This window comes from Pseudoxanthomonas winnipegensis (genome assembly GCF_030322905.1).
Classification (GTDB): Bacteria; Pseudomonadota; Gammaproteobacteria; order Xanthomonadales; family Xanthomonadaceae; genus Pseudoxanthomonas_A; species Pseudoxanthomonas_A winnipegensis.
In genome coordinates this window covers 4,091,447-4,204,763 of sequence record NZ_CP095475.1, presented here as the reverse complement: position 1 = coordinate 4,204,763, position 113,317 = coordinate 4,091,447, and the positions used below count along the sequence as shown (strand labels likewise).

The following is a 113,317-nucleotide window of genomic DNA, read 5'->3' as shown; positions in this document are numbered from 1 at the left end:
TCGAGCACGGGCTGCGCATCCACGATCAGCTGCATGCCCGCGCGCTGCGGCTGGAGATCATCGACGACGGCCGCGGCGTGCCCGAGGAGCTGGCCGAGCACCTGTTCCTGCCGCTGGTCAGCGGCCGCGCCGAAGGCAGCGGCCTGGGCCTGGCGCTGGCCCAGCAGGTGGCGCGCGAGCATCGCGGCTCGCTGGGCTTCCGCTCGCGCCCGGGGCACACCGTCTTCACCCTGTTGCTGCCGCAATCGCGCGATGCCGGCGAGGAGGGACGCCATGCCCACTGAGGAAAGCCAGCGCATCTGGGTCGTCGACGACGACCGCTCGGTCCGCTTCGTGCTGGCCACCGCGCTGCGCGACGCGGGCTACGACGTGGACGGCTTCGACAGCGCCGCCTCGGCGCTGCAGGCACTGGGCACGCGCGGCGTGCCGGACCTGCTGTTCACCGACGTGCGCATGCCCGGCGAGGACGGCCTCAAGCTGCTGGACCGGCTCAAGCACGCGCATCCGAGCCTGCCGGTGATCGTGATGTCGGCCTATACCGATGTGGCCAGCACGGCAGGCGCGTTCCGCGGCGGTGCGCAGGAGTTCCTATCCAAGCCCTTCGACCTGGACGATGCGGTGGCCCTGGCCGCGCGCGCGCTACCCAGCCTGGAGCCCAGCGAGGCCGCCGTCGCCGAACCGGTGGCGGAGACGCGCAACGGCACGCCGGAGCTGATCGGCGACACGCCGGCCATGCGCGGGCTGTTCCGCGCGATCGGCCGCCTGGCGCAGGCGCCGCTGTCGGTGCTGGTCACCGGCGAGACCGGCACCGGCAAGGAGCTGGTCGCGCGCGCCCTGCACAACGAGTCCCCGCGCGCGCGCAAGCCGTTCGTGGCGCTCAACACCGCGGCCATTCCGGCCGAGCTGTTGGAAAGCGAGCTGTTCGGCCATGAGGCTGGCGCGTTCACCGGTGCGCAGCGGCGCCACATCGGCCGCTTCGAACAGGCCGACGGCGGCACGCTGTTCCTGGACGAGATCGGCGACATGCCGCTGCCGCTGCAGACGCGGCTGCTGCGCGTGCTGGCCGAGGGAGAGTTCTTCCGCGTCGGCGGGCGCGAGCTGATCCGCGTGGACGTGCGCGTGATCGCCGCCACCCACCAGGACCTGGAAGGCCTGGTGCAGGCCGGCCGCTTCCGCGCCGACCTGCTGCATCGCCTCGACGTGGTGCGCCTGCAGCTGCCGCCGCTGCGCGAGCGTCGCGGCGACGTGTCGCGCCTGGCCGAGAACTTCCTGGCCCAGGCCTGCGCCAAGCTCGGCATGCCGGCCAAGCGCGTGGCCCCGTCCGCGCGCGAGGCGCTGCGCGCGCACGACTGGCCCGGCAATGTGCGCGAGCTGGAGAACGTGTGCTGGCGCCTGGCCGCGCTGGCGCCGTCGGACACCATCACCGTGGGCGATGTCGAACAGGCCCTGCCGCATGGCGCCAGGTCGTCCACGCGCGATGCCGCCGACTGGGACGCGCTGCTCGGCCAGTGGGCGCGCGCGCGCCTGGCCGAAGGTGCCGATGGCCTGCACGCCGAGGCGCGCACGCGCTTGGACCGCGCCCTGCTGGAAGCGGCGTTGCAGTTCACCAACGGGCGTCGTGCCGATGCCGCCGCAAGGCTGGGCGTGGGCCGCAACACGATCACGCGCAAGCTGGGTTCCGGGCGCCGTCGCAGCTGATCGCGTGCGGGCAGGGACGGCGATGCGATGACGCGATGGTCACCGCGCCGCCGCGCGCTTGGCGCCCAACTTCATTGCAACTGAACGCCGCCGCCGATAGCGTGGCGGCCCGATGCCTCACCACCGCTTCCATCGCCTGCTGCTGCCGGCCCTCGCCTCGGGCGCGGCGCTGGCGCTGTCGGCCTGCAGCAGCGCACCGGCGCCCAAGCCCGCGCCTCCGGTCGTCGTGCCCGCCCAGGCGACGGTCCACGAGGCACAGGCGATCATGCGCTCGGCCTCGGCCAGCCTGGTCAGCGGCAAGCTGACGCTGAGCCCGGTGGCCGGCGGCGTGCGCATCGCCGGCACCATCGGCGGCCTGCCGCCGTCGGGGCGTTTCGGCTTCCATGTGCACGAGGTCGGCGACTGCAGCGCGGTCGATGCCAGCAGCGCCGGCGGACATTTCAATCCCACCCACCAGCCGCACGGCAACGCCAAGATCGGCGCCCACCATGCCGGCGACATGGACAACCTCACCTCCGATCTGGAAGGCGTGGCCCGGGTCGATACGCGTCTGGGCGAGGTCACCCTGGGCGGCGGCGCGCCCAACGACATTCTCGGCCGCGCGCTGGTGGTGCATGCAGACCCCGACGACTACGCCACCCAGCCGGCGGGCAAGTCCGGTGCGCGGGTGGCCTGTGGCGTGATTCAGGCGATCCGTTGACCGCGTGCCTCATGGCGCGCATTCCCTAGACGCAACACGAGGAGCGTTCCGATGAAGCGACTGACCCAAACCCTGCTGTGTGCCGCCACCGTGCTGGCCCTGGCCGCGTGCAACAAGTCCGAACCCGAGGCCGCGCCCGCGCCGGTGAGCGATCCGGCGGCCAGCTCGGCCCCGGCCGAGAACACGCCGCCGCCGAGCTCGCCGGCCACCACCGCCATGGCCTCGGCCAAGGCCACGCTCAAGCCGACCCAGGGCAACAAGGTCGCAGGCGAGCTGAACTTCATGGCGATGGAAGGCGGCGTGCACGTCACCGGCACGCTGACCGGCCTGACCCCGGGCGAGCACGGCTTCCACATCCACGAGAAGGGCGACTGCAGCGCGCCGGACGGCAGCAGCGCCGGCGGGCACTTCAATCCCGACGGCGTGGATCACGGCCAGGTCACCGCGCCGACCCACCACGCCGGCGACAGCAACAACATCACCGCCGACGCGCAGGGCAACGTGACCATCGACCAGATGCTCTCGGCCAATACCGACATCGGCAAGGGCGACAAGTACGACATCGTCGGCAAGGGCGTGATCGTCCACGAGAAGCCGGACGACTACAAAACCCAGCCGACCGGCGATGCCGGTGGCCGCCTGGCCTGCGGCGTGATCGAGGCTGCGCCGGCGGCGATGTAAGCCGCGCCATCGCGGGCGGCGCGATGCGTCCGCCCGTGAGGTCCGCAGGAAGAAAGAAGGCGCCCACTGGGCGCCTTCTCTTTTGCACAGGCAGGAAAGCCGCCTTCAGCTGCGCAGGTGCGCGCAGAGGTCGCCCTCGCCCGGGCAGTGCACGTAGGTGACCGGGATGCCGTGCGCCTCGAGCACCGCGGCCAGCTGGCGCTTGCGCATCAGATAGTGCTCGTAGGCGCGGGCCAGGCGCTCGGGCTCGTCGGTGCCTGGCGTATTGCGCGACTTCCAGGTAGCCGCGTCCAGCAGCGCCATCTGTACCTGGCCGTCGGCATAGCGCAGCAGCGGTTCGGGCGGCGCGTCCAGCCACTGCTCCTCGTCCGGCGCTAGCAGCGCGGTCTCGATCACCGGCCACAGGCCCTCCAGGTGCTGGTGCTGGTACTGCAGCGCCATCATCGCGGCCAGGTCGTGCAGGGTCATGAAGCGCACATGCTCGACCTTGGCGCCCAGCCCGTCCTGCAGCTGCAGCGCAGTGTCGGCGCCGGCCATGCCGCGTTCGATCAGCACCTCTTCCAATGCCTCGCCGACCGCATCGACATCTTCCGGCGTGCCGCTGAGCAGGAACGGCAGCACGCGCAGCGCGCCGCCGGTGAGGTCCGGGTCGGCCTGGAACGGCATCGGCACCTGGCCATCGCTGGCCGCGCCGAAGGCGATTACGCGCGGGCCCTGGTCGCGTCCCGGCGCGCGCTGGCGCAGCTCGTCCAGGCGGCGGTGCAGCGGCCAGCCGGGACGCAGCGCCTCGGCGGGGTCGAAGTGCGCGGCGGCCAGGGTCAGCTCCAGCGCGGTCACCTGCGGCACCAGGCCGGCCAGGTCGCGGGCGATCTTTTCGGCCAGCGCGCCGGCCTCGGCCTGGGGCAGGGCCGGCTGCCGCGGCGGGGCGCCGCCGGCCAGCTCAAGAGCGATCAGGCCCATCACCTGCGCGGTTTCGTTGGGGTGGGTCATGGAAGAAACGGCAAGGCCAATGCAATCTGTCGGCATTCTAGCCACCTGCCGGGTGACCGCCGCGACACGATGAACGCGCACGTGCTGTTCACGGCGCAGCAGAGAAGGTCGTTGACGCGCAATGACAGGCGTCGAACGACGCCGCTACACTTCCACCATACGCCTGCGCATGTGCGGGTCTCCCTTGAACATGGCCGTCCACCGAGGTCTTCCCATGCCAGTCGCCCGTCCCGTCGCCATCCTCGGCGGCGTTCGCATCCCCTTCTGCCGCCAGAACACCGCGTATTCGGATGTCGGCAACCTGGGCATGTCGGTGCGCACCTTGGGCGCGCTGGTCGAGCGCTTCGGCCTGCACGGGCAGACCCTGGGCGAGGTGGCCATGGGCGCGGTGATCAAGCACTCCAGCGACTGGAACCTGGGCCGCGAGGCCGCGCTGTCCTCCGGCCTGTCGCCGCTGACCCCGGGCATCACCCTGCAGCGCGCCTGCGGCACCAGCCTGGACACCATCGCCCACATCGGTAACAAGATCGCGCTGGGGCAGATCGAGGCGGGCATCGGTGGCGGTTCGGACACCACTTCGGACGTGCCGATCGTCTACGGCAAGAAGCTGCGCGCACGCCTGCTCGAGGTCAACCGCGCCAAGACGCCCAAGGACAAGGCGCGGGCCCTGCTCAAGGGCTTCCGCTTTTCTGAGCTCAAGCCCGAGTTCCCCGGCGTGGGCGAGCCGCGCACCGGCAAGTCGATGGGCGAGCACTGCGAGGACATGGCCAAGGAGTGGAACATCTCGCGCGATTCGCAGGACGCCTGGGCGGTGTCCTCGCACAAGAAGCTGGCCGCAGCCTATGAGCGCGGCTTCTTCGACGATCTGATCGTGCCGTTCCGCGGGGTGAGCCGCGACAACATCCTGCGCCCGGACACCTCGCTGGAGAAGCTGGCCACGCTCAAGCCGGCGTTCGACAAGACTTCCGGTCGCGGCACGCTGACCGCCGCCAACTCCACGCCGCTGACCGATGGCGCGGCGGCGGTGCTGCTGTCCAGCGATGAATGGGCGGCCGCGCATGGCCACACGCCGCTGGCCTATCTGAAGGACGTGCAGAGCGCGGCGGTGGATTTCGTTCACGGCGAGGGCCTGCTGATGGCGCCGACCGTGGCCGTGCCGCAGATGCTGGCGCGCCATGGCCTGAGCCTGCAGGACTTCGACATCTACGAGATCCACGAGGCCTTCGCCGCGCAGGTGCTGTGCACGCTGCGCGCGTGGGAGAGCGAGGAGTACTGCACCCATCGCCTCGGCCTGCCCGGTCCGATGGGCCGCATCGATCCGGAGAAGATCAACCCCAACGGCTCCTCGCTGGCCGCGGGCCATCCCTTCGCCGCCACCGGCGCGCGCATCATCGGCACGGTCGCCAAGGAGCTGGCCCAGCGCGGCGGCGGCCGCGCGCTGGTGTCGATCTGCACCGCCGGCGGCATGGGCGTGGTCGCCATCGTCGAGCGCTGAGGGGCTGCTCCGCTTTTCCCCGCTAATCGCAGCAAGTGTTGGGGGAGCAACTGTTTCATCAAACCCCGCAGCCACCTTCCTGTAGAGCGGAGCTTGCTCCGCTGGGGCCGTCCCCACGAACCGAACGAAGAGCAGCGGAGCAAGCTCCGCTCTACAGGTAGGAGCGCCATGGCGATGCGGCTTTCCCGGGAGAACCCTCGCCGCCATGGCGGCTCCCACCGAGCCCGATCCCGAGCGGGCAGGGGCCACAAGCACGACCAAGTACTAGCGTGCCCCTGAATGCCGCTTCCGAGGCACGTGTCCGTGCCCACAGCGCACGCGCCGCTGACTGGAATTCGGCAAGGCAGGTGCGGCATGCACCGGCTGCCAGGCGCATCATGTCCAGGCCCTCCCCCCGTTTGCCGGCGCGCGCATGACCTCGCGCGGGCCGCCGCGTGTCGCCTTGGACGATTCACCCGCTTCCCTGACGCCTGCAGATGCCGCCGCCGCGGTGCCTTCGCGCCTCACCCGCCGCGTGCTGAGCGTCGTGGTGTTCAACTTCGTCGGCTATTTCTGCGTCGGTTTGCCGCTGGCGGTGGTGCCGGGCTTCGTCCACACCACGCTGGGCTACGGCACGGTGCTGGCCGGCCTGGCAGTGAGCCTGCAGTACGTCGCCACCCTGCTCAGCCGCACCGTGGCCGGGCGCCTGTGCGACCGGCGCGGGCCGAAGGTCTCGGTGCTGCTGGGCCTGGGCGCGTGCGCGCTGGCGGGCGCCTGCACCGCGGCCGCCGCGCTGATGGTGGCCTGGCCGGCGGACAGCCTGGCGGTGCTGTTCGTCGGGCGCCTGCTGTTGGGCTGCGGCGAAAGCCTGATCACCACCGCCACGATCATCTGGGGGATCGGCGCGGTCGGTGCGATCCATACCGGCCGGGTGATCTCGTGGAACGGCGTCACCACCTACGGCGCGCTGGCCCTGGCGGCCCCGGTCGGCGTGGCGCTGGGGCAGCGCTTCGGTCTGGCCGCGCTGGGCGCGCTGACCGTCGTGCTGGCGCTGGCTGCCCTGGCCTGCGTGCTGCCGCGGCACGGCGTGTGGCCGGTGCCGGGCGAACACATCCCGGCCCGCCGCGTGCTGGCGCGGGTCCTGCCGTTCGGGCTGTGCCTGGGGCTGGCGTCGGTGGGGTTCGGTGCGATCACCGCCTTCATCGCGTTGTACTACGCCCAGCGCGGCTGGCCGCACGCGGCGCTGGCGATGACGCTGCTGGGGGCGACCTTCGTCTCGGTGCGGCTGGTCTTCCCGCGCGCGATCGACCGCCACGGCGGCTATCGCGTGGCGGTGGTCTCGCTCTGCGTGGAGGCCGCCGGCCTGCTGTGCATCTGGCTGGCGCCGCTGCCGGCCCTGGCCGCGGTGGGCGCGGCGATCACCGGCGCGGGCTTCGCCCTGGTGTTCCCGTCGCTGGGCAGGGAAGCGGTGCGCCGGGTCAGCGACAGCAACCGTGGCACCGCGCTGGGGCTGTACTCGCTATTCCTGGACCTGGCGCTCGCGATCACCGGCCCGCTGGCGGGCGCGCTCGCGCTGGCCTGGCGCTTCGGCGCGATCTACCTGCTGGCCGGCGTCGCGGCGCTGACCGCGGCAGCGGCCAGCGCGCTGCTGGCGCGCAGGGCAGGTGGGACGCTGCGCTGACTCCACGTTCCGTGCCCGTGCGCAGCGGCGTGTTCGACGAAACCAAGGCGAGCCGAACGGATGCGACGGCGAGCGAGCTCTGCGTTGATGCGTCGCTTGCGTAACCAGTTCAAGCCGCGTCATCCGCGCGGCTGACGCATCACTCGGGCAGGCGCGGCAGGCCGTGTTCGTCGCGGGTCTCGGTGACGGCCTGGTCGTGGATCTGCTGGCGCAGGTCGCGGTCGGGCGCGGTGGCGGGCAGTTCGCCGCGCTGGGCGGCCAGGGCGTTGGCGTAGCTGCGGCGGGCGAGCAGATCCTCGCCGGCAGCGGCGTAGCCGTGGCCCAGTTCCTCCCAGGCTTCGGCGCCGCCGCCCTGGGCCAGGGCGCGGTGCAGGAACTCCTGCGCCTGCGGCCACTGCCCTTGCTGGCGCGCCAGCCGGGCCAGGGTCAGCAGCAGCGCCGGGCTGTCGGAATGGGCCTGCAGCCAGCGCTGGGCACTGGCCCGGCGCGAATCGAGCTTGCCCACCGGCAGGCGGCCGTAGAGGGCGATCAGGTCTTCGTCCCAGCGGCTGTCCAGCGCATGTTCCAGGGCATGGGTGGCCGCATCGTCCCAGCGCAGCGCGGCGGCGCGGGTGGCGTAGGCGGCCACCACGGCGCGTTCGGTGCGCAGGGCCTTGGGCACCAGTTCCCAGCGCTCGGCCAGCGCATTGGCGTCGCCGGCCTGCTCCAGCGACTGCGCGGCCAGGCGCGTTTCCAGCTGGGCATAGTCCGGGGCCGACAGCGCCTTGTGCTGGCGCAGCGGGCCGAGCAGGCCCCAGGCATCGCCGGCGCGGCCGACCTCGGCCAGGGCCTGCGCGCGCAGCGCCAGGCCGCGCGGCGGCAGCGGCTGGGCGCCGGGTGCGTCCAGGGCGACCAGCGCCTGGGTCGGCATGCCGGCGGCCAACGCATCGTCGGCCAGCAGCAGGGCGTGGGCGGTGGGATCGCGCTGGGCCAGGGCCTGCAGATGGCGCTCCAGGGCCGGCGCGTCGGCGCGCGCCTGCGCGGCGCGGACCGCGGCGATGCGCGCCGCGCTGCCGACCTCGGGGTCCTGGGCGGCGCGGTCCAGCAGCTTCTCCGCCCGCAGCCAATGGCCGTGCTGGACCGCTTCCAGGCCTTCGATCAGCTGGGCGCGGGCGCGCTTGCGGCGATGCCGTCCCCAGGCGCGGAAGGGCAGGGCCAGCAGAGTCCAGACGATCCACAGCAGCACGGCGGCGAGGACCAGCGCCAGGATCGCCCCCGGCACGGTGGCGGTGACGTCGTAGCCGCCCACGCGCACGAACACCTCGCCCCAGTCGCGGACCTCGTCGCGCGCCAGCCACTGCGCGCCGAAAACGCCCAGGGCGACCAGGACCAGCACGATCACGACAAGACGCAGGATCTTCATGGCGTGGTCTCCGTTGGGGCCGGCGCGGTGGGCGCCGATGGCGGAGGGGGTGCCGGCACCGGTGCCGGCGGCACCGGTGCGGCGCCGGTCGCCTTGCCGCGCTGGGCCTGCAGTTGGGCCAGGGTGCTGCCCAGTTCGGGAATCTGCGGCTGCAGTGGCAGGGCCGCGATCTGCCGCAGCTGGCGCTCCAGCGCATTGGCCTGCGGCGTGGCCGGCCACAGCCGCGGGATCCAGCCGGCCGCGCGCAGCGCCGCGGCGCGGAAGCCCGCCGTGTCGTTGCGCTCGGCGGCGGCGCGGGCCAGGGTGAGTTCCAGCTGCAGGGCGTTGTCGAAGGCGGCGCGCTGGGCCGGCACCACCGCCACGCGCGCGCCGCTGGGACGCACGTCGACCAGCGGCGCGAGCACGCGCTGCCAGGCCGGGCGCGCGCCCGGATCGACCGGCACCTGGCGCGGCAGCTGGGCCAATGCCGCGCTGGCGGCGTCGAGCTGCTGCAGGGCCTGGGCCTTCGGGCCGGCGCCCAGGCGCAGGACCGCGGCGCGCTCCTGTTCCAGCGACTGCTTGAGATTGAGCACGCGCGGGTCGTCCAGGCCGGCCAGGGTGTCGGCAGCCAGGGCGTAGGCCTGCTGCGCACCGGGCAGGTCGCCGGCGATGTTCAGGCGCTGGGCGGCCAGCTGCAGCTCCAGCTGGGTCTGGTCCAGGCGCAGGGCGGTGGCGCCCTGGCGGGTGGAGTCGGCCAGCTTGGCTACGGTGTCTTCCAGCAGGGCGCCGCGCTGGCTTAGGCCGAGCATTTCATCGCGCAGCACGCGGTTGGTGGCGGCCGCGTCCTGGATGCGCTCGCCCTGGGCGCGGGCATCGCCGCGCAGGACATCGATGCGCTGGTCCAGCGCGGCCAGCTGGCGCTGGATCTGGCCTTCCTGCGCGGCGCGCCAGCCCTGCCATTGCTGCCAGCCGTACCAGCCCGCCGCCGCCAGGGCGGCGATGAGCAGCAGCACGATCAGGGCGGGCCAGATGCGGCGGCGCGGGCGCGTGTCGGACTCGGCGCTGGCGATGGCATCGTTCAAGGGGGGCACTCCAACAAAGAAGCCGTGGAACAGGCGCGTGAAGGCGCGGCGGGATCGGCCGCATGCTAGCCCAAGCGATGTGAGTACATGGCCTGTGCGGTGGCCATCAGCTGCGCAGGACGCGGGCCTTCGGCCTGCAGCACGTGTTCGAACCCGGCCTGCAGCGCGACGGTCGCCAGCCGCGCGCTGGCCACGATGGCCGGCTGCGCGCGCAGCGCCGCGGCCGCATGGCCTGGCAGGCGCTGGAACACCTCGCTCAGCGCGCCGCTGCTGGTCACCAGCACGCAGGCGGGCGCGTCCAACGCATCGAGCCGGGCGAGGGCGCGCGTCGACAGCGGGATCGGCTGGCGTCGATAGACCTCGGCCAGGTGCAGGTGCGCGCCGCGCCTGCGCAGCGCAGGGGCCAGCGTGCCGCGTCCCTCGGGCGCGGTGACCAGGCCGACCGTGCGCTGGTCCAGCGCGGCCAGTTCGGGCAGCGCGAGCAGCCCCTCGCTGTCCATGCGCGCAGGCGCGACGGCCTCCAGCCCCAGCCTTGCCAGCGCCGCGCGCGTGCCGCTGCCGGTGCCGACCAGCACCTGGCCGGGCCGCGCGGCGATGGGCGCCAGTGCGTGGGCGAAGCGCACCGCCGCCGGGCTGGTGAACACCACCACCTCGCAGGCCCGCGCCGCGTCCCAGGCCTGCCGCGCCGGTGCATCCGTACAGGCCGCCAGCGACCACGGCGAGAGCGCGATCACCCCGGCGCCCACACGCGCGGCGGCCTGGCGCAGCGCGGCGTGGCCGCCCTGAGGCCGCAGGGAGATGACGTACCATGCGCTCGCTTTGCCTTGGCCCATGAATCAAGAGTACGCGATGGATCACGACGCCTTGCTCGACGCGCTGCGCGCGACCTGCGCGCAGATGCCGCCGGTGGTGGCGATGCGCATCGCGCTGCGCGATTTCGACGGCACGCGTCTGCACATGAGCGCGCCGCTGGCGGCCAACGTCAACGACAAGGGCACCGCCTTCGGCGGCAGCCTGGTCGCGCTGATGACCCTGGCCGGCTGGGCGCTGACCACGCTGCGCCTGCGCCAGGCCGGACTGGAGGCCGAGGTCTACGTGGCCGACAGCGCCGTGCGTTACCGCGCCCCGCTGCTGCACGACCTGGCCGCTCAGGCCTGGCTGGCGCCGGAGGCGGACTGGGCCGAGTTCATCGACACCTTCCGCCGCCGCGGCAAGGCGCGCGCCCCGCTGCTGGCCCAGGTGCTGCTGCCCGACGGCGGCGTGGCCGCCGAACTGAGCGGCCGCTACGTCGCCCTGGCAAAGGGGTAGCATCCTTCGTTCACGCCTGGGGAGACACACGCACGTGGGACGACTTCTGTGGATGCTGCTGGCCGCGCTGCTGGTGCTGGCCAGCGCCGGCCCGGCCGAGGCCATCAGCAACCGCGCCAAGCAGCGCAAGCTCACCGATACCCAGACCCTGTTCACCAAGGCCATGCGCTGGGGCGAATTCGAGCAGGCCTGGAGCGTGGTCGACCCCGAGGCCCGCCAGGGCGCCGGGCTGAGCGCGCTCGAACTCTCGCGCTACCAGCAGGTGGAGATCACCGGCTACAGCGAGATCGGCAGCGCCGGCGAACCCGACGGCACGGTGGCGCGCATGGTCGACGTGCGCGTGGTCAACCGCCACACCATGGCCGAACGCACCGTGCGGGTGCGCGAGCGCTGGCGCTGGGACCCGGCGGCCGAGCAGTGGTGGCTGCAGGACGGCCTGCCGGATCTCTGGCAGGGGCAATAGTCGCCGGGGCTGTGCGACAATCGCCGGCCTTTTCGCGCCCAGCCGACGCTTTCCTGCCGTGAATTTCGAACAACTCAAGGCTTTCGCCGCCGACAACGCGATGCTGTCCATGGCCCTGGTGGGCCTGACCCTGGCGATTCTCGTCACCGAGGTCATGCGCCTGTTCCGCGGCTACAAGGGCGTGCGCCCCGGCGAGCTGACCGCGTTGATCAACAACGACAACGCGCTGGTGCTGGATCTGTCGGCCAGCGGCGACTTCGAGAAGGGCCACATCCCCGGCAGCAAGAACCTGGCCGGCAAGTTCGACCCCAAGCACAAGCTGCTGGCCGGCGCGGGCGATCGCCCGGTGGTGCTGGTCTGCCGCAGCGGCCAGACCGCGCCGGGCGCCGCCGCCCAGCTGAAAAAGGCCGGTTTCGCCAAGGTCTATGTGCTCGATGGCGGCGTTGGGGCCTGGCAGGCCGCCGACCTGCCGCTGGTCAAGGGCCGCGCCTGACACTGAACACGCGTCGCGTCGCACGCGGGCCTTGAAGCGGCCCGGGCGTGGCGCCACCCCATGCGATAATCCCGGGCTTTGGCCCATTCACCGCAACCCATTCGGAGTACACGATGTCCGACGAGACCCTCAACGGCGCCAACGAAGCCGCCACCCAGGCCAACGGCCCGAACTTCACCGTCGAAAAGATCTACGTCAAGGACGTGTCCTTCGAAGTCCCCGGCGCGCCGGCGATCTATTCGGAGAACATCGCCCCCGAGCTGAACCTCAACCTCAACCAGCGCGTGCAGCGCCTGGCCGAGAACGCCTTCGAGGTGATCCTGGGCGTGACCCTGACCTGCAAGGCCGGCGACAAGACCGCCTACGTGGCCGAAGTGCAGCAGGCCGGCGTGTTCGGCCTGGCCGGCTTCGACGCGCAGACCATCGACGCGCTGCTGGGCACCCAGTGCCCGAGCATCCTGTTCCCGTACGTGCGCCAGCTGCTGAGCGACCTGATCCAGGCCGGCGGCTTCCCGCCGTTCTTCCTGCAGCCGATCAACTTCGACGGCCTGTACGCCGAGACCCTGCGCCAGCGCGCCGCCCAGGGCCAGCAGGGCGTGATCGAGAACGATCCGCCGGTGGGCAACGCCTGATTTCGATGGCGTCTGTGATAAAGCTTGGCCCCCTGCACACAGGCGGGGGGATGCAATGAACGCGTTGAAAGTCGCAGTGCTCGGCGCCGGCTCCTGGGGGACCGCGCTGGCGGCCCTGATCGCCCGGCACGGCCACCAGGCCGTGCTGTGGGGACGCGATGAGGCGGTGGCCCAGGCCATCGACCTCCGCCACGAGAATCCGCGCTACCTGCCGGGCATCGAACTGCCCGAGACCCTGCGCGCCACCACCAGCCTGGCCGCGGCCATGGCCGACGCCGATCTGGTGCTGGTGGTCGTGCCCTCGCATGCCTTCACCGACACCCTGCGCGCGCTGGCGCCGCTGCGTCCTGCGCAGGCGGGCGTGAGCTGGGCGACCAAGGGCTTCGAGCCCGGCTCCAGCCGCTTCCTGCACGAGGTGGCCGAGGACGTGCTGGGTTCGGAGGTGCCGCTGGCCGTGGTGACCGGCCCTTCGTTCGCCAAGGAGGTCGCCCAGGGCCTGCCCACCGCGCTGACCATCCACGGTGCCGACGAGGCGTTCTGCCAGCAGGTCGCCGACGTCCTGCACGGCCCGACGTTCCGCGCCTACACCGGCAACGACATGGTCGGCGCCGAGCTGGGCGGCGCGATGAAGAACGTGCTGGCCGTGGCGACCGGCGTGGCCGACGGCATGGGCCTGGGGCTCAACGCGCGCGCCGGCCTGATCACCCGCGGCCTCAACGAGATGCTGCGCCTGGCCGCGGCCATCGGCGCGCGCCCGGAGACCCTGATGGGCCTGGCCGGCCTGGGCGACCTGGTACTGACCTGCACGGGCGACCTGTCGCGCAACCGCCGCCTGGGCCTGGCGCTGGGGCGCGGCCAGTCCATCGAAGAGGCCGTGCGCGAGATCGGCCAGGTGGTCGAGTCGGTGCAGACCGCCGACGAGGTCATGCGCCAGGCGCGCCGCTACGGCATCGACCTGTCGATCAGCGAGGCCGTGCGCGATGTCCTGCACGGCGAGATCACCCCGGCCGAAGGCCTGGAGCGCCTGCTGGCGCGCGAACAGAAACCGGAATACCCGGAAACCCTGTTCCAGTAGCCCTATCGCGTTGCGATCATGAAAAATCCCACCCGAACGGGTGGGATTTTTTTGTTCTTCGTCGAAGCGCATCGCGGGTGAACGCACTTCGTGGCGGCCCCGCCTTGGTCGAGCGCTCCTCGGTTCGCTCTTCGCAGAGGTCCACGGGTCGAGCTCCGCAGCGTAAGAATCAGGGTTTCTATCGACGAAGCCGTCGAGCCCGACGCGCGAGGCAGCGGTTCGGCGGGCGGTGGCCGCGCCTAGCGAGGCAGGAAGCCGAGCGCCCGAATCAGGGCAGGATCCCCTGACTGAGGGATAAGCGGCCACCGCCCGCCGGACCTCTGCCCCTCCGAAGCCAGAACGCTCAACCGCAGCAACCACTTGATCGCGAGCGGATGCATTTCTCCGGGACTCTCCCGCTTTCGGCCCACGCGGGCGCTGATTGGTTGGCCGGCGCGGCGCAGACTCAGCCCACCATCGAGCGCAGCAGATCGCAGGCGTCCGAACGCCGATGCGGCGACAGGCGACGGATCAGCTGCAGCACATGCGTTTCCACCTCATCGCGCGCCAGCCGCTCGGCAGGAGGCGTCGTCGGCGCGCCCGGCGACGCTTCGACCTGCGTGGCCTCACTGGTCATCGGACCACGCCCGGTGGCCAGCCACTCGAACAGGACCTGGGTGATCACCGCGATCTGCGCCAGATGCTCCACGCTGGGATGCGTGCCGCCCACCCGCTCCCACTGCGCCACGGCGCTGCGCTGCACGCCGACCTGTTCGGCCAGCTGGGTCTGCGACAGGGTCTTCAAGCGTCGAGCCTGACGGATACGGTCTGCCATGACATGCATCTTCCACCTCCTGTTGGGTTGTCATGCGATTGGCCGCGCCCGCGACGCGGGGGCGGCGCGCTTAATGGATGGTGCCTTCAGGCGTGAACGGCAACTGCGGCAGCCTCCTGCGAGGCTGCTCGCCAGCAACGCGCGCTTCGCGCACAAGGCAGGGTGAGGATTCGCAGGCGACGCGTCACATGACGGCATTGACAGCCCGGCATCGCGCGACGTCCGACGAAACCTGCACCCCTTCAGACCGAACATCGCGCCTGGGAAGTGATGCCGCCGTCAGGACGCCCATCCGCCACGCGGCGGACACCTGCGTTGCACGCTGTGCGTCCACGGTCTGTTGTGCAACGCGGGTGCGGCCGAGACGGCTGGCGCGGAAAGCCCAATAAAAAAGCCCGGCCTTGAAAGGCCGGGCTTTGCGGAGGTCGGATGCGGGAGAGAGGTCGCACCGCCTCGCCGTGATCGCCAGAGCCACCCCAGCGACCACGGGACCACTATCGGCGCCAGAGCCGAAATCCCACGTGAATATTGTACTTAACCGTTTATTAATTCAGGCGACAGTTTGGGAACTCTAGGCCCGGTGTCATTCGCGTGACGCGGTGTGTCCGCGCGCGTCACGCAAGACCGCTAGTGCGAGGCCATCAACAGGTCCACGTCGCCGCCCGCCGCCGTGGTGTTGACGGTGACGACAGACTCGGAACAGAAGCGTGGCAGGTAGTTGGGTCCGCCGGCCTTCGGACCGGTACCGGACAGCCCCTCGCCGCCGAAGGGCTGCACGCCCACCACCGCCCCGATCATGTTGCGGTTGACATAGACGTTGCCGACCTCCGCCTGTGCGGCGATGGCCTGGGCGCGGGTGTCGATGCGGGTCTGCACGCCCAGGGTCAGGCCGTAGCCGAGCGCGTTGATCTGCTCGACCAGCGTCTCGACCTCGCCTTTCCAGCGCAGCACCTGCAGCACCGGGCCGAAGACTTCCTCGCGTACCTGCTCCAGCGCGCCGATCTCGAAGGCCACCGGCGCGATGCTGTTGACCGGCGCGTCGGCCGGCAGCGGCGCGCGCGCGATCAGCCGCGCGCGGCCCTCGAGCGCGGCGATCTGGCCCTGCAGCTTGTCGAAGGCCTCCCGGTCGATCACCGGGCCCAGATCGCTGGACAGGCGCGACGGATCGCCGACCTGGAGCAGCGCGATGGCGCCGGCCAGCATCTCGATCACGCCATCGGCGATGTCGTCCTGCACGCACAGCACGCGCAGCGCCGAGCAGCGCTGGCCGGCGCTGCGGAAGGTGCTCTGCACCACCGCATCGACCACCTGCTCGGGCAGCGCCGTGGAGTCGACGATCATCGCGTTGAGGCCGCCGGTCTCGGCGATCAGCGGCACGATCGGGCCGTCCTTGTCGGCCAGGGTGCGGGCGATGGCCTTGGCCACCGGCGTGGAGCCGGTGAAGGCCACGCCGGCGATCTTCGGATGCGCCACCAGTGCCGCGCCGGTCTCGCCGGCGCCGTACACGCCGACCAGCGCGTCCTCGGGCACGCCGCAGCGGTGCAGAAGCGCGATCATCGCCGCGCCCACGCCCGGCGTCTGTTCGGCCGGCTTGGCCGCCACCGCGTTACCGGTGACCAGCGCCGCGACCACCTGGCCGGTAAAGATCGCCAGCGGGAAGTTCCAGGGCGAGATGCACGCCCACACTCCGCGCCCGGCCAGCGCGTAGGTGTTGCGCTCGCCGGTGACGCCCGGCAGCAGCCGCGGGGCCATCAGGCCGCGCGCCTGCAGCGCGTAGTAGCGGCAGAAGTCGGCGGCTTCGCGGACTTCGGACACCGCATCGCCCCAGGTGCGATGGCCTTCGCGCACGATCAGCGCGCACCACTGCGCCAGGTCGCGCTCGAGCGCGTCGGCGGCCTGTTCCAGCGCGGCTGCGCGGGTCTGGACCGGCGTGGCGTTCCAGCGCTTCTGACCCTTGGCCAGCGTGTGCACCAGGGCGTCGATCTGCGCGACCGGGGTCAGCGCCGGCGTCGGCAGCGCGGCGGCCGGGTAGGCGGCCAGCAGCGTCCTGGCCATCGGCTCGCAGCTCACGTCGGTGCCGGCGGTGTTGCGGCGCACGCCCAGGATGTCGGCCGGCAGCGTCACCGCGCTCTGCGGCGCGATGTGCAGCGGCGAGCTCACCAGCGCGCTGGCCGGCAGCGTCTCGTCGGCCAGCTGGTGGACGAAGGAGGAATTGGCGCCGTTCTCCAGCAGGCGGCGCACCAGATAGGCCAGCAGGTCCTTGTGCGGGCCGACCGGCGCGTACACGCGCAGGCCCACGTCCGGGTACTGCCGGTGCGCGGCCTCGTGTACCGCATCGCCCATGCCGTGCAGGCGCTGCAGCTCGAACGGCGCGCCGGCCGCGCGCGCCAGGTGCAGCACCGCGGCGATGGTGCCGGCGTTGTGACCGGCGATCTGCGGATAGATCGCATCGGGCATGGCCAGCATCGCCCGGGCGCAGGCCAGGTAGGACAGGTCCGTGTGGTGCTTGTGGGTGAACACCGGGAACGCGGCCAGGCCCAGCTCCTGGGCGCGCTTGATCTCGTAGTCCCAGTAGGCGCCCTTCACCAGGCGCACCATGAAGCGCACCTTCAGCGCGCGGGCGATACGGGCGACTTCCTCGATCGTCTCCAGCGCGCGGGTCTGGTAGGCCTGCACGGCCAGGCCGAAGCCGTTCCACTGCGGGTAGCGGGCCGCGGTGCGCGTGGCCACCGCCTCGAACACCTCCAGCGACAGCTCCAGGCGCTCGCTTTCCTCCGCATCGATGGTGAGGTTGAGATCGGCCTGGGCGGCAGCCTCGGCCAGCTCGCACACGCGCGGCACCAGCAGCGCCATGACATGGTCGTGCTGCACGGCCTCATAGCGCGCGTCGATGGCCGAGAGCTTGATCGAGATGCCGTCGGCCTGTTCCACCGACACGCCGCGATCGCGCGACTTGGCCAGCGCGGCGATGGCGGCGTGGTACTTGCGCATGTAGGCCTGCGCATCGGCGTCGGTGCGCGCGCCTTCGCCCAGCATGTCGTAGGAGAAGCGCAGGCCCTTGCGCGCCTTGCGCTGCTTGCGGGCATCGTCCAGCGCCTCGTCCAGGGTCTCGCCCATGACGAACTGCTTGCCCATCAGCTGCACCGCGCGCACGGTCGCGGCGACCACGGCCTTGGCGCCCATCCTGGCCAGGAACCCGGCCTTCTGGCCGTCCTCGCCCAGCATCTTCTTGGACAGGCTGATGGCCTGGTTGGACAGGGTGGCCAGCCACGACTGCGAGGCGCCGGAGAAATCGGCGCGGCCCAGCTGGTCGGCGGTGAGGGTCATGGCGGTGTCGGCGTCGGGCACGCGCAGCAAGGCCTCGGCCAGGCGCATCAGGGCCAGGCCCTCGGCGCTGGACAGCGGGAACTCGCGCAGCAGCGTCTCCATGGCGAAGGCCGACGGCTTGGCCGCGCGGACCTGCCCGATCCAGCCGATCGCATCGCCGCTGACCAGGGCCCAGTCCAGGTCCTGCAGGCGTTGCAGCAGGGGGGCGAGCACATCGGCTTCGGGCCGATAAGGGATGGGCAACCGCATAAATGACCGCCTGGAGAAGAATGAACTTGAGGATGTGCATTCTGATCGGCGATGCGCCGGATGAATCTCCGTTACGCGGGCTATGATCCGCGGATGAGCCAACTTCCTGCCGCCCTGGACCGGACCGACCGCAGAATCCTCGCCCTGCTCCAGCGCGACGGCCGGATCACCAACCTCAAGCTGGCCGAAAGCGTGCATCTGTCGCCCACCGCGACCCTGGAGCGGGTCAAGCGCCTGACCACCGAGGGCTACATCATCGGCTACCGCGCGCGGCTCAATCCGCACAAGCTCGGCGCCGGCATGCTGGTCTTCGTCGAGGTGCTGCTGGACCGCACCACGCCGCACATCCTGGAGGAGTTCCAGGCCGCGATCCGCGACCAGCCCGAAGTCATGGAGTGCCACCTGGTCGCCGGTGGCTTCGACTACCTGATCAAGCTACGCGCGGCCGACATGGCCGACTACCGCGACATCGCCGGCCGCGTGCTGTGGAAGCTGCCCGGCGTGCGCGAGACCCGCACCTATGCGGTGATGGAAGAGGTCAAGAACAGCGCGGATCTGTATCTGGATATTTAAGGCAGCCGGCCGAGCCGTCATTCCCGCGCAGGCGGGAATCCGGTGCCCTGTGCGCTTCCCGCGAAAGCCGCTGGGTTCCCGCTCTCGCGGAAACGAGGGCGGTGAGGCTTTGCAGCTCTCCAGCTTGGTGGGAGCCGCCTTGGCGGCGATGAGGCTTTCCCGGTGGAGCCTCATCGCCGCCATGGCGGCCCCTACAAAACACAAAAACACTTATGGACACGGCGCCCTTGGGCGCCGTGTCCGGTTGTGTAGCGGTGCGGGTCGATCAGACCAGCGTCAGCACCACATCCACGTTGCCGCGGGTCGCGTTGGAATACGGGCAGACCTGGTGCGCGGTGTCGACCAGCTTCTGCGCGGTCTCGCGATCCAGGCCGGGCAGCTCGATCTTCAGCTCGACGGCGATGGCGAAGGCGCTGCCGGCCGGGCCGATGCCGACCTTGCTTTCGATGGCCACGTCATCGGGCACCTTGATCTTCTCGCGCGCGCCCACCGCCTTCATCGCGCCGATGAAGCAGGCCGCGTAGCCGATGGCGAACAGCTGCTCGGGATTGGTGCCGGGGCCGCCGGCGCCGCCGAGCTCCTTCGGCGTGGACAGCTGCAGGTCCAGCGGACCGTCGGGGGTGATGCCGCGGCCTTCGCGGCCACCCTTGGCGATGGCGGTGGCGGTGTAGAGGATCTTGTCGGGCTTCATTGCGAACTCCTGGGTTGTTTGCGATTGAATCGCGTGCGATTTCATGGGAAAGACGAAGGGGAGGGTGGAGCGGTTCAAACGGCGGGGGTGGCACGCGAGAGCTTGTCGCGCAGGTCTTCCAGCTGCGCCTTAAGCGTGCGCAGCTGATCGGGGGAACAGTCCATGGCGCAGAACAGGCCTTCGGGGACGGACTGGGCACGGCTGCGCAGGGCGTGGCCGGCGTAGGTGAGGTGGATCTCGACCTGGCGTTCGTCCTGTGCGGCGCGGGTGCGGGTTACCAGGCCGGCCGACTGCAGGCGCTTTAGCAGCGGCGTCAGCGTGGCCGAATCCAGGAACAGCTTCTCGCCGATGGACGAGACGGTCTGCCCGTCGCGCTCCCACAGCACCAGCATCACCAGGTACTGCGGGTAGGTCAGTCCCAGGGCGGCCAGCAGGCCACGGTAGGTGCGGCTGAGCGCCAGGTTGGTCGAATACAGCGCGAAGCACAGCTGGTTGTCCAGCTGCAGCAGGTCGCGGGATGTGTCCGAGGAGTCCATGGGGCGCAAACTACATCGTGCGCGATTAAATTGCAAGCGATGGGTTTTGCCGGGCTTCAGGCGCCGCCGGCGAACCCCTGCTGGCGCCAGGCCTCGAACACCATGATCGCCACGGTGTTGGACAGATTGAGGCTGCGGTTGTCCGGCCGCATCGGCAGGCGCAGGCGCTGTTCGGCCGGCAGCGCGTCGAGCACCTCGGCCGGCAGGCCGCGGGTCTCCGGGCCGAACAGGAAGGCGTCGCCCGGGGCGTATTCGATCGTGTCGTAGCGCTGGCGGCCCCGGGTGCTGAGGGCGAACAGGCGGCGCGGTGCGATCGCGGCCAGTGCGGACGGCAGGTCGTCGTGGACCTGGAGCGCGGCGTATTCGTGGTAGTCCAATCCGGCCCGTTTGAGCTGGCGATCCTCCAGCGCGAAGCCGAGCGGGCGGATCAGGTGCAGGCGCGCGCCGGTGTTGGCGCACAGCCGGATCACGTTGCCGGTGTTGGGCGGGATCTCCGGCTGGTAGAGCAGTACGTCGAGCTGAAACGGCGCGCTCATGCGGCACCCAGACGACGGGCGGTCACCATGTAGCGAAAGACGCCGGAGCGCGAAAGAGCCATGCTGCGTAAGCCGAGGGGCGAAGGGCCAACAAGTCTAGGCTGCCTGCCGACCTCGAGGCGCGCGCGCCGGATCCCGCATCGCGCTGAAGGTCTTGCGATCAAGCTTGCATCGCGCGGACCCGACAAGCGAACGGTATTGCATGCGGCTCGTGCGCGACTTCGAAGCGTTGCCGACCTTTCCCTGCCACAACGCCCTCGTCGGGCGCCGGACGAGCCGGACGATCGTCAGGATGAGGCGGTAAATCGAAAACCTGCGCTGGCCCAGGCCAAGGGATCTGCCACTAGCACGGCGCCTTGCGAAACTTGCTCAGCATCGATAGGCCTGCCAAGCGCCCGCGTCGAGGGGTGTTGCGTACGGCTTGCGACAACCCGCGCGAGCGCTGCCATCGTCAACCTGCCTTGGGAGCTTCCGACCCTCGGCGAATGCTCAGGTGCTGCGAACTACAGAACGTGCGAACTACAGAAGGACTGCGCGAACCGGCTTCAGCGCGAGGCGGCGCCGCTGATCAGGCTGGCGGCCTGGGTGGCCAGCTGGGCGTTGACCTGCTGCGCCTGCACGGCGGCGACCTGGCCGGCCTGCTGGGACATGTAATAGGCCACGTCTTCGGCGGCCGGGCGGACGGTGACCGCGGCCAGAGTGACCACGCGCTCGGCGCCGCGGGAGGCCTGGTAGTAGGCCAGATCGCTCAGGTCCGGGGTGACCTTCACCGCCGGCAGATCGACCACGCGGGCGCTGCGGGTGGCGTTGAAGTAGGCCAGGTCGGCCGGGTCCGGGCGGACGCTGACGGTCGGCAGGTCGACGACGTGGGCGGCCTGGCTGGCCTGGGCGACGGGCGCGGAGTCCGGCGCACCGTGGCGGGACAGGAGCATGGAGCCGGCGCACAGGGCGAACAGGGAAGCGGCGGCCAGCGGGAGCAGGGTGTTGGTGTTCATGGTGGGTCTCCGTAGTGATGTCGTCAGGTGGTGTGGTAGTAAAGTAAAACACCTAATCAGTTTGGTCAAGCGCGAAGTGATCGGACTTCGCTTGTGTTCAGTAACTGTTCAAGTTTCGAGAGGACGGTGTTGCGCGGGGCAGAGCAACGCAGGACGCGTGCCAAATCCAAATGATTGTTTTTGAATGGAATTCCGCCGAGCGGTAGAATGTCCGGTGTCCGCAGTGGTGTCCGCGAACACCTGCTCCGATGCGCGAAACTGTCCGAGGGTTTGGATCGGACGGACTTGAATCGCCGGCGGCATGCCCGCCGAACGCCAGATCAGACGTCGAACCTGCGACGGGCAGGGGGCGAACACCTCGATCCCGGCCAGACCCCTTGCGCCAGCAGGCGGCGCGCCTGCGGCTGTCGCCATCGTCAGCGCCCGCATGGCTTGTGGCCTAGTGAAAACACCGGCGCCCGCGCCTAGCATCGCTGGGCTGTTCCTCGTCTACCCGCCCGGCATCGCGCCGCCGCGGGCACTGCATCCACAAGGAGTTCCATGCGCACTTCGACGCGTCCCCAGATCCGCCTGCTGGCCCTGGCCCTTTCCACCGCGCTGCTCGGCGGCGTGGCCACCGGCGCCGTCGCCCAGGCACCGGCCACCACGGCGACCGCCCCGGCCAAGGTCGACATCCCCTATGAGCAGTTCACCCTGCCCAACGGCCTGCGCGTGATCGTGCACACCGACCGCAAGGCGCCGATCGTGGCGGTGAACCTGTGGTACCACGTGGGCAGCAAGGACGAGCCGGCCGGCCGCAGCGGCTTCGCGCATCTGTTCGAACACCTGATGTTCAACGGCAGCGAGAACGCGCCAGGCGAGTTCTTCGCCCCGTTCGAGCAGGCCGGTGCCACCGACATGAACGGCACCACCAACACCGACCGCACCAACTACTTCGAGAACGTGCCCACCACCGCGCTGGACATGGCGCTGTGGATGGAGTCCGACCGCATGGGCCATCTGGTCGGCGCGATCGACCAGAAGACCCTGGACGAGCAGCGCGGCGTGGTCCAGAACGAGAAGCGCCAGGGCGAAAACCAGCCCTACGGCCAGCTGCGCGAGGTCATCGCGCGCACGATGTATCCGGTGGGCCACCCGTACCACCACACCACGATCGGCTCGATGAACGATCTCAACGCCGCCTCGTTGGACGACGTCAAGACCTGGTTCAAGACCTGGTACGGGCCCAACAACACCGTGCTGGTGCTGGCCGGCGACATCGACCTGGCCACGGCTAAGGAGAAGGCGGCCAAGTACTTCGGCGATATTCCCGCCACGCCGACCATGGCCCAGCCGAAGGTGGACGTGGCCGTGCTCAAGCAGTCCGGCCGTACCGAACTGGAGGACAAGGTGCCGCAGGTGATGGTGCGGCGCATGTGGAACGTGCCGCAGTTCGGCACCAGGGATGCCGACCTGCTCGACCTGGTCTCCGACGTGCTGGGCGGCAGCGCCAGCTCGCGGCTCGACGCGCGCCTGACCCACCAGGACAAGCTGGTGGACAACATCGGCACGGCCAACTACGGCTCGCAGCTGGGCGGCAACTTCTATGTCAACGCGCTGGTCAAGAAGGGCGTGGATCCGGCCAAGGTCGAGGCGGTCATCGATGAGGAGCTGCAGCGCCTGATCAAGCAGGGCCCCACGCCCGAGGAGCTGGCCCGCGCCAAGACCAACTACCGCGCCGGCTTCATCCGCGGCATCGAGCGCATCGGCGGTTTCGGCGGCAAGGCCGACGCCCTGGCCTCGTGCGCCACCTTCACCGGCGATCCGGGCTGCTTCCGCGAGTCGCTGGCCAACATCGAGGGGGCCAGCGTGGCCGACGTGCGCGCCGCAGCCGCCAAGTGGCTGGGCAATCCCAGCCACACCTTCGTGGTCAAGCCGGGCACGCGCACGCCGCTGGTGGAAGAACCTTCCGCCAAGCCGACGCCGTTCAACGCGCCCAAGCCCGATCCCAAGTACACCACCCTGGCCAGCACCGTGGACCGCAAGGATGGCGTGCCCAAGGTGGAGAGCTTCCCGGCGCTGAAGTTCCCGGCCCTGCAGCGGGCCACGCTCAAGAACGGCAGCACCGTGGTGCTGGCCGAGCGCCACGAGATCCCGGTGGTGGACATCGCCTACGACTTCGACGGCGGCTACGCCAGCGACCATGGCGGCAAGCTGGGCACGGCCGGCTTCACCAACAAGATGCTGGGCGAAGGCGCGGGCGATCTGGGCGCGCTGGCCTTCAAGTCGCGCGCCGAGGAACTGGGCGCGTCGCTGGAATCCGGCGCCTCGCTCGACGGCGCCACCGCCTCGCTGTCGGCGCTGAAGGAGAACCTGGACGCCTCGGTTGGCCTGTTCGCCAGCATGCTGCGCGCGCCGCGCTTCGAGCAGTCCGAGATCGACCGCGTCAAGGCGCAGTGGATCGCCGGCATCGCCCAGGAGAAGGCCCGTCCGCAGACCGCCGCGCTGCGCGTGCTGCCGCCGCTGCTGTACGGCGACACGCATCCCTATGGCATCCCGTTCACCGGCTCGGGCACGGAAGCGGCGATCACCTCGCTCACCCGCCAGGACCTGCTGAACTACCAGCAGCAGTGGCTGCGTCCGGAGAAGGCCACGGTGATCGTGGTCGGCGACACCACGCTGGCGCAGATCGTGCCGGTGCTGGACAAGTACTTCGGCGACTGGAAGGGCGAGGGCGTCGCCAAGGCCGGCGTGGACATCCCGCAGGCCAAGCGTCCGGCCAAGCCGCGCGTGTACCTGATCGACCAGCCCGGCGCGGTGCAGGCCAACATCTACGCTGGCGAGCTGCTGCCTTCGAGCAAGGATCCCGGCGCGGTCAAGCTGGAGATGAGCAACGAGATCCTGGGTGGCTCGTTCACCTCGCGTCTGAACATGAACCTGCGCGAGGACAAGCACTGGTCCTACGGTGCCCGCACCGTGCTGGCCGGCGCGCTGGGCCAGCGCCCGTTCCTGTCCATCGCGCCGGTGCAGATCGACAAGACCGCCGAGTCGGTGGCCGAGATGCAGCGCGAGATCGCCGACTACGCCACCGGCAAGGCGCCGGCGACCGAGGCGGAGGTCGACAAGGTCGTGGCCAACGAACTGCGCAGCCAGCCCGGTGCCTACGAGACCGCCTCGGCGGTGATGGGCACCATCGGCAGCATCGTGCGCTACGGGCGCCCGGACAACTGGGTGCAGGTGCGCAATGCGCAGGTCGCCGCGTTCACGCCCGAACAGGCCAACGCCGCGGCCAAGGGCATCGATCCGAACGCGCTGACCTGGGTGATCGTGGGCGATCTGTCCAAGATCGAGGCCCCGGTGCGCGCGCTGAAGCTGGGCGAGGTCAGCGTGGTCGACGCCGACGGCAAGCCGGTGACGGGCAAGTAAGCCGCCGCGCTGCGTGACCCAAGGCCCCGGTCCGCCCAGTGCGGGCCGGGGCCTTGTCTTGCTGTCAGGGCCTTCCGCAAGCGCTTCTATGGGGCTTTCTGCGGCACCTCTTTATTTGGAAGCAACTTTCTCTCAGGTCAGGCTGCGGCCTCCTTGTAGAGCGGAGCTTGTGGCAATCCCCTTTTGGGGACTCCGCTGCTCTTCGTTCGGTTCGTGTGGGGGAAGGCCCCAGCGGAGCAAGCTCCGCTCTACAGGGCGCGCGCGCCCATCCGGGTTTCGCCTTCCCCATTCATCCAGGCTGCGGCACCATGCAGGCCTTCCATCCGTCCTTGCCTTCGACCGGAGCTCCCATGCGCCTGCTCGTCCTGTCCGCCGCCCTGCTGCCCGTCCTGACCGCCTGCACCTGGGTGGAACTGACCCCGCAGGCCAGCGCGATCAAGGTGCTGCCGGCCGGCACGCCGAGCAGCTGCCAGAAGCTGGGCGAGATCTCGGTCTCGGTGAAGGACAAGGTGGCCTTCTACGAGCGCAATGAACTCAAGGTCCGCGACGAGCTGGAGACCCTGGCCCGCAACGAGGCCCTGACCCTGCAGGCCGACGCCATCCAGCCCCTGACCGCGCCCACCGATGGCGAGCAGCGCTTCGTCGGACTGCGCTGCCGCTGACAGTTCTGACTGAATAGGTTCACGATACGAGCCCGTACGGCGACGTAAGGCGCGCGCACGCGGCATTGCGCGCTGCGTCAAAGATGCGTTAAGGGTGGGAAACCGCTACCCTTGGCGCCCCTTCGCCTCTAGCCTGGGCACTCGTCCAATGCTTTTCCAGAACGTCTCCATCGCGGGACTGGCGCATGTCGATGCGCCGCATGTGCTGACTTCCAAGGAAATCAACGAACGCCTGCAGCCGACCTTCGACCGGCTGGGCATCCGCACCGACGTGCTCAACGACGTGGCCGGCGTGCACGCGCGCCGCCTGTGGGACGACGAGGTGCAGTCCTCGGATGCGGCCACCCTGGCGGCGAAGAAGGCGCTGATCGATGCCGGCATCGGTGCCGAGCGCCTGGGCCTGCTGGTCAACACCTCGGTCAGCCGCGACTTCCTGGAACCGTCCACGGCCTCGATCGTCTCGGGCAACCTGGGCGTGGGCGACCATTGCATGGCTTTCGACGTGGCCAATGCCTGTCTGGCCTTCATCAACGGCATGGACATCGCCGCGCGCATGATCGAGCGGGGCGAGATCGAGTACGCCCTGGTCGTGGACGGCGAGACCGCCAACCTGGTCTACGAAAAGACCCTCGAGCGCATGACCGCGCCCAACGTCACCGAGGCAGAGTTCCGCGACGAGCTGGCCGCCCTGACCCTGGGCTGCGGCTCGGTGGCCATGGTGATGGCGCGCCGCGAGCTGGTGCCCGACGCGCCGGTCTACAAGGGCGGCGTGACCCGCTCGGCGACCGAGTGGAACAAGCTGTGCCGCGGCAACCTGGACCGCATGGTCACCGACACCAAGATGCTGCTGATCGAGGGTATGAAGCTCGCGCAGAAGACCTTCGTGGCCGCGCGCCAAGTGCTGGGCTGGGCGGTGGACGAGATCGACCAGTTCATCATCCACCAGGTCAGCCAGCCGCACACCCAGGCCTTCATCAAGACCTTCGGCATCGACCCGAAGAAGGTCATGACCATCTTCGGCGAGCACGGCAACATCGGCCCGGCCTCGGTGCCGATCGTGCTGAGCAAGCTCAAGGAGCTGGGCCGCCTGAAGAAGGGCGACCGCATCGCCCTGCTTGGCATCGGCTCGGGCCTGAACTGCACCATGGCCGAAGTGGTGTGGTGAGTCTCACATTTGTTTGAGACTGATTTTTAAGTTGGGCGCCATTTCTTTCAAGTAAGGGCGCTTAACTTTACAATGCGCGGATGGCACGTCCCGGCCGCTCCGAAGAGATAGATCGAGCATTGCTCGCCAGCGTTGCCGAGCACTCGCATGATCTTGTGCGTGTGGTTGCCGAACAGCTCGGTATGAGCAGGGCGGCGATCGGTAGCCGTGCCCGCGCCCTGGTCGAATCCGGATTTCTCGAGCGTGAAGGAACAACCCGGCCTCGATACCGCTTCGGCGCACGCAGGCATGCGCGCTTCGAGTACCGCATCAACGGCCTTCAGGAAGATCAAGTCTGGGGCCGAGATGTGCAGCCAATGCTGGTGGGCATGGCAAGGAATGTTCTCGATATCTGCCATTACGGCATCACCGAGATGGTGAACAACGCGATCGACCATTCCGAAGGGCTGAAGGTCAGCGTGGAGGTCACCCGAGTAGATCAGCGCATTGCGCTTGAGGTGAGCGATGATGGAATCGGCATTTTCCGCAAGATCACGCGGGCCCTTGCGTTGCACGACGAGCGACTCGCTCTGCTCGAATTATCCAAAGGCAAGCTGACTACTGATCCTCGACGGCATTCGGGCGAGGGCGTTTTTTTTGCATCCCGCATGTTTGATCACTTCTCCATTCAGTCTCAGGGGCTGGTGTTTGATCATGATGCGATGGAGCCGCACGACGTGCTATTCGACCTGGACGAGGCGGAGGATCTGTCTGGCACGGTCGTGCACATGCAAATTGATGGCGCGTCTTCGCGGACGGCAAAGCAAGTGTTCGATGAATTCTCCAGCGGACCCGATGAATATGCGTTCGCAAAAACCATCGTCCCTGTGCGCCTGGCTAGGGTGGGCGATGAGAATCTCATCTCCCGTTCACAGGCGAAACGACTACTGCAGCGCGTAGAAAAGTTTCGATGCGTGCTTCTGGACTTCGATGGAGTCACGGCGATCGGGCAGGCATTTGCTGACGAGATTTTCCGTGTGTTCGCGAATGCCCATCCGGAAGTGGAGCTTGTCGCAAGGCATGCGGTGCCGGAGGTGCAGCAAATGATCCGCCGCGCCGAGGTGCTGAGAGACGAAGGCAATAATCAACTGCCTTTGTTGTAGCGCTTCATCTCCCTGCTCGGCATCGGCTCGGGCACGAACTGCACGATGGCCGAAGTGGCGTGGTGAGGCCATCGAGCCGAACCGTTACTTAAAAGACCTCAGCCCGCGCCAAGTAACGACGGAGACCCTTCGGCCTCCCGTGACTGACTGATCGAGCCCGCGGGGCGCTGCGGGGGCTCAGTTCGCCCCGCAGCACTTCTTGTACTTCTTCCCGCTGCCGCAGGTGCAGGGGTCGTTGCGGCCGGGGGCGGTGTCGCGGCGGATGGGGGTGCGCGGGGTCAGGGCGTCGACGCGGTGGTGGTTGAGGTCGGCCAGCATGCCCGGCAGGCTGGCCACGATCGCCAGTCGTTCCTGATAGCCGATCGGCGTGCCCGGCGCGCTCGGGTCGTCGGGGTTGATCGCCTCGCCGCTGGCCAGGCGATCGAGCTGGTCGAAGATCTCCTCGATCCATTCGTTCTCGTCCAGCCACTGGTCCCATTCGGCCTCACGCAGCTCCACGGCGGTGAAGAAGCCCAGCGCCCAGTCGTGGCCGACGTCCAGTTCGTCCTCGTGCAGGGCCTCCTCGCCGGTCAGCTCCGGGTCCTCGGGCAGCCACAGCAGCGGCGCGAGGTGGTCGGGCAGGCTGTCCTCGTCGTGGCGGGTGCGTGCGCTGGCCATGTTCCAGTGGCCCATCAGCAGGGACTGGGCCTGCGCCGCGGCCTCCGCGTCGTCCCAGCGCGGCGCCTTGCCGCCCCAGACCACCGGTTGCCATTCCTCCACGGGCACCGTGGACGGCGAGACGGCCAGCGCCGACAGGAAGCCGTCCAGCGCCTCCAGATTGAAGCCCTTGAAGGGCACCGCGCGCTGGTCGAGCAGATCGGACAGCTGCTCGATCTGGGCGTCGTCGAGGTAGGCGGGAGGAGCGGTAGGCGTGGACATGGCGGAGGCGGCACAGGGACAGTGAGGAGGCGCATGGTAGAGCGCATCGGGGACGCGCGTGTCGTGGCGCGGGGCCGGCCGCTACAATGCGCACCCGCAAACGCCCCTCAAGACCCGCGTGCGCTTCCCCGATTACGACTTCAGCAGCCACCGCTTCGAGGTGCGCCCCGGCATCGGCCTGCACTACCTGGACGAGGGCCCGCGCGAGGGCGAAGTCGTGGTCATGCTGCACGGCAATCCGTCGTGGAGCTATTACTGGCGCCATCTGGTGGCGGGCCTGCGCGATCGCTATCGCTGCATCGTGCCCGACCATGTGGGCATGGGCCTGAGCGACAAGCCCGACGACGGCGGCGGGTTGCGCCATCCGCACGGCAGGCGCGATGCGCACGGCCGCCCGCCGGCCTACGACTACTCACTGCAATCGCGCGTGGACGACCTGCAGGCGCTGCTGCGGCATGCCGGCATCGACGATGCCACGCCGGTGACGCTGGCGGTGCACGACTGGGGCGGCATGATCGGCTTCGGCTGGGCGCTGGCGCATGCGGCGCAGGTTCGGCGGCTGGTGATCACCAACACGGCCGCGTTCCCGCTGCCGGCGGCCAAGGCGATGCCGTGGCAGATCGCGCTGGGGCGTGATTCGCTGTTCGGCTCGTTTCTCATCCGCGCGTTCAACGCCTTCTCCGGCGGCGCCTCGCGCGTGGGCGTGGAGAGGAAGATGCCTGCCGACGTGCGTCGGGCGTATGTGGCGCCGTACGACAGCTGGGCGCACCGCATCTCGACCGTGCGCTTCATGCAAGACATCCCGCTCTCGCCGGCCGATCGCGCCTGGCCCTTGCTGGAGGCCGCCGGGCGCGCGCTGCCGTCCTTCGCCGATCGGCCTGCCTTCATCGGCTGGGGGCTGCGGGACTTCGTGTTCGACCGGCATTTCCTCGACGGCTTCCGCCAGGCGCTGCCGCAGGCGCAGCTGGCCGCCTTCGAGGATGCCGGCCACTACGTGCTGGAAGACAAGCACGCGGTGCTGGTGCCGCAGGTCCGCGCCTTCCTCGATGCGCATCCGGTGACTGGGGTCGCCTAGCGGTGCGCCCACCTGTAGAGCGGAGCTCGCTCCGCTGGGGCCTTCCCCACGAACCGAACGAAGCGCAGCGGAGTCCCCAAAAGGGCATTGCCACAAGCTCCGCTCTACAGGCAAGCCGCTGCGAGATCTAAGGAGACAGTTGCTCCCACCTACAAAGCTGAGGTTTCCTCAGTCCGCGGGCAGCGGATTGCGCTCGATGTCGCTGACGCCGATCCAGTCGGCCTCGGTCAGCGCGTGCAGGCCGTGCGCCAGCCGCGACTTGTCGCACTGCGCGCTGCGCTGGCCGAACTCCAGCGACGCCGGCACCGCCGCGCATACCGAGGGGCGGCGGTCGTGGATGGTGCAGCGGCTGTAGCGGCCGATGTCCGCGTCCAGCGCGATGCAGCGCGGATCGCTTTGCGAGGTGCCGCGCATGACGCGCTCGTGGGTGCGCAGGGACTCGGTCAGTTCGACGGGGACGTGTCCGCCCAGGGTCGGCTCGGCCTCGCTCCAGTGGAAGCTCACGCGGAAATAGGCGCAGCAGGCGCCGCAGCTGAGGCAGGGATGCATGGGGGCTGCCGGGCGGCGCGCGGCGAGGTCGGACAAGGGCGCGGATTCTGCCCGAACCGCTGGCGCGCGCAAGCGCTGCGCCTGGCTCAGGCGGGCGGCACGCGGCCCTTCACCGCCCAGGCCAGCGCGACATAGGCGCGCGGGCCGTCCGCCTCGCCGTCCAGATAGGCCGCGCGCATGGCCGCTTCCAGCCTTGCGCGCGCGGCCGCGTCGAGGCCGCCCACATAGGCAGCGCCGGGGCCGTCCTTGCCCAGGTACGGGCTCCAGTAGTCCTCGAAGTCGGCGAAGGCCATGCGGATGCCGACCTGCGTCTGCTCGACCTCGACCAGGCCGGCTTCCCGCCAGGCGGCGGCCAGTTCGCCCGGCCGCGTCATCGGCCGGGTGAAGTTGCGGGCGCGCTGCTGTGCCGCGCCCGGGTCCAGGGCGGCGGCGGTGTCGAAGAACATCCGGCCGGCGACGAAGCCGCCGCGCGCGTCCCACACGGCCGCCGCCACCGTCGCGCCGGGCCGGGCGACGCGCACCATCTGCGCAACGGCTTGCGCGGGCTGCGGGACAAAGTGCAGCACCAGCAGCGACAGCACCCGGTCGAACACGCCGTCCCGATACGGCAGGGCGCAGGCGTCGCCGACGGCCAGGGCCGGGTGCGGCGGCGGCAGATGCCGGTGCGCGTGGGCGACATAGGCAGGGGTGAGGTCGACCGCATGGACCTCGCAGGACGCCTCGCGGGCGAGCAACTGCGCCGACAGCGCGCCGGTGCCGCAGCCGACGTCCAGCACCCGTTCGCGCGCGCCGGTGCCTGCGAAGTCGAGGAAGGGCAGCGCGAGCTGGCGGCTCCAGCGGCCCATGTTGCGCTCGTAGCCTGCGCCTTCCGCCGCGGTGTAGGTGGTCGATGCGTGCATCGTCGGTCTACCGCGAAGGGGGCGCCCGCGGCCATTGTGTGCAAACGCCCGGTCGCGCGCCATGGGCTGACGCGATCCGCGCGCAGCGGCGACGGCGTGCGCGGCAGCGCCATCGGCGACAATGGCGCGATGACCACCGTCTGCAACATTGCCGCACGGCTGCCCGAACTGGCGCGCGAGCGCCCCGACCAGATCGCGCTGCGCTGCCCGGGCCGCGGCGGCCGCTACGACATCGCGCTGACCTATGCGCAGCTGGACGCGCGCAGCGACGCCATCGCCGCGGGCCTGGCCCGGCACGGCATCGGCCGCGGCACGCGCACGGTGGTGATGGTGCGGCCCTCGCCGGCGTTCTTCCTGCTGATGTTCGCGCTGTTCAAGGCCGGCGCGGTGCCGGTGCTGGTGGACCCGGGCATCGACCGGCGCGCGCTGAAGCAGTGCCTGGACGAGGCGCAGCCGCAAGGCTTCATCGGCATCCCGCTGGCGCAGGCCGCGCGCCTGCTGCTGGGCTGGGCGCGCAGCGCGACCCGGATCGTCACCGTCGGACCCCGGCTGGGCTGGGGCGGCGTCACCCTGGCCCAGGTCGAACGTGACGGCGCCGGCGCCGGCCCGCAGCTGGCCGCCACCGACGGCGAGGACGTGGCCGGCATCCTGTTCACCAGCGGCTCGACCGGCGTGCCCAAGGGCGTGGTGTACCGGCACCGGCATTTCGTCGGCCAGATCGAGCTGCTGGGCAAGGCGTTCGGCATGGTGCCCGGCGGCGTGGACCTGCCGACCTTTCCGCCGTTCGCGCTGTTCGACCCGGCGCTGGGCCTGACCAGCGTCATCCCGGACATGGACCCCACGCGCCCGGCTAAGGCCGACCCGGCCAAGCTGCACGCGGCCATCCGCCGCTTCGGCGTGACCCAGCTGTTCGGCTCGCCGGCGCTGATGCGGGTGCTGGCCGAGTATGGCCATCCGCTGCCGACGGTGAAGCGCGTGACCTCCGCCGGCGCGCCGGTGCCGCCGGACATCGTGGAGAAGATCCGCGCGCTGCTGCCGGACGATGGCCAGTTCTGGACGCCGTACGGCGCCACCGAATGCCTGCCGGTCGCGGTGATCGAAGGTCGCGAACTGGACGCCACCCGGCAGGCCACCGAGGCCGGCGCCGGCACCTGCGTCGGTCGCCCGGTCGAGCCCAACCTGGTGCGCATCATCGCCATCGACGATGCGGCCATTCCCGAGTGGCACGGCGTGCGCGAACTCCCGCCCGGCCACGTCGGCGAGATCACCGTCGCCGGCCCCACCGCCACCGACAGCTACTTCAACCGCGAAGCCGCCACGCGCAGCGCCAAGATCCGCGAGACGCTGGCCGATGGCGGCACGCGCGTGGTGCATCGCATGGGCGATGTCGGCTACTTCGATGCCGAGGGCCGTCTGTGGTTCTGCGGCCGCAAGACCCAGCGCGTGGAAACCGCCGCCGGCCCGCACTACACCGAGCAGGCCGAACCAGTGTTCAACGTGCACGGCGAGGTGCGCCGCACCGCGCTGGTCGGCGTCGGGACGCCGGGCGCGCAGGTGCCGGTGCTGTGCTTCGAACTGCTGCCCGGCGTCTCGCCGCAGCGCGCCGACGCCGTCGCCGCCGACCTGCGCGCCATCGCCCAGCGCCACGCGCATCTGCGCGGCATCGCCACCTTCCTGCGCCATCCGGGATTTCCGGTGGACATCCGCCACAACGCCAAGATCGGCCGCGAGAAGCTGGCGATCTGGGCCGCGGGCATGTCGCGCTGAGGCGGTCGCCGTGAGCGAGCGCTACCGGTTGGACGATCTGCTGATCGACGTGCCACGGCAGCGGGTCGAGCGCGATGGCGTCGCGCTCGAGGTGGCCGGGCTGAGCTTCCGCCTGCTGCATTGCCTGCTGCGGCAGGGCCAGCGCGTGGTCGGCTTCGACGAGCTGATCGCACAGGTGTGGGCGCCTGCGGTGGTCAACGAGGAAACCGTGACCCAGCGGGTGCGCCTGCTGCGCCAGGCGCTGGGCGACGATCCGCGGCGGCCGCGCTACCTGCGCTCGGTGCGCGGTCAGGGCTACCAGCTGTGCCCGCAGGTCCGAATCGAGGACGTGGCCTCGCAGGCGAAAGCACTGCGGCGATGGCGCATCGTCGGCCTCGCGGCCGCGCTCGTGTTGGCAACGGTCGCGCTGGCGTTCCTGCTGCCGCGTTCGCCGCGTCCGACGCCCGCGGTATCGCCCCTGCTGCAGCGTGCCGACTACTACGCCGGCATCGGCCAGCGCGACAACAACGAGCGCGCCATCGCGCTATACCGCCAACGCCGGCAGGAAGCACCGGACGACGCGCGGGCGATGGTTGGGTTGAGTCGCGCCTACAGCGTCCGTGTCTGCCAGTACGACGGCAGTCCCGACGATCTCACCCAGGCGCGTCAGCTGGCCGAGCGGGCCGTGGCGGCGGCGCCCGGGCTGTCGGCCGCGCACGCCGCGCTGGCTTACGTACATGATTGCGGCGGCGAGATCGCCGAGGCGCTGGACTCCTACGAGCGCGCGCTCCGGCTGGATCCCGGCGCCGACGCGACGCGCGGCTCGGCGGCCTATCTGTACGAGCGCAAGGGACGCCTGGCCGAGGCGCTTGCGACGAATCTGCAGGTGCGCGATCCGGCTAAGGTCCGCTTCCTGCCCATCCAGATCGCCAGCAATCTCAACCTGCTCGGCTACGTCGATGCCGCCGAGGCGCGCTATCGCGAGAGTTTCCGGCTGTATCCGGACAGCGTGTTCTCCAATCAGGCCTGGCCGCAGTTCCTGTTCTCGCACGGTCGCCCGGACGAGGCGCAGGCGGCGCTGGACGAAGCCCTGCGACGCGGGACCGGCAATGTCGGTCTGTCCCTGCTGCAGACCGAGCTCTCGCTCGCGCACGGCGATGTCCAGCGCGCGCGCCAGGTCAGCCTGCAGGCGCTGCGGCTGCGCCCCCGCAGCAGTTTCCCGCAGACGGTGGCATGGGCGGTGGGCGCGCAGGCGTCGCCGCAGCCGCCGGCACTACGCGCGCGGGCCGAGGCGCTGCTCAACGGGCTGGCGCGGGGAGCGGATCCGGTCGACGGCCTGGATGCCGCCTTGTTACTGGCGCAGGCCGGCGACGCCGATGCCGCGCTGGCCGCGCTCGAACGCGCGCGCCGGGCTGGCTATCGCGACGCCGCCTACCTGCGGGTCTCGCCGCTGCTGGCCCCGCTGCGCGCGCAGCCTGGTTTCGCCGCGCTGCTGGGGCGGATCGCGGCCGATATCGCCGCCCAGCGCGCCCAGGTCCGGCGCGCCGGGCTGCTGCCGAAGGAAACCGGGACCGCTACGGCAGCGCCTTGAGCACGTAGTCGGCGAACAGCCGCTGCGACTGCTGGTGCATCTGCCGCTGGTTGTAGGCGCGGCGGGTGATGACGGCCACCAGCCGTTCCTCCGGCAGCACGAACACGTAGTTGCCACCGTTGCCGGACATCGCCCATACGCCGCGCTCCACGCCGCGCACCGGAAACCGGAAGCGCCAGAGTAGATAGCCGTAGTCGGCGTCCTCGCGGGCCTGGGCGTGGACCGTGGTCATGGCCTCGACCCATGCGCTCGGCAGCACCTGCTTGCCCTGCCAGCGGCCTTGGTCGAGCAGCAGCTGGCCAAGCTTGGCCAGGTCGCGGCTGCGGTAGCGGGTACCGCCGCCGCCCATGCCGGTGCCTTCAGAGGCATGGTTCCAATGCGAGCCGACGATGCCGAGTAGGCGCTCCAGGGCCTGCTCGGCAAAGTGCTCCAGGGGCTGTCCGGTGCTCTTCTCCACGAGTGCGCCGAGTAGGAACGCTCCGGCGGTGCAATAGGCGAAGGCGCGGCCATGCGGACTCTCCGCGGGACGCTTCATCCAGGGCGCGTAACCCTTGACCGGCAGGTCCAGCGCGAACTGGACCCAGTCCGCGCTCAGATACATGCGCTCCTCGTTGCCGGTGGAGAACGCGTTGTCGTCGTCGCACTCCCACTGTGAGCTCATCGTCAGCAGATCCTCGACGGTAATCGCGCGCTTGCGCGGGTCGGGGTGCTGCCAGCGGCGGTCGTTGAAGAAGTCGTAGACCCGGGCCTGCACGCCGGGGAGCGCGCCCTGCGCGATGGCCGCGCCGACCAGCAGCGCGGTCACGCTTTTGGTCGCCGACCGGGTGTCCTGCAAGGTGTCGCGGGTGCTGTCACCGAAGTAACGCTCGTAGACCAGGGCACCGTCACGGGCGATCAGGAGGCTGGTGGTGTCCGGCGCCTGGCCGTCGGCGATGGCGCGTTCCATCGCCTGGAGCTGCTCGACGTGCCAGCCGGTGGCGACGGGGTCGGTCACCTTCCAGCCATCGTCCAGCGGGGGCGGCGAGGCGGCGTGTGCCAGGTGCGAGGCGGCGGCGAGCAGGGCGAACAGCGGCGGGATGCGTTTCATGACGGGCTCCAGATGGCGGTTCCGCAGTGCGCCACCGGCCCGGATGAAGTGCCTGATGTCCGGATGAAGAATTCTGAAGCCCAACGCATTCAATGACTTATGCCGCGGGCGTCGCCAGCGCGGCGGACTGCGACTATCGTCTGCGGCGGTCTGGCGGCGGTGCGATGGCGTAATGAAGATCCTGGTAACCGGCGGTGGTGGATTCCTCGGCCAGGCGCTGTGCCGCGGCCTGCTCGAACGCGGGCACGAGGTCATCAGCTTCCAGCGCGGGCATTACCCGGCGCTGGCGGCGATGGGCGTGGGCCAGATCCAGGGCGATCTGGCCGATGCGCATGCGGTCCGCCACGCGGTGGCCGGGGTCGATGCGGTCTTCCACAACGCGGCCAAGGCCGGCGCCTGGGGCAGCTACGACAGCTATCACCAGGCCAACGTGGTCGGCACCGACAACGTCATCGCCGCCTGTCGCACGCACGGCACCTCGCGGCTGGTGTACACCTCCACGCCCAGCGTCACCCATCGCGCGACCCATCCGGTCGAAGGCCTGAGCGCCGATGAAGTGCCCTACGGCGAGGACTTCCAGGCGCCTTACGCGGCCACCAAGGCCATCGCCGAGCAGCGCGTGCTGGCGGCCAACGACGCCTCGCTGGCCACCATCGCGCTGCGTCCGCGCCTGATCTGGGGGCCGGGCGATCATCAGATCCTGCCGCGCCTGGTCGAGCGCGCGCGCAGCGGCCGCCTGCGCCTGGTCGGCGACGGCATGAACAAGGTCGACACCACCTACATCGACAATGCCGCGCAGGCGCACCTGGACGCGTTCGATCACCTGGCGCCGGGCGCGGTCTGCGCCGGCAAGGCCTACTTCATCTCCAACGGCGAGCCCTGGCCGATGCGCGAGGTCCTGAATGCGCTGCTGGCCGCCACCGGCACGCCGCCGGTGCGCAAGTCGCTTTCGTTCAAGACCGCCTACCGCATCGGCGCGACCTGCGAGGTGCTGTGGAAGGCGCTGCCGCTGAAGGGCGAGCCGCCGCTGACCCGCTTCCTGGCCGAACAGCTGTGTACGCCGCACTGGTACAGCATGGAGCCGGCGCGGCGCGACTTCGGCTACGTGCCGCGCGTGTCGATGACCGAGGGCCTGGCCCGCCTGAAGAGCGCGTGGAGCAAATCCGGCTGAATCCTCACGCGGCCGCGATGCGCCAGGTCACAGGCTGGTCGCACGCCGATCCGGCGCGCCACAAGGAATCACCGCCGTGCTTCATTACGCCATCGTCTTTCTGGTCATTGCGCTGATCGCCGGCGTGCTGGGTTTCAGCGGCATCGCCGGAACCGCCTCCAGCATCGCCTGGGTCCTGTTCGTGGTGTTCCTGATCCTGGCCGTGATCTCGTTCTTCCGCAAAAAAGCGTAGACGACCGCGTCAGAGCGGGCAGGCGAAATAGCCGACCCGCTTGCCGCTGGGCAGATCGGCCTGGCCGACCTGCTTGAAGCCCAGTCGCTGGTGGAAGGCGACCGAGCCGGGATTGGGCGGGTCCAGATTGATCTCGCACACCAGGCGCGTCTGCCCTTGCAGGCGCGCCTGCTGCTTCAACGCCTCGTACAGCGCACCGGCCAGGCCGCGGCCCTGTGCGTGTTCGGCCACCACGACCCGGTCGATGTAGACGAAGCGCTCGAAGCGCGCCGACAGCCAGGCGAAGTTCGGATTGTCGTAGGCCGCGTCCTGGTCCAGCGCGATCAGCAAGGCATCGGCCTGGCCGCAGGTCCGGGCGAAGCAGGCCATCCCGATCAGTTGCGCGAACTGCCCCGGCGTCTGCCAGGACAGCGCCGCGGCATGGGCGTTGTTGAGCGCCAGCAGGGCCGGCAGATCGGTCGGGGCAACGTCTCGCAGTGGAGTGGCCCTGCTCACTTGCACAGCCCCGCGCTGCGAAGCTCGCCGTTGGCGCATGCAAAGCGCTGAAATGCCAAGACGCGTGAGGCCCAAATGCCTCCGAAGCACTTTTTCACGTGTGTATTGCCCATTGATCGTTCCACCGCTGCTCGGGGGCGCACAGCATGGCCCCGGGGCTGGCCGCTGCACAGCCTTGAGCATGGGAAGCTGATGTCACTCAGCTGGGAAGCCCTGTTGAGGACCAGTCTTCGTGTGGCTTGCCTGTCTTGAGTTGCGCGTCAGGGCGGGTGCGTCGGCCCTGCCTCGGCCTCGCATCGCTTCCATTTCATCTCGAATGCTCCGGCAACCCTTGTTCACCCACGGGCCGTGCGCGTCCCCCGGTTAGAATGCCCGCCATGTCGCCCACCCCCTTCGATGCCCTCAAACCGCTGGCCGGTCGCGCGCTGGAAGCCGCGCTCAACCGTGCCGTCGCGCTGGACCCGGACACGCGCGATGCGCTGGCGCCGCTGGCCGGCCGACGCATCGCCATCGCGCTGGATTCCCCGCCGCTGGCGCTGGAAATCGCAGTGGAGGCCCAGCGCCTGCACGTGGGGCCGGTCGATCCGGCCAGCGAGCCGGACCTGGCCGTGCGCAGCACGCTGGGCGGCCTGCTGGGCCAGCTGCCGTTCCTGCGCCGCGACGATGCCGCGCCGGTCGGCAAGTTGCGGGTGTCCGGCGATGCCGACCTGGCGCGGCGCCTGCAGACGCTGGCCAGGCGCTTCGACCCGGACTGGGCGCAGCCGCTGGTGAGCGTGTTCGGGCCGGTGCTGGGCGTGCAGATCGCCGGCGCGCTGCGCATCACCCTGCTGCGCCTGCGCGAGACCGGCAGCGAGCTGGCCGGCAGCGCCGCCGAGTTCGTCACCGAGGAATCGCGCGACGTGGTCGCCAAAGCCGAGCTGGAAGCCTTCCACGACGAGGTCGACGGCCTGCGCGACGATGTCGAGCGCCTGGCCGCGCGCCTGTCGCGCCTGGCGGCGCGCGCATGAGCATGGCGTGGCCGGGGATGAAGAGCGTGCGCGCCGCCGTGCGTGCCAACAAGATCGGCCGCGTGCTGATCCGCTACCGCCTGGACGCGCTGCTGGAGGACACCCCGGCCGGCCCGTGGCTGAGGCTGGCCCGGCCGTTCGTGCCGCGCGCCCGCGACGACGTGGCCGCGCTCAGCCGCGGCGCGCGCCTGCGCCTGGTGCTGCAGGAGCTGGGGCCCATCTTCGTCAAGTTCGGCCAGATCCTCTCCACCCGCCGCGACCTGATCCCGCCGGACGTCGCGCAGGAACTCACCCTGCTGCAGGACCGGGTCAAGCCCTTCGACGGGCAGCGCGCCCAGGCCATCGTCGAGCAGGCGCTGGGCGTGCCGATCGAGGTGGCCTTCGCCCACTTCGACACCACGCCGCTGGCCTCGGCCTCGATCGCGCAGGTGCATGCGGCCACGCTGCACGACGGCCGCGAGGTCGTGGTCAAGGTGCTGCGCCCGGACATCGAGGCGCAGATCGCCGGCGACATCGCGCTGCTCAAGTCCGGCGCGGCGCTGGTGGACTACGCGCATCCGTCGGCCGACAAGATCCGGCCCAAGGAGATCGTCGCCGAGATCGAGGCCACGCTCGCCGCCGAGCTGGACCTGCAGCGCGAGGGCGCCAACGCCAGCGTGATGCGCCGCTTCTGGCAGGACTCGCCCGACCTGTACGTGCCGGAGATCATCTGGACCCATACCGCCGAGCGCGCGCTGACCATGGAGCGCGTGGTCGGCATTCCGTCCGACGACATCGTCGCGCTGGACGCGGCCGGCATCGATCGCAAGGCGCTGGCGGCCAAGGGCGTGCGCGTGTTCTACACGCAGGTATTCCGCGACAACTTCTTCCACGCCGATGCGCACGCCGGCAACATCTGGGTCGATCCCGATCCGCTGCGCAAGGACGACCCGCGCTTCATCGCGCTGGACTTCGGCATCGTCGGCCAGCTCTCGCAGCAGGACCAGTACTACCTGGCCGAGAACTTCATGGCCATCTTCAACAAGGACTACCGGCGCATCGCCGAGCTGCACGTCGAGGCCGGCTGGATGCCGGCCACCGTGCGCATCGACGAGCTGGAGGCGGCCGCGCGTGCGGTATGCGAGCCGTACTTCACCCGGCCGCTGTCGGAGATCTCGCTGGCGCAGGTGCTGATCAAGCTGTTCCGCACCGCGCAGAAGTACGAGCTGACCCTGCAGCCGCAGCTGATCCTGCTGCAGAAGACCCTGCTCAACATCGAAGGCGTCGGCCGCCAGCTCGATCCGCAGCTGGACATTTGGGCGGTGGCCAAGCCGGTGCTGCAGCGCATCCTGGTCAAGCGCTATAGCCCGCTGCATGCGATCAACGAGCTGCGCAAGCGCATCCCCGAGATCATGACCCATGCCCCGGACATGCCGCGACTGGTGCATGCCTGGCTCAAGCAGCAGGTCGACGGCCAGCACGAGCTGTCGATGCGTTCGAAGGACCTGGCCGCGCTCAACCTGACCCTGCAGCGTCTGCAGCGGCGCGTGGTCACCGCCATCGGCGGCGCGGGCCTGCTGGTGGTGGCCGCGGTGCTGCACGCGTTTGGCGTCGGCGGCCCGAGCCTGTGGGGCGTGCCGCTGTGGACCTGGTTCACCGGCGCGCTGGGCACCCTGGCGCTGCTGTCGGCCTGGCTGCGGCGCTGAAGGCGCCGCGACGATGCGCGCCGACGCCTCGCTGCAGGCCCTGAAGGCCGAGCTGTTCGCCCACGGCGAGCGCAACGACGCCGTGCAGCAGGCGCGTGGCGCGCGGATGCTCAACATCACGCCGGACACCGGCGAGTTCTTGGCGGTGCTGGTGCGCGCCACCCAGGCGCGCCGGGTGCTGGAGATCGGCACCTCCAACGGCTATTCGACACTATGGTTGGCCGAAGCGGCCGCGGCCCTCGGCGGACGGGTCACCACGCTGGAATTCGCGCCCGACAAGTGGGAGCTGGCCCAGGCCACGTTCGCGCGCAGCGGCCTGGCTGCGACGATCACTTCGGTGCAGGGCGACGCGGGTGGATGGCTGGCAGCGGCGCAGACGGCGTCGGCCGACCTGGTGTTCCTTGACGCCGACCGCAGCCGTTATCCGGCCTGGTGGCCGGACCTGCGCCGGGTGTTGCGCCCCGGCGGCACGCTGGTGGTGGACAACGCCATCTCGCACGCCGCCGAACTGGCGGCGTTCGAGACCATGCTGCGCGCGGACGATGCCTTGACCTGCGCCCTCCTGCCGGTGGGCAAGGGCGAACTGGTCGCCGTGCGCGCGCCCGACTGAGCGTCCTCAGCCGCCCTTGGCGACCTTGCTGAAGAAGTCGTAGATGCCTTCGTCGCTCATCTTGCGGGCGTTGGCCAGCTCGCCGGCCTTGGTCGTGTAGACGACCTTGCCCGTGGGCGAGACCACGACCGCGGCGGGGATGCCCTTCTCGATCGGGTTGCCGTAGGTGTTGGCGATGTCCAGGTTGTGGTCCCAGTTGCCCACGTCGACCTTGACCACCTCGAAGTGCTGGTTGACCAGTGCCGCGTTCTTCTCGCTGTGCAGCGAGGTATCCAGCGCCCGGCAGTCGCCGCACCAGTTGGCGCCGAAGATCAGCAGGGTCGGCTTGTGCGCTTGCTTGCCAGCGGCCAGCGCCTGGGCGACCTCTGCCTTGGCGTTGGCCTGCGGGTTGTAGGGCAGGTCGGCGGCCAGGGCGGCGCCGGTGGCGGCGAGCAACAGCAGGGTCGGCATCAAGCGCTTCATGGTGGACGGGCCAATGGGGAAGGGAACGGCGATGGTTGGCGGACCGGGTCCCCGGCGTCAATGGCCCAGCGCACGCATGCGTGGAACGCGGCGTGGCGGGGGCGGGCATGCCGCGGCCTACGACTAAAGTCGAAGCCCAAAATGTAAATCTTTTGTTCTTGTAAGTAGCCTGCGCAGTCCCGCTGGGCCAGAATGGCCCCGTGCCGTGGCGTACGGCGAGGGCTAGGCACGCCGCGGTCGAACAAGTTGCAGATGAAATGAATCAAGGACGCGTGCCGATCGGCATGCAAGACAACGACAAACTCGTGGATCCGGAGGGGATACATGTTGAACAAGAAGAATGCGCTGGCCATCACCGTGGGCGCCATCTGCGCCGCTGCCAGCGGGGCGGGGTTCGCCTCGGCGCTTGACCGCTCCGGCCAGTCCATCGCGCCGTTCCTGAAGCCAGGCAACTACGCCGAGTACGGCGGCAGCTTCCTCAACCCCAAGGTGGACGGCAAGGACAAGAACGGCACCGAGACCGGCAACGTGGCCAACAGCTACAACTTCGTCGGCGGGGCGATCAAGTTCCAGCCCACCGAGAAGTTTTCCTTCGGCTTCATCTACGACGAGCCCTTCGGCGCGTCGGCCGAGTACCACGGCGCCAATGCCTTCACCGCCAATCCGCGCGACGTGGTGCTGAGCGGCCTGCCGATCGTGACCGGCCCCAGCGTCGTCAGCAACGGCCAGCTGGCCGCCTACGGCCTCAATGCCGGCATCACCGGCGATACCGACGTGGAAGTGCGCACCAAGAGCCTGTCGGCGCTGGTGGGCTTCCAGCCGACCGAGAACTGGAACCTCTACGCCGGCGGCGTGTACCAGGAGATCAAGGGCGAGGTGTCGCTGCGCGGTTCGACCTACTCGGCCTTCAACGGCTACGACCTGTCGATCCCGTCCAAGCGCGACTGGGGCTGGCTGGCCGGCATCGCTTACCAGAAGCCGGAAATCGCCCTGCAGGTCTCGCTGACCTACCGCTCGGAGATCGACTACGACATCAACGCCAACGAGTCCATGCCGTTGGTCACCGCGCTGGGCGCCAACCGCGCGCAGCTGGCCGGCCTGATCCAGCAGCTGGTGCTGGCCGGCCGCCTCCCGGCGGCCACCGGTCAGGCGCTGGCCGGGACGCTGGGCTCGCTGGGCGGCCTGAGCGGCGGCACCACCTCGATCACCACGCCGCAGTCGGTCAACCTGGATTTCCAGACCGGCATCATGGCCGACACCGTGCTGTTCGGTAACGTGCGCTGGGTGCAGTGGTCCAAGTTCGCGGTGCGTCCGGCCCAGTTCGGCCAGCTCGCCGAGGCCGTCGGCCCGCTGATCGGCAAGCCGGACGGCTTCAATCTGGTCGACTACTCCAAGGACCAGTGGTCGGCCAACCTGGGCCTGGGCCGCAAGCTGACCGAAACGGTGTCCGGTTCGTTCTCGGTGGGTTGGGACGGCGGCGCCGGCAACCCGGTGACCACCCTGGGCCCGACGGACGGCTACTGGAACGTGGGCGTCGGCCTGCGCTACAGCCCCACGCCCAAGATCGACCTGAGCGCGGGCGTGAAGTACTTCTGGCTGGGCGATGCCACCGCCGAAACCGGTGCGCACAGCTATGCCGGCGAGTTCAAGGACAACAGCGCCATGGCCGTGGGCGTGAAGATGGGCCTGCACTTCTAAGCACAGGCCGCATGCGCCGGGGCGTTGGACGCCCTGGCGATCACGAGGGCGATGCCATCCGGCATCGCCCTTTTTGTTGGATTGGGTCTTCGCTGGAGTGCGAGGCTGGCCCCACACTTCGGTAGCCAGCTTCGCCCAGACCGGTCGCGCGCCTCGGCTCAGTCGCCATTCCTGGCAGATTCTTCGACGGGAGAGGGTCGGCCGCGCCTTCTGCTTCTGTGGGAGCAACTGTCCCCGCACATCTCGCAGTGGCGTGTCTGTAGAGCGGAGCTTGCTCCGCTGGGGCCTTTCCCACGAACTGAAAGAAGAGCAGCGGAGCGAGCTCCGCTCTACAGGTATGAGCTGCCCTTGTGGCCTTTTCGGCCAATGGCGGCGAAGAGCTTTACCGGGAAAGCCTCATCGCCGCCATTGGCCGAAAAGGCCACAAGGGGGGCTCCCACGGGATCGGGTCGGCATTCCGCAAGGACTCGTTGATGGCCGGACAACCCGACTCGCGCCACGCCAGTCGGCCGAGGACAATGGCGCGATGAGCTTCGCTTCCGATTCGCCCTTGCCGCCCATCGCCCTCCTGTACCAGGACGCCCATCTGGCCGTGGTCGACAAGCCGGCCGGGCTGATGGTCCACGACAGCGGCCTGGCCCGCGGCGAGGAGGTGTTCCTGGCCGATCTGCTGCGCGCGCAGCTGGATCGGCCGATCTTCCTGATCCATCGCCTGGACCGCGCCACCAGCGGCTGCCTGCTGGTGGCCTTCGACCGCGACACCGCCTCGGTGCTCGGTCAGGGCTTCATGTCGCGCGAGGTGGAGAAGGACTATCTGGCCGTCTGCCGCGGCTGGCCCGAGGCCGAGTTCACCATCGACCACGCCCTGGACGGCGGCCCGGGCAAGCCCGAGAAGAAGCCGGCCATGACCGGTTTCGTGCGCCTGGCCAGCGGCGAACTGGATGTGCCGTCCGGCGGCTTCGAGACCTCGCGCTACGCCCTGCTGCGCGCGCGTCCGCACACCGGGCGCTTCCGCCAGATCCGCCGCCACCTCAAGCACGCCTTCCATCCCCTGATCGGCGACACCAGCCACGGCGAGGGTCGGCACAACCGCGCCTTCCGCATGCGCGGCGTGCATCGCATGCTGCTGCACGCGCGCCGGCTGGCCTTCCTGCATCCACACACCGGTGCACGCATCGAAGCGCTGGCGCCGCTGGATGCGCAGTTCATGCGCGCCCTGGACCTGTTCGGCTGGGGTCACCAGGCGCGATGAAGCGCGTGGCGCCTGCTCGATCGACATCGGGATGTCATGCCTGCTGCATGGTGTCGTCATCGCCATGAACGACCCTGACAGGCGAACATTCGCCAGGGGTTCGAACACGCATGGGGTACTTCCGTCACGCACTGGGTGAGGCGATCGGCCTTGCCCTGGTTTCCGGCGCGGTGCTGTTGTCCGGCGCACCGCTCGCGCATGCGCAGGAAGCGCCCACCATGCCCGACGACCGTCGCGACGCGGCCAAGGATCTGGACGCGGTCATCGTGACCGGCCGTGCCGGCGTCGGTCAGCGGACCAAGGCGCAGACGAGCTATTCGGTAACCAACATCGAGGAGGAGACCCTGCGCATGCAGGCGCCCACCAGCGTCACCGACGCGGTCAAGTCGGTGCCCGGGTTCTGGGTGGAATCGACCGGTGGCGAGGCCAGCGGCAACATCCGCGCACGCGGCATCCCGGTGGACGGCTATGGCTCGGTGAACCTGCTAGAGGACGGCATCCCGGTCGTGCACGACCCGGCGCTGGGCTACCTCAACGGCGATCAGGCCTTTCGCTTGGACGAGACCATCGACCGCATCGAGGTCGTGCGCGGCGGTCCTTCCTCGGTCTTCTATTCCAACGCACCGGCCGGCGCGATCAACTTCATCCCGCGCCAGGTCGGCGACCAGGCCTCGGGCCTGTTCAAGCTCACCGTCGGCGATGACGGCCTGCGCCGCGCCGACGTCTACTACGGCACGCCGCTGGGCGATGGCTGGAAACTGGGCATGGGTGGCTTCTACCGGATCGAGGACGGCGTGCGCGATCCGGGCTACCACACCAACGACGGCGGCGAGTTTCGGTTCAATGTCGCGCGGGCGTTCGAAGGCGGCCACTTCAGCGCGGACGTCAAGCACCTGGACGACAAGGTCATGCTGTTCCTGGGCATCCCGATGCGCCGGGATGGCGATGGCGACATCGTTGGCGTGCCGGGCTTTGACGCGCATTACGGCACGGTGGCCGGGCCGGAGACGCGCCGCCTGCGCATGCGCATGGGCGACGGCAGCCTGTACGACTTCGACAACGCTGACGGTACACACGTCAAGCGCGATCAGGGCACGGTCAAGCTGGATCTGGACCTGGGCGCCGGTTGGCAGCTGGCCCAATCCCTGCGCATGAGCAGGACCGACACCACCCGTAACGGGGTGTTCCCGAACGCATTGGGTCGCGCCACCGATTTCCTCGCCGCCAGCACGCAGAAGGCGTGGCTGGCCTCGGTGCCGGCCGCGAGCGCCCTGCAGCTGCGTTATGCGACCGACCCGGCGCAGGTATTCGACACCACCAGTCAGAACGGCAACGGCTTGATGATCCAGGGCGGCTTGCGCGGGCTGACCATGCCGGTGCACGAGTTCATCAGCGACAGCCGTCTGTCTCGCGTGTTCGAGGTCGGCGACCAGCGCCACAATCTGACGCTGGGTTACTACTACGCCAGCACGCGGGAAACCTTCGATCGCTATTCCAGTGTCGTGCTGCTCGATGCCCAGGATCGGGCGCGGCTGCTGGACCTGGTCGCGGTGGACGCGACCGGTAACGTGCTGGCGACCTATACCGACCACGGTGTGTACCGCTACGGTTACGAGTGGGAAAACGCCGCCGGCAACCAGACCACCCAGGCGTTCTACGCGGCCGACGAATGGCAGGTGACCGATGCGCTGCGCATCGATGCCGGCGTGCGCCATGAGCGCATGCGGACCGATGGCCGGGCCGAGGTCCGCAAGTCGGTCAACCTGGGCACGCCCAGCACCGCCAACGTCCTGACCGGGTCGGGCCAGTATGTGGACTTCGACCAGGCGTCGAACAAGACCGGCTGGACGCTGGGCGCCAACTGGCAGTTCGACGCGCGACGCGGCGCGTTCGTGCGCTGGACCTCGGCCTTCCGCCTGCCCAGCATCGGCAGTTACCTCACCCGCAACAGCAATTGCGCGCTGGCCACGCTGTCGGCCTGCGTGGCGGCCAACAGCGCCAATGCCATCACCCAGACCATGGACTTGGGCGAGGTGGGCTTCAAGTACGCCGACCGCACCTTCAACGCCTACGCCACCGTGTTTTACACCAAGTACGACAACGTGGGCTTCAGCAACTACGTGTTCAATGCCAACACCAGCACGTCGGTCAACCAGCAGGGCTACGCCAGCACCCGGACCTGGGGCCTGGAGCTGGAGAGCGGCTGGTATCCGGCCGACTGGTTCGACGTGCAACTCACGGCCACCTGGCAGGATCCGCAGTACCGCGACCTGGAGTACACCGAATTGGTGGCCGGCGCACCGGTGCTGCGCGATTACGTCGGCAACCAGCTGATCCGCGTGCCCAGGCTGGGCGCGCGGATCGTGCCGGGCGTGAACCTGCTCGACCAGAAGCTGCGCCTGCAGCTGGCCTACGAGTGGGAAGGCCAGCGCTATGTGGACACCGCCAACTCGGTGAAGCTGCCGTCCTACGGGCTGCTGTCCTTCAGCACGCGCTACGAGTTCGACGACCGCCTCAGCGTGTATGGCTATGTGGACAACGTCACCAACTCGCTCGGTCTGAGCGAAGGCAATCCGCGCGCGGGTGAGCTGCAGAGCGCCGATGTCGGCGCCAGCAGCTTCATCGCCCGCCCGCTGCTGGGACGTTCCTACAGGCTGGCGCTGATGTACAGGTTCTGAGCGTGGCCAGGCATCGGCATTCGGCCGCGCGCGGTCTGCTCGCCTGCCTGCTGGCGCTGCCCGGCGCGCTGGCGCCGCCGGCCGCGATGGCGCAGGGCGCGCCCGAAGTGCTGGAGCTGCGCGGCCGCATCACGGACGCGGACCTGCATCGCTACGTCGAGGTGCCGTTCCAGGTGCCGGCCGGCACCGCTCGCATCAGCGTGGACTTCGACTACGAAGGCCGCCAGGACCGGACCGTGATCGACCTGGGCCTATTGGACCCGGCGGGCTTCCGCGGCTGGAGCGGCGGAAGCAAGCGTGCCTTCACCGTGGCGCTGGACGATGCGACACCCTCCTACCTGCCCGGCGCCCTGCCGGCGGGAACCTGGAAGCTGATGCTCGGCGTGCCCAACATCCGACCCGGGCACGGCGCGGACTATGTGGCGCGCCTCACGCTGACCCGGGCGGACCAGCCTGAACGCGTGCCAGCGCTTGTGACGCCGACCCTGCGCGCGCAGCCGGGCTGGTATCGCGGCGACCTCCACATGCACAGCGCGCACAGCGACGCCAGCTGCGCCTCGCAGAGCGGGCGGAAGGTGCCATGTCCGGTGTTCCTGACGCTGCAGGCCGCGGCGCAGGCAGGCCTGGACTTCGTCGCCCTGACCGATCACAACACGGTCTCCCACCTGGCCGACATCCGCGAACTGCAGCCGTTCTTCGACCGGCTGCTGCTGATCCCCGGCATGGAGCTGACCACTTTCCAGGGCCACGCGAACGTGTTCGGCCTTCAGCAGTGGCTGGACTTTCGCCTGGGCAGCGCGGCGCTGCCGGACTGGAATGCGGTGCTGGATCAGGTCCAGGCGCGCGGTCTGCTGTTGTCGATCAACCATCCGATGCTGCCCAACGACGAGACCTGCATGGGTTGCGGCTGGACGCCGCAGGTCCCGGTGGACATGGCGCGCATCGCGGTGGTGGAAGCGGTCAATGGTCAGGATGCGGACACCCCGCATTCGGGCATGGCCTTCTGGCATCGACTGCTCGATCAGGGCCTGCAGGTGACCGGCGTGGGCGGCAGCGACAACCACGACGCCACACACCGTGTCGCGATGGCCGACAAGACCACGCCCGTCGGCCACCCGGTGACGGTAGTGCATGCGCAGGCGTTGTCGCAGGACGCGATCCTGGAGGGCATCCGCGCCGGACAGGTGTACATCGACGCACAGGGCGGGCGTGGGCGCACGTTGGAGGTCGTCGTGGATTGCGGGCGCGGTCCGCAACCGATGGGTGCGCGGATCAGGCAGGTGGCGGGTAGCCCGTGCCAGGGCCGGATCGAGGTCACCGGACTGGCCGGCGCCAGGCCCGTGCTGTGGCTGGATGGCGCACAGGTCGCGACGCTGCGGGCTGAAGGACAGAACGCCTGGAGGTTCCCGCTGCGGGCCGACGGCCACCGGCACTGGGTGCGCGCCGACGTGCGCGATGCGCAGGGGAGGTTGGCGCTGGTCGGCAATCCGATCTACCTGTTGCCCTGAAGCGACCAGGCGGCCCTGGAAACGACGCAGGCGCCATCCGGCGCCTGCATCGTGCCGCGGCGGCGTGCCTGATTCAGCGCTTGGCCGGCGCCTTCATCATCGCATCGCGCGCGGCCTTGAACGGATTGCCGTCGTACCAGTTGGGCCACTGGTCGCCACTGGCCAGCTCGCGGCCCACGCCGTAGACCAGCTCCAGGTCCTGCATGGTGCCGTCCAGCTTCCAGGTGTCCGGGTCGTACTCGTCGGCGGGCGAGTGGTAGCGCTGCTCGCCGTATTCCTTCGCGGCCGCCTTGCCGGCGGCCTCTCCGCCCTCGATCAGGTCTTCGCCGCCATCCACGTACAGCGCCGGCACGCCGGCCTTGGCGAAGTTGAAATGATCCGAGCGGAAGTACGAGCCGTTCTGCGGCGAGGCCTCGGCATGCAGCGTGCGGCCCTGCGCGGCGGCCAGCGGCTTGAGGAGGTCCTCCAGCTGCGAGGCGCCCATGCCGGTCACGGTCACATCGTGCGCCTTGCCCGCCACCGACATCGCATCGATGTTGATCACCCCGGCGATCTTGTTCAGCGGGAAGGTCGGATGGGCGACGTAGTACTTCGAACCCAGCAGACCCGACTCCTCCAGCGTCACCGCCAGGAACACCACCGAACGCTCGGGCTTGGGCTCCTGATGCGCGAAGGCATCGGCGATCTCCAGGATGCCGGCCACGCCGGTGGCGTTGTCCACCGCACCGTTGTAGATGTTGTCGCCGTCCTCGTTGTCGTGCTTGCCCAGGTGGTCCCAGTGGGCCATGTACAGCACGGCCTCGTCGGGACGCTTGCTGCCGGGCAGCACGCCGATCACGTTGCGCGACTTGGCCTGGCCGATCGTGCTCTTGAGGTCGAAGGACAGCTTGGCCTTCAGCGGCACCGGCTTGAAGCCGGGCTTGGACGCGTCCTTGTAGGCCTGGTCCAGATCCAGCCCGGCCTTGGCGAACAGCGTGCGCGCCACCTCGCCGGTGATCCAGCCCTGCGCCGGGATGCGCGGCGACGGATCGTCGGCGGCCGGCAGGTCGTACTGCTTGCCCGCCCAGGAGTTCTTGACCACGTCCCAGCCGTAGCTGGCGCCCTCGCTGTCGTGGATGATGATCGCCGCGTCGGCGCCCTTGCGCGCGGCTTCCTCGAACTTGTACGTCCAGCGCCCGTAATAGGTCATCCGCTTGCCGTCGAACAAGCTTTCATCGTGCGTGTGGAAGCCCGGGTCGTTGACGAACATCACCACGGTCTTGCCCTTCCAGCTCTTGGTCCCGGCGTAGTCGTTCCACTTGCGCTCGGGAGCGTCCACGCCGTAGCCGACGAAGACCAGCTCGCTGTCCTTGACGTCGATCTCCGGCTTGCCGGTGCGCGTGCCGATCACCATCTGCTCGCCGAAGGCCAGCGTCTGCGTGCTGCCGTCGGCCTCGGTGATGGTCAGCGTGGTCGAGGGATCGGCCGTGGTCTCCACCATCGGCACGTCCTGCGTCCAGCTGTCGCCGTTGCCGGGCTTCAGGCCGATGCGCTGCATCTGCTCGGTGATGTAGGCCACGGTCTTGTCCTCGCCCGGCGTGCCGGGGCCGCGGCCCTCGAAGGCGTCGGAGGACAGCGTCTTGACCAGTTCGCCGAAATCGCCGGCATCGATCTTCGGCGAGAAGGCATGCGGCGCAGGCGCGGATGCGGCCTGGGCGGGGGCGGGCGTGGAGGCGGCGGGCGCCGGCGGCGCGTCCGGCTTCTTGCAGGCGGCCAGCGCGGTCAGCGTGGCCAGGCCCAGCAGCAGCGTGCGGGACATGCGGGTTCCTTGCGGTGAACGGGAACCCGGGATTCTAGCCAGACTGGGCCGATCCTCGGCGCGCGGCGCCTGTCGATCCGGACAGGGCCGCGCGGGACGTCCGCCTGGGGCGGAGGCGAACCGGTAGTCGCAATGGAAGCGGGAACCCCGTGGTCTTGGAGAGAGAGGGCCAAGGCACGGGGTCCCCGCCGGGAACGGGGACGCGGCAGGCGCGGTTTACTCGGTCGGTGCGGTGTTGCCGCTGTAGGCGATCGGCGTGGCGCCGGTCACCGGACCGATCTTGGCGCTGGTATGCACGTACAGCCTGACCGGGCGTTCGAACACCAGCGCGCCGTCGACCACTGCGTTGGGGCCGATGATCACGCGCGGCGGGTTGCCCTCCTGCTTGCGGCTCGACCAGCCCTGGTTGCGCTCGATCTTGATGCCGCCGCGCACGTGCGAGCCGGCGCCGACGGTGAGATCGCCGTTGACCGTTTCGATGCTGCCGCCGACCTCGGTGCCGACGATGCCGATGGCGCCGTTGACGTTCTCGATGCCCTTGGCGATCTTGCCGCCCTGGTCGACGAAGACGCTGCCATTGACGGTCTCCAGGCTGCCGTTGACGGTGACCTGGCGGCCCAGCCTCAGGCTGCCGTTGACGGTCTCCAGGTCGCCGGTGATGGCCTTGTCCTCGACCTTGATCGAGCCGTTGACGGTGCCGGCTTCCTTGACCGTGGCGCCGGCCTCGATGGTGATGCTGCCGTTGACCGTTTCCAGGTCGCCGTAGGCCTGGCCCGACTGCGCGGTGATGCTGCCCAGGACCTTGTCGATGGACTGCTGGGCCGATGCGCCGCTGGCGGCCAGGGCCAGGGCGATGCCCAGCGCGACCAGGGCGGGGCGGGAGAACGAGACGGTCATGGGTGCGGTTCCTGTGCGGGTGATGTACGGGCTTGGATGCGGCCATCGTGCCCAGGGTTTAAACGCGCGGAGGGCGCCTGGACAGGATGCGACGGCGGCCCTGGCTACAATCGGGGCCTGCTCCGTCGTCGAAGATGCATCCGTGCCCCAGTCGTCTCGCTCAACGCCTGCCCGCCGCGCCACGCTGGCGGCGCTGCTGGTCCTGGCCGCGGGCGCCTGCGCACCGGCCTGGGCGCAGAGTCAGAAGGAAGCCCAGAAGAAGCTCGAGACCGTCCGCAAGGAGCTCAAGTCCATCGCCGCCGAGCGCCGCGACCTGGAGGGCAAGCGCGGCGAGGCCTCGCGCAAGCTGCGCGCGGCCGATGAACAGGTCGGCAAGTCCAGCCGCCAGCTCACCCAGACCCAGACCGCGCTGCGCAAGGAGGAGGCCGCCCTGGCGCAGCTGCAGGACAAGCGTGCGCAGATGCAGCAGCGCCTGTCCGGCCAGCGCGCCGAGCTGGAACAGCTGCTGCGCGCGGCCTACATGGCCGGCAGCAACGCACCGCTGAAGGTGCTGCTCTCCCAGGACAGCGTGGCCGACGCCAACCGCGCCATGGTCTATCACCGCTACGTGCAGGGCGACGTGGCCGGCAAGATCGCCGCGCTCACCGGCCAGCTGCAGGAGCTGCAGACGCTGGAGCGCGAGATCCAGGCGCGCCGCGCCGCGCTGCAGGACGCCCACAAGCGCCAGCAGACCCAGGTGGTTCAGCTGCAGCGCGACCGCAGCGCCCAGGCCCAGCTGGTCGCCCAGCTGGACGAGCGCTACGAGGACCGCAGCGACCGCGCCCAGGAACTGGGCCGCGACGCCAAGGCCCTGGAGACCCTGCTGGCCAACCTGCGCGCGGCCGCCGCGCGGGCCGAGGCCGAACGCCGCGCCGCCGCCGAGCGCGCGCGGCGCGAGCAGGCCGCGCGCGAGGCCGCCGCCCGCGAGCAGGCGGCCAAGGACCGCGCCGAAGCCAAGGCGGAAGGCCGTCCGCCGCCGCCGCCGCGCAAGGTCGCCCCGCCGCCGCCGGTGGTGGCGAGCGCGCCGGCGCTCAAGGTCGGCGGCCTGAGCTGGCCGACCTCGGGCAATCTGCTGGCGCGCTTCGGCGGGCAGCTGCCCGATGGCCGCACCAGCCAGGGCGTGCTGATCGGCGCGCCGGTGGGCTCGACCGTCTCGGCGGTGGCCGATGGCACGGTGGTGTTCTCCGAGTGGATGACCGGCTACGGCATGATCCTGATCATCGACCACGGCAACGGCTACATGAGCCTGTATGCGCACAACGAGGCGCTGCTGCGCGACGCCGGCGCGGTGGTGAAGAAGGGCGATCCCATCGCCAAGGTCGGCAGCTCCGGCGGCTGGGGCACGCCGGCGCTGTACTTCGAACTGCGCAAGGGCGGCTCGCCGGTGGATCCGGGGGCGTGGCTGCAGCGGCGCTGAGCGGAGAGCAGCGAGTGAAGCGGAGCGCGCGGTGAGCCGGTGCCGCCGCAAGCACGCGCTGCTCCTGCGCTTGCGCGCGCCTGACGCCGCCTCGCCCGCTGCGCTTTCCTTTCTCCCGCTTCCCGCATAATCCGGGGCGTTAGGTCCCTCACGATCCACCCGGAGTCGCCGCATGCGTGTGTCCCTGTTGCTGTCGTCCCTGCTGCTGGCGATCGCGCCGGCCCTGGCCCAACAGGCCGCGCCCGCCGCCCAGGACACGCCGCAGTCCGCGCCCGCGCCGGCCGCTGCGCCGGCCAAGCCGGCGGCCCAGGACAGCGACGAGGACGCCCCGGCCGTCCCCTCCAGCGACGATCCGGACGGGACCGAGGCCAAGACCTCCGAGGTGCCGCTGGACGAGATCCGCCGCTTCGTCTCGGTGTTCAACGCGGTCAAGCAGGCCTATGTCGAGCCGGTGGACGATGAGAAGCTGATGCACTCGGCCATCCGCGGCCTGCTGCTTGACCTGGACCCGCACAGCGCCTACCTGGACAAGGAAGACGCCAAGGATTTCGACGAGCAGGCCAACGGCGCCTACGACGGCGTCGGCGTGGAGCTGCTGGCCCAGCCCGACGGCACGCTCAAGGTGATCTCGCCGATCGACGGCACGCCGGCCGCGCGCGCCGGCCTGCAGTCCGGCGACACCATCGTGGCCATCGACGGCAAGCCGCTGGGCGGCATGAACGATCCGATGGAGCCGCTGCGCGGCAAGGTCGGCACCCAGGTCACCCTGACCATCGTGCGCGACAAGGTCGCCAAGCCCTTCGACAAGACCCTGACCCGCGAGACCATCCGCGTGGCCAGCGTGCGCTCGCGCCTGCTCGAGCCGGGCTATGGCTACATCCGCATCAGCGCCTTCCAGGCCGACACCGGCGCTGACTTCCAGAAGGCGGTCGACGGGCTCAAGGCCAAGGGCCCGCTCAAGGGCGTGGTGCTGGACCTGCGCAGCAATCCGGGCGGCCTGCTGACCAGCGCGGTGCAGGTGGCCGACGACCTGCTGGACAAGGGCACCATCGTCACCACGCGCGGGCGCATCGCCATCAGCGACGCCAAGTTCGACGCCACCCCGGGCGATCGTCTCAAGGGCGTGCCGGTGGTGGTGCTAGTCGATGCCGGGTCGGCCAGCGCGGCCGAGGTGCTGGCCGGCGCGCTGCGCGACAACGACCGCGTGCGCATCATCGGCAGCCGCACCTTCGGCAAGGGCTCGGTGCAGACCGTGCTGCCGCTGGACAACGGCGATTCGGTCAAGCTGACCACCGCGCGCTATTACACGCCCAGCGGCAAGTCGATCCAGGCCACCGGCATCGTGCCCGATGTGGTGCTCAAGCCCGACGAAGCGACCGACCGCGACATCCCGCCCTCGCTGGCCGACTACAGCGAGGCCAAGCTGCCCGGTCACCTGCGCGGCGATCAGGAAGGCGCCGAGGGCTATGCGGCCGGCGATGTGCTCAATGGCGACAAGCCCATCGAAGAGGCGCTGGCCGAGTTGAAGCACCCGGGCTCGGTCGCGGCCGCGCAGCAGGCCGCCGCGGCCAAGGCGGCCGCCGCCAAGCCCAAGCCCGCACCGAAGGCGCCAGCGCCGGTGCCGGAAGCCGCCAAGCCAACCGCCCCTGCGTCCGCCAAGCCTGTCGCCCCCACGCCCGCCAAGCCGGCCGAAGTCCCGGCCACGCCGTAACCCGGTGGGAGCCGGCATGCCGGCGATGGGGCTTTCCCGGTAAGGCCCCATCGCCGGCATGCCGGCTCCCACAGGGATTGCCGGGATCAGCGGTTGCGCGTCAGCGCTTCGGGATTGACCAGATTGCGCGGCGTGCCGTCGGCGAACGCCCGCACGTTGTCCAGCGCCGTGCCCAGGTACAGCGCGTAGCTGTCCTGTTCGACGTAACCCAGGTGCGGCATCGCCAGCACGCGCGGATGGGTCAGCAGCGGCTCGCGCTGCGGCACCGCGGGCTCGTGTTCGAACACATCCAGCGCCGCCATGCCCGGGCGGCCGGCCTCGAGCGCGGCCAGCAGCGCGCCCGGGGCGATCAGTTCGGCGCGGCTGGTGTTGACCAGCAGCGCATCGGGCCGCATGCGCGCCAGCAGCGCCGCGTCGACCTGGTGCCGCGTGGCCGGCACGAGGCGACGATGCAGGCTGAGCACGTCGCTGCGTTCGAACAGCGCCTCCACCGAGGCCGCCACGTCGACGCCATCGGCCTGCGCGGCGGCGCGCGCGGCCTCGCCGCCCCACACCAGCACCTGCATGCCGAACGCGCGGCCATAGCCGGCGACGAGACGGCCGATCTTCCCGTAGCTCCACACGCCCAGCGTGCGCCCGTGCAGCGCGCGGCCCAGGACCGCATCGCCGGTGTCCTGCCAGCGGCCGGCCTGCAGCGCCACGCCATAGGTGGGCAGGCGCCGCATCGCGGCCATGACCAGCGCCCAGGTCAACTCGGCCGGCGCGATCGGCGAGCCGACGCCTTCGGCCACCGCCACGCCGCGCGCGGTGCAGGCGGCCACATCCACGTGCGCGCCGACCTTGCCGGTCTGGCTGATCAGGCGCAGCTGCGGCAGGCGCTCGAGCAGCGCCGCGTCGATGCGGGTGCGCTCGCGGATCAGCACCAGCGCCTGCGCCGGCTGCAGCAGCGCCGCGCGCGCCTCCAGGGCCTCGGGCAGCGCGCCCAGCACCTGCACGTCCAGCCCCTGCGCATGCGCGGCCAGTGCCGGCAGCGCCGCGGTGGCGCGCTGGTAATCGTCGGCGATGAGGACGCGCATCGCGCTCAGCGCGGCTTGCCCGGCATCGGGAACGGCGTGACCACCTTCTCGCCGCTGGCGGCATCGCGGATCGCGCTGGCGCCCTTCTTCTCCACTTCCTCCACCCGCACGATGCTCTGCATCGGCAGGTGCAGCACGCGGGTGTCGCCGAACTCCTCGCGCAGGCGTTCCTCGGTCGGGTCCACCACCAGTCCGTCGTGCACGTCGAACACCAGCTCGCTCACCTCGGTGAAGCCCCACAGCGCATCGGAGCTCGCCACGCGGCGGGCGTAGAGTTCGTAGACCTTGCCGTGATTGAGGAAGGTCACCTTGTAGAGCGGCTTGGACATTGCAGCGTGCGAAAGGCGATGGAGGAAGTTCGGCAAGATCTGGGCACCGACGGCGCTTTGCAACCTCGCGCCGGGCGTGTCGCTCGCTAGAAACCGTAGCGCCGGCGCAGGCGGCGGGCGATGGCCGCGCGCACGAACAGCGCGAACACCACCCCGAACAGGAAGCCGGCCAGATGCGCCGACCAGGCCACCGCGCCGAACGCCGGGCCGATGTAGGCGAACACCACCTGCAGCACCGCCCAGACCCCGATCAGCACCGCCGCCGGCGCGCGCACGAACTGCAGGAACAGGCCCAGCGGCACCACCACGCCCAGCTTGGCGCCGGGGAACAGCGCCAGATAGGCGCCGATCACCGCCGACACCGCGCCGCTGGCGCCGATGATCACCCGATCCGGCGCGCCGATCGCCAGCACCGCGGCCAGATTGGACACCGCCCCGCCGAGCAGGAACAGCACCAGGAAGCGCCATGGCCCCATCGCCCGCTCCGCAGGCAGGCCGAAGATCAGCAGGAACACCAGGTTGCCGAGCAGATGCGCCCAGTCCGCATGCAGGAACAGCGCGGTGAACAGGCGCAGGATCGAGCCGTCGGTCAGGCCGGTGCGCCACTCCTGCAGGCTGTCCAGGCCGCCGGTCAGTGCGCCCCACTGCAGCAGCAGGCCGCGGTACATGCCCACCGGGCGGGTGATGGCCCACAGGAAGGCCAGCCACAGCAGGGCGAACAGCACGGGCGTGGCCCAGCGCACGGAGGGCTTGCGGCGGGAAGGCGTGGCGACGAACACGGGCAAGGCAGGGCTTCGAAGAGTCGGGAATGGCAGCGTGCCATCGTCGCGCACACGCGACTAAAATCTAACCGGCCAGCTGACGGCGCCGTTAGATTGCGGGGATATACTTGCATACGGCGTCGTATGTCGGGGAGGGAATTTCCGGCGCGCGGAAGTCCGGCGGCCGTCTGGCCGCGCCGGCCCGTGTTGCGGCGCAGGCGTTTTTTCTTTCGTCTTCCGGAGTCCATGCACATGCTGTCCTCGAACCTATTCAGAATTTCGCTTCTGGCCGCCGGCGTCGCCGGTGCCCTGGCCAGCGGCCACGCCCACGCCGCCGCCTTCCAGCTGAAGGAAAACAGCGCCAAGGGCCAGGGCCGCGCGTTCGCCGGTTCGGCCAGCGCCCCGGGCGATGTCGCCGTGGTCGCCAACAACCCGGCCGCCATGCGCCTGCTCGATGGCCGCCAGCTGTCCATCGGCGCCAGCGCGATCAGCTTCAGCGCCGACTTCAAGGGCTCCGGCCGCTACGTCGGCGCGACCGGCCCGGGCACCGGCGCGCCGGTGAGCGGCGGCGACGGTGGCGATGCCGGCACCATCGCCGCGCTGCCGGCGGTGTACTTCGCCATGCCGGTGGGCGACAACATGCACTTCGGCGCCTCGCTGACCGTGCCGTTCGGCTTCAAGACCGAATACGACCGCGACTGGGTCGGCCGCTACCAGGGCATCAAGACCGAGCTGCAGACCATCGACGCCGGCCTGGCGTTCTCCTACGACGTCAATCCGTGGGTGTCCTTCGGCGCCTCGGTGTTCGCCGAGCGTCTGGACGTGGACCTGACCAACGCCATCGACTTCGGCACCGCCCTCTACGCCCAGCGCGTGCCGGGCGCCACGCCGGGCAGCCAGGACGGCTTCGCCCGCGTCAAGGGCGACAGCACCGAGGTCGGCTTCACCCTGGGCGGCCTGTTCAGCGTCGATGAGAACACCCACATCGGCTTCACCTACCGCTCGCGCGTGGACCACAAGATCGACGACGGCAAGGCCACCTTCGACGTGCCGCCGTTCGCCAAGGCCGTGCTGGCCGTGGCCGCGCCGGGCCAGTACGTCAACACCGGCGGCAGCGCCAAGATCATCATGCCGGCCAGCGCCACGGCCAGCTTCACCCACATCATCAACGATCGCTGGACGGTGATGGCGGACGTGAGCCGCACGGCGTGGAGCAAGTTCGACAAGATCACCGTCGACTTCGACTCGGCCCAGGCCGACAACACGCTGGTGTTCAACTACCGCGACACCACGTTCGGCTCGATCGGCGCGGACTACAAGTACAGCGACACGCTGACCTTCCGCGGCGGCCTGGCCTACGACCAGACCCCGACTCAGGCGCGGTACCGCGACGTGCGCGTGCCGGACAACACCCGCAAGTGGGTGTCGCTGGGCCTGACCTGGACGCCGTCGCCGAGCAGCGAGTGGAACGTGGGCTATACGCACCTGTTCGTCTCCGACCCGACCGTCAACGAGACCGCGGTCACCGGCAGCTCGCTGGTGGGTGCGTTCGACGTGGGCGGCGACGTGCTGGCCGGGTCGTACACCTACAAGTTCTGATCCACGCTGCAAGCCGACGTTCGCGAACCCCGCCCTGTGCGGGGTTCGCTTTTTGTGCGCGGCGCAACCGGCGTCGATGAGGCCCTAGGGCGCCTCGTGCAGGTGCACCACGCAGTTGCGGCCGCCGCGCTTGGCCTCGTACAGCGCCTGGTCGGCCAGGTCCATCAGGTCCTCCACGGCGATGCGCCGCGTCGCGCAGGCCACGCCGACGCTGACGCTCACGCGCAGGCCCAGGTGCGGCAGCAGACGCAGCGCACCGGTGGACTGCCGGATACGCTCGCCCAGGCGGATGGCCTCCTCGCAGCTCATGCCGGCGGTGATCACCACGAATTCCTCGCCGCCCGTGCGCGCGAACAGGTCGTGCTGGCGGATGCAGGCGCGCACCGTGTCGGAGAACGCCTGCAGCACCTGGTCGCCGACCCGGTGGCCGTGGCTGTCGTTGATCTGCTTGAAGCGGTCCAGGTCCAGCGCCAGCACCGACAGCCCGTAGGGCGCGGCGGCGCCGCCGGGCGTGCGCCGCTCGTCCAGGCTGTCGCTCAGGCCGCGGCGATTGAGCGCGCCGGTCAGCGGGTCGACCAGCGCGCCGCGGCGAAGCGCCTCGGCGGCGTGGAAGCTGCTCAGCATCAGCATGCAGAAGTTGAGCATGAACCACAGCGCCAGATCAGCGCTGACCCACACATCGTTGATGTCGTAGTGGCCCTGGCCTTCGAACCAGTCCGACATTCCGCTGCTGTATATGCAGATCAGCAGCGCGCAGGTGACCATCATCATGCGCGCGGGCACCTTGTCCAGCGAGCCGCGCAGCCGACGCAGCTGCCAGATCATCGTCAGCAGGGCCACCACTTCGACCAGGCTCAGGGCCAGGCCCTGCGCATCGGTGGTGCCGGCCGCCAGCCAGGCGATCGCCGGCGGCACCAGGCTCAGGGGCATCCACGCCAGCTCCCAGCGGTGCAGGCGGCGCTGCTGGATGAATTGCACCAGCGCCCAGGCCAGCCCCGCCATGCCGGCGCAGGCCAGCATCGCGCCCAGGTTGATCGCCAGCGTGGCCATGAGCGGATGGCCGGCCTGGCGCAGCGCGCTGGCCAGGACATCGATGCTGTCCGCGCCCAGGGTGTAGGCCAGGTGCGCCAGGCCCCAGGTCGCGATGCCGTACAGCGTGCGCGAGACGTGGGCCACGTAGGAAAACAGGGCAAACAGCACCAGCGCCAGCAGGCAGTCGCTGATCAGGCTGAAGAACACCGAGTTGTCCATGGCGACGACTCCCCCTTTCGATCCCGGCGTACCCCCGCGCGCCGGTCCCTCATCATTGGTCTTACCTGCAGTGCAGCACAAAGCGTGCCAGCGGTTTTCCTCACGCGCATCCGGCCGTGCTGACGCCTGCCTGTCCGTTGTACACGGGCGATGGGTCGGCCGCCCGACTACGACCATCGTCGCAGCCATCGGGCAGGACCCGGACGCGCCGATCGAGGCCGGGTGCAAGTCATTGAGCCGGAAACGCTTTTATGTGCGTTTGCACAATTTCTTGTCGGTTGCCGCGCGCCGGATCGCGGGGCTACCATTCAGGCGTTTTCCGCAGCCAAGGGTGCGGCAGGCGCGATGATCGAAGTGGCGACACAGGGCCCGGAAGGGCGGGGAACGCGGCTGACGCTGCGACCCCCGCGGGCGCTGAATGGGCGGCAGTTCGTGACGTTGTTCGTGGCCTGCACCGGGCTGATGTGGGGCGCGGCGATCCTGGGCTGGCTGGCGGGCAACGCCTTCGCCCCGGTGTTCGCGGTGCTGCACGGCGGCCTGGTCGGGCTGGCGCTGCGGGCGGCGTGGCGGGCCGGCGAGCGCGATGAGGTCATCGCGATCGCGCCGGAGCTGGTGGAGGTGCGGCGGCGCGCGCAGCGCGATGCCGCGTTCCGGGCGCATCCGTACTGGGTGCGGCTGGGCGTCGGTGGCGATGCGTGCGTCACCCTGTCCTCCAGTGGCCGGCAGGTGGAAGTGGGAAGGCTGCTCGGCCCGGCCGAGCGGCAGGAACTGGCAAGGCAGTTACGCGTTTCACTTGCGGCCGCGGTACGGCCGTGACCGATGACACTGAAGGCGGGGTCTAGGCAATGACGCAAGGCAAGACAAGGGGAGGCAGCCGCGTCGCGCTGCTGGCGACATTGGCGGGCCTGCCGGGCCTGGCCTTGGCGCAGGTCGCCGATCCCAAGCCCTGGCAGCTCAACATGGGCCGGGGCGTCACCCACACCGCGCGCATGGCCTACGAGGCGCACATGGTGGCCCTGTGGGTCTGCGTGGCGATCGGCATCATCGTGTTCGGCGCGATGGGCTATGCGATGTTCAAGTTCCGCAAGTCCAAGGGCGCGGTCGCCGCGCAGTTCAGCCACAACACCACCGCCGAGCTGATCTGGACCATCGTGCCGGTGATCATCCTGATCGCCATGGCCTGGCCGGCCACGGCCAAGCTGATCGCGATGTACGACACGCGCGATTCGGAGATGACCATCAAGGTCACCGGCTACCAGTGGATGTGGAAGTACGAGTACCTGGGCCAGGGCGTGGAGTTCACCAGCCGCCTGGCGCGCAGCTCCGACCAGATGCGCCAGTCCGGCAAGGTGCCCGACGCCGCCAGCAACCCGCACTACCTGCTGGAGGTGGACCACCCGCTGGTGCTGCCGGTGGACACCAAGATCCGCTTCGTCATCACCGCCGACGACGTCATCCACTCCTGGTGGGTGCCGGCGCTGGGCTGGAAGCAGGACGCCATCCCCGGTCTGATCAACGAGGCCTGGACCAATATCGAGGTGCCCGGCACCTACCGCGGTCAGTGCGCCGAGCTGTGCGGCAAGGACCATGGCTTCATGCCGATCGTGGTGGAGGCCGTGTCCAAGGCCGACTTCCAGAAGTGGCTGGCCGCGCGCAAGCCGGCCGCGCCGGTGCCGCCGGCCCCGGCCGAAGGCTCGCCCGCGCCGGATGTGACGCCGGAACAGGCCGCGCCGGCCGGCGGCGACGCCAGCGCCAGCGCCGCGCCCGCCGCCACCGAAGCAGCGCCCGCCCCCGCGCAGGCCTGATCTCTTCTCGCGACACCCGCTGCTTTCGAGGAACACGCCCATGGCCCACGCCGCCGCAGAGCACCACGACGATCACCACGGCCATCGCCAGGGCTTCGTCGAGCGCTGGTTCTTCTCCACCAACCACAAGGACATCGGCACGCTGTACCTGCTGTTCTCCTTCGTGATGTTCGTCATCGGCGCGGCGATGAGCGTGATCATCCGCGCCGAGCTGATGGAGCCGGGCCTGCAGTTCGTCAAGCCCGAGTTCTTCAACCAGATGACCACCGTGCACGCGCTGGTGATGATCTTCGGCGGCGTCATGCCGGCCTTCGTCGGCCTGGGCAACTGGATGATCCCGCTGCAGATCGGTGCGCCGGACATGGCGCTGCCGCGCATGAACAACTGGTCGTTTTGGCTGCTGCCGGTGGCCTTCACCCTGCTGCTGATGACCCTCTTCCTGCCCGGCGGCGCGCCGGCCGGCGGCTGGACGCTGTACCCGCCGCTGTCGCTGCAGGGCGGCGCCAACGTGGCCTTCAGCGTGTTCGCCATCCACGTGGCCGGCATCAGCTCGATCATGGGCGCGATCAACATCATCGCCACCATCCTCAACATGCGCGCGCCGGGCATGGATCTGCTGAAGATGCCGATCTTCGTGTGGACCTGGCTGATCACCGCCTTCCTGCTGATCGCGGTGATGCCGGTGCTGGCCGGCGCGGTGACCATGCTGCTGACCGACCGCTTCTTCGGCACCAGCTTCTTCAACGCCGCCGGCGGCGGCGACCCGGTGATGTACCAGCACATCTTCTGGTTCTTCGGCCATCCCGAGGTCTACATCATGATCCTGCCGGCCTTCGGCGTGGCCAGCGAGATCATCCCGACCTTCAGCCGCAAGCCGCTGTTCGGCTACCAGGCCATGGTCTACGCCACCGCCTCGATCGCCTTCCTGAGCTTCATCGTCTGGGCGCACCACATGTTCGCGGTGGGCATGCCGCTGGGCGGCGAGATCTACTTCATGTTCGCCACCATGCTGATCGCCATCCCCACCGGGGTGAAGGTGTTCAACTGGGTCTCGACCATGTGGAAGGGCTCGCTGAGCTTCGAGACGCCGATGCTGTGGGCGGTGGCCTTCGTCATCCTGTTCACCATCGGCGGCTTCTCCGGGCTGATGCTGGCCATCGTGCCGGCCGACTTCCAGTACCACGACACCTACTTCGTGGTGGCGCACTTCCACTACGTGCTGGTGACCGGCGCGGTGTTCTCGATCATCGCGGCCACCTACTACTGGTGGCCCAAGTGGACCGGGCGCATGTACAGCCAGTTCTGGAGCAAGTTCCATTTCTGGTGGACGGTGGTGTTCGTCAACGTGCTGTTCTTCCCGCAGCACTTCCTGGGCCTGGCCGGCATGCCGCGCCGCATCCCGGACTACAACGTGGTCTTCGCCGACTGGAACTTCGTCAGTTCGATCGGCGCCTTCGGCATGTTCCTCACGCCCTTCATGATGGCCGCCATCCTGGGCTGGTCGCTGAAGAAGGGCGCGCCGGCCGACGCGCGCGCCTGGGAGAACGCCAGGGGCCTGGAGTGGACGGTGCCCTCGCCGGCGCCGGCGCATACCTTCACCACGCCGCCGGTGATCAAGCCGGGCGACCTGGCGCACGAGGACATCGGTCACTGATGGACAGCCCGCGCGCCCCGCTGCAGACCATGGCCGAGGCCGCCCGGCGGCGGCGTGGCACGCGCATCACCGCGCTGGTGGTGGGCGGCATCGCGATCGCGATCTATGCCGCCTTCATCCTGTCCGGGGTGCTGCGCGCATGAACGCCCGGGACACCGCCACCGCTTCGGCGCCGGATCGGCGCACCGCCGGCCTGCCGCGGCTGATCGGCGTGGCGGTGGTGGTGTTCGTGCTGACCTTCTCGCTGGTGCCGCTGTACCGGCTGGCCTGCGAGAAGGTGTTCGGCATCCGCCTGGACAAGGGGCCGGCCGCGGCCGGCCAGGTGGCCGGCGTGGCGGCGAGCAAGCGCCTGGTGACGGTGGAGTTCGATGGCGGCGTCAATTCGAAGCTGCCCTGGGCCTTCCACCCGGAGGTCCAGCGCATGCAGGTGGTGCCGGGCCAGCTGTACGAGGCGCAGTTCTTCGCCCGCAACGACGGCAAGCGCTCGATCGTGGGCAATGCGGTGCCGTCGGTGGCGCCGGCGCGGGCCTCGCAGTACTTCGTCAAGACCGAGTGCTTCTGCTTCACCGCGCAGACGCTGGAGGCCGGCGAGAGCCGCGACATGCCGCTGCGCTTCATGGTCGACCCGCATCTGCCCAGCGATGTCTCCACGATCACCCTGTCCTACACCTTCTTCAAGAACGATGCGCTGACCACCGCCCTGGCGGGCGCGGCGGCGAGTCCGACGGCGCATTCGGCGCCTTGATTGCCCAAGACCCTCAAAGGAACGCGTGATGGCGCAGACCCACTCCCAGGATGCCGATGTCTACTTCGTCCCGGCGCAGAGCAAGTGGCCCTTTGTCGGTTCGATCGCGATGTTCGTGCTGATGATCGGCGTGGCCAGCTGGCTCAACGACGCGGCCTGGGGCAAGTGGACCTTCCTGGTCGGCGTGGTGCTGCTGGCGGCGACGCTGTTCATGTGGTTCGGCGATGTGATCCGCGAGTCGGTCGCCGGTCGCTACAACGGCCAGGTCGACGTGTCCTTCCGCATGGGGATGGTGTGGTTCATCTTCTCCGAGGTGATGTTCTTCGCCGCCTTCTTCGGCGCGCTGTTCTACACCCGCACCTTCGCCCTGCCGTGGCTGGGCGGGCAGGGCGACGGGGTAATGACCAACGCGCTGCTGTGGGAGGGGTATTCGGCCGGCTGGCCGACCAATGGCCCGGCAATGGTCGGCGGCACCTTCCAGACCATCCCGGCCTGGGGCCTGCCGCTGATCAACACGCTGATCCTGCTGACCTCCGGCGTGACCCTGACCATCGGCCACCACGCGCTCAAGGCGGCGCAGCGCGGCACCGTGCTGCTGTGGCTGGGCATCACCGTGCTGCTGGGCCTGACCTTCCTGTACTTCCAGGTGACCGAGTACGCGCATGCCTACCACGCGCTCAACCTGACGCTGGGCTCGGGCATCTACGGCTCGACCTTCTTCATGCTCACCGGCTTCCACGGCGCGCACGTGTTCCTGGGCACGCTGATGCTGGCGATCATGTGGCTGCGCGTGCTCAAGGGGCACTTCACCAAGGACCACCACTTCGCCTTCGAGGCGGCCGCGTGGTACTGGCATTTCGTCGACGTGGTGTGGCTGGCGCTGTTCCTGTTCGTTTACGTGCTTTGAGGCGAGGGATCAGGGGCCGGAGGTCAGAGGTCAGAGGTCAGAGGCCAGAGGCCAGAGGCCAGAGGCCAGAGGCCAGAGGCCAGAGGCCAGAGGCCAGAGGCCAGAGGCCAGGGAGAGCGGGGCTGGAGCCTTTGCTTTTCCCTGACCCCTGGCCTCTGACCCCCGACCCCTGCCTTCACTGCCCGATGCCGTGCGGTTTGATCCAGCCGCTCCAGATGCCCAGCACGACCAGCGCGAACAGGGTCACCGACAGCCCGATGCGCCAGGTCAGTGAGCGCACCGTGCGCGTGGTCTGGCCGCGGTCGATCAGCAGGTAGTACAGGCCGGCGCCGAGGTTCCACACGATCATGATCAGGAAGGCGACGATCAGCAGGGTCTTGAGCGAGTCGTTCATGCGCACCTCTCGGGCGGCCGTGTGCCGCATGCGGGGATTATCGTCGCCGCCGGGCGGATGGGCGTGAGCCGGCGTCTGCCTACCGCCGCCGGCTGGGCGCTGGCGCTGCTGGTGGCCGCGGCCTTCTGCGGGCTGGGAACCTGGCAGCTCGGGCGTGCCAAGGAAAAACGCGCGATGCTCGCGCAGGTCGCCCAGGTGCTGCACGACCGCCAGCCGCGGCCGCTGGCTGACGCGGCGCAGCACGCCCGCGCGCAGGAGTTCGACTGGGCGGCCGGCAGCGGCCGCTTCGCGACGGGCCCGGCGGTGCTGCTGGACAACCAGACCCACCAAGGCCAGGCCGGCGTGCGCGCCTACCGGGTATTCGTGCCCGATGCCGCCGGCGCGCCGCTGCTGGTGGACCTGGGCTGGCAGCCGCTGGACGCGCAGCGCCAGCTGCCGCCGGTGCCGGCGCTGGCCGACACGCACCGCGTCGCCGGGCTGCTGGCGCCGCCGCCCGCGGCCGGGCTGCTGCGGGCGCCCGCGCAGGCCCAGGCCAACGGCGACCTGCTCGCCGTGGTGCTGGACCCGGCCGCGCTGGCGGCGCCGCTGCGCCAGCCGGCGCTGGCGCAGCGGGTGCTCAAGCTCGATCCGGCCCTGCCGGTCGGCTTTCCGCGCGATCTGGACGTGTTACCCAACACGCTGCCGCCGGAGCGTCACCTGGGCTATGCGGTGCAGTGGTTCGGCCTGGCGCTGGCGGTGCTGATCACCGCCGGCGTGCTCACGTGGCGGCGCAGACGCGCTGCGCGTGAGAAAATGGGGGCATGACCCCTTCCGACGTCGCTCCTGGCCGAAACCGTGGCCGGTGGATCCTGCTCGGCCTGTTCGTGTTGTTCTTCGGCAGCGTGGGCGCGGCCGGCGTGCTGCGCTTCGCCGGCTGGCAGCCGGCCGGGCTGAAGAACCACGGGGCGCTGCTGCATCCGCCCGTGGACGTGCGCGCGCTGCAGCCGGCGCTGGCCGGTGGCGGCACCTACAGCTGGCGTCAGCCGCAGCGCACCTGGCGCATCGTGCTGGCGCCGCCGGCCGACTGCGTGGCCGACTGCGTGGCCCTGTCGCACCAGCTGGACACGGTCTGGCAGCTGTTCGGGCACAACGCCGACCAGGTCCACATCCTGTGGATCGGTCCGCCGCCGGCGGGCGCGGCGCGCCCGGTGTCGCTGCGCGTGATCGCCGCCGGCGATCCGCTGCGCGCCACGCTGCCCGACGTGGACGACGGCGCGGGCGTGCCGGTGTACGTGATCGACCCCAACGGCTTCGTGATCCAGCGCTTCGCCCCCGGGTTCGACCCGGCCGACCTGCGCAGCGACGTCGCCAAGCTGCTGAAACTCCTTTAGAGCGAACCCCACCGTAATGCCTGTCCTCCCACGCCTGCCGTTCCGGCACTTCCACCGCATCGCCTGGCTGGCGGCGATCATGACCGCCAGCACGATCGTCTTCGGCGGCTTCGTGCGCCTGTCCGATGCCGGCCTGAGCTGCCCGGACTGGCCGACCTGCTACGGCCGCGCGGCGTGGCCGCAGGCGCCTTCGGAGATCATCGACCACGCCCAGCTGAAGATCCGCCCGCTGGAGACGCACAAGGCCTGGCGCGAGCAGGTGCACCGCTTCCTGGCCGGCATGCTCAGCATCGAGATCTTCGCCCTGGCGCTGATGGCCGCGCGCCGGCGCCGGCTGGGCGTCGCGCAGGTGATCGTGGCCGCGGTCCTGGTGGCGCTGGCCATCCCGCTGTACATGCGCGGCCAGCACGTGGCGGCCAGCGTGCTGGCCCTCATCGGCGAGGGCATCCTGCTGGTCGCGGCGTGGCGCTGGTCTTCGGCGTCCGCGCCTGGCGGCGCGGGCGATCTTGCGTGCGTGGCGATGCTGACCCTGGCGATGATCATCTTCCAGGCCCTGCTGGGCATGTGGACGGTGACCTGGCTGCTCAAGCCCATCGTGGTGATGGGGCACCTGTTGGGCGGCCTGGCGACCTTCGGCCTGCTGGTGTGGATGGCCTGGCGGGCGACCCAGCTGCCGATCACCCTGGTCGATGCGCGCGCGCTCAAGCGCGTGCTGGGCGTGGGCCTGGGGCTGCTGGTGGTGCAGATCGCGCTGGGCGGCTGGGTCAGCGCCAACTATGCGGCGCTGGCCTGCGGCGGCGGCAGCTGGCGCATGGCCAACTTCCCGCAGTGCGTGGGCCAGTGGTGGCCGCCGCACGACTTCCACGAGGGCTTCACCCTGTGGCGCGGCATCGGCGTGGACTACGAAGGCGGCGTGCTCGACGGCGCCTCGCGCATCGCCATCCAGATGGCGCACCGGCTGATGGCCATCGTGCTGGCCTGCTGGCTGGTGTTCTGCGCGCTGCGGCTGTGGCGCCAGCCGGGCATGCGCGGCTGGGGCGCCGGGCTGCTGGTCGCGCTGCTGGCCCAGGTGACCCTGGGCATCCTCAACGTCAAGCTGGCCCTGCCGCTGGGCGTGGCCGTGCTGCACAACGCCGGCGCGGTGGTGCTGCTGTTCGTGCTGGTCTCGCTGCTGGCGCGGCTGAGGACGCCGGAATGAGCGCCGTGCGCGCCACGGCCAAGGACTACTGGGACCTGACCAAGCCGCGCGTGGTCGCCTTGATCGTGTTCACCGCCTTCGTCGGCATGATCCTGGCGATCCCCGGCCTGCCCAGCGCGACCCAGGTGCGGCACGGGCTGCTGGGCTTCGTGGGCATCTGGATCGCGGCCTCGGCGGCGGCGGCCATTAACCAGCTGCTCGATGCGCGCATCGATGCGCAGATGGCGCGCACCTCGTGGCGCCCGCTGGTGGTGGGCAAGGTGCAGCCCTGGCAGGTGCTGGTGTTCGCACTGGTGCTGACCGTGATCTCGATGGCCATCCTGGTGCTGTGGGTCAACGTGATCACCGCGGTGCTGACGTTCTTCTCGCTGATCGGCTACGCGGTGATCTACACCGTCTACCTCAAGCGCGCCACGCCGCAGAACATCGTCATCGGCGGGCTGGCCGGGGCCACGCCGCCGATGCTGGGCTGGGCCGCGGTCACCGGCATGGAGGGGCCGTGGGACTGGGGCCACAGCCTGCTGCTGGTGCTGATCATCTTCGTCTGGACGCCGCCGCACTTCTGGGCGCTGGCGATCTTCCGCCGCGAGGACTACGCCAAGGCGCTGATCCCGATGCTGCCGGTCACCCACGGCGTGGTCTACACGCGCTGGCAGATCCTGTTCTACACCGTGCTGCTAGTGGAGGCCACGCTGCTGCCGGTGCTGTTCGGGCTCAGCGGCCTGTTCTACCTGGGCGGGGCGCTGGTGCTGGGCGCGGGCTTCCTGTGGTACGCGTGGAAGCTGCTGGATCCGCCGGACGAATTCTTCGCCATGCGCACCTTCCGCTATTCGGTCGTGTACCTGATGGCGCTGTTCGCCTTCCTGCTGGTGGACCACTGGCTGGCGCCGCTGCTGCCGGGCATCGCCGGGCGCAGCCTGTGAGCCCGTTGCGCCGGCGCCATGCGCGCGGGAGGATGGCCGCGCGGCGGTGCCGTTCCGCCGCCGCCACGTCCCTTCGAGTGATCGTCTGAATTCCATGAGTGTCGAGCGTCGCCGCACCAAGCGCAGCCCCCGTTTCACCGAGATCGCCATCGAGGCGGGGGTCAGCCCCAGCACCGTCGACCGCGTGCTCAACGAGCGCGGCAGCGTGTCCGACGCGCTGCGCCGCAAGGTAGTCGAGGCGGCCAAGCGCCTGGGCACCAACCGCCTGCTGCCGGACGTGCGCCATGGCGTGCTGCATTTCGACGTGGTGCTGGTGCACAGCGAGATCGCGCTGTTCCAGCGTTTCAACAACGCGCTGGACCGCTACGCCAACCTGATTGGCCCGCGTGTGACCGTGCACCGCAGCGCCTGGGGCGAACGCGACGACGAACGCCTGGCCGAGTTCCTGGAGAATCCGCCGTATCCGCGCCACGGCCTGCTGATCGTGGCCCGCGACAACGCGCGCATCGGCCAGGCCCTGCGCGCGGTGAATGCCGCCGGCACGCCGGTGGTGACCATGACCTCGGACGTGTCCGGCATCCAGCGCCTGGCCTACGTGGGCATCGACAACGTGCTGGCCGGACGCACCGCCGGCTACCTGTCCGGGCGCTTCACCCGCCAGGCGGGCAAGGTGTGGATGCCGGTGGCCTCGCTGGACTTCCGCTCGCAGCTGGATCGCGTGGAAGGCTTCACCCAAATCCTGGCCGAGCAGTTCCCGCACCTGGATCCGCTGCCGCCGGTGGAAGTGGCCGACGACAACGAGCGCGCCCATGCCCTGCTGCACGACACCCTGCGCCAGCGCCACGACATCGTGGCGATCTACAGCACCGGCGCGTGCTCGGGCGGCATCCGCCGCGCGCTGCGCCGCCATCCGCTGGCGGTGGCGCCGGTGTGGATCGGCCACGAGGCCACGCGCGAACACGCCGAGCTGCTGCGCGCCGGCGATCTGGCCGCGGTGATCGACCAGGATCCGGAAGGGCAGATCCTCTCCGGCCTGCAGCATCTGTTGCACGCCAACGAGGAACTCGAGCGCGCGCCGGAGCAGCGCACGCGCTTCCGCCTGATCACGCCCGAGAATCTGAGCCAGTTCGAGCTGTTCGCGTAGGAGCAGCGGTCAGGGGCCGGGGACCAGCGGCGCGCCTGCTCAGTCGGCGATCGGCGCGTCGGTGCGCGCCTTGCCGCGCGCATAGCGCTGGGCCACCACCGCGCAGGTGATCAGCTGCACCTGGTGGTAGATCATCACCGGCAGCACGATCGCCCCCAGCGCACCGCCGGCGAACATCACCTTGGCCATCGGCACGCCGGTGGCCAGGCTCTTCTTGGAGCCGCAGAACACGATGGCGATCTCGTCGCTGCGGGCGAAGCCCAGCCGGCGCGCCAGCAGTGTGATCAGGGCCATGGCCACGCCCAGCAGCGCCGCGGCGAAGCCGACCACGCCCAGCAGCGCCAGCAGCGGCGTGTGCTGCCACAGGCCCTCGACCACCGCCGCGCTGAAGGCGGTGTAGACCACCAGCAGGATCGTGCCCTGGTCGGTGTACTTGAGCACCGCGCGCCGGCGTTCGACCCAGCCGCCGATCAGCGGGCGCAGCAGGTGACCGGCCACGAACGGTACCAGCAGCTGCAGCAGGATCTTGAACATCGCCTGCAGCGGATCGGCCATCTGCCCTTGGGTTCCGGCGAGCAGGGTCATGATCGCCGGCGTCAGGAACACGCCCAGCAGGCTGGAGGCCGAGGCGGCGCACACCGCGGCCGGCACGTTGCCGCCGGCCATCGAGGTGAAGGCGATCGAGGACTGCACCGTGGACGGCAGCGCGCACAGGAACAGCAGGCCCAGCGCCAGGCCCGGCGTCAGCAGGTGCACGGCCAGCGGATGCACCAGCAGGCCCAGCAGCGGGAACAGCACGAAGGTGCAGGCCAGGATGGTCAGATGCAGCCGCCAGTGGGTCATGCCAGCGACGATGGCCTCGCGCGACAGCCGCGCACCGTGCAGGAAGAACAGCGCGGCGATGGCCACATCGGTGATGTCGTCCATCCACCCCGCCGCGGTGCCGCGCACCGGCAGCAGCGAGGCCAGCAGGACCGTGCCCAGCAGGCAAAGCGTGAAGGTGTCGATGCGCAGACGCTTGAGCAGGTTCACGAGCGGGGCAGTGGAGCGGTGGGGAGGTCGATTCTACCGGCCCCGTCGGTGAGTCCGAGCGCGCTTTGGAGCATGGGCTGTGGGTGGGAGCCGCCCTTGTGGCCTTTTCGGCCAATGGCGGCAATGTGGCTCTACCGGGAAAGCCCCTCGCCGCCATGGCGGCTCCCACACCAAGTCCCGTCATTCCCGCGAAAGCGGGAATCCAACGCCTTCCACGCGAACCAGCCAAAGTCCCTGGGTTCCCGCTTTCGCGGGAACGACGACGGGGAACCGCCAGCGCTCAATGCCCCGATGCGCGCGCCTTGAGCAGTTCGCGCAGTTCGTACTTGTCGGTGTCGTCCAGGCCCTGCGCGCGCTGCTTGGCCAGCAGTTCGTCCAGGCGCTGCTGCAGGGTCTGCTTCTCCAGCTGCACCACCGCATCGTGCAGCTCCTGGCGCCAGGTGGCTTCCTCGCCGGGCAGGGCCTGCATCATCAGCTTCTGCAGCGCGGGCAGCTCCTCGCGTTCGGCGAAGTGCTCCAGCAGCGCGCCGGGGGTGATTTCCGGGCGCGCCTGAATGATGTCCAGCAGCTCGGTCAGCAGCGCGATGCCGGGCAGGCGCAGGCCGGCGAAGGTGTAGGGCATCGGCACTTCCAGCGCCAGCGACGGCGCGTGCAGCAGCAGCAGGATCGCGCTGCGCACCAGGCTGGGCCGCTGCTGCGGGCCGGACGGGGCGCGCCGCGCGACCGGGCGCGCCGCCGCGGGCGCCGGCGGCGGGTTGGCGCCCACGCCGGTGATCCGCGCCAGCTGCGCCCGCATCAGGTCGCCGAAGGCGCCGTCGGGGATCTGCGCCAGCAGCGGCTTGGCGCGTTCGGCCAGGCGCGCCTTGCCGTCCAGCGTGCCCAGGTTGATCTCGCGCGAGAGCTCGTCGAAGAAGAATTCCGACAGCGGCGTGGCCTGGGCCAGGCGCGCGGCGAAGCCCTCGGCGCCTTCCTTGCGCACGATCGTGTCCGGGTCCTCACCATCGGGCAGGAACAGGAAGAACGCCTGCCGCCCGTCCTTCATCCGCGGCAGCACCGACTCCAGCGCGCGCCAGCCGGCGCGCTGCCCGGCCGCGTCGCCGTCGAAGCAGAAATACACATCGGCCGCATTGCGGAACAGCAGCTCGGCATGGTCCGGCGTGGTCGCCGTGCCCAGCGTGGCCACCGCGTACTTCACGCCGAACTGGAACAGGCTGACCACGTCCATGTAGCCCTCCACCACCACCAGCTTCTCGATCTTCTGGTTGGCCTGGCGCACCTGCCACAGGCCGTATAGCTCGCGGCCCTTGTGGAACAGCGCGGTCTCGGGGCTGTTGAGGTACTTGGGCCCGTCGTCCTTGTCCAGCACGCGCCCGCCGAAGGCGATGGTGCGCCCGCGCCGGTCGGCGATGGGGAACATCACCCGGTCGCGGAACTTGTCGTAGACGTGGCCGCGGTCGTTCTTGGAGAACATGCCGCCGCGTTCGAGCAGCTGCATCCGGCGCGCGTCGGTGCCCAGCGCGTCCTTCAGCGCCGAATAACCGTCGGGCGCATAGCCGATGCCGAAGGCCGCGCGCGTGGCCGCGTCCACGCCGCGCCCGTCCAGGTACGCCCTGGCCTTGTCGCTGGCTTCCAGCTGCCGCTGGAAGAAGCGCGCGCTGGCCTCCAGCATCGTGTACAGCTCGCGGCTGTCGTCGCTCTGGTTGCGCTGGGCGGTCTCGCGCGGGACCTCCATGCCGGCGCGCTTGGCCAGCTCGTCGACCGCGTCGAGGAACTCGAGGCGGTCGTAGTTCATCAGGAAGCTGATCGCCGTGCCGTGCGCGCCGCAGCCGAAGCAGTGATAGAACTGCTTGACCGGCGAAACGGTGAAGCTGGCCGAACGCTCGTCGTGGAATGGGCAGCGCGCCGCGTACTCCTTGCCTTGCCGCTTGAGCGGCACGCGCGTGCCGATCACCTCGACGATGTCCGTCCGGGCGAGCAGGTCATCGATGAAAGCGTCGGGAATACGGGCCATGGCAGACGACTAGGATGCCACGCCCGTCAAGCCGGCCACCTTGGCCCTCCCGCGCTACTGTTTTGGCCCCCTCCCTTTCGCCGAAGGCGAAGGGGAGGGCTGGGGAGGGGTGCTTTTCGCGGCAAACCAGCCCGTCTCAGCGTCCCATGTAACGCGGATCGCGCCAGAACAGGCACGCAGGCGACGCCAGCACCCCCAGCAACCGAAGACCCGGCGCTCCCCCGCCTCCAGACACAACCCTCAGGCCCGCGGCGCCCCATCCTGATGCGAAGGCAGCTCCTGCGCCGGCAGCGCCTGAGCGTCGGGATCGACCGCCTCGGGGCGCTCGGTGGAGCTCTGGCGCAAGACGGCCTCGCGCTCGGCGGCCCGGTGCGCGGCCCGGGCGTCCATCCGCTCGTCGATCACCGCGGTCAACAGCGCGCCGACGAAGAACACCACGGTGGCGTAGTACAGCCACACCAGCATGATCACCATGGCGCCCATCGTCCCGTAGGCGCTGCCCGGGTCGGTGCTCGCCAGGTACAGCCCGATGCCATAGCGCCCGGCGATGAACAGCCCGGCGGTGATCACCCCGCCCAGCAGCGCCTGGCGCCATTCCACCGGCCGGTCGGGCAGATAGTGGTAGAGGAAACCGAACGCGGCCGCGTACAGCACGAAGGTCAGCGCATTGCCCAGCACCGGCAGCAGCGAGGGCACGCTGGCCAGCACCACCTGCAGCGCGGTGGCGGCCATCATCGAGACGATCAGCAAAAAGCCCAGCCCCAACACCACGCCGAAGGAGAACACGCGCTTCTTCAGGAAGTCCCACACACCGCCCGTCAGCGCGGTGCGGTCGGTGTAGAAGATCAGGTTCAACGCGGCCTGCAGGCGCGCGAACACCGCCGTGGCGCCGACAAACAGCAGCAGCGTGCTCCACAGCCCGGCCAGCGATCCCACGCTGGGCTGGGCCTTGGCGTTGGTCAGCACGGTGCGCGCCACGGCCCCGGCCTGCGGTCCGGCCAGCCCGGCGATCTGCCGCAGCAGCTCGTCCTGCGCCGGCGGGTAGAGCGAAGCCACGATCCACAGCAGCAGCACCAGCAGCGGCGCCAGCGACAGCAGCGCGTAGAAGGTCAGGGCCGCGGCCTGGGTCATCAGGTCGCTCTCGGAGAAGCGCTTGGCCAGCGCCACCGGAAAACTGTCCTGCAGCTTCTGCAGGCGACGGCTCAGTTTGTCGGACGAGGGCAGATGCATGGCATTGATCGGCGTTGCGACGGTTGCCGATCAGCATGCCCCGCAGGGGTGTCACCAGTCGGTGATCGAATGGATCAGCCCGCGCTGGCGGGCGTCTGGGCCGACCACACGCTGTTGGCCTCGCCGGCACGAGCGCGACGGCGCGCGGCCAGGCCCATGCGCCAGTACGCGAGCGCCAGCAGCAGCGCGATCGCGCCCACGCCAAAGCGCGTCCAGTGCCCGTGCCACAGCGCGGCGAACAGATGCTCGCCGGTGCCGATCCACCCGGCCAACGGCACCAGCGCGGTCAGCGCCGCGCAGGCGAACAGCAGCTCCGCACCGGCCCTGGCCGGCGCACGTAGCAGCGCCCACAGCAGCAGCGCGAAGAACACCGCGTAGTAGGCGAACTTCGCCTGCGCCTCGGGCAGCAGGGCGCCGGCGATGAACAGCGCCGAGACCCCGCCCACGCAGCCCAGGCACACGCCCAGCGTCAGCCGCGCCATCACCTGCGTGCGCGTCGGCTGCTGCGGCGTGCGCCGCTTGCGCCGCGCCTCGATCCACAGCAGGTTGCCGCTGTAGAACAGGAACGCGCCGCCCAGGCCCAGCACGAAGTACAGCCAGTGCACGGCGCCGTGGCCGTAGTTGCCGAAGTGCAGCGCCTGCAGCCCGCGCAGCATCGCCGTGCCCGGCGACATCGCGCGCGGATCGACCACCCGCAGCACCTGGCCGCTGGCGCCGTTGAGCGCGACCACCGCCAGCGTGTTGAGATGGCGCTGGTCGATCTCGCCGTACAGCTCGATCTGGGCATTGGCATCGCCGGCGTCGTGGTAGGCGATGGAGTCCACCTCCATGCCCGGCAGCGCCAGCTGCGCGCGGCGGATCAGCTCGGCCACCGGCAGCGTCGGCGCGGCGACCTTGGCCGGCGCGACGTGCGGGACGACTTCGAAGTCCGACGCCAGCACCTGCATCAGCTTGCCGCCGAACACCAGGTACTGGAACGGCGCCAGCAGCACCAGGCCCAGCGTCAGCACCGCGCCCGACCAGGCGAAGATCACGTGGAAGGGCAGCGAGAGCATGCCGATCACGTTGTGCGCGTCCTGCCACAGGCGCTTGAGGTTGCTGCCCACGCGCAGCGCGAACAGGTCCTTCAGCAGCACCGGCGCGTAGGCCACCACGCCGGACACCAGCGCCAGCCCGTACAGCACGCACACCACGCCGAACAGGTAGGTGCCGAAGGTGCGCGGCAGGCCGGCGGTGAAGTGCAGGTCGTAGAGGAAATCGACGAAGCCCACCCGCTGCGGCAGCTGCTGCAGGGCGCCGTGTTCGTCGAGCCGGTACTGGAAGGTCTCCCGCCCACCGGGCGGCTGATGGAACACGCGCGGCAGCGGGCCGTGGTCGCCGGCCAACACCAGGAACATCGCATCGCGCGCGTCCGGATGCTGGCGCTGCATGGTGTCCACCAGGGCCTGCGCGCGGGCCAGCGTCTGCGCCGGGTTCGCCTCTTTGGCATCGGCCACCGCCGGGCGCGGCGCCCAGTCGTTCAAGTCGTGGGTGAAGATGCTGAAGGCGCCGGCATAGAAGGCGATGAACAGCGCCATCCCGGCCAGCAGCCCGGCCCAGGTATGCAGCGACAGGAAGCTGCGCAGGGTCGCGGCCTTCATGCCGGCAGCTCCGCGGCCCAGCCCAGCGCCTTGGCCGCATACAGCGCGGCGTAGGCCAGCACCGTGGCCCCGCCCAGCCACAGCCAGGCGCGCGCGCCGCTGCGGCAGGCGAAGGCCGCCGACATCGTCCCGATCCACACCGGGAAGAACATCAGCAACAGCGGCAAGGTGTGCACCTCCAGCCGGCCGGGCCACAGCAGCGCCGCCAGCCCCACCACGCCGGTGGACAGCGGCAGGCCCAGCAGGATCGCCGCCAGCCACTTGCCGGTCATGGCGCCACCTTGCGCGCCTGGCGCCAGGCATCCAGGTAAGGCAGCGCGACCAGGCCCAGCATCACCGCGCTCAATGCGGCGAACGCACCGGCCCACGGCCCCAGCACCGCGATGGCCAGCCCCAGGCAGGTCGCGCACAGCAGCCAGCCGGCCACGCGCAGGGCGCGCGCGTGCGCGCGCAGCGACGGCCGCAGGCGCTGATGCGCGCAGGCCAGGTAGAACGCCAGCGCGGCCAGCAGGCCGCCGAGCAGATACAGCACGGTCATCGGGTTGCCTCGCGCATGCGCTTCATCGCCTCACCAGTAGGCCTCGAACCCGATCCCGATCACCCGCGGCGCGCCGATCACCATGTTGGGCTGATCGGCCCAGGCGTACTGGACATAGCCCTTGTCCAGCAGGTTGCTGCCGAACACGTAGGCGCTCCAGTCCAGGTTGCCGTAGCCCAGCTTGCCGTTGACCAGCGTGCGCGAGGGCGCGCCCTCGGCGCCGCTGCCCACGCTGAACTTCACGCTGTCGCGGAAGTTGGCGTTGAGGTTGCCGAACCAGCCCTGCGCCCAGCGCCAGTTGCCGCCGGCCGCCAGCGTCCAGTGCGGCGCATAGGCGAACTCCTGGCCGCTGTAGTCGGTGATGGTCGCGCCCTGGACGGTCTTGAACTCGTCGTAGCGCGTGCGCGTGCCGCCCAGCGAGGCGTACAGGTCGAAGCCCTCGCTCACGCGGTAGCGCGTCTCGGCTTCCAGCCCGTACAGATGCGCGCGGCCGGCGTTGACGGTGTTGTAGTCGTAGGTGTTGAGGCCGAAGTAGGCGGTGACCTGCTTGTCCTTCCAGTCGATGTAGTAGGCGTTGGCGTTGAAGGTCAGGCGCCCGTCCAGCCACTGCGTGCGCAGGGCCGCCTCGTAGTTCCAGGTGTATTCCGGGTCGTAGGCGACCACCTGGCTGCGGGCGATGTTGAAGCTCGAACCGCCCGAGCGATAGCCGCGCTGCACCGTCAGCGCCAGCGACTTGTCCGCGGCGAAGTCCCAGCGCAGCCCGGCCTTGGGCAGGAAGGCGGTGAAGCTGCGCGTGGTCGGCGCCACGTAGCCGCCGCTGGCCGAACGCACCAGGCCCAGCACCGCCTGGTTGATGCCCACCACCGCCCGGTACAGCAGCGAGCCGGCCGCGCCGAAGCCGCCCGGATCGGGCAGGGTGCCGGCGAACACCGCATTGGTGTCGTTGGAGAAGGTGTAGTCCTGGCGGTCGTAGCGGAACCCGCCCAGCAGCGTCCACGCCGGCGCCAGCCGCAGCTGGCCATCGCCGAACAGCGCCTTGTTCTCCGACTCGGTCGGCGCATCGCTGTCGTAGTCCACCGGGATCACCGGCAGCGCCTGCGCGTAGCGCGCGGCGATGGCCGTGGCGTTGGCCGCCGGGAAGCCCGAGGCGCGCAGCACCCCGGCGATGGTCGTCACCGGCGTGGTCACATTGGTGCGGCTGGACTGGATGTTGCCATCCTCCGCGCGCGACCAGTACGCGCCCAGCAGCCCGTCCAGGCGCTCGCCGGCGTAGTGCACGCGCAGCTCCTGCGAGCGGCCGCGGTAGTCGCCGTCGGTGAGGGTGTGGGCGGAATCCACCGGTCCCAGGTCGTTGTCGGCGCTGCGTGCGGTCGTCACCTTGCTCCAGGCCGTCACCGAGGACAGGGTCCAGGCGTTGCCGAAGTCGTAGTCCACCTGCGCCGTGCCGATCTGCGCGTGGGACCGGGTGATGTTGGGAAAGTCGGAGGTGTTGATCGGATGGTCGAACGAGTCGCGCACATCGCTGCGTGCGTAGGTGTACATGTACGGCCCGTCGCGGTTGTCGTTGATCCAGGTCAGGCGTGCGGTCAGGCCCGGCAGGCCCTTGGGCGTCCACAGCAGCTTGAAGCGTGCATTGGTGCTCTCCAGCGCGTCCTCGCCGGTCTGGCGGGTCGGGTTCCACACGTAGCCGTCGAAATCGCGCTTCTCGGCGGCCACGCGGAAGGCCAGTTCGTCGCTCACCAGCGGGCCGCCGCCGGCGACGGCGTAGCGCTTGTCCGACGGGTCGGACAGCAGTACGCGGGCGCGGCCGCTCCAGTCCATGGTCGGGTCTTCGCTGCGCATCACGATCGCGCCGGCCAGGGCGTTCTGGCCCTGGATGGTGGACTGCGGGCCGCGGAAGATCTCGACCTGGGACAGGTCCCACAGGTCGGTGGGCAGGCTGTCGCTGGCCTGGCTGGGCAGCGCCGCGCCGTCCAGATAGATGGTGGCCAGCGGGTTGGGCGCGCCGGACTCGTCGGCGATGCCGCGGATGGTGAAGCCGCGCTGGCCGTACATCGGCGTCACGTTGGGCGTGCGGTTGATCAGGTCCGACAGCGAGAGCAGGTTCTCCTGCTCGATCCTGGCGCTGGTGGTCACCGCCACGCTGGAGGCGGTGTCCTGCAGCGAGCGGTCGGTCTTCTCGCCCTTGACGGTGACCTTGTCCAGGTCCGTGGCGGTGGCCGCCGTGGGCGCCTGCTGGGCCGCGGCGGGCAGGGCCGCCAACACGGCCAAGGTCAACAACGTCGGGCGCAGGCCGGCGCGGTGGATCGAAGCGGACATGTGGAACTTCCCCGGGAGGTCCTTGCAAGGCGGACCTGCTGGCGGGCGCGGCGAGAGGCTTGCACCCAGCCCGGGAAGTGTAGATGAGAATGGCTTTCGATTGCAGCCCGCGCAGGGCGGGCGGACGGCGCGCGGCCCGCAGGCGGCGCGCCGGGGCGCGGGCTCAGCCGGCCAGCTTCTGCTTGACCAGCTTGGACACCAGGCCCATGTCCGCCTGCCCGGCCAGCTGCGGCTTGAGCACGCCCATCAGCTTGCCCATGTCGGCCGGGCCGGCGGCGCCGGTCTGGGCGATGGCCGCATCGATCGCCGCGGCGATGGCGGCCTCGTCCAGCTTGGCGGGCAGGTAGGTGTCGATGATGGCCAGCTCGGCGCGCTCGATCGCGGCCAGGTCCTCGCGGCCGGCACCTTCGTACTGGCTGACCGAGTCCTTGCGCTGCTTGACCATCTTCTCCAGCACGGCCAGCACCGCGGCGTCGTCCAGCTCGATGCGCTCGTCGACTTCGCGCTGCTTGATCGCCGCGTTGATCAGGCGGATTACGCCCAGGCGATCCTTCTCACCGGCCTTCATGGCGGTCTTCATGTCTTCGGTCAGCTGCTGCTTGAGGCTCATGGCCATCCTCCGGGGCAGGGCGCGCGGGTCGAAACCCGCGCGGGAACAGGAATCTAAGGGACGACAAAAAGCCGGCGACGCTCGCGCGTGCCGGCTCTTGGTCTGGCTTGCCGCCGAGCCACCGCACCAAGCGGTGGCCGACGCAACGACCCGCCTTCGCTCAGTACAGGCGCTGGCGCTTGGTGACGTCGCGCGAGGAGCGACGCAGCTGGCGCTTCACCGCGGCAGCGGCCTTGCGCTTGCGCTCCTGGGTCGGCTTTTCGTAGAACTCGCGCTTGCGGGTTTCGGCCAGCACGCCGGCCTTTTCGCAGGTGCGCTTGAAACGACGGAGCGCAAACTCGAACGGCTCGTTTTCGCGGACTTTGACGCTGGGCATGGAATCTCCGGGACACAAAATGACCGGGCTCTGACCCGGTGAGCCGCGCACTATAGCGGCTCGTCCGGTGCCGTGCAAGCGCGCGGGCTGGAAAAGGGCCTGCGCCGGGCGCATCCTGTGGCCATGAAAGTCCTCGGCATCGAAACCTCCTGCGACGAGACCGGCGTGGCGGTCTACGACACCGCCCTGGGCGGCGCGGCCGGCCTGCGCGCCCATGCGGTCTACAGCCAGATCGCCCTGCATGCCCAGTACGGCGGCGTGGTCCCGGAGCTGGCCAGCCGCGACCACGTGCGCAAGCTGCTGCCGCTGATCCGCCAGACCCTGGGCGAGGCCGGCCTGTCCACCCGCGATCTGGACGGCGTGGCCTACACCGCCGGTCCCGGCCTGGTCGGCGCGCTGCTGGTCGGCGCCGGCGTGGCCCGCGCGCTGGCCTGGGCGCTGGACCTGCCGGCCATCGGCGTGCACCACATGGAAGGCCACCTGCTGGCGCCGCTGATGGAGGACGACCCGCCCGCGGCGCCGTTCGTCGCGCTGCTGGTCTCCGGCGGCCACACCCAACTGGTGGCGGTGGACCGGATCGGCGAGTACCGCTTGCTCGGCGAGACGCTGGACGACGCGGCCGGCGAGGCCTTCGACAAGACCGCCAAGCTGATGGGCCTGCCGTATCCGGGCGGCCCGCAGTTGGCGCGGCTGGCCGAGACCGGCACGCCGGGGGCCTACACCTTCGCCCGGCCGATGACCGACCGCCCGGGCCTGGACTTCAGCTTCTCCGGCCTGAAGACGCAGGTGCTGCTGGCCTGGCGCGACAGCGACCAGTCCGAGACCACGCGCGCGGACATCGCGCGCGGCTTCGAGGACGCGGTGGTCGACACCCTGGCGATCAAGTGCCAGCGCGCGCTGGAGGCGGCCGGCAGCGACACGCTGGTGATCGCCGGCGGCGTGGGCGCCAACAAGCGCCTGCGCGCCAGGCTGCAGGCCATGTGCGAACAGCGCGGCGGCCGTGCCTGCTTCCCGCGCCCGGCGCTGTGCACCGACAACGGCGCGATGATCGCCTTCGCCGGCGCGCTGCGCCTGGAAGCCGGCCAGCGCAGCGACGCGCAGGTGCACGTCACCCCGCGCTGGGACATGGCCACGCTGCCGGCAGTGGCGTAGCGCGGAGCTTGCTCCGCTGCGCTTCGTTCGGTTTGTGGGGAAGGCCCCAGCGGAGCGAGCTCCGCTCTACAGGCGGCTGCCACCCGCGCAAGCCAGCATCGGCGCCGCCTACAATGACGCGATGACCGAAGACGCTTCCCAGCCCCGCATCCAGCTCGAGCCTTCGTGGAAGGCGCGGGTGGGCGATTGGCTGCTGCGGCCGGAGATGCAGGCGCTGTCGGCGTTCCTGCGTCAGCGCAAGCAGGCCGGGGCGCATGTGTTTCCGCCGGGGCCGCAGATCTTCGCGGCGTTCGATGCCACGCCCTTCGAGGCGGTCAAGGTGGTGATCCTGGGCCAGGATCCGTATCACGGCGCCGGCCAGGCGCATGGGCTGTGCTTCTCGGTGCTGCCGGGCGTGCCGGTGCCGCCGTCGCTGCAGAACATCTACAAGGAGCTGGCCAGCGACATCGGCTTCACCCCGCCGGATCACGGTTGCCTGATGCCGTGGGCACGCCATGGCGTGCTGCTGCTCAACTCGGTGCTGACGGTCGAGGAGGGCCGCGCCGGCGCGCATCAGGGCAAGGGCTGGGAGGGTTTCACCGACCATGTGATCCAGACGCTGGCGCAGGAGCGCGAGCATCTGGTGTTCCTGCTCTGGGGCAGCTATGCGCAGGCCAAGGGCAAGGTGATCGATCCGCGCCGGCATCGGGTGCTGAAGGCGCCGCATCCTTCGCCGCTTTCGGCGCATCGGGGCTTTTTGGGCTGCCGGCATTTCTCGCAGGCCAACGAGTATCTCGATCGGCATGGGTTGGGGGCGGTGGACTGGCGTCTGCCGCCGCGGGCGCAGTTGGCGCTTTAGGGCTTCCGGTAGAAGCGCCTCTGTTGTTTCCCGCTTGGCGGGGAACGACTTCTTGATCAGCCATTCCTGAAGGGCGCGTGCTCTGCCCCCTCCCTTTGGCCGCAGGCCAAGGGGAGGGATGGGGAGGGGTTGCTCTTCGCGGGGAAGTCAAAAGCAAGAGCACCCCCTCCCAACCTCCCCCTTCGCTTCGCGAAAGGGGAGGGGCTGTTCTGGACTTCGGGGGGACGAGGGGGGCTGTTGGCGGTTCTGCTTCGTCTGCGTGCCGAGAAAGGCGTGAGGCTTTGCGGCTGCGGCTGCGGCTGCGGCTGCGGCTGCGGCTGCGGCTGCGGCTGCGGCTGGCGGCAAGGTCGCGGACGCCGTCTTCAGGGCTGCCGCCCTGCGCCGGAGTGCGGCGCTACGAGGCCTTCTTGGTCGTGGTGGTCTTCTTGGTCGGGGTCTTGCTGCTGGTGGCCTTCTTGGTGGTACTGGCCTTGGTCGAGCCGGACTTGCTGGTGCTCGACTTGCTGGAGCTGGACTTCTTCGTGCTCGACTTGGTGCTCGACTTCTTGCTGGTCGAGGTGGCCTTCTTGCGGGTGCTGCTGGTCGTGGCCGGCTTGCGGCGCTCCTCCGGCGGGGACACCGGCGGGGCGGGCAGGGGCTCGGCCGAGACGGTCTTGACCTCGGCCTGCAGCGCCTCGAGCTGCGGGATCATCTTCTGCTGGATGCCGACCATCAGGCTCTGCATCACCGCCGGCGTGCGGTCCAGCAGGCGCTGGCCGGCCTTGCTCTCGTAGAACTTGGTCATCGCCTTGACGTCGTCGTCGTCGAATGTCTTGCGGTACACGTCCAGATAGACCGGGCGCATCTGCTCCCAGGCCAGCGACTGGCGCACGATCTCGGAGGTCTTGGCCTGGATCTGCTGGATCTCGGCCTGCTGCTGCGGGGTCAGCGTCTTGCCCTGGGTCAGCTGGGCGAACTGCTCGCGCTGCATGGCCTCCACCTGGGGCTGGATCGCCGCCAGCATGCTCTGCGCGCGCGAAGCGGCCAGCAGTCGGTCGATCTCCTCGTCGGTCGGCACGCGGGCCAGCGCGGGCGCGCAGACCGCCGCCAGCAGGGACAGCAACAACAGGACGGACGTGAATCGACGGCGTGGCATGTGGATCTCGAAAAGGCGCGCAACGTGACCGGCGATGGTGCCGAGCCGGCGCGGGGTGCGTGTAAAAATTTCACTAAGCAAGGGCGGCGATTCTGCGTCGGTTCGCCTCGCTCGCAAAGCGCGATGACAGACTCGTCAGGTGCGCGCGCGGGCCGGGGTTCAGGACCGCGATGGGCGATAGCCCGCGTGTCGCGGCATCGCACGGCGTGTCATCGCCTTGTCCTACAATCGCGGCCATGCCGGCCGGTTCCCTCCAGATCACCCCTGCGCTGTCGATCCCCGAGGAGGAGTTGGTCGAGCGTTTCGTGCGCGCCAGCGGCGCCGGCGGGCAGAACGTCAACAAGGTGTCCAGCGCGGTGGAGCTGCGTTTCGACGTGGCTGGCTCGCCGTCGCTGCCCGAGGCCCTGCGCAGCCGCCTGCTGGCGCGTCGCGACCGGCGCCTGACCGACGAGGGTGTGCTGGTGATCGACGCGCAGCGCTTCCGCACCCAGGACCGCAACCGCCAGGACGCACGCGAGCGCCTGGCCGACATCATCGCCGCCAGCCTGTCGGTGCCCAAGGCACGCGTGGCGACCCGACCGAGCCGCGCCTCCAAGCTGCGCCGGCTGGATGAGAAGAAGACCCGTGGCCAGATCAAGCGCAACCGGACCGCACGTGACTGGGACTGACCCGACCCCGAGGCCGCCGGGCCAGATGCCGGCCACCCCCCGCAACATGCCGCGTGTGAAGCCAAACCGCTTCAATCGCTGGTGCGCGCGCACGCTGCTGCGCCTGAGCGGCTGGCGCATCGCCGGCGAGCTGCCGGACATCCCCAAGCTGGTGATGATCGTGGCCCCGCATTCGTCCAACTGGGACGGGCTGTGGGGCATGGCGGCCAAGATCGCGATGGGCTTCGAGGTCAAGGTGCTGGCCAAGGCCAGCCTGTTCTGGTGGCCGCTGTCGATCCTGCTGCACAAGCTGGGCGTGGTGCCGGTGGACCGCGCCAACGCCGGCGGTGTGGTCAGCACCGCGGTGGACACCATCCGCCGCAGCGAGCGCATCTGGTTCGTGGTCACCCCCGAGGGCACGCGCAACCGCGTGGACAAGTGGAAGGCGGGCTTCTGGAAGATCGCCCGCGCCGCCGATGTGCCGGTGCTGATGGCCTACTTCCACTACCCCGAGAAAATCATCGGTCTGGGGCCGGTGTTCCATACCAGCGCCGACATGGAGGCCGACATGGCCGCCATCCGCGCCTGGTACCGGCCGTGGATGGGGAAGACGCGCGGGACTGTCTGAGGAACGAGTCGAGAGGAACGAGGAACGAGTAGAGCGGATTGCCAGGTGCGCTCCGGCTCTCTCTCGTTCCTCGTTCCTCTTCACGCGTTCCTTAAAGCGCCTTGCCGCCGAACTTGTAGGTGAAGTCCAGATACAGGCTGCGCCCCAGCGAATCGAACCAGGACACGTCGTAGTACGGATAGGCGGTGTAGCTGGCGTCCCTGGGCGGCATCTTGTCCAGCACGTTGTTGACCGTCAGCGACAGGCGCGCGCGGTCGCCGAACTGCCGCGACAGCGACAGGTTGTAGCGCCAGGTCGCCTCGACCCACGGGCTCTGGCCCGAGTCCTCGTCGAAGTCCTGGTCGTAGGAGGCGTAGTTGGGCAGCTTGCCCAGGCGCTGGCCGTACACCGTGGCCGACCAGGCGGCCTTGCTCCAGCCCAGGCTGGCGCTGGTCTTGGTGCGCGGGATGTCGTAGCCGCTGTTGATGGCGAACTCGTCCACCATCGGATCGCCGGCATAGACCTGGATGTCGTGGCGGTGCACCCAGGTGTAGTCCAGGCCCAGCGTGAACAGGCCCATGCCGGTGTCCAGCTTCCAGTGCGCGGCCAGGTCGGCGCCGGAGGTGCGCTCGCGGGCGATGTTGATCGGTTCGACGGACACGCCGTAGAGCTTGCCGTCCGCCAGGCGGGTGACGCGCGAGAGCGCGTCCACGCACGTGCCCGAGCTGAGCGGGACGGCGCCGGTGAGGCAGTCGCGCTCGTTGCGCAGGACCACGTCCACGCGCAGGTCCTGCACCTGGTCGCGCATGTCGATGTCGAACCAGTCCAGGGAGATGTCGAAGCTCGGCGTGGGCGAGAACACCAGGCCGGCGGTCCACGCGGTGCTGGTCTCCGGCTTGACGTCGCGGTTGCCCACGCGCGTGCGCACGATGCCCTCGTCGCCGTAGCTGCAGTCCTCGTACGGCGTGCCCGCCTCCTCGGTGTCGCAGCGGTAGTAGTCCACGCCGGAGGTCTCGTCCTCGCCTTCCTGAGCGAACAGGTAGTGCAGATCCGGCGCGCGGAAGGCGGTGCCATAGGAGCCGCGCAGCAGCAGCGCATCGATCGGGCGCCATTCCACGCCCGCGCTCCAGGTCGGCTTGTCGATGCTGCGGCCGGCGAAGCGGTACTGGTCGAAGCGCCCGGCCAGGCTCAGGTTGAGGCGCTCCAGCAGCGGCAGGCGCAGCTCGCTGGCCACCGCCCAGCGGTTGCGACTGCCGTGGCCGTCGGAGTCCTTCCAGCTGTAGTAGTAGTCCTGCGTGGCCAGCGGATCGGGCTTGAGGTCGTAGCCCTGGCTGCCGAGCTCGGCGGTGGCCGACAGCCCGGCCGGTCCGCCGGGCAGGCCGAACAGCGCGGTGTTGGTCAGGGTGAAGGCCAGCGTGTCGTTGCGCGACTCGGGGTGGTAGGTGGAGCGCGCGAAGATGCCATCGTATTCGGCGCGGGTCAGCGGGGTGTACAGGCGCGCCGGGTCGGCGTCGTAGATGGGATAGCCCGAGTCCTCGTCGATGCCCAGCATCGGCCCCAGGAACAGGTCGTTGGCCTTGGACGCGACGATCTGCGGCCAGCTCACCGCCAGCGAGTACTGCGAATGCGACAGCGAGGCCTCCCAGTCCCAGGCCTGACCAAAGCGGCCGGCCAGGCCGGTGGTGAGGCTGAAGGTCTTCTGCCGGTTGCGGACCGTGCCGGTGTTCAGCCCGCCCATTTCCTCGGGCGTGAACTGGCGCTGCCAGTACTCCACCTGCTCGGTGGCCTGGTTGTAGAAGTAGCCGTCCTTCTGCCCGTTGGGCTGCTGGTAGGACCAGCTGCGCACGTCCCGGAACAGGTCGATGGTGTGGTAGCCGGCCTGCACGTCGGCGAACCAGCGCAGCCCGTCGCCGAAGTCGTAGTTGAAGCTGCCGTAGGCGTTGAGCCCCTCGCGCTTGCTGATGATGGTGCCGTAGCCGATCGCCTTGTCGCTGCCGCAGTAGTAGCCGGGGCCGTAGTCGTCCAGCGCGGGATCGTAGTCGCCGTAACGCGGGCGCGAGGCGTAGTAGGTGGAGTTGCCGTTGAGGCGGGCCAGCGCCTCGCAGGTGTCCCGGCCCGGGTCGAGGTAGGTGTCGTAATAGTCGGTGCGCAGGAAGCCGCGGCGCGCGATCCGGCCGCTGGCCACGGGGGAATCCTGCGAGGAGTCCTGGATGCCGCGCTGATAGGCCCACAGCGGGTTCTGTCCGGTGTACTCCAGTCCGTACACCGCGCTGAAGGCGCCGCGCTCGAAGCCGCTGGAGATGCTCAGGTCGAACGAGTCGGCATCGCCGCGGCTGGTGGTGCCGAAGCGGTAGTCAACGGTGGTGCCGTCGGCGTGCTTCTTCAGGATGAAGTTGACCACGCCGGAGATCGCGTCCGAGCCGTACACCGCCGAGGCGCTGCCGCTGAGGATCTCGATGCGCTCGATCATCCCCAGCGGGATGTTGGAGATGTCGGTGAAGTTGCTGCGGCCCTTGAACGGCAGCGGGAAGTCGGCGATGCGGCGGCCGTTGACCAGCACCAGGGTGTGGTTGGGCCCCAGCCCGCGCAGGTCCACCTGCTGGGCGCCGGGCGAGAAGTCCGCGCCGTTGGCCGACTGCTGGCTCTGGGTCTCGCCGCCGTTCTGGGTGATCGCGCGCAGCACGTCGGGCACGGTGGTGAAGCCCTTGGCCTTGATGTCCTCGGCGGTGATGGTGGTGATCGGCGCCGGGCCCTCGACCTGGGCGCGCGGGATGCGCGAGCCGGTGACCTGCAGGCGCTCCAGGTCGGTCGGGGCGTCGGGGTCGGCCTGCGGCGCGGGCGCGGGTTTCGGGCGCGCGCCGGGCGCAGGCCGCGGGGTCGCGTCCTGGCGGGCGATCAGCAGGGCGCCGGAGGCGTCGCGCCGGGCGACCAGGCCGCTGCCTTCGAGCAGGCGGTCGGCGGCCTGCGCCGGGCTCAGCTCGCCGCGCACGCCGCGGGTCTGCAGGCCGGCCAGCTGCTCGGGGCGGTAGAGCAGCTGCGCGCCGGTCTGGCGCGAGAGCGCCTGCAGGGCGCCGTCCAGGCTGCCGGCCGGGATGTCCAGTTGGCTGGCGGCCTGGGCCGGGGCGGACAGTGCCGCCGCACAGGCAGCGCTCAACAGCAGCGTTCGCAGCTTGGAATGCATTCGACTCTCCCCAGAGTGGCGGGCGTGCGGGGGGCGCGCCCATGCAAGGCTCAGGACGAACAAGTCCGCCACTCCCCCCACGCGATCGACGCGCGGCGTGCTCAGCGGCTGTGCAGCAGCACCGTCCCGGGGCGGCGTTCGGCGTGCACGGGGAAGCCGCGTTCGAGCAGGCGCACGAAGCCGTCGGCGTTGTCCCACTGGAAGGTGCCCGACACCCGCAGCGCGGCGGCCCGGGCGTCGGCCACCACCAGCTTGTGCGCGTTGTAGCGGTTGAACTCGGCCACCGCCTCGCCCAGGGCGGTGTCGCGGAAGCTCAGCAGGCCGCCGCGCCAGTCCAGCGCGGCCTCGGCCTCGGCCAGCGGCACGCTGCGCACCAGCACCCCGTCCGGGCCGGCGATGGCGATGCTGCCGGCCGGCAGCAGCGTGGTCGGGGCGGGGCGGTCGCCGTGGTCGTCCGATTCCAGCCGCACCGTGCCTTCGGTGACGACCACGCGGGTGGTGGCGCCGTCGCGGCGTACCGAGAAGCGCGTACCCACCGCCACCGCGCGGCGCTCGCCGGCCTCGACCACGAACGGCCGGTCGGCGTCCTTGGCCACCTCGAAGTAGGCCTCGCCGCGTTTCAGTGCGATGCGCCGGCGCGCGGCCGACAGCGCGACCTCGATCAGGCTGTCGCTGCTGAGCGTGGCGCGCGAGCCGTCGGACAGCGCCACCGGCTGCAGCTGGCCCAGCGCGCTGGCGTAACTCGCGCTTTCGGTGACCGCGTAGTGCCTCCAGCCGGCGCCGGCCACGCCCAGGGCGAGCAGCAGCACGGCCGCGCCGGCGAGCAGGGCGGGCCAGCGGCGGCGGGAGCGGGCGGGGCGCGGGGCGAAGACCACCTGCGACAGGTCGGCGCCCGGGCCGGGGGCCGCGGCGGGCGGTGCCGGCGTGGACGACCAGGCGCCGCGCGGCGGCACCGTGCCCGGTGCCACCCCGGCGCCGAGCGCGGCCAGGCGGCCGCTCTGCTCCCAGGCCGCCTCCAGCCGCAGGAAGGCGATGCGGTGCGCGGTGGCCTGCGCCAGCCAGGCCTCCAGCGCGTCCTGCGCCTGGGTGTCCCAGTCGCCGCAGTCGCGCCGCGCCAGCCACGCGGCCGCGCGAGACTCAATCCTGGCGCTGTCCGTCGACATGCCGGTGTCCGGTCGGTTGCGATGCGGCGGCGGGGCGCGCCGGACCCCCGCCGTGATAGGCCCCGGCCAGCAGGCGCATGCCCTTGGCCAGGTGCTTCTCCACGGTCTTCTCGCTGATGCCCATGCGCATGGCCGCCTCCTTCTGCGACAGTTCCTCCACCCGCCGCAGCCACACCACTTCCCGGCAGCGGTCCGGCAGCCGGTCGAATGCCTCGGCCAGCCGCCTGAGCACCTGCCGTCCACCGCACACGCGTTCGGGACAGGCCTCATCCACCAAGACGTGCAAGGCGTCCAGATCACCCACTGCCTCGATCGACACCACCCGTCCGCGGCGCAGCCGGTCGGTCATCAGGTGGCGGGCGGTGGCGAACAGGAAGGACTTGGGCGCGGTCGGCAGCGCCTTGCCGGCGGCCTCGTAGACGCGCACGTAGATCTCCTGGCGCAGGTCGTGGACCTCGTCGGGCCGCGACCAGCTGCGGCGCAGATACGCGCTCAGCGACGCCTCGTGGATCAGGATCTCGCGGATGAACCAGTCGTCCAGGGCGGTGCGCATGGCCTGCACCATAGCCGAGCGGGCGCGCTGTTGCCCATGGGGGGATCGGCGCTGCTCGTTCGTCCTGCATGGCTGTCGCCCTCCAAAGGAACCCCTGCCCATGCCGTCCGTTTCGCGCAAGTCCTGGCCGCTGCTGGCCGCGCTGCTGTGGTCGGGTGTGGCGATGGCCGCGCCGGCCTCGCTGGACCACTACCTGCTGGGCGACGCCAGGGCCGCCACGCCGGGCAAGGTCCAGCCGGGCCTGCTGCTGATGGGCGGCGGCGACCGCAACCACGATGCGCTGCGCTGGTTCTTCGCCAAGGCCGGCAACGGCCACCTGGTGGTGCTGCGCGCCTCGCAGGCCGGCGAGGTGGGCGAGGAGTTCTATCGCGAGGTCGGCGGCCCGGTGTCGGTGGAGACCTTCGTCTTCCACGACCGCCAGGCGGCCTACGATCCGAAGATGCTGCAGGCCCTGAAGCGGGCCGACGGCATCTTCATCGCCGGCGGCGACCAGTCGCGCTACGTGCGCTTCTGGAAGGACACGCCGGTGGCCGCCGCGCTGGATGCGCACGTGGCCGCGGGCAAGCCGCTGGGCGGCACCAGCGCCGGCCTGGCCATGCAGGGCGAGTATCTGTACGGCGCCATGGACGGCGGCAGCCAGACCAGCCCGCGCGCGCTGGCCGATCCGCTGGGGCCGGAGAACACCATCGAGACCGGCTTCCTGCACCTGGCCGCGCTCAAGGGCGTGGTCACCGACACGCACTTCAGCGAACGCAACCGGCTGGGCCGGCTGATCGGCTTCGTGGCCAAGGCCGAGACCCTGGCCGGGCATCCGCTGATCGGCCTGGGCGTGGACGAGAGCGCGGCGGTGGCGGTGGAAGGCGACGGCAGCGCCCGCGTGTACGCCACCGCGCCCGGCGCCGGCGCGACGGTGGTGCAGGGCGGCTTCACCGAGCGCCAGGCCGAGGACAGTCCGATGCAACTGGCGCAGGTGCGCACGCTGGGCGTGGGCGCCGGCTCGGTGCTGCATCTGCCGGCCGGCACGGTGGACGCGCCGGTCTTCCAGCGCCGCTACGCGGTGCGCGACGGCGTGCTGGTCCTGCTGGATGCGCCGATGCTGGTGATCCACGGCGGGGCCGGCGTGGAGCGCAAGGGGATGACACCGGCCGACGAGGCCGAGGCGCGCGCGGCGATGACCGCCGCGCTGCAGGCCGGCCATGCGCTGCTGACCCAGGGCAAGCCGGCGCCGGAGGCGGTGGCCGCGGCGATCACCGTGCTGGAGGACTCGCCGCAGTTCAACGCCGGCAAGGGCGCGGTGTTCACCCACGACGGCAGGAACGAGCTGGACGCGGCGATCATGGACGGCGCCAGCGGCAAGGCCGGCGCGATCGCCGGCGTGCACCGGGTCAAGAATCCGATCCTGCTCGCCAAGGCGGTCATGGACCACTCCCAGCACGTGATGATGGTCGGCGATGGCGCCGAGGTCTTCGCCCGCGAGCAAGGCATCACGCTGGTCGATCCGTCGTACTTCCGCACCGAGAAGCGCTGGCAGCAGCTGCAGCAGGCGCTGAAGGAAGATCGCCTGGGCCTGGCCCACCAGGACCTGGCCACGGCCAGGCACTTCGGCACCGTCGGCGCGCTGGCGCTGGACGGCGCCGGGCGGTTGGCGGCCGGCACCTCCACCGGCGGCATGACCGACAAGCGCTACGGCCGGGTCGGCGATTCGCCGATCATCGGCGCCGGCACCTATGCCAACGCGCAGTGCGCCGTGTCCGGCACCGGCTGGGGCGAGTTCTACATCCGCGCGGTGGCCGCCTACGACATCTGCGCGCGGATGAAGTACGCCGGCCAGTCGCTGGTGCGCGCGGCGCAGACGGTGATCAACCGGGAGATCCCGGCCGCCGGCGGCGACGGCGGCGCGATCGGGCTGGCCGCCGATGGCGTGGTTGCCTTCCCGTTCAATACCGAAGGCATGTACCGCGGCTGGATCGGCGCCGACGGCGTGCCGCACGTGGCCATCTACAAGGACGACGCGCTGCCGCTGCCGGCCGGCCAGGCGGCGCCTTAGGCGTGGCTGGCCCGGCGCCCGCGCCGGGCAGGCCGGGCCCGGGCGCCGGTGCGTCCTGACGCTGACCTTTGGCCCAATCGGCCAGCGTCCGGCACGTGCCAGAGACCGGCAGATCGGGTAGCGTGCGCGGCTCTTCCGCAATGGCTGGATCCCGCATGACCCGCACCCTCGCTCTTGCCACCGCCATCAGCCTGGCGCTGGCCGCCTGCCACGCACAAACGGAGGCCGATGCCGTGAAACCCGCCGCGTCCACCCCGGCCGCCGACGCCGCGCCGCAGCGCGCCAACCCGCTGCTGAGCGCCAGCACGCTGCCCTTCCAGGCGCCGCCGTTCGATAAGATCCAGGACAGCGACTACCTGCCGGCCTTCGAGGAAGGCATGCAGCAGCACCTGGCCGAGATCCGCAAGATCGCCGACAACCCGGAGCCGGCCACCTTCGCCAACACGCTGGAGGCGATGGAGCGCAGCGGCGAGACCCTGACCCGTGTCTCGCGCATCTTCTTCGGCCTGGTCCAGGCCGATACCAACGATGCGCGCCAGAAGATCCAGGAAGAGATCGCGCCCAAGCTCGCCGCGCACCAGGACGAGATCAACCTGGATCCGAAGCTGTTCGCGCGCATCAAGAGCCTCTACGACCAGCGCGACACCTTGAATCTGGACCCGGAGCAGAAGCGCCTGGTCGAGTACCAGTACCAGGAGTTCGTGCGCGCCGGTGCGCAGCTGTCCGACGCCGACAAGGCCACCCTGCGCAAGCTCAACATCGAAGAGACCACCCTGGCCACGCAGTTCCACACCAAGCTGGTCGCGGCCGCCGCCGCCGGCGCGGTGGTGGTGGACGACAAGGCCAAGCTGGACGGCCTGTCCGACGGCGACATCGCCTCGGCCGCGCAGGACGCGGCCGCGCGCAAGCTCGACGGCAAGTACCTGCTGGCCCTGCAGAACACCACCCAGCAGCCGGTGCTGGCCTCGCTGAAGGATCGCGACCTGCGCCTGCAGGTGATGAGCGCCTCGCAGACGCGCGCCGAGAAGGGCGACGCCAACGACACCCGCCAGACCGTGCAGCGCCTGGCCCAGCTGCGCGCGCAGAAGGCCAAGCTGTTCGGCTTCGACAGCTATGCGGCCTACAGCCTCAGCGACCAGATGGCCAAGACGCCGGATGCCGCGCTGAAGCTGCTCACCGACACCGTGCCCGCCGCCACCGCCAAGGCGCGCAGCGAGGCGGCCGAGATGCAGAAGGTGATCGACGCGCAGCAGGGCGGGTTCAAGCTCACCGCCGCCGACTGGGACTTCTACGCCGAGCAGGTGCGCAAGGCCAAGTACGACCTGGACGAGGCGCAGATCAAGCCGTACTTCGAGCTGGACAACGTGCTCAAGAACGGCGTGTTCTACGCCGCCACCCAGCTCTACGGCATCACCTTCAAGGAGCGCACCGACATCCCGACCTACCACGACGGGATGAAGGTCTACGAAGTGTTCGACCAGGACGGCAAGTCGCTGGCGCTGTTCTACACCGACTACTTCAAGCGCGACAGCAAGTCCGGCGGCGCCTGGATGGACGAGTTCGTCGGCCAGAACGGGCTGAGCGGCACCAAGCCGGTGGTCTACAACGTCTGCAACTTCACCAAGCCGGCGCCGGGCCAGCCGGCGCTGCTGAGCTTCGACGACGTCACCACGATGTTCCATGAGTTCGGCCATGCGCTGCACGGCATGTTCTCCAACGTGAAGTATCCGACCCTGGCCGGCACCGCCACCTCGCGCGACTTCGTCGAGTTCCCCTCGCAGTTCAACGAGCACTGGGCCTCCGATCCGAAGGTGTTCGCGCACTACGCCAAGCACTATCAGACCGGCGAGGCGATGCCGGCCGATCTGGTGGAGAAGATCAAGAAGTCGCGCACCTTCAACCAGGGCTATGCCACCACCGAGTACCTGTCGGCGGCGCTGCTGGACCTGTCCTGGCACACCCTGCCGGCCGACGCGCCGCTGCAGGACGTGGACAAGTTCGAGGCCGATTCGCTGAAGAAGTACAAGGTCGATCTGGCCGAAGTGCCGCCGCGCTACCGCACCACCTACTTCGACCACATCTGGGGCGGCGGCTATTCGGCCGGCTACTACGCTTACTTCTGGGCCGAGGTGCTGGACGACGATGCGTTCGAGTGGTTCAAGGAGCATGGCGGGCTGAGCCGCAAGAACGGCGACATCTTCCGCGACAAGATCCTCTCGCGCGGCAACACGGTCGACCTGGCCACGCTGTACCGCGACTTCCGCGGCAAGGATCCCAGCGTCGCGCCGCTGCTGGAGAATCGCGGGCTGAAGTGAGGCGGGTTTTTCCGCCGAGTTCGGCGGGAGATATGAAAAAGGACGGCTTCTGGCCGTCCTTTTTGTTTTTGTCGCGCTAGGGATTGCAGTGCGTGGGCGTTGCGACTTCGAAAGGGGCAAGCGGTCCGGCGGGCAGCGTCCGCTTTCCCCTCGGTCAGGGCATCGGCGCCCTGATTCGGGCGCTCGGCCTCCTGCCTCGCTCGTCGCGGCCACCGCCCGCCGGCCCGCTGCGGGGCGCTTCATGTCTCATGACTTCGGCTCGAAAGAAATCCTGACCTGTTGGCCGCAGAGCCTCGACCCGACAGGGCATGGCACAGCACGGGCCGCGCGCACAGTCCTCGCAAACCCTGTGGGAGCCGCCATGGCGGCGATGAGGCTTTACCGGGAAGGCCCCATCGCCGCCATTGGCTGAAAAGGCCACGAGGGCGGCACCCTCTGTAGAGCGGAGCTTGCTCCGCTGCTCTTCGTTCAGTTCGTGGGGGAAGGCCCCAGCGGAGCAAGCTCCGCTCTACATAGGCAGACCGCTGCGAGACTTGAGAAGACAGTTGCTCCCACCGAGCAGGAGTCGCGCTCAGTCCATGTGCAGGCCGCCGTTGACGGCGTAGTCGGCGCCGGTGACGTAGGCGGCTTCGTCGGAGACCAGCCAGGCGCACAGGCCGGCGACTTCGGCCGGCTGGCCCAGGCGGCGCACCGGCACGCTGGAGGCCAGGCGCTCCAGCATGTCGGGCGGGAAGCCGCTGATCGCCGCGCTGGCGATGTAACCGGGCGAGAGCGTGTTGACCGTCACCCCGCGTGTGGCCACTTCCTGCGCCAGCGCACGGGTGAAGCCGCCCATCGCCGCCTTGGCCGTGGCGTAGTTGACCTGGCCGATTTGCCCGCGGTGCGCGCTGACCGAGCCGATGTTGACGATGCGTCCCCAGCCGCGCGTGGTCATGCCGTCGATCACCTGCTTGGTGACGTTGAACAGCGCATTGAGGTTGCCGTTGATCACCGCCTGCCAGTCCGCGCGCTGCATCTGCCGGAACAGCTGATCGCGGTGGCCGCCGGCGTTGTTGACCAGCACGTCGATCTCGCCGACCTCCGAGCGCACCTGGTCGAAGGCGGCCACGGTCGAGTCCCAGTCGGCCGCGTTGCCTTCCGAGACGATGAAGTCGAAGCCCAGCGCGCGCTGCTCGCGCAGCCAGCCGGCCTTGCGCGGCGAATCGGGCCCGCAGCCGACCACCACGGTGTGGCCGCTATGGGCCAGCTTCTGGCAGATGGCCGTGCCGAGGCTGCCCATGCCGCTGGTGACGTAAGCGATGCGAAGTGTCATTGGATGGACCTTGGAAGTATCCGAAGAGGTTTCGGAACCCGGAAACCGGGCCCCGTGAAAAACGAGAGTTGCCTGTGAAGCGCCAGCGGCGTTTGCTTTCCCGAATCCCGAATCCCGAATCCCGAATCCCGAATCCCGAATCCCGAATCCCGAATCCCCCCACTCAAGCCACCAACGGAAACAACCCAAACACCAATCCCGCCGCCATCAGCACCAGCGAGACCAGCACCGCCCACTTGAGGGTGAACTTCTGGTGGTCGGCGAACTCCACCTTGGCCAGGCCCACCAGCAGATAGGTCGAGGGCACCAGCGGGCTGAGCAGATGCACCGGCTGGCCGGCCAGCGAGGCGCGCGCCATCTCCACCGGCGTGATGCCGTACTCGCCCGCGGCCTGCGACAGGATCGGCAGCACGCCGAAGTAGAAAGCGTCGTTGGACATGAAGAAGGTGAAGGGCATGCTGACCAGCGCGGTGATCACCGCCAGGTACGGGCCGCAGGCATCGGGGATCACCGCCAGGAAGCTGCGCGACATCGCCTCGACCATGCCGGTGTTGGACAGGATGCCGGTGAAGATGCCGGCGGCGAAGATCAGCGACACCACCGACAGCACGTTGCCGGCGTGGTTGACCAGGCGGCGGCGCTGCTCGGCCAGGTCCGGGTAGTTGATCACCAGCGCGACGGCGAAGCCGATCATGAACAAGACCGGCATCGGCAGCACGCCCACCACCAGCGCCGCCATCAGCGCGCAGGTGAGGGCGAAGTTGACCCACAGCAGCTTGGGCCGCTTGATGTGCTCGACATCCTCGACCGTGGGCAGCGCATCGCTGCCGTCCTCGGCCACCGAGGCATCCATCCAGTCCTGGCCCGGCGGCAGCTGGATCACGCCCAGGCGGCGGCGCTCCTGCAGGCCCAGCCACCACGCCAGCGCCAGGATGCTGAGCAGCGCGATGATCATCGCCGGCACCAGCGGCACGAACACATCAGCCGGGTCCACGTGCAGCGCGGTGGCCGCGCGCGCGGTCGGCCCGCCCCACGGGGTGAGGTTCATCACGCCGCTGGCGAGCATGGTCACGCAGGTCATGCGCAGCGCGTTCATGCCCAGCCGGTGGTACAGCGGCAGCATGGCCGAGGCGGTGATCATGTAGGTGGTCGAGCCGTCGCCGTCCAGCGAGATCAGCATCGCCAGGATCGCCGTGCCCATCACGATCTTCAGCGGATCGCCCTTGACCAGGCGCAGGATGCGTCCGACCAGCGGGTCGAACAGCCCCGCATCGATCATCACGCCGAAGTAGAGGATGGCGAACATCAGCATCACGCCGGTTGGCGCGATCTTCTTGATGCCCTCCAGCATCATCTCGTTGATGCCGCCGCCGAAGCCGCCCAGCAGCGCGAACACGATCGGCACCGTGATCAGCGCCACCAGCGGCGAGAGCCGCTTGGACATGATCAGGTACATGAAGGCGATGACCATCCCGAAGCCGAGCAGCGTCAGCATTCGCGTTTCCTCAAGGGTTGAAGGCCGCACCGGCGGTGCGGCGGGGGATCAGAAGTCGTACTGGAAGCGTCCGGTGTAGGCCAGGGTGTGGTCCAGCGTGGTGCCGGTGCGGTGGTCGCGGTTGCGGCTGTCGATCACGTCGAACATCACCCGCAGGTTGGGCTGGAAGTACCAGTTGGCGCCCAGCGTCACCGCCCGCATCGAGGCATCGATCGTGTCGGCCATGCCGTCGGGATGCTGCCGACCCCACATGCGGTCGTAGCGCAGCGCCAGTTCCAGCGCGCCGGTGCGGTGGCGCATGGCCTTGATGCGCGAGAAGCGCCCGGTCTTGCGGTCGTAGCCGCGCGACTCGCCGGTGACGAACCAGCTGACGAAGCCGTAGGCGGCCTGCACCTTCGCCTGTTGCGCGCCGTCGTCCAGCACCGCGCCGCTGTATTCGCCCTGCCAGGACAGCGGGCCGTGGACCTCGGCGTATTCCAGCGACCACTTGTCCACGTCGGTGTCGCGGCCGGCATCGAAGCGCGCCAGGGTCAGGCGGCTGTTGTCGGCCAGGTCGTTGGCCGGACGCGGCCGCAGCACCAGCGCCGCGGCCCGGCGCGTGCCCGGATGGTCGTAGGCTTCGTGCGCCAGCGACAGGCCCAGGTGCCGCAGCGTGCTGCCCGCATCCAGCGGCAGCCAGGTCGCGCGCCCGCCGACCGCCGCGCCCTTGGTCGCGCTGTTGTCGATGCTCTCCAGACTGTAGGCGCTCGCCGCCCAGGTGCCATGCGGCAGGGTGGCCTGCCACGACACCGCCTTGCGGTAGATCGGCGCCAGCGTGCTGGGGCCCATGCCGCGCTCCAGGAACGCGCCATAGTTGGAGCCGGTGCGATCGTCCAGGCTGAAGTACTGCTTGAACTGGCCCACCGTCAGCGTGCCGGCGTCGAACGCTTTGGCGATGTACACATCGCGCGCGACGATGCCGGCGCTGCCCGGCGCATCCTGCAGGCCGGCCAGATCGACCTCGGCCTTGTAGGTGAAGCCGTAGAAGCGCCCGGAGACATCCAGCCAGACCCGGCGGAACTGGGTGTCGTTGCCGTTGGGCACGCCGCGCTCGTCGTTGTCGAACACGGCGAAGTCCCAGTGCAGGCGGCCGCCCAGCTCTGCAGTGATCGGGCGCGTGTCCTCGCCCGCGGCCAGGGCCGGTGCGGCGACGCAGGCGCCCAGGACCGCGGCCAGCGCGGCGATGGTGTTGGTGGTGGTGGACACGGACCCTCCCAGGTTCGGATCGGTCGCCGCGGATCGAGCCCGGGCGCCGAGGTTGCGAGGCAGGCTAGGGGCCGCAAGCTGTCATGGTCCTGTCGCTGCGGCGCAGCAAAGGTGGGATGGACGCGGCCGCGCGCAGATGGAATCCTGCGGCGCCCCATGCCGTGCTGGCCGTGCCGATGCGCCTGCTGCTGGTCGAAGACAACGAGGACCTGGCCGATGCCATCGTGCGACGCATGCGGCGCAGCGGCCACGCGGTGGACTGGCAGCGCGACGGCCTGGGCGCGGCCAGCGTGCTGCGCTACCAGGCCTTCGACCTGGTGGTGCTGGATATCGGCCTGCCGCGCATGGACGGCCTGACCGTGCTGGGCGAGCTGCGCGAGCGCGGCGACGCCACGCCGGTGCTGATGCTCACCGCGCGCGACGGCATCGAGGACCGCGTGCACGCGCTGGACGTGGGCGCCGACGACTACCTGGCCAAGCCGTTCGACTTCCGCGAGTTCGAGGCGCGCTGCCGGGTGCTGCTGCGGCGCAGCCGCGGCCAGGCCACCGCCGCGATACAGGTGGGCACGCTGGTGTTCGACGCCGCCGCGCACACGGTGCACGTGGATGGCGTGGCGCTGGAGCTGCCCAACCGCGAGTTCCGCCTGCTGGAGATCCTGCTGGGCCGGCTGGAGCAGGTGGTGAGCAAGGACGAGATCGCCAAGGGCCTGTTCGGCTTCGACGACGAGGCCGGGCCCAACGCCATCGAGCTGTACATCGGCCGCCTGCGCCGCAAGCTGGGCGAACACGGCCCGCTGCGCATCACCACCGTGCGCGGCGTGGGTTACAAGGCCGAGGCCGCCGCGCCATGAGCCGCGTCGCGCCTTCGCTGCGGCGCACGCTGCTGCTGTATCTGGGCGCGCTGTCGGCGCTGGCCATCGCCGTGCTGTTCTTCGCCGCACGCGCCTACGGCAACCGCGCGGCCAACCAGTCCTACGACCACCTGCTGGTGTCCTCGGCGCTGTCGATCCTGGACAGCGTCGCCCTGGCCGATGGCCAGTGGCAGGTGGATCTGCCATACGCGGCGCTGGACATGCTGTCGATGGCGCCGGAGGACCGCGTCTTCTACCGCGTGCTCGACGGCAGCGGCCGCACCATCACCGGCTACGGCGACCTGCCGATGCCGCGCCGGCCGCCGCGCGATGGGCAGCCGGTGCTGTTCGACACGCGCTACAGCGGCGAGCCGGTGCGCGTGGCGGCGGTGGCGCGGCGCATCACCACGCCGGCCGCGCAGGCGCAGGTCCTGGTGGAGGTGGGGCACACCCGCCGCGCGCGCGAGGCGCTGGCCGGCGAGCTGGTGCTGCGCGCGCTGGCCGCGCTGGCGCTGCTCTCGCTGCTCAGCGCCGCGCTGGTCTGGCTGGGCGTGCAGCGCGCGCTGCGGCCGCTGGCGCGGCTGGAGGGCGACCTGTCGCGGCGCGAGCCCTCCGACCTGCGCCCGCTGCCCGAGGGCGCGCCGCAGGAGATGCAGCAGATGGTCGGCGCGCTCAATCGCTTCATGCAGCGCCTGCAGGCCAGCAACGAGAACCTGCGCGCGTTCATGGCCGAGGCCGCGCACCAGATGCGCACGCCGCTGGCCGCGCTGCGCGCGCAGGCACAGCTGGGCCTGGACGAGGACGATCCGGCCGACATGCGCCGCAGCCTGGTCGCGGTGGAGCGCAATGCGACCCACATGAGCCGCCTGCTCAACCAGCTGCTCAGCGATGCCAGCGTGCTGCACCGCTCCAACCTGCAGGACTTCACGCGCTGCGACCTGGCCGAGGCGCTGCGCCAGGCCTTGCACGATGCGCTGCCGGCGGTCGGCCCGCAGCCGGTCCTGGTGCTGGAGATGGACCCGGCGCCAGCGTACGTGCGCGGCGATGCGCTGCTGCTGCGCGAGGCGTTGAAGAACCTGATCGACAACGCGCTCAAGCACGGCGGCGCGCAAGGGCCGCTGGAGATCGCGCTGCGCGTGGAGCCGGCGCAGTGCGTGGTGACCATCGCCGACCACGGGCCGGGCATCCCGGCGGCCGAGGCCAACACCGTGTTCGCACGCTTCGCCCGCGGCGCGCAGGCCGCACAGGGCGGCGCCGGCCTGGGCCTGGCCATCGTCAAGCGCGTGGCCGACAGCCATGGCGCGCACATCGACCTGTCCAACCGGCCCGAGGGCGGGCTGGTGGTGACGCTGCGCCTGCCGAGGATCGCCTGATGCGCCCGATGCGTCTGTTCGCCGCGCTGCTGTTGCTGTGCGTGGTGCCCCTGGCCTGGGCGCAGTCGGACAAGGCACGCCGCTTCCCCGCGCCCTCCGGCAAGGCCGGGGCGCAGCTGCGCGTGCAGGGCTCGACCGATCTGCCGGTGTTCGCCAGCGTAATCGCCGACTACCAGCGCCTGCATCCGGACGTCGAGGTGCTGTACGAGGAAGTGGTCTCCTGGGAGATGTACGCGCGCTACCTGCGCGCTCCGAACGACGCGCACGGCCCGGATCTGATGATCAGCGCCAGCATGGACCTGCAGACCAAGCTGGCCAACGATGGCCATGCGCTGGCCTATCGTTCGCCGCAGACCGAGGCGCTGCCCGACTGGGCGCAGTGGCGGCACGAGGTCTTCGCGGTCAGCACCGAGCCGGTGGCCATCGTCTACAACACGCGCCTGCTCAAGCCGGCCCAGGTGCCGCGCACGCGCCGCCAGCTGCTGGACCTGTTGCGCGATCCCGACGCGCCGCTGCGCGGCCGGGTCGGCACCTACGACATCGCGCGCAGCGGCGTGGGCTATCTGTTCGCGACCCAGGACGCGCAGCGCGGCAGCGTGTCCACCGCGCTGCTGGCCGCGCTGGGCCGCAACGCGGTGCAGCTGGAGGAGCGCACCGGCCCGTTGCTGGACCGGGTCGCGCGCGGCCAGCTGCTGCTGGCCTACAACGTGCTGGGCTCCTACGCGCAGGCGCGCATCGACGCCGGCGCGCCGCTGGGTCTGGTGCAGCCGGAGGACTACACGCTGCTGGCGCTGCGCACCGCGGTGATCCCGCGCACGGCGCAGCATCCCGCGCAGGCGCAGTCCTTCCTGGACTATCTGCTCTCGCCGCGCGGCCAGCGCGTGCTGACCGAGCAGGCGCGCCTGGGCTCGGTCCTGCCGGCTGGCGAGGCACTGCGACCGATCGCGCTGGGGCCGGGCCTGCTGGTGTACCTGGATACGCTCAAGCGCCGCCAGTTCCTGGAGAACTGGCACGCGCTGGTCCAGCCGCAGGCGCCTTGAGGCCGATCGCGCGCCGCAGCGGATGCGCGGGGCATGAACGGAACCGTTCCGGGCCCGGCAAGTACGACATCGTCCCGACATTTTCTGCCAGAAAATGGTCACCGATGGGCCTGGGCTCGCCAGCGGATTCACGCCGCGCCGGCCTATGCAGCGCCGGCGGCAACTGCCGGCGAGGCCTGGCCGCCTAGGACCTCAGACCATGCATGTGCGCTTGATTCCTCTCCTGCTGGCGGTGCCCGCCCTCGGCACGCTGGCGGTCTTGCCCGCCAGGGCGCAGGACGCGGCCGTCACCCAGCCGACCAGCGATAACGAGCAGGTGATCGGCATGGCCGCCCAGCTCGAGTCGCGCTATCCGGGCGGCGGCGGCAGCCGCTTCGCGCCCATGCCGGTGTTCTCGCTGCAGCACGGCGTGCTGTTCGCCGATCAGGAACACGGCGCCGGCCTGCAGTTCCAGCTCGGGCCGATGTTCACCCTGTCGCAGTCGGTGGCCTACGACTTCGGCCGCGTCGATCACGACAGCCGCTGGCGCTCCGGCAGCACGCGCCTGGCCGGCATGGGCCAGGTGCCCGACGCCTTCACCTCGCACACCATGCTGGAGGCGCAGTTCACGCCCTGGCTGTCGGTCAGCGCCGAGGCCGAGCGCACCTTGCGCCAGTCCGCGCCGCGCACCCAGTTCCACCTGGGCACCGAGCTGGGGCTGTTCCAGACCGCGCACGACGGCATGGCCGTGGACGTAGATGCCTGGTGGGGCGATGCGCATTACAACCAAGCCTGGTTCGGCGTGACGCAGGCCCAGGCCGCGCGCTCGGACTTCGCGCCGTTCCAGGCCGATGCCGGGCTGTACGCAGGTTCGCTGGGCCTGGGCTGGGAACACAAGTTCGACACGCACTGGACCTCCACGACCCAGCTCACCTCCACGCGCTACGGGGGCCAGGTGCAGGGCAGCCCGCTGCTGGTGCGCCGCACCGAGCCCGGCGCGGTCTGGGCGATCACCTACACCTACTGAGCGCGGTTACGAGCGCTTGCTGCGCGTCGGCGCGGGCACTAGGGCCACATCGTGGTCCACGCCGATGTCGTCGGGCGAACCCAGCCAGGCGCGGATCTGCATGTCGTCCACCTCGCGGTCCAGGTCCAGGCTCATCTCGATGCGGCCGGAAGGATCGGGCAGCGCCCAGTGCTGGGCCAGCACCTTGCCCTGCGCATCCATGGCCTCGATCCAGAACGCGTGGCTGGGCCGGTGCGAGGTGGTCAGCGTGACCTGGTAGTGGCCGGGCGCGGTCTGGCGCAGCGCCGAGCCGACCATCACCGGCTGGCGCGGCTCCAGCCGCGCGCCGGCCATGCGCTGCAGCGGCGCGTCCACGCGCACGCCGTGCGCCAGCTCGCCGCTGCGGTACAGCCGCGCATCGCGGGCGTTGTTGATCAGCAGCGCGCACCAGCCGCTGTCGGGTGAGTCGTTGTCGAAGGCGGTGCAGCGGTCGACATAGGCCAGCGTGTTCTCCGGGCTGGCCTTGCGGAAGCGGCGCGGCGTGTCTTCCAGGGTGATGTTCTTCAGGTTCCAGCTGCTGTCGTAATCCAGCAGCACGGGCGGGCGCAGCTCCTGGACGCCGACGACCAGGCGATCGTCGTCCACGCGCAGCGTGCGCGTCTGCCGCCCGGTCCACAGCTGGTTGGCATAGGCCAGATAGCGGCGGTAGTCGCGGCCGTCGGCCTGCGCGAAGGCGGCGCTGGCGCTGGGCTTGGCGTGCGGGTCGAGCAGCGAGCGGCCGAAGCCGATCGCGCCCAGCGCCGGATCCAGCAGCGACAGCAGCGTGGCGCCGGAATCCAGCGTGCTGCCGCCGCCCGTATCCACCTGCCTGGGCGCGATGCCCGGGCCCAGCATCAGCAGCAGGTTCTCGCGGTGCAGCGTGCGCAGCGTGTCGGCCAGCTCATTGGGCAGGGCCAGGTGATCGGAGGCGACCACCACCACCGTGTTGTCGGCCCAGCGGCTGCTGCGGATCCTGGCGACCAGCTCGCCGATCAGTCGGTCCGAACAGGCGATCGCCTCGCGCATGCTCACCGCGTCCTGGCCCTGGCGCTGACACGCCACCGGCAGGTGCCCGGCCGGATGGTGGGTGTCCATGGTCAGCGTGGTCAGCATGAAGGGCCGGCCCGAGCGCGACAGCGCCTGGAACCTGTCCCACACCTGGTCCAGCAGCACGTCGTCGTGCACGCCCCAGGCCGAGAAGTGGCGGCGATCGATGCCCTGGCGCTCGAACCAGGCCAGATCGCGCACATCGTCGTAGCCATGGCTGGCCAGGAAGCTGCCCTTGCCGGCGAACGCGCCATCGGCGCCGCCGATGAAATCGTTGCGATAGCCCTGCGTGCGCAGATAGTCGCCCAGGCACTGCGCCTCGGGCAGGAAGCTGTGCATGCGGCCGAAGCTGTTCTCATCGCCCGGCGCGGCGGTCAGCGGCACGCCGCACTGCGAGGACACCATGCCGGCGATGGTCCAGCCGCCGCCGTCGGCCGAAGTCACATTGCGGAAGTCCAGCCCTTCGCTGGCCAGCTGCTGCAGGTGCGGCGTGATCCCTCCGAAGGCCTTCCGATCGAAGTAGGTGCGCTCCAGGCTCTCGCCATAGATCCACACGATGTTCTTGCGCGTGGGCAGCGGTGCGCGCGGGACGCGGTACTCGCCGGCCACCACGCTGCCATCGACCGGCTGACCGAGGCGATACAGGCGCATGCCATCGCGCGGCAGCGGACTGGCGGTGATGGCGATCGCGGCAGCGGCGAGGAAGGCGGCGGAGGTGGCGCGCGCATGGCCGTGCAGGCGCCAGCGCCGCACACGCGCCAGACCCAGCGGCAGCAGCGAGGCCAGCAGCAACGCGACATAGGCGGCGATGTCGCCGGCGAAATCCGAGACGCCCGCGCCTTCCATCCCGGCCCTGAGGTGATACAGCGTGGCCGCGTTGAGGCCATCGCCGCTGAGCCGGTCGATGAACCACCACGTGCTCAGCAGCACGCCCAGGAGCGAGAGCACGCACGCCTTCCACACTCGCCCGCGGCCGGACATCAACAACAGACAGGCCATCGCCAGCAGGGCAAGGGTCAGGACGAACGAGGACATGCGGTGGGTGTCTTTCCGTACAAGCGACATCCCGAGACTAGCCACGAATTTCTCGGGTCGACAAGCGATGCATGAACGTTGCATGACAAGCGCAGTCCATCGCGACGATCGCGCTGGCGACGCTTCATGGATTCTTTACATCGGCTTCAACGACGCGAAGCGTTACTGCAGCAAGTGCGAGCAACCTTGATGTGGTGAAAAATTGTCCACGGGATGCCTGCGCATGTCCGGCGCGTTTTACGAATCCACAACAACCCGCATGCGCGGGTCCGGCCACATGGCGAATCCGACATCTGCGCGCGGCGCCGGCCTGAGCGCCGCCCGCCCGCGGTGTCCTAGACTGTGCGGATGACGCCACCGACCCTGCTCGTCGCCGACGACCATCCGCTGTTCCGCGCCGCGGTCCTGCACGCGCTGGCTTCGCGCTTCCCGGGCGTGGCCACGGTCGAGGCCTCCAGCGTCTCCACCCTGGGCGTGGCCCTGGAGCAGCATCCGGACGTGGCCCTGGTGCTGCTGGACCTGGCCATGCCCGGCGCGCGCGGCCTGTCGGCGCTGGCGCTGCTGCGCGGCGAGCGCCCTGAGCTGCCGGTGGTGGTGATCTCCTCCAACGACGATCCGCGCGTGATCCGCCGCGCCCAGCAATTCGGTGCGGCTGGCTTCATCCCCAAGTCCTCGCAGGTGGAAACCATCGGCGAGGCGGTGGCCACGGTGCTCGAGGGCGGCACCTGGTTCCCGCCGCTGACCGCTGCGCGCTCGGAGGCCGACGCCCAGCTGGCCGCGCGCCTGGCGCAGCTGACGCCGCAGCAGTTCCGCGTGCTGATGCTGGTGGCCGAGGGCCTGCTCAACAAGCAGATCGCCGCCGCGCTGGGGCTGGCCGAGAACACGGTCAAGATCCATGTCGGCGCCGTGCTGTCCAAGCTCGGCTGCCGCTCGCGCACCCAGGCCGCCGTCATGGCGCGCTCCCTCGAGCTGGACGACGTCCCCAGCCCCGATGACCCCTTTTAGGGTCTTGGTAGGAGCAACTGTGTCCTCAAATCTCGCAGCATCCTGCCTGTAGAGCGGAGCTTGCTCCGCTGGGGCCTTCCCTACGAACCGAACGAAGCGCAGCGGAGCAAGCTCCGCTCTACAGAGGGTGCCGCCCTTGCGGCCTTTTCGGCCAATGGCAGCGATGAGGCTTTACCGGGAAAGCTTGATCATCCCCGGCGACAAGACCAGCTCCCCCAGCCTCAGCGCAGCCTCCCACTCGCCATCAGGCGCTGGGTCAGCACCGCACGCAGCGCAGCCGGCGTGATCGGCCGCGCGAGAAAGCCGTGGCCGTGCTCGAGCGCCTCGGCGCGCTCGCCCGGCGCGCCGATCAGCACCAGCGGCGGCACCGGATCCAGCGCAGCCACGGCCGCCGCGCCGCGCCCGTCGCGCCAGAGCAGATCCATCAGCACTAGGTCGGGCGGCGCCTCCTGGCCGGCCAGCGCCTCCAGCGCCTGCGGCGCGCTGCCGCCGGCGACCTGACAGCCCCAACTGCGCAGCAGCGCCGTGAGCGCCTCGCAGGCCTGCGCATCGGCATCCAGGCACCACACCCGCGTGCCCTGCAGCGGCTGCGCGGCCAGCGCGCCCGGCACCGGAACGCGTGGGACGGTCGCCGCAGGGGTCGCCGCCGCTAGCGGTACGGTGATCGCGAACACGCTGCCGCGTCCGGGCCAGGAGCGCAGCGACAGCGGATGCTCCAGCAGCCGCGCGGTGCGCTCGACGATCGAAAGGCCCAGCCCGGCGCTGCGGCGGTCGTGGCGCAGGCCGTTGTCTAGTCGCGCGAACTCCTCGAAGATCGCCGCGTGCTTGTTCTCCGGGATGCCCACGCCGGTGTCCCACACCTCCACGCGCACCGCGCCGGGCACGCGGCGGGAGCCCAGCAGCACCTTGCCGTGCGGGGTGTAGTGCAGCGCGTTGGACAGCAGGTTCTGCAGCACCCGGCGCAGCAGGGTCGGGTCGGTGCGCACCCGCGCGCGGGTGCCCACCGTGTGCAGGACCAGGCCCTGCGCCTGGGCCAGGATGCCGAACTGCTCGGCCAACCCGGCCAGCAGCGGGCCCAGCGCCACGTCCTCCAGCTTGGGCTGCAGCACGCCGGCCTCCAGCCGCGACACCTCCAGCATCGAGGCCAGCAGGTCGTCCTGCGCGGCCAGCGCGGTCTGCGCGCGCTGCATGAGGTCGCGCTCCTCCTCGCCGTGCAGCTTGCCGCGCAGCGCGCCCAGGAACATGCGCGCGGCGTTGAGCGGCTGCAGCAGGTCGTGCACGGCCGAGGCGACGAAGCGCGCCTTGTAGCGGTTGGCGTTCTCCGCCAGCGCGGTGGCCGCGCGCAGATCGGCCGTGCTCTCCTCCACGCGCCGCTCCAGCGTGCTGGCCAGCGTGCGCAGGTCGCGCGCGGCGGCCACGTAGGTGGTGATGTCGGCGAAGCTGGTGACGAAGCCGCCGTCGGGCATCGGATTGCCGCGGATCTCCAGCACGCGGCCGTTGGGCAGCTCGCGCTCATGCATGTGCGCCCCACCGCTGCGCAGATGGTCCAGGCGGCGCTGGATCGCCTCCTCGACCTGGCCCGGCCCCAGCCAGCCCTTGCGCGCGTTGTGGCGGAAGAAGTCCTCGATCGGCCGGCCCACCTGCATCATCTCGGCCGGGAACTGGAACATTTCCTGGTAGCGGCTGTTCCAGGCGATCAGGCGCAGCTGCGCATCGACCACGCTCACGCCCTGCGGCAGATGTTCCAGGCTGGACTGGCCCGAGGCCGCCGCGCGCGCGGCATCCACCAGCCCGTCCTGGGCCGAACGCAGCGCCTCGGCGTGGTGGGCGACCATGCGTTCGAGTTCCTCGCGGCTGCGGCGGCGGTGCTCGGCCAGGCGCACGCGCTGGCGCACGAACAGCCCCAGCAGGATCAGCGGCAGCCAGCACGCCACCGCCACCGCGACCGCGCTCCAGGCCGCGGCGACGCTGCGATCGCGGCGCAGCGCGTGCAGGGTCCAGGCGGGCCCGTCCAGCGGCAGCGACTTCCACAGCCACAACCCGCGTGCGCTGGGGTTGCGCAGTTGCACGCGGCGGTCGCCGCCGGGCAGCGTATCCACCACCTGCAGGCCGGCCAGATGCAGCGGCTGGCCCGCGTACTGGCGCGTGGCGTTCAGGTCCTCGTTGTCGCGCTCGGTCAGCGGGCGCAGCTCGCTGTAGCGCCAGCGCGGCTGGCTGGCCAGGAACACGATGTCGTGGCTGTCGCTGAGCAACAGCAGGTCGCGGCTGTCGCGCCACTCGGTCTCCAGCGCGTCCAGGGTGATCTTCACCGCGATCACGCCGAGCCGGCGCCCGTGCGCATCGCGGATCGCCTCGGAGATGAAGTAGCCGGCCACGCCGGTGGTGACGCCGATGCCGTAGAAGGTGCCGGTGCCGTCGCGCATCGCGTTGCGGAAATACGGGCGGAAGGCGTAGTCCTGGCCGACGTTGCTGCTCGGGTCGTCCCAGTTGCTGGCCGCCACGGCGATGCCGTCGCGGTCGATCAGGGTCAGCGTGGACACGTGCGTGGCGCCGTTGGCCACCACCAGCTTGCGGTTGAGCGCGGCCACATCGCGCGCCTGCTGCGGCTGCTGCAGCGCCGCGCGCAGCTCCGGATCCAGCGCCAGCACGGTGGGCATCACCCGGTAGCGCTCGATCAGCCGCTGCAGCGACTGCGCGCGCAGGTGCAGCTGGTCGGCCAGCGCCCGCTGCTCGCTCTCCAGCGCGGCCTTCCGCGCCAGCACCGCCGCGCCGACGGCGGTGGAAGCGATCGCCACGGCCAGCAGCGACCAGCCGGCGATCCGGATCAGGCGTGGAGAGAGGCGGGACACGGCTGAGGCATGGAAGCGAACGCGCAGGGCACGAGCGCGGCATGGTCGCACACGGCGAGCATGCCGCGACGCAGGCGCCGCGCCGCGCCGCGATTAGGGCGAACCAAGCGAAAGAGCGCGCTGCTCCTGTACGCCAAGAGCAAATGGAAAGCGGAGCCTGAGCGCGCGCACTCCTCCGGCATGTGCGAGAGACCCGCAGAGCGCAAGACCGGCCCCCTCCCTTTCGCCGCAGGCGAAGGGGAGGGCTGGGGAGGGGTTGCTTTTGCTTCGCCTCTCCAGCCACCGCGCAAAAAAGCGACCCCCTCCCAACCTCCCCCTGCCCGCGCTGCGGACAAGGGGAGGGGCAAAAGCGCGGCCTAGCGCGAGCGTCGCCTCCCGGCCTCCTACGTCGCATCCGAAGCGCCAGCAGCCCGCAGGAGCGGTCGCTTCCTTTCGCCGCAGGCGAAGGGGAGCTCGAAGTCGCGGCTAGCGACTGAGGGGGAGGGGTTGCTTTTGCTTCGCTTCTCCAGTCACCGCGCAAGAAGCGACCCCCTCCCAACCTCCCCCTGCCCGCGTTGCGGGCAAGGGGAGGGGCGAAAAGCGTCGTGGGCGTGCGCGGAAACGCCGCCAAAGGCCTGTTAATGGCGCTTAGTACCAATGTGCTAATGCCCGCCGCCGCGGCAGGGGCTACCGTGCGCCTCGTTCCGTGGGTCGCACCGTCCGCCCGCGCCCCTCTCCTCAGGAGTCCACCGACCATGCACATTCCCAGCGCCGGCGTGGCGCCGACCAAGCCGCTTCCGTTCTACCGGCACCTGTATTTCCAGGTGATCGTGGCCATCATCATCGGCGTGCTGGTCGGCTACTTCGACCCCAAGCTGGGCGAGGCGCTCAAGCCGCTGGGCGATGCCTTCGTCAAGCTGGTGAAGATGATCATCGGCCCGGTGATCTTCCTGACCATCGTCACCGGCATCGCCGGCATGACCCATCTGCGCAGCGTGGGTCGGGTCTTCGGCAAGGCGATGATCTACTTCCTGTTCTTCTCCACCCTGGCGCTGATCGTGGGCATGGTGGTCGCCCACGTCGTGCAGCCGGGCGCGGGCATGAACGTCAACGTCGCCGACCTGGACCACACCAAGGTCGATCAGTACGTCAACGCGACCCACGACATGACGGTCACCGGCTTCTTGATGGACATCATCCCCAAGACGCTGATCAGCCCGTTCGTGGGCGACAACATCCTGCAGGTGCTGTTCGTGGCGGTGCTGTTCGGCATCGCGCTGGCGATGACCGGCGAACGCGGCCGGCCCGTGGTCGATTTCCTCAACGCGCTGGTCACCCCGGTGTTCCGCCTGGTGCACATCCTGATGAAGGCCGCCCCGATCGGCGCCTTCGGCGCGATCGCCTTCACCATCGGCAAGTACGGCCTGGCGGTGCTGGCCAACCTGGCCTGGCTGGTGGGCAGCTTCTACATCACCTCGCTGCTGTTCGTGCTGGTGATCTTAGGGCTCGTCTGCCGGCTGTGCGGCTTCTCGGTCCTCAAGCTGATCCGTTACCTCAAGGCCGAGCTGCTGCTGGTGCTGGGCACCTCCTCGTCCGAGTCGGCGCTGCCCTCGCTGATGGAGAAGATGGAGCAGGCCGGCTGCAAGAAGTCGGTGGTGGGCCTGGTCGTGCCGACCGGCTACTCGTTCAACCTGGACGGCACCAACATCTACATGACCCTGGCCGCGCTGTTCATCGCCCAGGCGACGAACACCGAGTTGACCCTGGGCCACCAGATCACCCTGCTGCTGGTGGCGATGCTCAGCTCCAAGGGCGCGGCCGGCGTCACCGGCGCGGGCTTCATCACCCTGGCCGCCACGCTGTCGGTGGTCCCGGAGGTGCCGGTAGCCGGCATGGCGCTGATCCTGGGCGTGGACCGCTTCATGTCCGAATGCCGCTCGCTGACCAACTTCACCGGCAACGCCGTGGCCACCATCGTGGTCTCGCGCTGGGAGAACGCGCTGGACCGCGACAAGCTCAACGCGGCCCTGGACGGCAAGCTGGAGTCCGATCCGGACCGCCTGCCGATCACCGCGTAAGGCCCTGCCGCGCCAGATGCCTCGAGAGGCCGGGCCCACAAGCCCGGCCTCTTGCGTCTGACGCCATGACCGAGCGCAAGTGCCCGGTTCCCGCCAGGTGGGACCCCCCACCGCCGCCACTGCCGGTCCACTCAGGATCGCGGCGCTAGAATCCAACCCCCATCGAAGATGCCCACCACGCCGATGTCCAAAGAAGAATTCAAGCAAGCCGCGCTGGATTACCACAGCCAGTCGCCCGCCGGGAAGATCAAGGTCATCGCCACCAAGCCGATGATCACCCAGCGCGACCTGGCCCTGGCCTATTCGCCCGGCGTGGCCTATGCCTGCGAGGAGATCGCCGCCGATCCCAACGCCGCCAGCACCTATACCGCGCGCGGCAACCTGGTGGCGGTGATCACCAACGGCACTGCGGTGCTGGGCCTGGGCGCGATCGGCCCGCTGGCGGCCAAGCCGGTGATGGAAGGCAAGGGCGTGCTGTTCCAGAAGTTCGCCGGCATCGACGTGTTCGACATCGAGATCAACGAGACCGATCCGGACAAGCTGATCGAGATCATCGCCTCGCTGGAACCGTCCTTCGGCGGCATCAACCTGGAGGACATCAAGGCCCCGGAGTGCTTCAAGGTCGAGCGCACGCTGCGCGAGAAGATGAACATCCCGGTGTTCCATGACGACCAGCACGGCACCGCGATCATCGTCGGCGCGGCGGTGCTCAACGCCATGATCGTCACCGGCAAGAAGATCGAGGAGGTCAAGCTGGCGACCACGGGCATGGGCGCGGCCGGCATCTCCTGCGTCAACATGCTGGTCTCGCTGGGCCTCAAGCCCGAAAACATCCTGGCCCTGGACCGCGAAGGCGTCATCCACACCGGCCGCACCGACCTGGATCCGGACAAGCAGCGCTACGCGCGCGACACGGACAAGCGCACCCTGGCTGAGATCGTCGAGGGCGCGGACATCTTCCTGGGCCTGTCCGCTCCGGGCATCCTGACGCCCGAGATGGTCAAGTCGATGGCGCCTCAGCCGATCATCTTCGCCCTGGCCAATCCCAACCCGGAGATCATGCCCGAGGTCGCCAAGGAGGCGCGCCCGGACGCGATCATCGGCACCGGGCGTTCGGACTATCCGAACCAGATCAACAACGTGCTGTGCTTCCCCTACCTGTTCCGCGGCGCGCTGGACTGCGGCGCCACCGGCATCAACGAGGCGATGAAGGTCGCCTGCGTGCGCGCCATCGCCGCCCTGGCCCGGCGCGAGGCCTCCGACCTGGGCGCGGCCTATGGCGGCGAGACGCCCAGCTTCGGCCCCGATTACCTGATCCCGCGTCCGCTCGACCCGCGCCTGCTGGTGGAGCTGTCCAGCGCCGTGGCGCAGGCGGCGATGGACTCAGGGATAGCAGAGCGCCCCATCGAGGACATGGAGGCCTACCGCAACACGCTGAGCCAGTTCGTCTATCGCACCAGCCTGATGATGAAGCCGGTGTACGACCGCGCCCGCGCCGATCGCAAGCGCGTGGTCTACGCCGAGGGCGAGGAGGAAGTGGTGCTGCGCGCGGTGCAGACCGTGGTCGACGAAGGCGTGGCCTTCCCGATCCTGATCGGCCGCCCGGAGGTGATCGACCAGCGCATCGCGCGCATGGGCCTGCGCCTGGTCGCCGGCCAGGATTTCGAAGTCACCAACATCCACGACGACCCGCGCTTCAACGAGTACTGGCAGACCTACCACGCCCTGACCGAGCGCCGTGGCGTGACCGTGGCCGCGGCCAAGGAGCTGATGCGCTCGCGGCCGACCCTGATCGCGGCGGTGATGGTGGCCCGCGGCGAGGCAGACGCCATGCTCACCGGCATCGTCGGACGCTTCCACAAGAAGCTCGGCTACGCGCGCAGCGTCATCCCGCTGGAGCCGCGCGTGAGCTCCACCTCGGCCATGACCGGCGTGATCAACCAGCAGGGCGCGTTCTTCTTCGTCGACACGCACGTGCAGGAAGATCCGACCGCCGAGCAGATCGCCGAGGCCACGCTGCAGGCCGCCTTCCGCCTGAAGCTGTTCGGTATCGAGCCCAAGGTCGCGCTGCTGTCGCACTCCAACTTCGGCAGCCACGACTCGCGCGACGCTCTGAAGATGCGCGCGGTGCGCGAACTGCTGCTCAAGCGCCGGCCCGACCTCAACATGGACGGCGAGATGCAGGGCGACACCGCCTGGGACGAGACGCTGCGCCGGCAGATCATGCCCAACAGCACCCTCAAGGGCCGCGCCAATCTGTTCGTACTGCCCAACCTGGAGGCCGCCAACATCGCCTACAACCTGGTGCGCGTGTTCACCGAGGGCGTGGCCATCGGCCCGATCCTGATGGGCGTGTCCAAGCCGGTCCACATCCTCACCGCCAGCGCCACCCCGCGCCGCGTGCTCAACATGACCGCCATCGCCGCGGTCGATGCCCAAATCCGCGAGCAACTGGCCAACCGCGGCGAGGGCGAGTAAGCCGGTCGGGCCCAGCGCAACGCGGGGCCCTGGCGTGTACCGGGTCCCAGGCATCTACCGGGCCCCAGGCATCGCCTCACCGCCACCGCATGCGGGCAGGTTCGGATAACCCGTCGCGAGTCTCCACTCGTCGCGCACGCCTGCGGCGACCCGGAGAGTGCAAGGCCGCGCCGGGATGATCCGGTTGTTGACGACACGGTAGGAGCCGCCACGGCGGCGATGGGGCTCTCAAGGTAAAGCCTCATCGCCGCCGTGGCGGCTCCCACAGGAGCCTCATCAGCCCGTCATTCCCGCGAAAGCGGGAATCCATGGACGTATCGCTCACCACCTGCGATCCACAGCACCCATTCCGCGCGGATGCCCGGCCGGGCCCATCGTATCGCCCGCCACACAACCAGGCCGAGCTCCTCTTCCCGCGCACCGTCGTGAGGACGAACCAAGTCCCCCTTCGTCTCCGCGCGCCCACACCACAAACCTGCACGCCCGCCAACCGCGCCAAGCCCCGCGCTTGAAACAGCCCCAGCCCGCACGCATTCCCTTGCCGCGCCCGCGGATGGGCGCTCTTAGGAGAAATGCATGCCGCACCATGAAACCGTCGCGCTGACCGGCGTCATCGAACACGTCTTCGCGCATCGCTTCACCCTGCAGTCCGGCGACCAGGTCCACCTGGCCGACCTCGGTCCCAAAGGCGCCGAAGCCTTCCCCCTCCAGCAGGGCCTCTCAGTTAAACTGGAAGGCGAACAACGTCCCTCGGAGATCAAGGTCACCCGCATCAGCAAGAAGGGTGGACGCTTCGTCGAGGTGGAGCACAAGAAGCCCCATCACGGACCCAAGCATCACCACCATCACCACCCGGATGTGCCCGCCGATCCGCGAGCCGCCCTGGCCGCCGTCAAACAGGCCGGATGGACCACGCATGGCAAGCCGGAACGCAAGCCGAAACACTTCGAAGTGCTCGCCTATCAGGGAGAGGGCAACTGGACCGAGCTGCACGTCGACTTCGCCGGCACGATCTACAAGCAAAAGCCCGCCGACCCCGACAAGTGGGGCCTGGAAGCCTGACCCACCAAGCGCCCCGGCCCCGCCGGGGCGCTTTTGTTCGCGGGTGCTGCTGGTGAAGTGTTCGCCCTTGAATGTGGTCTGTCACAGCGCAGTGACTGGGTAGCAATGACGTGAGTAGAGTTAGGACTCTAGCAGCCCAATTTGCGATAGCTGGAAGCAATAGTCAGAACCAAGAAGCCTTTTGAGCAGCACGAAGTTCATCAATGAGATCGTCAGCCCCCAGAGATCAGGTCTGCGCCCAGTTGGCGGCTGTGATCAGCAAAGCGAAGTAAGTCCGGCCGAACGAGTCGACTTAGGTGTGTGCCCTGCTGCGCCATCAAATAGTGACCAGTTAGACCTTCGCGCCTTGCGTGTATGGGCGCCGCGCTTTGCGAAGATGCCCTGCCTGAAGCTGTTGCGATTGCAAGATCAGTAGCGCAGGTCGGCAATGGCTTCGTGCAAGGTGCGTTGACTCTCTGGACTGCCCTACTCCTGATTCGCGCGTGTTCTCCCATAGCACGGATGTTGAGCCGATGCGGCTGAGCCGCATCGGCTGATAGCTTCGGATGCTTGTCCATTTCGCCTACTGGCGTGTGAAGGACGTATTGCAGCGCTGCCCGAAAGCAGTGGCTCGAAA

97 protein-coding genes and 1 pseudogene (1 of these 98 only partly in view) are annotated in these 113,317 nt (G+C 69.9%); 57 read left to right on the top strand and 41 right to left on the bottom strand.

Going from position 1 to position 113,317, the window contains the following annotated elements:
- The 4 genes from MWN52_RS18525 to MWN52_RS18510 form a co-directional block, all read left to right on the top strand.
- Positions 1-284, top strand: the 3' end of a protein-coding gene (locus MWN52_RS18525) for a two-component system sensor histidine kinase NtrB (RefSeq protein WP_286575824.1). It extends 820 nt beyond the left edge of the window; the window shows 284 of its 1,104 coding nt (coding positions 821-1,104); its start codon lies beyond the left edge, outside the window; the stop codon is at positions 282-284.
- On the top strand, positions 274-1,698 hold the full coding sequence (gene ntrC / locus MWN52_RS18520) for a nitrogen regulation protein NR(I) (RefSeq protein WP_130520823.1): 1,425 nt from the start codon (positions 274-276) through the stop codon (positions 1,696-1,698). Before MWN52_RS18525 ends, ntrC begins: the two co-directional genes overlap by 11 nt.
- Before the next feature lie 112 nt (positions 1,699-1,810).
- Positions 1,811-2,398 carry a superoxide dismutase family protein gene (locus tag MWN52_RS18515; protein ID WP_130535364.1) on the top strand — a complete coding sequence of 196 codons (588 nt, stop codon included), beginning with the start codon at positions 1,811-1,813 and terminating at the stop codon, positions 2,396-2,398.
- Positions 2,399-2,449: 51 nt separating this feature from the next.
- The gene (locus MWN52_RS18510; protein WP_130520827.1) at positions 2,450-3,079 is read left to right on the top strand and encodes a superoxide dismutase family protein; all 630 of its coding nucleotides are present in this window, start codon (positions 2,450-2,452) and stop codon (positions 3,077-3,079) included.
- Between the two features lie 105 nt (positions 3,080-3,184).
- On the opposite strand, the gene MWN52_RS18505 is transcribed toward MWN52_RS18510, so the two are convergent.
- The gene (locus tag MWN52_RS18505) at positions 3,185-4,069 is read right to left on the bottom strand and encodes a hypothetical protein (RefSeq protein WP_130520829.1); all 885 of its coding nucleotides are present in this window, start codon (positions 4,067-4,069) and stop codon (positions 3,185-3,187) included.
- A 214-nt stretch (positions 4,070-4,283) separates the two neighbouring features.
- Here MWN52_RS18505 and MWN52_RS18500 point away from each other — a divergent pair, with 214 nt between their 5' ends.
- Both MWN52_RS18500 and MWN52_RS18495 read left to right on the top strand, forming a co-directional pair.
- On the top strand, positions 4,284-5,564 hold the full coding sequence (locus MWN52_RS18500; RefSeq protein ID WP_130524622.1) for an acetyl-CoA C-acetyltransferase: 1,281 nt from the start codon (positions 4,284-4,286) through the stop codon (positions 5,562-5,564).
- A 490-nt stretch (positions 5,565-6,054) separates the two neighbouring features.
- Positions 6,055-7,224 (top strand): MFS transporter, encoded by a 1,170-nt coding sequence (locus MWN52_RS18495; protein ID WP_286575823.1) that lies wholly within the window; start codon positions 6,055-6,057, stop codon positions 7,222-7,224.
- 139 nt (positions 7,225-7,363) lie between these two features.
- Here MWN52_RS18495 and MWN52_RS18490 read toward each other — a convergent pair whose 3' ends face one another.
- From MWN52_RS18490 to MWN52_RS18480, 3 genes are all read right to left on the bottom strand, one after another.
- On the bottom strand, positions 7,364-8,626 hold the full coding sequence (locus tag MWN52_RS18490) for a heme biosynthesis HemY N-terminal domain-containing protein (protein ID WP_306994934.1): 1,263 nt from the start codon (positions 8,624-8,626) through the stop codon (positions 7,364-7,366).
- Positions 8,623-9,687 (bottom strand): uroporphyrinogen-III C-methyltransferase, encoded by a 1,065-nt coding sequence (locus MWN52_RS18485; RefSeq protein WP_425608056.1) that lies wholly within the window; start codon positions 9,685-9,687, stop codon positions 8,623-8,625. Before MWN52_RS18485 ends, MWN52_RS18490 begins: the two co-directional genes overlap by 4 nt.
- 65 nt (positions 9,688-9,752) lie before the next feature.
- Positions 9,753-10,520, bottom strand: a complete 768-nt coding sequence (locus MWN52_RS18480; protein ID WP_286575822.1) for a uroporphyrinogen-III synthase — start codon at positions 10,518-10,520, stop codon at positions 9,753-9,755.
- Here MWN52_RS18480 and MWN52_RS18475 point away from each other — a divergent pair.
- From MWN52_RS18475 to MWN52_RS18455, 5 genes are all read left to right on the top strand, one after another.
- Positions 10,519-10,995, top strand: coding sequence for a YiiD C-terminal domain-containing protein (locus tag MWN52_RS18475; RefSeq protein ID WP_425478242.1), 477 nt, complete (start codon positions 10,519-10,521; stop codon positions 10,993-10,995). The two genes, MWN52_RS18480 and MWN52_RS18475, sit on opposite strands and share 2 nt — an antisense overlap.
- Positions 10,996-11,029: 34 nt before the next feature.
- Positions 11,030-11,458: a hypothetical protein gene (locus tag MWN52_RS18470; protein ID WP_425478628.1), complete on the top strand. Its 429-nt coding sequence runs from the start codon at positions 11,030-11,032 to the stop codon at positions 11,456-11,458.
- Positions 11,459-11,516: 58 nt separating this feature from the next.
- Positions 11,517-11,951 (top strand): rhodanese-like domain-containing protein, encoded by a 435-nt coding sequence (locus MWN52_RS18465; RefSeq protein ID WP_130520842.1) that lies wholly within the window; start codon positions 11,517-11,519, stop codon positions 11,949-11,951.
- A 113-nt stretch (positions 11,952-12,064) separates the two neighbouring features.
- Entirely contained in the window at positions 12,065-12,583 is a 519-nt protein-coding gene (secB, locus tag MWN52_RS18460; protein WP_130520844.1) for a protein-export chaperone SecB, read from the top strand.
- Positions 12,584-12,638: 55 nt separating this feature from the next.
- A complete protein-coding gene (locus MWN52_RS18455) occupies positions 12,639-13,658 on the top strand; it encodes an NAD(P)H-dependent glycerol-3-phosphate dehydrogenase (RefSeq protein WP_286575821.1) in 1,020 nt (339 codons plus the stop codon).
- A 445-nt stretch (positions 13,659-14,103) separates the two neighbouring features.
- Here the strand turns inward: MWN52_RS18455 and MWN52_RS18450 are convergent, their stop codons facing one another.
- Both MWN52_RS18450 and putA read right to left on the bottom strand, forming a co-directional pair.
- Positions 14,104-14,442, bottom strand: a complete 339-nt coding sequence (locus MWN52_RS18450; protein WP_235871737.1) for a helix-turn-helix transcriptional regulator — start codon at positions 14,440-14,442, stop codon at positions 14,104-14,106.
- A gap of 657 nt (positions 14,443-15,099) precedes the next feature.
- Positions 15,100-18,048, bottom strand: coding sequence for a bifunctional proline dehydrogenase/L-glutamate gamma-semialdehyde dehydrogenase PutA (gene putA, locus MWN52_RS18445; RefSeq protein WP_286575819.1), 2,949 nt, complete (start codon positions 18,046-18,048; stop codon positions 15,100-15,102).
- A 93-nt stretch (positions 18,049-18,141) separates the two neighbouring features.
- Between putA and MWN52_RS18440 the strand changes: the two genes are divergently transcribed.
- Complete coding sequence (locus MWN52_RS18440) at positions 18,142-18,621, top strand: Lrp/AsnC ligand binding domain-containing protein (RefSeq protein ID WP_130520851.1); 480 nt, start codon at positions 18,142-18,144, stop codon at positions 18,619-18,621.
- A 265-nt stretch (positions 18,622-18,886) separates the two neighbouring features.
- On the opposite strand, the gene MWN52_RS18435 is transcribed toward MWN52_RS18440, so the two are convergent.
- From MWN52_RS18435 to MWN52_RS18420, 4 genes are all read right to left on the bottom strand, one after another.
- The gene (locus MWN52_RS18435) at positions 18,887-19,312 is read right to left on the bottom strand and encodes an organic hydroperoxide resistance protein (protein WP_130521841.1); all 426 of its coding nucleotides are present in this window, start codon (positions 19,310-19,312) and stop codon (positions 18,887-18,889) included.
- 74 nt (positions 19,313-19,386) lie between these two features.
- Positions 19,387-19,848, bottom strand: a complete 462-nt coding sequence (locus tag MWN52_RS18430) for a MarR family winged helix-turn-helix transcriptional regulator (protein WP_286575818.1) — start codon at positions 19,846-19,848, stop codon at positions 19,387-19,389.
- A 56-nt stretch (positions 19,849-19,904) separates the two neighbouring features.
- Positions 19,905-20,384, bottom strand: a complete 480-nt coding sequence (gene trmL, locus MWN52_RS18425; protein ID WP_286575817.1) for a tRNA (uridine(34)/cytosine(34)/5-carboxymethylaminomethyluridine(34)-2'-O)-methyltransferase TrmL — start codon at positions 20,382-20,384, stop codon at positions 19,905-19,907.
- Between the two features lie 545 nt (positions 20,385-20,929).
- Entirely contained in the window at positions 20,930-21,379 is a 450-nt protein-coding gene (locus MWN52_RS18420) for a hypothetical protein (protein ID WP_130524630.1), read from the bottom strand.
- Between the two features lie 540 nt (positions 21,380-21,919).
- Here MWN52_RS18420 and MWN52_RS18415 point away from each other — a divergent pair.
- The 4 genes from MWN52_RS18415 to MWN52_RS18400 all read left to right on the top strand — a co-directional run bounded on the left by MWN52_RS18415 (position 21,920) and on the right by MWN52_RS18400 (position 27,753).
- The gene (locus tag MWN52_RS18415; RefSeq protein WP_130524631.1) at positions 21,920-24,784 is read left to right on the top strand and encodes a M16 family metallopeptidase; all 2,865 of its coding nucleotides are present in this window, start codon (positions 21,920-21,922) and stop codon (positions 24,782-24,784) included.
- Positions 24,785-25,134: 350 nt separating this feature from the next.
- Complete coding sequence (locus MWN52_RS18410; protein ID WP_130521836.1) at positions 25,135-25,446, top strand: DUF4156 domain-containing protein; 312 nt, start codon at positions 25,135-25,137, stop codon at positions 25,444-25,446.
- Positions 25,447-25,594: 148 nt separating this feature from the next.
- Positions 25,595-26,611 carry a 3-oxoacyl-ACP synthase III gene (locus tag MWN52_RS18405; RefSeq protein WP_130521835.1) on the top strand — a complete coding sequence of 339 codons (1,017 nt, stop codon included), beginning with the start codon at positions 25,595-25,597 and terminating at the stop codon, positions 26,609-26,611.
- Between the two features lie 80 nt (positions 26,612-26,691).
- Positions 26,692-27,753, top strand: coding sequence for an STAS-like domain-containing protein (locus MWN52_RS18400; RefSeq protein WP_286575816.1), 1,062 nt, complete (start codon positions 26,692-26,694; stop codon positions 27,751-27,753).
- A 177-nt stretch (positions 27,754-27,930) separates the two neighbouring features.
- On the opposite strand, the gene MWN52_RS18395 is transcribed toward MWN52_RS18400, so the two are convergent.
- Positions 27,931-28,671, bottom strand: coding sequence for a UPF0149 family protein (locus tag MWN52_RS18395; protein WP_286575815.1), 741 nt, complete (start codon positions 28,669-28,671; stop codon positions 27,931-27,933).
- A 118-nt stretch (positions 28,672-28,789) separates the two neighbouring features.
- Between MWN52_RS18395 and MWN52_RS18390 the strand changes: the two genes are divergently transcribed.
- Positions 28,790-29,746 (top strand): alpha/beta fold hydrolase, encoded by a 957-nt coding sequence (locus MWN52_RS18390; protein WP_286575814.1) that lies wholly within the window; start codon positions 28,790-28,792, stop codon positions 29,744-29,746.
- A 168-nt stretch (positions 29,747-29,914) separates the two neighbouring features.
- Here MWN52_RS18390 and MWN52_RS18385 read toward each other — a convergent pair whose 3' ends face one another.
- Complete coding sequence (locus MWN52_RS18385; RefSeq protein WP_286575813.1) at positions 29,915-30,295, bottom strand: YkgJ family cysteine cluster protein; 381 nt, start codon at positions 30,293-30,295, stop codon at positions 29,915-29,917.
- 86 nt (positions 30,296-30,381) lie between these two features.
- Positions 30,382-31,194, bottom strand: a complete 813-nt coding sequence (locus tag MWN52_RS18380) for a class I SAM-dependent methyltransferase (RefSeq protein ID WP_286575812.1) — start codon at positions 31,192-31,194, stop codon at positions 30,382-30,384.
- A 129-nt stretch (positions 31,195-31,323) separates the two neighbouring features.
- On the opposite strand from MWN52_RS18380, the gene oleC reads away from it, so the two are divergent.
- Positions 31,324-32,961, top strand: a complete 1,638-nt coding sequence (oleC, locus tag MWN52_RS18375) for an olefin beta-lactone synthetase (protein ID WP_286575811.1) — start codon at positions 31,324-31,326, stop codon at positions 32,959-32,961.
- A 10-nt stretch (positions 32,962-32,971) separates the two neighbouring features.
- On the top strand, positions 32,972-34,531 hold the full coding sequence (locus MWN52_RS18370; RefSeq protein ID WP_286575810.1) for a winged helix-turn-helix transcriptional regulator: 1,560 nt from the start codon (positions 32,972-32,974) through the stop codon (positions 34,529-34,531).
- Here the strand turns inward: MWN52_RS18370 and MWN52_RS18365 are convergent.
- Positions 34,515-35,618, bottom strand: a complete 1,104-nt coding sequence (locus MWN52_RS18365; RefSeq protein ID WP_286575809.1) for a serine hydrolase domain-containing protein — start codon at positions 35,616-35,618, stop codon at positions 34,515-34,517. The genes MWN52_RS18370 and MWN52_RS18365 overlap by 17 nt on opposite strands.
- Before the next feature lie 172 nt (positions 35,619-35,790).
- Between MWN52_RS18365 and oleD the strand changes: the two genes are divergently transcribed.
- On the top strand, positions 35,791-36,789 hold the full coding sequence (gene oleD, locus MWN52_RS18360) for a 2-alkyl-3-oxoalkanoate reductase (protein ID WP_286575808.1): 999 nt from the start codon (positions 35,791-35,793) through the stop codon (positions 36,787-36,789).
- Positions 36,790-36,865: 76 nt separating this feature from the next.
- Positions 36,866-37,021 (top strand): DUF1328 domain-containing protein, encoded by a 156-nt coding sequence (locus MWN52_RS18355; RefSeq protein WP_130521481.1) that lies wholly within the window; start codon positions 36,866-36,868, stop codon positions 37,019-37,021.
- A gap of 9 nt (positions 37,022-37,030) precedes the next feature.
- Here the strand turns inward: MWN52_RS18355 and MWN52_RS18350 are convergent, their stop codons facing one another.
- Complete coding sequence (locus MWN52_RS18350) at positions 37,031-37,516, bottom strand: GNAT family N-acetyltransferase (protein WP_286575807.1); 486 nt, start codon at positions 37,514-37,516, stop codon at positions 37,031-37,033.
- A 377-nt stretch (positions 37,517-37,893) separates the two neighbouring features.
- On the opposite strand from MWN52_RS18350, the gene MWN52_RS18345 reads away from it, so the two are divergent.
- Genes MWN52_RS18345 through MWN52_RS18335 form a run of 3 tightly spaced genes read left to right on the top strand, consistent with a single transcriptional unit; the run spans position 37,894 to position 40,818 of the window.
- A complete protein-coding gene (locus MWN52_RS18345) occupies positions 37,894-38,523 on the top strand; it encodes a ubiquinone biosynthesis accessory factor UbiJ (protein ID WP_286575806.1) in 630 nt (209 codons plus the stop codon).
- 26 nt (positions 38,524-38,549) lie between these two features.
- Positions 38,550-40,208, top strand: coding sequence for a ubiquinone biosynthesis regulatory protein kinase UbiB (gene ubiB, locus MWN52_RS18340; RefSeq protein ID WP_130521659.1), 1,659 nt, complete (start codon positions 38,550-38,552; stop codon positions 40,206-40,208).
- A 13-nt stretch (positions 40,209-40,221) separates the two neighbouring features.
- The gene (locus tag MWN52_RS18335) at positions 40,222-40,818 is read left to right on the top strand and encodes an O-methyltransferase (protein ID WP_286575805.1); all 597 of its coding nucleotides are present in this window, start codon (positions 40,222-40,224) and stop codon (positions 40,816-40,818) included.
- 6 nt (positions 40,819-40,824) lie between these two features.
- Here MWN52_RS18335 and MWN52_RS18330 read toward each other — a convergent pair whose 3' ends face one another.
- A complete protein-coding gene (locus MWN52_RS18330) occupies positions 40,825-41,268 on the bottom strand; it encodes a thioredoxin family protein (RefSeq protein ID WP_234852742.1) in 444 nt (147 codons plus the stop codon).
- Between the two features lie 336 nt (positions 41,269-41,604).
- Between MWN52_RS18330 and MWN52_RS18325 the strand changes: the two genes are divergently transcribed.
- The 4 genes from MWN52_RS18325 (at position 41,605) to MWN52_RS18310 (ending at position 48,416) form a co-directional block, all read left to right on the top strand.
- Positions 41,605-42,978 carry an outer membrane protein transport protein gene (locus MWN52_RS18325; protein WP_286575804.1) on the top strand — a complete coding sequence of 458 codons (1,374 nt, stop codon included), beginning with the start codon at positions 41,605-41,607 and terminating at the stop codon, positions 42,976-42,978.
- 526 nt (positions 42,979-43,504) lie between these two features.
- Positions 43,505-44,230: a pseudouridine synthase gene (locus tag MWN52_RS18320; protein WP_286575803.1), complete on the top strand. Its 726-nt coding sequence runs from the start codon at positions 43,505-43,507 to the stop codon at positions 44,228-44,230.
- Positions 44,231-44,340: 110 nt separating this feature from the next.
- On the top strand, positions 44,341-46,908 hold the full coding sequence (locus MWN52_RS18315; RefSeq protein WP_286575802.1) for a TonB-dependent receptor: 2,568 nt from the start codon (positions 44,341-44,343) through the stop codon (positions 46,906-46,908).
- Positions 46,909-46,910: 2 nt separating this feature from the next.
- Positions 46,911-48,416: a CehA/McbA family metallohydrolase gene (locus MWN52_RS18310; protein WP_286575801.1), complete on the top strand. Its 1,506-nt coding sequence runs from the start codon at positions 46,911-46,913 to the stop codon at positions 48,414-48,416.
- Positions 48,417-48,489: 73 nt separating this feature from the next.
- Here MWN52_RS18310 and MWN52_RS18305 read toward each other — a convergent pair whose 3' ends face one another.
- Together MWN52_RS18305 and MWN52_RS18300 are read right to left on the bottom strand one after the other, a co-directional pair.
- Positions 48,490-50,214, bottom strand: coding sequence for a M28 family metallopeptidase (locus tag MWN52_RS18305; protein ID WP_286575800.1), 1,725 nt, complete (start codon positions 50,212-50,214; stop codon positions 48,490-48,492).
- A gap of 216 nt (positions 50,215-50,430) precedes the next feature.
- Entirely contained in the window at positions 50,431-51,111 is a 681-nt protein-coding gene (locus MWN52_RS18300) for a DUF4097 family beta strand repeat-containing protein (RefSeq protein WP_130521494.1), read from the bottom strand.
- 142 nt (positions 51,112-51,253) lie between these two features.
- On the opposite strand from MWN52_RS18300, the gene MWN52_RS18295 reads away from it, so the two are divergent.
- On the top strand, positions 51,254-52,567 hold the full coding sequence (locus MWN52_RS18295; protein ID WP_425478253.1) for a murein hydrolase activator EnvC family protein: 1,314 nt from the start codon (positions 51,254-51,256) through the stop codon (positions 52,565-52,567).
- Positions 52,568-52,739: 172 nt separating this feature from the next.
- Positions 52,740-54,278: a S41 family peptidase gene (locus MWN52_RS18290; protein WP_286575799.1), complete on the top strand. Its 1,539-nt coding sequence runs from the start codon at positions 52,740-52,742 to the stop codon at positions 54,276-54,278.
- Between the two features lie 86 nt (positions 54,279-54,364).
- Here MWN52_RS18290 and MWN52_RS18285 read toward each other — a convergent pair whose 3' ends face one another.
- The 3 genes from MWN52_RS18285 to MWN52_RS18275 form a co-directional block, all read right to left on the bottom strand.
- Complete coding sequence (locus MWN52_RS18285) at positions 54,365-55,354, bottom strand: D-2-hydroxyacid dehydrogenase family protein (protein WP_286575798.1); 990 nt, start codon at positions 55,352-55,354, stop codon at positions 54,365-54,367.
- Between the two features lie 5 nt (positions 55,355-55,359).
- Complete coding sequence (locus MWN52_RS18280; protein ID WP_130531977.1) at positions 55,360-55,683, bottom strand: DUF1820 family protein; 324 nt, start codon at positions 55,681-55,683, stop codon at positions 55,360-55,362.
- 86 nt (positions 55,684-55,769) lie between these two features.
- Complete coding sequence (locus tag MWN52_RS18275) at positions 55,770-56,462, bottom strand: rhomboid family intramembrane serine protease (RefSeq protein ID WP_130521661.1); 693 nt, start codon at positions 56,460-56,462, stop codon at positions 55,770-55,772.
- A 234-nt stretch (positions 56,463-56,696) separates the two neighbouring features.
- On the opposite strand from MWN52_RS18275, the gene MWN52_RS18270 reads away from it, so the two are divergent.
- Positions 56,697-58,043, top strand: a complete 1,347-nt coding sequence (locus MWN52_RS18270; protein WP_130532689.1) for an outer membrane protein transport protein — start codon at positions 56,697-56,699, stop codon at positions 58,041-58,043.
- A gap of 84 nt (positions 58,044-58,127) precedes the next feature.
- Here the strand turns inward: MWN52_RS18270 and MWN52_RS18265 are convergent, their stop codons facing one another.
- Positions 58,128-59,294 carry a GGDEF domain-containing protein gene (locus tag MWN52_RS18265; RefSeq protein ID WP_286575797.1) on the bottom strand — a complete coding sequence of 389 codons (1,167 nt, stop codon included), beginning with the start codon at positions 59,292-59,294 and terminating at the stop codon, positions 58,128-58,130.
- 345 nt (positions 59,295-59,639) lie between these two features.
- Between MWN52_RS18265 and MWN52_RS18260 the strand changes: the two genes are divergently transcribed.
- From MWN52_RS18260 to MWN52_RS18235, 6 genes are read left to right on the top strand one after another with little or no spacing between them, the layout of a single operon-like run.
- Entirely contained in the window at positions 59,640-60,110 is a 471-nt protein-coding gene (locus tag MWN52_RS18260; RefSeq protein WP_130521662.1) for a DUF2244 domain-containing protein, read from the top strand.
- Positions 60,111-60,139: 29 nt separating this feature from the next.
- Complete coding sequence (coxB, locus tag MWN52_RS18255) at positions 60,140-61,099, top strand: cytochrome c oxidase subunit II (protein WP_130521506.1); 960 nt, start codon at positions 60,140-60,142, stop codon at positions 61,097-61,099.
- A 40-nt stretch (positions 61,100-61,139) separates the two neighbouring features.
- Positions 61,140-62,753 (top strand): cytochrome c oxidase subunit I, encoded by a 1,614-nt coding sequence (gene ctaD / locus MWN52_RS18250; RefSeq protein WP_130521508.1) that lies wholly within the window; start codon positions 61,140-61,142, stop codon positions 62,751-62,753.
- The gene (locus tag MWN52_RS18245) at positions 62,753-62,896 is read left to right on the top strand and encodes a hypothetical protein (protein ID WP_165394652.1); all 144 of its coding nucleotides are present in this window, start codon (positions 62,753-62,755) and stop codon (positions 62,894-62,896) included. Before ctaD ends, MWN52_RS18245 begins: the two co-directional genes overlap by 1 nt.
- The gene (locus MWN52_RS18240; protein WP_130524645.1) at positions 62,893-63,498 is read left to right on the top strand and encodes a cytochrome c oxidase assembly protein; all 606 of its coding nucleotides are present in this window, start codon (positions 62,893-62,895) and stop codon (positions 63,496-63,498) included. Before MWN52_RS18245 ends, MWN52_RS18240 begins: the two co-directional genes overlap by 4 nt.
- 28 nt (positions 63,499-63,526) lie before the next feature.
- The gene (locus MWN52_RS18235; protein ID WP_286575796.1) at positions 63,527-64,405 is read left to right on the top strand and encodes a cytochrome c oxidase subunit 3; all 879 of its coding nucleotides are present in this window, start codon (positions 63,527-63,529) and stop codon (positions 64,403-64,405) included.
- A gap of 175 nt (positions 64,406-64,580) precedes the next feature.
- Here the strand turns inward: MWN52_RS18235 and MWN52_RS18230 are convergent, their stop codons facing one another.
- Positions 64,581-64,799: a twin transmembrane helix small protein gene (locus tag MWN52_RS18230; protein WP_286575795.1), complete on the bottom strand. Its 219-nt coding sequence runs from the start codon at positions 64,797-64,799 to the stop codon at positions 64,581-64,583.
- 63 nt (positions 64,800-64,862) lie between these two features.
- Here MWN52_RS18230 and MWN52_RS18225 point away from each other — a divergent pair, with 63 nt between their 5' ends.
- The 5 genes from MWN52_RS18225 (at position 64,863) to MWN52_RS18205 (ending at position 69,434) form a co-directional block, all read left to right on the top strand.
- Complete coding sequence (locus tag MWN52_RS18225; protein WP_425608055.1) at positions 64,863-65,603, top strand: SURF1 family protein; 741 nt, start codon at positions 64,863-64,865, stop codon at positions 65,601-65,603.
- Positions 65,600-66,169: a thioredoxin domain-containing protein gene (locus tag MWN52_RS18220; RefSeq protein WP_286575793.1), complete on the top strand. Its 570-nt coding sequence runs from the start codon at positions 65,600-65,602 to the stop codon at positions 66,167-66,169. Before MWN52_RS18225 ends, MWN52_RS18220 begins: the two co-directional genes overlap by 4 nt.
- 16 nt (positions 66,170-66,185) lie before the next feature.
- Complete coding sequence (locus MWN52_RS18215) at positions 66,186-67,367, top strand: COX15/CtaA family protein (protein ID WP_286575792.1); 1,182 nt, start codon at positions 66,186-66,188, stop codon at positions 67,365-67,367.
- The gene (gene cyoE / locus MWN52_RS18210; RefSeq protein ID WP_286575791.1) at positions 67,364-68,290 is read left to right on the top strand and encodes a heme o synthase; all 927 of its coding nucleotides are present in this window, start codon (positions 67,364-67,366) and stop codon (positions 68,288-68,290) included. Before MWN52_RS18215 ends, cyoE begins: the two co-directional genes overlap by 4 nt.
- Before the next feature lie 94 nt (positions 68,291-68,384).
- Positions 68,385-69,434 (top strand): LacI family DNA-binding transcriptional regulator, encoded by a 1,050-nt coding sequence (locus tag MWN52_RS18205; protein ID WP_286575790.1) that lies wholly within the window; start codon positions 68,385-68,387, stop codon positions 69,432-69,434.
- A 39-nt stretch (positions 69,435-69,473) separates the two neighbouring features.
- Here the strand turns inward: MWN52_RS18205 and MWN52_RS18200 are convergent, their stop codons facing one another.
- The 9 genes from MWN52_RS18200 to rpsU all read right to left on the bottom strand — a co-directional run bounded on the left by MWN52_RS18200 (position 69,474) and on the right by rpsU (position 79,190).
- Complete coding sequence (locus tag MWN52_RS18200) at positions 69,474-70,466, bottom strand: bile acid:sodium symporter family protein (RefSeq protein ID WP_130521523.1); 993 nt, start codon at positions 70,464-70,466, stop codon at positions 69,474-69,476.
- Positions 70,467-70,746: 280 nt separating this feature from the next.
- Positions 70,747-72,477, bottom strand: coding sequence for a DNA primase (gene dnaG / locus MWN52_RS18195; protein ID WP_130521525.1), 1,731 nt, complete (start codon positions 72,475-72,477; stop codon positions 70,747-70,749).
- Between the two features lie 240 nt (positions 72,478-72,717).
- Complete coding sequence (locus tag MWN52_RS18190; RefSeq protein ID WP_130531982.1) at positions 72,718-73,707, bottom strand: YihY/virulence factor BrkB family protein; 990 nt, start codon at positions 73,705-73,707, stop codon at positions 72,718-72,720.
- Between the two features lie 74 nt (positions 73,708-73,781).
- Positions 73,782-75,347, bottom strand: coding sequence for a PepSY-associated TM helix domain-containing protein (locus tag MWN52_RS18185; RefSeq protein ID WP_286575789.1), 1,566 nt, complete (start codon positions 75,345-75,347; stop codon positions 73,782-73,784).
- Complete coding sequence (locus tag MWN52_RS18180; protein ID WP_286575788.1) at positions 75,344-75,619, bottom strand: hypothetical protein; 276 nt, start codon at positions 75,617-75,619, stop codon at positions 75,344-75,346. Before MWN52_RS18180 ends, MWN52_RS18185 begins: the two co-directional genes overlap by 4 nt.
- Positions 75,616-75,885 (bottom strand): hypothetical protein, encoded by a 270-nt coding sequence (locus MWN52_RS18175; protein ID WP_286575787.1) that lies wholly within the window; start codon positions 75,883-75,885, stop codon positions 75,616-75,618. Before MWN52_RS18175 ends, MWN52_RS18180 begins: the two co-directional genes overlap by 4 nt.
- Positions 75,886-75,915: 30 nt before the next feature.
- Positions 75,916-78,204: a TonB-dependent receptor gene (locus MWN52_RS18170; RefSeq protein ID WP_286575786.1), complete on the bottom strand. Its 2,289-nt coding sequence runs from the start codon at positions 78,202-78,204 to the stop codon at positions 75,916-75,918.
- A gap of 163 nt (positions 78,205-78,367) precedes the next feature.
- A complete protein-coding gene (locus tag MWN52_RS18165) occupies positions 78,368-78,814 on the bottom strand; it encodes a GatB/YqeY domain-containing protein (RefSeq protein ID WP_130521536.1) in 447 nt (148 codons plus the stop codon).
- A 160-nt stretch (positions 78,815-78,974) separates the two neighbouring features.
- On the bottom strand, positions 78,975-79,190 hold the full coding sequence (gene rpsU / locus MWN52_RS18160; protein WP_002808376.1) for a 30S ribosomal protein S21: 216 nt from the start codon (positions 79,188-79,190) through the stop codon (positions 78,975-78,977).
- Positions 79,191-79,313: 123 nt separating this feature from the next.
- Here rpsU and tsaD point away from each other — a divergent pair, with 123 nt between their 5' ends.
- A complete protein-coding gene (tsaD, locus tag MWN52_RS18155; RefSeq protein WP_130531986.1) occupies positions 79,314-80,342 on the top strand; it encodes a tRNA (adenosine(37)-N6)-threonylcarbamoyltransferase complex transferase subunit TsaD in 1,029 nt (342 codons plus the stop codon).
- Positions 80,343-80,463: 121 nt separating this feature from the next.
- Complete coding sequence (ung, locus tag MWN52_RS18150) at positions 80,464-81,180, top strand: uracil-DNA glycosylase (RefSeq protein WP_130531987.1); 717 nt, start codon at positions 80,464-80,466, stop codon at positions 81,178-81,180.
- A gap of 394 nt (positions 81,181-81,574) precedes the next feature.
- On the opposite strand, the gene MWN52_RS18145 is transcribed toward ung, so the two are convergent.
- The gene (locus MWN52_RS18145) at positions 81,575-82,285 is read right to left on the bottom strand and encodes a DUF2059 domain-containing protein (protein ID WP_286575785.1); all 711 of its coding nucleotides are present in this window, start codon (positions 82,283-82,285) and stop codon (positions 81,575-81,577) included.
- 266 nt (positions 82,286-82,551) lie between these two features.
- On the opposite strand from MWN52_RS18145, the gene arfB reads away from it, so the two are divergent.
- Positions 82,552-82,983 (top strand): alternative ribosome rescue aminoacyl-tRNA hydrolase ArfB, encoded by a 432-nt coding sequence (arfB, locus tag MWN52_RS18140; protein WP_130521545.1) that lies wholly within the window; start codon positions 82,552-82,554, stop codon positions 82,981-82,983.
- 46 nt (positions 82,984-83,029) lie between these two features.
- The gene (locus MWN52_RS18135; protein WP_130521547.1) at positions 83,030-83,590 is read left to right on the top strand and encodes a lysophospholipid acyltransferase family protein; all 561 of its coding nucleotides are present in this window, start codon (positions 83,030-83,032) and stop codon (positions 83,588-83,590) included.
- 91 nt (positions 83,591-83,681) lie between these two features.
- On the opposite strand, the gene MWN52_RS18130 is transcribed toward MWN52_RS18135, so the two are convergent.
- From MWN52_RS18130 to MWN52_RS18120, 3 genes are all read right to left on the bottom strand, one after another.
- Positions 83,682-86,750, bottom strand: a complete 3,069-nt coding sequence (locus MWN52_RS18130; protein WP_286575784.1) for a TonB-dependent receptor — start codon at positions 86,748-86,750, stop codon at positions 83,682-83,684.
- 101 nt (positions 86,751-86,851) lie between these two features.
- Positions 86,852-87,913, bottom strand: a complete 1,062-nt coding sequence (locus MWN52_RS18125) for a FecR family protein (RefSeq protein ID WP_286575783.1) — start codon at positions 87,911-87,913, stop codon at positions 86,852-86,854.
- On the bottom strand, positions 87,888-88,466 hold the full coding sequence (locus tag MWN52_RS18120) for an RNA polymerase sigma factor (protein ID WP_130531991.1): 579 nt from the start codon (positions 88,464-88,466) through the stop codon (positions 87,888-87,890). The genes MWN52_RS18125 and MWN52_RS18120 overlap by 26 nt, the downstream gene beginning before the upstream one ends.
- Between MWN52_RS18120 and MWN52_RS19575 the strand changes: the two are divergent.
- The 3 genes and pseudogenes from MWN52_RS19575 to dcp all read left to right on the top strand — a co-directional run.
- A pseudogene (locus MWN52_RS19575) lies at positions 88,438-89,274 on the top strand (cyanophycinase); the annotation flags it as partial. The gene MWN52_RS18120 and the pseudogene MWN52_RS19575 sit on opposite strands and share 29 nt — an antisense overlap.
- Before the next feature lie 285 nt (positions 89,275-89,559).
- Complete coding sequence (locus MWN52_RS18110; protein WP_286577793.1) at positions 89,560-90,513, top strand: isoaspartyl peptidase/L-asparaginase family protein; 954 nt, start codon at positions 89,560-89,562, stop codon at positions 90,511-90,513.
- A gap of 155 nt (positions 90,514-90,668) precedes the next feature.
- Positions 90,669-92,828, top strand: coding sequence for a peptidyl-dipeptidase Dcp (gene dcp / locus MWN52_RS18105; protein ID WP_286575782.1), 2,160 nt, complete (start codon positions 90,669-90,671; stop codon positions 92,826-92,828).
- A 571-nt stretch (positions 92,829-93,399) separates the two neighbouring features.
- On the opposite strand, the gene phbB is transcribed toward dcp, so the two are convergent.
- The 3 genes from phbB to MWN52_RS18090 form a co-directional block, all read right to left on the bottom strand.
- A complete protein-coding gene (gene phbB / locus MWN52_RS18100) occupies positions 93,400-94,140 on the bottom strand; it encodes an acetoacetyl-CoA reductase (protein WP_130521557.1) in 741 nt (246 codons plus the stop codon).
- A 163-nt stretch (positions 94,141-94,303) separates the two neighbouring features.
- Positions 94,304-95,635 carry a CitMHS family transporter gene (locus MWN52_RS18095; RefSeq protein ID WP_286575781.1) on the bottom strand — a complete coding sequence of 444 codons (1,332 nt, stop codon included), beginning with the start codon at positions 95,633-95,635 and terminating at the stop codon, positions 94,304-94,306.
- A gap of 48 nt (positions 95,636-95,683) precedes the next feature.
- Positions 95,684-96,859 (bottom strand): OprO/OprP family phosphate-selective porin, encoded by a 1,176-nt coding sequence (locus MWN52_RS18090; protein WP_425608138.1) that lies wholly within the window; start codon positions 96,857-96,859, stop codon positions 95,684-95,686.
- Between the two features lie 197 nt (positions 96,860-97,056).
- Between MWN52_RS18090 and MWN52_RS18085 the strand changes: the two genes are divergently transcribed.
- The 4 genes from MWN52_RS18085 to MWN52_RS18070 all read left to right on the top strand — a co-directional run bounded on the left by MWN52_RS18085 (position 97,057) and on the right by MWN52_RS18070 (position 101,150).
- Positions 97,057-97,731, top strand: coding sequence for a response regulator transcription factor (locus MWN52_RS18085; RefSeq protein WP_286577792.1), 675 nt, complete (start codon positions 97,057-97,059; stop codon positions 97,729-97,731).
- Positions 97,728-99,104: a sensor histidine kinase gene (locus MWN52_RS18080; RefSeq protein WP_286575779.1), complete on the top strand. Its 1,377-nt coding sequence runs from the start codon at positions 97,728-97,730 to the stop codon at positions 99,102-99,104. The genes MWN52_RS18085 and MWN52_RS18080 overlap by 4 nt, the downstream gene beginning before the upstream one ends.
- Before the next feature lie 8 nt (positions 99,105-99,112).
- Positions 99,113-100,144 carry an ABC transporter substrate-binding protein gene (locus MWN52_RS18075; protein WP_286577791.1) on the top strand — a complete coding sequence of 344 codons (1,032 nt, stop codon included), beginning with the start codon at positions 99,113-99,115 and terminating at the stop codon, positions 100,142-100,144.
- Between the two features lie 199 nt (positions 100,145-100,343).
- Positions 100,344-101,150, top strand: a complete 807-nt coding sequence (locus tag MWN52_RS18070; RefSeq protein ID WP_286575778.1) for a MipA/OmpV family protein — start codon at positions 100,344-100,346, stop codon at positions 101,148-101,150.
- A gap of 6 nt (positions 101,151-101,156) precedes the next feature.
- Here MWN52_RS18070 and MWN52_RS18065 read toward each other — a convergent pair whose 3' ends face one another.
- Entirely contained in the window at positions 101,157-103,250 is a 2,094-nt protein-coding gene (locus MWN52_RS18065) for a phosphoglycerol transferase I (protein WP_286575777.1), read from the bottom strand.
- A 348-nt stretch (positions 103,251-103,598) separates the two neighbouring features.
- Between MWN52_RS18065 and MWN52_RS18060 the strand changes: the two genes are divergently transcribed.
- Positions 103,599-104,255, top strand: a complete 657-nt coding sequence (locus tag MWN52_RS18060) for a LuxR C-terminal-related transcriptional regulator (RefSeq protein WP_286575776.1) — start codon at positions 103,599-103,601, stop codon at positions 104,253-104,255.
- 221 nt (positions 104,256-104,476) lie between these two features.
- On the opposite strand, the gene MWN52_RS18055 is transcribed toward MWN52_RS18060, so the two are convergent.
- A complete protein-coding gene (locus MWN52_RS18055) occupies positions 104,477-107,104 on the bottom strand; it encodes a hybrid sensor histidine kinase/response regulator (protein ID WP_286575775.1) in 2,628 nt (875 codons plus the stop codon).
- 734 nt (positions 107,105-107,838) lie between these two features.
- Between MWN52_RS18055 and MWN52_RS18050 the strand changes: the two genes are divergently transcribed.
- The 3 genes from MWN52_RS18050 (at position 107,839) to MWN52_RS18040 (ending at position 112,701) form a co-directional block, all read left to right on the top strand.
- Positions 107,839-109,161, top strand: coding sequence for a dicarboxylate/amino acid:cation symporter (locus MWN52_RS18050; protein ID WP_286575774.1), 1,323 nt, complete (start codon positions 107,839-107,841; stop codon positions 109,159-109,161).
- A 183-nt stretch (positions 109,162-109,344) separates the two neighbouring features.
- On the top strand, positions 109,345-111,639 hold the full coding sequence (locus MWN52_RS18045) for an NADP-dependent malic enzyme (RefSeq protein ID WP_286575773.1): 2,295 nt from the start codon (positions 109,345-109,347) through the stop codon (positions 111,637-111,639).
- Positions 111,640-112,215: 576 nt separating this feature from the next.
- Positions 112,216-112,701 carry a hypothetical protein gene (locus MWN52_RS18040; RefSeq protein WP_286575772.1) on the top strand — a complete coding sequence of 162 codons (486 nt, stop codon included), beginning with the start codon at positions 112,216-112,218 and terminating at the stop codon, positions 112,699-112,701.
- Positions 112,702-113,317: the final 616 nt, after the last annotated feature.

Bases quoted from the DNA above. Each gene is read 5' to 3' on its own strand.
- MWN52_RS18500 (WP_130524622.1), top strand. From the start codon at position 4,284: ATGCCAGTCGCCCGTCCCGTCGCCATCCTCGGCGGCGTTCGCATCCCC.
- oleD (WP_286575808.1), top strand. From the start codon at position 35,791: ATGAAGATCCTGGTAACCGGCGGTGGTGGATTCCTCGGCCAGGCGCTG.
- MWN52_RS18405 (WP_130521835.1), top strand. From the start codon at position 25,595: ATGCTTTTCCAGAACGTCTCCATCGCGGGACTGGCGCATGTCGATGCG.
- MWN52_RS18180 (WP_286575788.1), bottom strand. From the start codon at position 75,619: ATGACCGGCAAGTGGCTGGCGGCGATCCTGCTGGGCCTGCCGCTGTCC.
- MWN52_RS18120 (WP_130531991.1), bottom strand. From the start codon at position 88,466: ATGCGCACCGCCCTGGACGACTGGTTCATCCGCGAGATCCTGATCCAC.
- MWN52_RS18265 (WP_286575797.1), bottom strand. From the start codon at position 59,294: ATGGACAACTCGGTGTTCTTCAGCCTGATCAGCGACTGCCTGCTGGCG.
- MWN52_RS18215 (WP_286575792.1), top strand. From the start codon at position 66,186: ATGCCTGTCCTCCCACGCCTGCCGTTCCGGCACTTCCACCGCATCGCC.
- rpsU (WP_002808376.1), bottom strand. From the start codon at position 79,190: ATGCCCAGCGTCAAAGTCCGCGAAAACGAGCCGTTCGAGTTTGCGCTC.
- MWN52_RS18230 (WP_286575795.1), bottom strand. From the start codon at position 64,799: ATGAACGACTCGCTCAAGACCCTGCTGATCGTCGCCTTCCTGATCATG.
- MWN52_RS18050 (WP_286575774.1), top strand. From the start codon at position 107,839: ATGCACATTCCCAGCGCCGGCGTGGCGCCGACCAAGCCGCTTCCGTTC.
- MWN52_RS18245 (WP_165394652.1), top strand. From the start codon at position 62,753: ATGGACAGCCCGCGCGCCCCGCTGCAGACCATGGCCGAGGCCGCCCGG.
- tsaD (WP_130531986.1), top strand. From the start codon at position 79,314: ATGAAAGTCCTCGGCATCGAAACCTCCTGCGACGAGACCGGCGTGGCG.
- MWN52_RS18480 (WP_286575822.1), bottom strand. From the start codon at position 10,520: ATGGGCCAAGGCAAAGCGAGCGCATGGTACGTCATCTCCCTGCGGCCT.
- MWN52_RS18430 (WP_286575818.1), bottom strand. From the start codon at position 19,848: ATGGACTCCTCGGACACATCCCGCGACCTGCTGCAGCTGGACAACCAG.
- MWN52_RS18305 (WP_286575800.1), bottom strand. From the start codon at position 50,214: ATGTCCCGCACGCTGCTGCTGGGCCTGGCCACGCTGACCGCGCTGGCC.
- MWN52_RS18205 (WP_286575790.1), top strand. From the start codon at position 68,385: ATGAGTGTCGAGCGTCGCCGCACCAAGCGCAGCCCCCGTTTCACCGAG.
- MWN52_RS18240 (WP_130524645.1), top strand. From the start codon at position 62,893: ATGAACGCCCGGGACACCGCCACCGCTTCGGCGCCGGATCGGCGCACC.
- MWN52_RS18325 (WP_286575804.1), top strand. From the start codon at position 41,605: ATGTTGAACAAGAAGAATGCGCTGGCCATCACCGTGGGCGCCATCTGC.
- MWN52_RS18085 (WP_286577792.1), top strand. From the start codon at position 97,057: ATGCGCCTGCTGCTGGTCGAAGACAACGAGGACCTGGCCGATGCCATC.
- MWN52_RS18235 (WP_286575796.1), top strand. From the start codon at position 63,527: ATGGCGCAGACCCACTCCCAGGATGCCGATGTCTACTTCGTCCCGGCG.
- MWN52_RS18300 (WP_130521494.1), bottom strand. From the start codon at position 51,111: ATGACCGTCTCGTTCTCCCGCCCCGCCCTGGTCGCGCTGGGCATCGCC.
- MWN52_RS18400 (WP_286575816.1), top strand. From the start codon at position 26,692: ATGGCACGTCCCGGCCGCTCCGAAGAGATAGATCGAGCATTGCTCGCC.
- MWN52_RS18410 (WP_130521836.1), top strand. From the start codon at position 25,135: ATGCGCCTGCTCGTCCTGTCCGCCGCCCTGCTGCCCGTCCTGACCGCC.
- MWN52_RS18185 (WP_286575789.1), bottom strand. From the start codon at position 75,347: ATGAAGGCCGCGACCCTGCGCAGCTTCCTGTCGCTGCATACCTGGGCC.
- MWN52_RS18130 (WP_286575784.1), bottom strand. From the start codon at position 86,750: ATGCATTCCAAGCTGCGAACGCTGCTGTTGAGCGCTGCCTGTGCGGCG.
- cyoE (WP_286575791.1), top strand. From the start codon at position 67,364: ATGAGCGCCGTGCGCGCCACGGCCAAGGACTACTGGGACCTGACCAAG.
- MWN52_RS18435 (WP_130521841.1), bottom strand. From the start codon at position 19,312: ATGAAGCCCGACAAGATCCTCTACACCGCCACCGCCATCGCCAAGGGT.
- MWN52_RS18330 (WP_234852742.1), bottom strand. From the start codon at position 41,268: ATGCCGACCCTGCTGTTGCTCGCCGCCACCGGCGCCGCCCTGGCCGCC.
- MWN52_RS18345 (WP_286575806.1), top strand. From the start codon at position 37,894: ATGTCGCCCACCCCCTTCGATGCCCTCAAACCGCTGGCCGGTCGCGCG.
- arfB (WP_130521545.1), top strand. From the start codon at position 82,552: ATGCCGGCCGGTTCCCTCCAGATCACCCCTGCGCTGTCGATCCCCGAG.
- MWN52_RS18380 (WP_286575812.1), bottom strand. From the start codon at position 31,194: ATGCACGCATCGACCACCTACACCGCGGCGGAAGGCGCAGGCTACGAG.
- ctaD (WP_130521508.1), top strand. From the start codon at position 61,140: ATGGCCCACGCCGCCGCAGAGCACCACGACGATCACCACGGCCATCGC.
- trmL (WP_286575817.1), bottom strand. From the start codon at position 20,384: ATGAGCGCGCCGTTTCAGCTCGACGTACTGCTCTACCAGCCGGAGATC.
- MWN52_RS18285 (WP_286575798.1), bottom strand. From the start codon at position 55,354: ATGCGCGTCCTCATCGCCGACGATTACCAGCGCGCCACCGCGGCGCTG.
- MWN52_RS18320 (WP_286575803.1), top strand. From the start codon at position 43,505: ATGAGCTTCGCTTCCGATTCGCCCTTGCCGCCCATCGCCCTCCTGTAC.
- MWN52_RS18490 (WP_306994934.1), bottom strand. From the start codon at position 8,626: ATGAAGATCCTGCGTCTTGTCGTGATCGTGCTGGTCCTGGTCGCCCTG.
- MWN52_RS18095 (WP_286575781.1), bottom strand. From the start codon at position 95,635: ATGCTGACGCTGCTCGGCTTCGGGATGGTCATCGCCTTCATGTACCTG.
- MWN52_RS18110 (WP_286577793.1), top strand. From the start codon at position 89,560: ATGCTGGTGATCCACGGCGGGGCCGGCGTGGAGCGCAAGGGGATGACA.
- MWN52_RS18365 (WP_286575809.1), bottom strand. From the start codon at position 35,618: ATGAAACGCATCCCGCCGCTGTTCGCCCTGCTCGCCGCCGCCTCGCAC.
- coxB (WP_130521506.1), top strand. From the start codon at position 60,140: ATGACGCAAGGCAAGACAAGGGGAGGCAGCCGCGTCGCGCTGCTGGCG.
- MWN52_RS18290 (WP_286575799.1), top strand. From the start codon at position 52,740: ATGCGTGTGTCCCTGTTGCTGTCGTCCCTGCTGCTGGCGATCGCGCCG.
- oleC (WP_286575811.1), top strand. From the start codon at position 31,324: ATGACCACCGTCTGCAACATTGCCGCACGGCTGCCCGAACTGGCGCGC.
- MWN52_RS18280 (WP_130531977.1), bottom strand. From the start codon at position 55,683: ATGTCCAAGCCGCTCTACAAGGTGACCTTCCTCAATCACGGCAAGGTC.
- MWN52_RS18075 (WP_286577791.1), top strand. From the start codon at position 99,113: ATGCGTCTGTTCGCCGCGCTGCTGTTGCTGTGCGTGGTGCCCCTGGCC.
- MWN52_RS18125 (WP_286575783.1), bottom strand. From the start codon at position 87,913: ATGTCGACGGACAGCGCCAGGATTGAGTCTCGCGCGGCCGCGTGGCTG.
- phbB (WP_130521557.1), bottom strand. From the start codon at position 94,140: ATGACACTTCGCATCGCTTACGTCACCAGCGGCATGGGCAGCCTCGGC.
- MWN52_RS18440 (WP_130520851.1), top strand. From the start codon at position 18,142: ATGAGCCAACTTCCTGCCGCCCTGGACCGGACCGACCGCAGAATCCTC.
- MWN52_RS18045 (WP_286575773.1), top strand. From the start codon at position 109,345: ATGTCCAAAGAAGAATTCAAGCAAGCCGCGCTGGATTACCACAGCCAG.
- secB (WP_130520844.1), top strand. From the start codon at position 12,065: ATGTCCGACGAGACCCTCAACGGCGCCAACGAAGCCGCCACCCAGGCC.
- dcp (WP_286575782.1), top strand. From the start codon at position 90,669: ATGACCCGCACCCTCGCTCTTGCCACCGCCATCAGCCTGGCGCTGGCC.
- MWN52_RS18040 (WP_286575772.1), top strand. From the start codon at position 112,216: ATGCCGCACCATGAAACCGTCGCGCTGACCGGCGTCATCGAACACGTC.
- dnaG (WP_130521525.1), bottom strand. From the start codon at position 72,477: ATGGCCCGTATTCCCGACGCTTTCATCGATGACCTGCTCGCCCGGACG.
- ntrC (WP_130520823.1), top strand. From the start codon at position 274: ATGCCCACTGAGGAAAGCCAGCGCATCTGGGTCGTCGACGACGACCGC.
- MWN52_RS18505 (WP_130520829.1), bottom strand. From the start codon at position 4,069: ATGACCCACCCCAACGAAACCGCGCAGGTGATGGGCCTGATCGCTCTT.
- ung (WP_130531987.1), top strand. From the start codon at position 80,464: ATGACCGAAGACGCTTCCCAGCCCCGCATCCAGCTCGAGCCTTCGTGG.
- MWN52_RS18415 (WP_130524631.1), top strand. From the start codon at position 21,920: ATGCGCACTTCGACGCGTCCCCAGATCCGCCTGCTGGCCCTGGCCCTT.
- MWN52_RS18315 (WP_286575802.1), top strand. From the start codon at position 44,341: ATGGGGTACTTCCGTCACGCACTGGGTGAGGCGATCGGCCTTGCCCTG.
- MWN52_RS18190 (WP_130531982.1), bottom strand. From the start codon at position 73,707: ATGCATCTGCCCTCGTCCGACAAACTGAGCCGTCGCCTGCAGAAGCTG.
- MWN52_RS18395 (WP_286575815.1), bottom strand. From the start codon at position 28,671: ATGTCCACGCCTACCGCTCCTCCCGCCTACCTCGACGACGCCCAGATC.
- MWN52_RS18060 (WP_286575776.1), top strand. From the start codon at position 103,599: ATGACGCCACCGACCCTGCTCGTCGCCGACGACCATCCGCTGTTCCGC.
- MWN52_RS18170 (WP_286575786.1), bottom strand. From the start codon at position 78,204: ATGTCCGCTTCGATCCACCGCGCCGGCCTGCGCCCGACGTTGTTGACC.
- MWN52_RS18270 (WP_130532689.1), top strand. From the start codon at position 56,697: ATGCTGTCCTCGAACCTATTCAGAATTTCGCTTCTGGCCGCCGGCGTC.
- MWN52_RS18475 (WP_425478242.1), top strand. From the start codon at position 10,519: ATGAATCAAGAGTACGCGATGGATCACGACGCCTTGCTCGACGCGCTG.
- MWN52_RS18070 (WP_286575778.1), top strand. From the start codon at position 100,344: ATGCATGTGCGCTTGATTCCTCTCCTGCTGGCGGTGCCCGCCCTCGGC.
- MWN52_RS18135 (WP_130521547.1), top strand. From the start codon at position 83,030: ATGCCGCGTGTGAAGCCAAACCGCTTCAATCGCTGGTGCGCGCGCACG.
- MWN52_RS18335 (WP_286575805.1), top strand. From the start codon at position 40,222: ATGCGCGCCGACGCCTCGCTGCAGGCCCTGAAGGCCGAGCTGTTCGCC.
- putA (WP_286575819.1), bottom strand. From the start codon at position 18,048: ATGCGGTTGCCCATCCCTTATCGGCCCGAAGCCGATGTGCTCGCCCCC.
- MWN52_RS18515 (WP_130535364.1), top strand. From the start codon at position 1,811: ATGCCTCACCACCGCTTCCATCGCCTGCTGCTGCCGGCCCTCGCCTCG.
- MWN52_RS18065 (WP_286575777.1), bottom strand. From the start codon at position 103,250: ATGTCCTCGTTCGTCCTGACCCTTGCCCTGCTGGCGATGGCCTGTCTG.
- MWN52_RS18420 (WP_130524630.1), bottom strand. From the start codon at position 21,379: ATGAACACCAACACCCTGCTCCCGCTGGCCGCCGCTTCCCTGTTCGCC.
- MWN52_RS18175 (WP_286575787.1), bottom strand. From the start codon at position 75,885: ATGACCGTGCTGTATCTGCTCGGCGGCCTGCTGGCCGCGCTGGCGTTC.
- MWN52_RS18165 (WP_130521536.1), bottom strand. From the start codon at position 78,814: ATGAGCCTCAAGCAGCAGCTGACCGAAGACATGAAGACCGCCATGAAG.
- MWN52_RS18220 (WP_286575793.1), top strand. From the start codon at position 65,600: ATGACCCCTTCCGACGTCGCTCCTGGCCGAAACCGTGGCCGGTGGATC.
- MWN52_RS18385 (WP_286575813.1), bottom strand. From the start codon at position 30,295: ATGCATCCCTGCCTCAGCTGCGGCGCCTGCTGCGCCTATTTCCGCGTG.
- MWN52_RS18260 (WP_130521662.1), top strand. From the start codon at position 59,640: ATGATCGAAGTGGCGACACAGGGCCCGGAAGGGCGGGGAACGCGGCTG.
- MWN52_RS18510 (WP_130520827.1), top strand. From the start codon at position 2,450: ATGAAGCGACTGACCCAAACCCTGCTGTGTGCCGCCACCGTGCTGGCC.
- MWN52_RS18455 (WP_286575821.1), top strand. From the start codon at position 12,639: ATGAACGCGTTGAAAGTCGCAGTGCTCGGCGCCGGCTCCTGGGGGACC.
- MWN52_RS18080 (WP_286575779.1), top strand. From the start codon at position 97,728: ATGAGCCGCGTCGCGCCTTCGCTGCGGCGCACGCTGCTGCTGTATCTG.